This window comes from Coriobacteriia bacterium (assembly GCA_013336165.1).
In the GTDB taxonomy this organism is placed as follows: domain Bacteria; phylum Actinomycetota; class Coriobacteriia; order Anaerosomatales; family JAAXUF01; genus JAAXUF01.
On record JAAXUF010000002.1, the window covers coordinates 56,237 to 171,020 of the forward strand.

General features: G+C 62.3%; 108 protein-coding genes, 2 tRNA genes, 2 pseudogenes and 2 riboswitches (2 of these 114 cut by a window edge). Of the genes and pseudogenes, 43 read left to right on the forward strand and 69 right to left on the reverse strand.

From position 1 onward, the window contains the following. A pseudogene (locus HGA39_01905) lies at positions 1-943 on the forward strand (universal stress protein) (it extends 140 nt beyond the left edge of the window). A gap of 53 nt (positions 944-996) precedes the next feature. Here HGA39_01905 and HGA39_01910 read toward each other — a convergent pair. Beyond that, positions 997-2,421: an MFS transporter gene (locus tag HGA39_01910; protein NTW28105.1), complete on the reverse strand. Its 1,425-nt coding sequence runs from the start codon at positions 2,419-2,421 to the stop codon at positions 997-999. Positions 2,422-2,658: 237 nt separating this feature from the next. Here HGA39_01910 and HGA39_01915 point away from each other — a divergent pair, with 237 nt between their 5' ends. The 5 genes from HGA39_01915 to HGA39_01935 all read left to right on the forward strand — a co-directional run bounded on the left by HGA39_01915 (position 2,659) and on the right by HGA39_01935 (position 10,743). After that, positions 2,659-3,615: a 2-hydroxyacid dehydrogenase gene (locus HGA39_01915; protein ID NTW28106.1), complete on the forward strand. Its 957-nt coding sequence runs from the start codon at positions 2,659-2,661 to the stop codon at positions 3,613-3,615. A 16-nt stretch (positions 3,616-3,631) separates the two neighbouring features. After that, positions 3,632-5,689 carry a thioredoxin domain-containing protein gene (locus HGA39_01920; GenBank protein ID NTW28107.1) on the forward strand — a complete coding sequence of 686 codons (2,058 nt, stop codon included), beginning with the start codon at positions 3,632-3,634 and terminating at the stop codon, positions 5,687-5,689. Positions 5,690-5,976: 287 nt separating this feature from the next. Beyond that, entirely contained in the window at positions 5,977-6,999 is a 1,023-nt protein-coding gene (locus tag HGA39_01925; protein NTW28108.1) for an FAD:protein FMN transferase, read from the forward strand. A 184-nt stretch (positions 7,000-7,183) separates the two neighbouring features. Further along, complete coding sequence (locus tag HGA39_01930) at positions 7,184-9,673, forward strand: PAS domain S-box protein (GenBank protein ID NTW28109.1); 2,490 nt, start codon at positions 7,184-7,186, stop codon at positions 9,671-9,673. 5 nt (positions 9,674-9,678) lie between these two features. Then, positions 9,679-10,743, forward strand: coding sequence for a response regulator (locus HGA39_01935; protein ID NTW28110.1), 1,065 nt, complete (start codon positions 9,679-9,681; stop codon positions 10,741-10,743). A gap of 521 nt (positions 10,744-11,264) precedes the next feature. Here the strand turns inward: HGA39_01935 and HGA39_01940 are convergent. Next, positions 11,265-13,514, reverse strand: coding sequence for an FAD-dependent oxidoreductase (locus tag HGA39_01940; GenBank protein ID NTW28111.1), 2,250 nt, complete (start codon positions 13,512-13,514; stop codon positions 11,265-11,267). Positions 13,515-13,776: 262 nt separating this feature from the next. On the opposite strand from HGA39_01940, the gene HGA39_01945 reads away from it, so the two are divergent. Further along, positions 13,777-15,204, forward strand: a complete 1,428-nt coding sequence (locus tag HGA39_01945; GenBank protein ID NTW28112.1) for a helix-turn-helix transcriptional regulator — start codon at positions 13,777-13,779, stop codon at positions 15,202-15,204. Between the two features lie 511 nt (positions 15,205-15,715). Next, on the forward strand, positions 15,716-16,834 hold the full coding sequence (locus HGA39_01950; protein ID NTW28113.1) for a beta-N-acetylhexosaminidase: 1,119 nt from the start codon (positions 15,716-15,718) through the stop codon (positions 16,832-16,834). 121 nt (positions 16,835-16,955) lie between these two features. Here HGA39_01950 and HGA39_01955 read toward each other — a convergent pair whose 3' ends face one another. Continuing rightward, the gene (locus HGA39_01955; protein NTW28114.1) at positions 16,956-17,474 is read right to left on the reverse strand and encodes an ammonia-forming cytochrome c nitrite reductase subunit c552; all 519 of its coding nucleotides are present in this window, start codon (positions 17,472-17,474) and stop codon (positions 16,956-16,958) included. Between the two features lie 315 nt (positions 17,475-17,789). Between HGA39_01955 and HGA39_01960 the strand changes: the two genes are divergently transcribed. Further along, positions 17,790-19,415: an FAD-binding protein gene (locus tag HGA39_01960; protein ID NTW28115.1), complete on the forward strand. Its 1,626-nt coding sequence runs from the start codon at positions 17,790-17,792 to the stop codon at positions 19,413-19,415. Between the two features lie 136 nt (positions 19,416-19,551). Here the strand turns inward: HGA39_01960 and HGA39_01965 are convergent, their stop codons facing one another. Beyond that, positions 19,552-21,033: a hypothetical protein gene (locus HGA39_01965; GenBank protein NTW28116.1), complete on the reverse strand. Its 1,482-nt coding sequence runs from the start codon at positions 21,031-21,033 to the stop codon at positions 19,552-19,554. Then, on the reverse strand, positions 20,940-21,434 hold the full coding sequence (locus tag HGA39_01970; GenBank protein ID NTW28117.1) for a hypothetical protein: 495 nt from the start codon (positions 21,432-21,434) through the stop codon (positions 20,940-20,942). The genes HGA39_01965 and HGA39_01970 overlap by 94 nt, the downstream gene beginning before the upstream one ends. Before the next feature lie 212 nt (positions 21,435-21,646). Here HGA39_01970 and HGA39_01975 point away from each other — a divergent pair, with 212 nt between their 5' ends. Beyond that, the gene (locus HGA39_01975; protein NTW28118.1) at positions 21,647-22,060 is read left to right on the forward strand and encodes a cyclase; all 414 of its coding nucleotides are present in this window, start codon (positions 21,647-21,649) and stop codon (positions 22,058-22,060) included. 162 nt (positions 22,061-22,222) lie between these two features. On the opposite strand, the gene HGA39_01980 is transcribed toward HGA39_01975, so the two are convergent. Further along, positions 22,223-22,298 (reverse strand) — tRNA-Glu (locus HGA39_01980). 28 nt (positions 22,299-22,326) lie between these two features. Then, positions 22,327-22,402, reverse strand: a tRNA-Lys gene (locus HGA39_01985). 142 nt (positions 22,403-22,544) lie between these two features. Between HGA39_01985 and HGA39_01990 the strand changes: the two genes are divergently transcribed. Next, positions 22,545-23,567, forward strand: a complete 1,023-nt coding sequence (locus HGA39_01990) for a mechanosensitive ion channel family protein (protein NTW28119.1) — start codon at positions 22,545-22,547, stop codon at positions 23,565-23,567. Positions 23,568-23,602: 35 nt separating this feature from the next. Here HGA39_01990 and HGA39_01995 read toward each other — a convergent pair whose 3' ends face one another. The 10 genes from HGA39_01995 to HGA39_02040 all read right to left on the reverse strand — a co-directional run bounded on the left by HGA39_01995 (position 23,603) and on the right by HGA39_02040 (position 36,187). Beyond that, positions 23,603-24,121, reverse strand: coding sequence for a hypothetical protein (locus tag HGA39_01995; GenBank protein NTW28120.1), 519 nt, complete (start codon positions 24,119-24,121; stop codon positions 23,603-23,605). A 28-nt stretch (positions 24,122-24,149) separates the two neighbouring features. Further along, positions 24,150-25,715: a bifunctional phosphoribosylaminoimidazolecarboxamide formyltransferase/IMP cyclohydrolase gene (purH, locus tag HGA39_02000; GenBank protein ID NTW28121.1), complete on the reverse strand. Its 1,566-nt coding sequence runs from the start codon at positions 25,713-25,715 to the stop codon at positions 24,150-24,152. Between the two features lie 102 nt (positions 25,716-25,817). Then, positions 25,818-26,960 (reverse strand): branched-chain amino acid ABC transporter substrate-binding protein, encoded by a 1,143-nt coding sequence (locus HGA39_02005; protein ID NTW28122.1) that lies wholly within the window; start codon positions 26,958-26,960, stop codon positions 25,818-25,820. 112 nt (positions 26,961-27,072) lie between these two features. Beyond that, the gene (locus tag HGA39_02010; GenBank protein ID NTW28123.1) at positions 27,073-27,792 is read right to left on the reverse strand and encodes an aminotransferase class IV; all 720 of its coding nucleotides are present in this window, start codon (positions 27,790-27,792) and stop codon (positions 27,073-27,075) included. After that, entirely contained in the window at positions 27,789-28,412 is a 624-nt protein-coding gene (locus HGA39_02015; GenBank protein ID NTW28124.1) for a phosphoribosylglycinamide formyltransferase, read from the reverse strand. Before HGA39_02015 ends, HGA39_02010 begins: the two co-directional genes overlap by 4 nt. After that, a complete protein-coding gene (locus tag HGA39_02020) occupies positions 28,409-29,467 on the reverse strand; it encodes a phosphoribosylformylglycinamidine cyclo-ligase (protein ID NTW28125.1) in 1,059 nt (352 codons plus the stop codon). The genes HGA39_02015 and HGA39_02020 overlap by 4 nt, the downstream gene beginning before the upstream one ends. A 3-nt stretch (positions 29,468-29,470) precedes the next feature. Beyond that, entirely contained in the window at positions 29,471-30,928 is a 1,458-nt protein-coding gene (purF, locus tag HGA39_02025; protein ID NTW28126.1) for an amidophosphoribosyltransferase, read from the reverse strand. Between the two features lie 110 nt (positions 30,929-31,038). Further along, positions 31,039-32,994 carry an EAL domain-containing protein gene (locus HGA39_02030; protein NTW28127.1) on the reverse strand — a complete coding sequence of 652 codons (1,956 nt, stop codon included), beginning with the start codon at positions 32,992-32,994 and terminating at the stop codon, positions 31,039-31,041. 135 nt (positions 32,995-33,129) lie between these two features. Beyond that, complete coding sequence (gene purL / locus HGA39_02035; protein ID NTW28128.1) at positions 33,130-35,385, reverse strand: phosphoribosylformylglycinamidine synthase subunit PurL; 2,256 nt, start codon at positions 35,383-35,385, stop codon at positions 33,130-33,132. 151 nt (positions 35,386-35,536) lie between these two features. Further along, positions 35,537-36,187 (reverse strand): flavodoxin, encoded by a 651-nt coding sequence (locus HGA39_02040; protein NTW28129.1) that lies wholly within the window; start codon positions 36,185-36,187, stop codon positions 35,537-35,539. Between the two features lie 158 nt (positions 36,188-36,345). Here HGA39_02040 and HGA39_02045 point away from each other — a divergent pair, with 158 nt between their 5' ends. Continuing rightward, on the forward strand, positions 36,346-36,921 hold the full coding sequence (locus tag HGA39_02045) for a TetR family transcriptional regulator (protein NTW28130.1): 576 nt from the start codon (positions 36,346-36,348) through the stop codon (positions 36,919-36,921). 51 nt (positions 36,922-36,972) lie between these two features. On the opposite strand, the gene purQ is transcribed toward HGA39_02045, so the two are convergent. Genes purQ through HGA39_02075 form a run of 6 tightly spaced genes read right to left on the reverse strand, consistent with a single transcriptional unit; the run spans position 36,973 to position 41,577 of the window. After that, entirely contained in the window at positions 36,973-37,671 is a 699-nt protein-coding gene (gene purQ, locus HGA39_02050) for a phosphoribosylformylglycinamidine synthase subunit PurQ (GenBank protein ID NTW28131.1), read from the reverse strand. 3 nt (positions 37,672-37,674) lie between these two features. Then, entirely contained in the window at positions 37,675-37,911 is a 237-nt protein-coding gene (purS, locus tag HGA39_02055) for a phosphoribosylformylglycinamidine synthase subunit PurS (GenBank protein NTW28132.1), read from the reverse strand. Between the two features lie 24 nt (positions 37,912-37,935). Then, positions 37,936-38,382 carry a hypothetical protein gene (locus HGA39_02060; protein NTW28133.1) on the reverse strand — a complete coding sequence of 149 codons (447 nt, stop codon included), beginning with the start codon at positions 38,380-38,382 and terminating at the stop codon, positions 37,936-37,938. A 5-nt stretch (positions 38,383-38,387) separates the two neighbouring features. Further along, the gene (locus HGA39_02065) at positions 38,388-39,356 is read right to left on the reverse strand and encodes a phosphoribosylaminoimidazolesuccinocarboxamide synthase (protein NTW28134.1); all 969 of its coding nucleotides are present in this window, start codon (positions 39,354-39,356) and stop codon (positions 38,388-38,390) included. Between the two features lie 48 nt (positions 39,357-39,404). Beyond that, the gene (locus tag HGA39_02070; protein ID NTW28135.1) at positions 39,405-40,871 is read right to left on the reverse strand and encodes a HAMP domain-containing histidine kinase; all 1,467 of its coding nucleotides are present in this window, start codon (positions 40,869-40,871) and stop codon (positions 39,405-39,407) included. Further along, entirely contained in the window at positions 40,864-41,577 is a 714-nt protein-coding gene (locus HGA39_02075; GenBank protein NTW28136.1) for a response regulator transcription factor, read from the reverse strand. Before HGA39_02075 ends, HGA39_02070 begins: the two co-directional genes overlap by 8 nt. A gap of 157 nt (positions 41,578-41,734) precedes the next feature. Between HGA39_02075 and HGA39_02080 the strand changes: the two genes are divergently transcribed. Further along, the gene (locus HGA39_02080) at positions 41,735-42,322 is read left to right on the forward strand and encodes a hypothetical protein (GenBank protein ID NTW28137.1); all 588 of its coding nucleotides are present in this window, start codon (positions 41,735-41,737) and stop codon (positions 42,320-42,322) included. Here HGA39_02080 and rpiA read toward each other — a convergent pair. After that, a complete protein-coding gene (gene rpiA, locus HGA39_02085) occupies positions 42,310-42,993 on the reverse strand; it encodes a ribose 5-phosphate isomerase A (GenBank protein NTW28138.1) in 684 nt (227 codons plus the stop codon). The genes HGA39_02080 and rpiA overlap by 13 nt on opposite strands. Before the next feature lie 4 nt (positions 42,994-42,997). After that, the gene (locus tag HGA39_02090; GenBank protein NTW28139.1) at positions 42,998-43,831 is read right to left on the reverse strand and encodes a patatin; all 834 of its coding nucleotides are present in this window, start codon (positions 43,829-43,831) and stop codon (positions 42,998-43,000) included. 124 nt (positions 43,832-43,955) lie between these two features. On the opposite strand from HGA39_02090, the gene HGA39_02095 reads away from it, so the two are divergent. Together HGA39_02095 and HGA39_02100 are read left to right on the forward strand one after the other, a co-directional pair. Further along, the gene (locus tag HGA39_02095; protein ID NTW28140.1) at positions 43,956-44,732 is read left to right on the forward strand and encodes a VOC family protein; all 777 of its coding nucleotides are present in this window, start codon (positions 43,956-43,958) and stop codon (positions 44,730-44,732) included. 33 nt (positions 44,733-44,765) lie between these two features. Further along, positions 44,766-45,602 (forward strand): fused MFS/spermidine synthase, encoded by an 837-nt coding sequence (locus HGA39_02100; protein NTW28141.1) that lies wholly within the window; start codon positions 44,766-44,768, stop codon positions 45,600-45,602. Between the two features lie 127 nt (positions 45,603-45,729). Here the strand turns inward: HGA39_02100 and HGA39_02105 are convergent, their stop codons facing one another. Continuing rightward, positions 45,730-46,839 (reverse strand): hypothetical protein, encoded by a 1,110-nt coding sequence (locus HGA39_02105; GenBank protein ID NTW28142.1) that lies wholly within the window; start codon positions 46,837-46,839, stop codon positions 45,730-45,732. Further along, positions 46,839-47,306, reverse strand: coding sequence for a hypothetical protein (locus HGA39_02110; GenBank protein NTW28143.1), 468 nt, complete (start codon positions 47,304-47,306; stop codon positions 46,839-46,841). The genes HGA39_02105 and HGA39_02110 overlap by 1 nt, the downstream gene beginning before the upstream one ends. 109 nt (positions 47,307-47,415) lie before the next feature. On the opposite strand from HGA39_02110, the gene mscL reads away from it, so the two are divergent. Both mscL and HGA39_02120 read left to right on the forward strand, forming a co-directional pair. Further along, on the forward strand, positions 47,416-47,808 hold the full coding sequence (mscL, locus tag HGA39_02115; protein NTW28144.1) for a large conductance mechanosensitive channel protein MscL: 393 nt from the start codon (positions 47,416-47,418) through the stop codon (positions 47,806-47,808). Between the two features lie 15 nt (positions 47,809-47,823). Then, positions 47,824-48,108, forward strand: coding sequence for a mitomycin resistance protein (locus HGA39_02120; GenBank protein NTW28145.1), 285 nt, complete (start codon positions 47,824-47,826; stop codon positions 48,106-48,108). Here the strand turns inward: HGA39_02120 and HGA39_02125 are convergent. Then, positions 48,105-49,430 carry an adenylosuccinate lyase gene (locus HGA39_02125; protein ID NTW28146.1) on the reverse strand — a complete coding sequence of 442 codons (1,326 nt, stop codon included), beginning with the start codon at positions 49,428-49,430 and terminating at the stop codon, positions 48,105-48,107. The genes HGA39_02120 and HGA39_02125 overlap by 4 nt on opposite strands. A 207-nt stretch (positions 49,431-49,637) precedes the next feature. Between HGA39_02125 and HGA39_02130 the strand changes: the two genes are divergently transcribed. Further along, on the forward strand, positions 49,638-50,024 hold the full coding sequence (locus HGA39_02130; GenBank protein ID NTW28147.1) for an aspartate 1-decarboxylase: 387 nt from the start codon (positions 49,638-49,640) through the stop codon (positions 50,022-50,024). Positions 50,025-50,150: 126 nt separating this feature from the next. On the opposite strand, the gene HGA39_02135 is transcribed toward HGA39_02130, so the two are convergent. Continuing rightward, positions 50,151-51,827: an FAD-dependent oxidoreductase gene (locus HGA39_02135; protein ID NTW28148.1), complete on the reverse strand. Its 1,677-nt coding sequence runs from the start codon at positions 51,825-51,827 to the stop codon at positions 50,151-50,153. A gap of 102 nt (positions 51,828-51,929) precedes the next feature. Next, a complete protein-coding gene (locus HGA39_02140; protein ID NTW28149.1) occupies positions 51,930-52,391 on the reverse strand; it encodes a hypothetical protein in 462 nt (153 codons plus the stop codon). A gap of 227 nt (positions 52,392-52,618) precedes the next feature. On the opposite strand from HGA39_02140, the gene HGA39_02145 reads away from it, so the two are divergent. After that, the gene (locus HGA39_02145; GenBank protein ID NTW28150.1) at positions 52,619-53,536 is read left to right on the forward strand and encodes a LysR family transcriptional regulator; all 918 of its coding nucleotides are present in this window, start codon (positions 52,619-52,621) and stop codon (positions 53,534-53,536) included. A 113-nt stretch (positions 53,537-53,649) separates the two neighbouring features. Next, positions 53,650-54,582, forward strand: a complete 933-nt coding sequence (locus HGA39_02150) for a 4Fe-4S binding protein (protein ID NTW28151.1) — start codon at positions 53,650-53,652, stop codon at positions 54,580-54,582. On the opposite strand, the gene HGA39_02155 is transcribed toward HGA39_02150, so the two are convergent. From HGA39_02155 to HGA39_02175, 5 genes are all read right to left on the reverse strand, one after another. Beyond that, positions 54,572-55,303 carry an ABC transporter permease subunit gene (locus HGA39_02155; protein ID NTW28152.1) on the reverse strand — a complete coding sequence of 244 codons (732 nt, stop codon included), beginning with the start codon at positions 55,301-55,303 and terminating at the stop codon, positions 54,572-54,574. The two genes, HGA39_02150 and HGA39_02155, sit on opposite strands and share 11 nt — an antisense overlap. 16 nt (positions 55,304-55,319) lie before the next feature. After that, a complete protein-coding gene (locus HGA39_02160; GenBank protein ID NTW28153.1) occupies positions 55,320-56,138 on the reverse strand; it encodes an ABC transporter permease subunit in 819 nt (272 codons plus the stop codon). Then, a complete protein-coding gene (locus HGA39_02165; protein ID NTW28154.1) occupies positions 56,135-57,052 on the reverse strand; it encodes an ABC transporter ATP-binding protein in 918 nt (305 codons plus the stop codon). The genes HGA39_02160 and HGA39_02165 overlap by 4 nt, the downstream gene beginning before the upstream one ends. A gap of 71 nt (positions 57,053-57,123) precedes the next feature. After that, positions 57,124-58,239 (reverse strand): HAMP domain-containing histidine kinase, encoded by a 1,116-nt coding sequence (locus HGA39_02170; GenBank protein ID NTW28155.1) that lies wholly within the window; start codon positions 58,237-58,239, stop codon positions 57,124-57,126. Continuing rightward, positions 58,236-58,964 (reverse strand): response regulator transcription factor, encoded by a 729-nt coding sequence (locus HGA39_02175; protein NTW28156.1) that lies wholly within the window; start codon positions 58,962-58,964, stop codon positions 58,236-58,238. The genes HGA39_02170 and HGA39_02175 overlap by 4 nt, the downstream gene beginning before the upstream one ends. Before the next feature lie 192 nt (positions 58,965-59,156). Between HGA39_02175 and HGA39_02180 the strand changes: the two genes are divergently transcribed. The 9 genes from HGA39_02180 (at position 59,157) to HGA39_02220 (ending at position 67,992) form a co-directional block, all read left to right on the forward strand. Then, a complete protein-coding gene (locus HGA39_02180; protein NTW28157.1) occupies positions 59,157-60,314 on the forward strand; it encodes an acyltransferase family protein in 1,158 nt (385 codons plus the stop codon). Positions 60,315-60,457: 143 nt separating this feature from the next. Further along, the gene (locus tag HGA39_02185; protein ID NTW28158.1) at positions 60,458-61,480 is read left to right on the forward strand and encodes an SPFH domain-containing protein; all 1,023 of its coding nucleotides are present in this window, start codon (positions 60,458-60,460) and stop codon (positions 61,478-61,480) included. Positions 61,481-61,502: 22 nt separating this feature from the next. Further along, positions 61,503-61,706, forward strand: coding sequence for an Arc family DNA binding domain-containing protein (locus HGA39_02190; protein NTW28159.1), 204 nt, complete (start codon positions 61,503-61,505; stop codon positions 61,704-61,706). Between the two features lie 44 nt (positions 61,707-61,750). Further along, positions 61,751-62,632, forward strand: coding sequence for an ABC transporter ATP-binding protein (locus tag HGA39_02195; GenBank protein NTW28160.1), 882 nt, complete (start codon positions 61,751-61,753; stop codon positions 62,630-62,632). Then, complete coding sequence (locus HGA39_02200; protein NTW28161.1) at positions 62,632-63,852, forward strand: ABC transporter permease; 1,221 nt, start codon at positions 62,632-62,634, stop codon at positions 63,850-63,852. The genes HGA39_02195 and HGA39_02200 overlap by 1 nt, the downstream gene beginning before the upstream one ends. Before the next feature lie 80 nt (positions 63,853-63,932). Continuing rightward, a complete protein-coding gene (locus HGA39_02205; GenBank protein NTW28162.1) occupies positions 63,933-64,565 on the forward strand; it encodes a hypothetical protein in 633 nt (210 codons plus the stop codon). Between the two features lie 40 nt (positions 64,566-64,605). Further along, entirely contained in the window at positions 64,606-65,676 is a 1,071-nt protein-coding gene (locus HGA39_02210) for a terpene cyclase/mutase family protein (protein ID NTW28163.1), read from the forward strand. Positions 65,677-65,758: 82 nt separating this feature from the next. After that, positions 65,759-66,496 (forward strand): ABC transporter ATP-binding protein, encoded by a 738-nt coding sequence (locus HGA39_02215; GenBank protein ID NTW28164.1) that lies wholly within the window; start codon positions 65,759-65,761, stop codon positions 66,494-66,496. Then, the gene (locus HGA39_02220) at positions 66,493-67,992 is read left to right on the forward strand and encodes a hypothetical protein (GenBank protein ID NTW28165.1); all 1,500 of its coding nucleotides are present in this window, start codon (positions 66,493-66,495) and stop codon (positions 67,990-67,992) included. The genes HGA39_02215 and HGA39_02220 overlap by 4 nt, the downstream gene beginning before the upstream one ends. Here HGA39_02220 and HGA39_02225 read toward each other — a convergent pair. From HGA39_02225 to HGA39_02265, 9 genes are all read right to left on the reverse strand, one after another. Further along, positions 67,989-68,447 carry a HEPN domain-containing protein gene (locus tag HGA39_02225; protein NTW28166.1) on the reverse strand — a complete coding sequence of 153 codons (459 nt, stop codon included), beginning with the start codon at positions 68,445-68,447 and terminating at the stop codon, positions 67,989-67,991. The two genes, HGA39_02220 and HGA39_02225, sit on opposite strands and share 4 nt — an antisense overlap. Then, the gene (locus HGA39_02230; GenBank protein NTW28167.1) at positions 68,431-68,793 is read right to left on the reverse strand and encodes a nucleotidyltransferase domain-containing protein; all 363 of its coding nucleotides are present in this window, start codon (positions 68,791-68,793) and stop codon (positions 68,431-68,433) included. The genes HGA39_02225 and HGA39_02230 overlap by 17 nt, the downstream gene beginning before the upstream one ends. Positions 68,794-69,037: 244 nt before the next feature. Further along, positions 69,038-69,961, reverse strand: a complete 924-nt coding sequence (locus HGA39_02235) for a DMT family transporter (protein NTW28168.1) — start codon at positions 69,959-69,961, stop codon at positions 69,038-69,040. A 68-nt stretch (positions 69,962-70,029) separates the two neighbouring features. Beyond that, a complete protein-coding gene (locus HGA39_02240; GenBank protein NTW28169.1) occupies positions 70,030-70,359 on the reverse strand; it encodes a transcriptional regulator in 330 nt (109 codons plus the stop codon). Next, the gene (locus HGA39_02245) at positions 70,346-70,678 is read right to left on the reverse strand and encodes a type II toxin-antitoxin system RelE/ParE family toxin (GenBank protein ID NTW28170.1); all 333 of its coding nucleotides are present in this window, start codon (positions 70,676-70,678) and stop codon (positions 70,346-70,348) included. Before HGA39_02245 ends, HGA39_02240 begins: the two co-directional genes overlap by 14 nt. 31 nt (positions 70,679-70,709) lie before the next feature. Next, positions 70,710-71,555, reverse strand: a complete 846-nt coding sequence (fetB, locus tag HGA39_02250; GenBank protein ID NTW28171.1) for an iron export ABC transporter permease subunit FetB — start codon at positions 71,553-71,555, stop codon at positions 70,710-70,712. After that, positions 71,552-72,247, reverse strand: a complete 696-nt coding sequence (locus HGA39_02255; protein ID NTW28172.1) for an ATP-binding cassette domain-containing protein — start codon at positions 72,245-72,247, stop codon at positions 71,552-71,554. The genes fetB and HGA39_02255 overlap by 4 nt, the downstream gene beginning before the upstream one ends. A gap of 46 nt (positions 72,248-72,293) precedes the next feature. Then, the gene (locus HGA39_02260; protein NTW28173.1) at positions 72,294-73,112 is read right to left on the reverse strand and encodes a hypothetical protein; all 819 of its coding nucleotides are present in this window, start codon (positions 73,110-73,112) and stop codon (positions 72,294-72,296) included. 43 nt (positions 73,113-73,155) lie between these two features. Beyond that, positions 73,156-74,040 carry an aldo/keto reductase gene (locus HGA39_02265; GenBank protein ID NTW28174.1) on the reverse strand — a complete coding sequence of 295 codons (885 nt, stop codon included), beginning with the start codon at positions 74,038-74,040 and terminating at the stop codon, positions 73,156-73,158. 103 nt (positions 74,041-74,143) lie between these two features. Here HGA39_02265 and HGA39_02270 point away from each other — a divergent pair, with 103 nt between their 5' ends. Further along, the gene (locus HGA39_02270; protein NTW28175.1) at positions 74,144-74,419 is read left to right on the forward strand and encodes a hypothetical protein; all 276 of its coding nucleotides are present in this window, start codon (positions 74,144-74,146) and stop codon (positions 74,417-74,419) included. Between the two features lie 2 nt (positions 74,420-74,421). Here the strand turns inward: HGA39_02270 and HGA39_02275 are convergent, their stop codons facing one another. The 3 genes from HGA39_02275 to HGA39_02285 all read right to left on the reverse strand — a co-directional run bounded on the left by HGA39_02275 (position 74,422) and on the right by HGA39_02285 (position 76,953). Beyond that, entirely contained in the window at positions 74,422-75,054 is a 633-nt protein-coding gene (locus HGA39_02275) for a molybdenum cofactor guanylyltransferase (protein NTW28176.1), read from the reverse strand. 11 nt (positions 75,055-75,065) lie between these two features. Continuing rightward, a complete protein-coding gene (locus HGA39_02280; protein NTW28177.1) occupies positions 75,066-75,668 on the reverse strand; it encodes a DNA-3-methyladenine glycosylase 2 family protein in 603 nt (200 codons plus the stop codon). A gap of 94 nt (positions 75,669-75,762) precedes the next feature. Beyond that, a complete protein-coding gene (locus HGA39_02285; GenBank protein ID NTW28178.1) occupies positions 75,763-76,953 on the reverse strand; it encodes an aminotransferase class V-fold PLP-dependent enzyme in 1,191 nt (396 codons plus the stop codon). A gap of 140 nt (positions 76,954-77,093) precedes the next feature. On the opposite strand from HGA39_02285, the gene HGA39_02290 reads away from it, so the two are divergent. The 11 genes from HGA39_02290 (at position 77,094) to HGA39_02340 (ending at position 89,773) form a co-directional block, all read left to right on the forward strand. Then, a complete protein-coding gene (locus HGA39_02290; GenBank protein NTW28179.1) occupies positions 77,094-77,498 on the forward strand; it encodes a nitrogenase molybdenum-iron cofactor biosynthesis protein in 405 nt (134 codons plus the stop codon). 68 nt (positions 77,499-77,566) lie between these two features. Then, positions 77,567-80,362, forward strand: coding sequence for a molybdopterin-dependent oxidoreductase (locus tag HGA39_02295; protein NTW28180.1), 2,796 nt, complete (start codon positions 77,567-77,569; stop codon positions 80,360-80,362). Positions 80,363-80,452: 90 nt separating this feature from the next. Further along, on the forward strand, positions 80,453-82,891 hold the full coding sequence (locus tag HGA39_02300; GenBank protein NTW28181.1) for an NAD(P)-binding protein: 2,439 nt from the start codon (positions 80,453-80,455) through the stop codon (positions 82,889-82,891). Further along, positions 82,888-83,091 carry a DNA-binding protein gene (locus tag HGA39_02305; protein ID NTW28182.1) on the forward strand — a complete coding sequence of 68 codons (204 nt, stop codon included), beginning with the start codon at positions 82,888-82,890 and terminating at the stop codon, positions 83,089-83,091. Before HGA39_02300 ends, HGA39_02305 begins: the two co-directional genes overlap by 4 nt. Continuing rightward, complete coding sequence (locus HGA39_02310) at positions 83,078-83,794, forward strand: class I SAM-dependent methyltransferase (protein ID NTW28183.1); 717 nt, start codon at positions 83,078-83,080, stop codon at positions 83,792-83,794. The genes HGA39_02305 and HGA39_02310 overlap by 14 nt, the downstream gene beginning before the upstream one ends. Further along, the gene (locus HGA39_02315) at positions 83,794-84,243 is read left to right on the forward strand and encodes a C_GCAxxG_C_C family protein (protein ID NTW28184.1); all 450 of its coding nucleotides are present in this window, start codon (positions 83,794-83,796) and stop codon (positions 84,241-84,243) included. Before HGA39_02310 ends, HGA39_02315 begins: the two co-directional genes overlap by 1 nt. Positions 84,244-84,284: 41 nt before the next feature. After that, a complete protein-coding gene (locus tag HGA39_02320; protein ID NTW28185.1) occupies positions 84,285-85,622 on the forward strand; it encodes a radical SAM protein in 1,338 nt (445 codons plus the stop codon). Next, a complete protein-coding gene (locus HGA39_02325; protein NTW28186.1) occupies positions 85,616-86,953 on the forward strand; it encodes a phenylacetate--CoA ligase family protein in 1,338 nt (445 codons plus the stop codon). The genes HGA39_02320 and HGA39_02325 overlap by 7 nt, the downstream gene beginning before the upstream one ends. Further along, the gene (locus HGA39_02330) at positions 86,947-88,002 is read left to right on the forward strand and encodes an XdhC family protein (protein NTW28187.1); all 1,056 of its coding nucleotides are present in this window, start codon (positions 86,947-86,949) and stop codon (positions 88,000-88,002) included. The genes HGA39_02325 and HGA39_02330 overlap by 7 nt, the downstream gene beginning before the upstream one ends. Positions 88,003-88,007: 5 nt before the next feature. Further along, positions 88,008-89,132: an NTP transferase domain-containing protein gene (locus tag HGA39_02335; GenBank protein NTW28188.1), complete on the forward strand. Its 1,125-nt coding sequence runs from the start codon at positions 88,008-88,010 to the stop codon at positions 89,130-89,132. Then, the gene (locus HGA39_02340; GenBank protein NTW28189.1) at positions 89,129-89,773 is read left to right on the forward strand and encodes a histidine phosphatase family protein; all 645 of its coding nucleotides are present in this window, start codon (positions 89,129-89,131) and stop codon (positions 89,771-89,773) included. Before HGA39_02335 ends, HGA39_02340 begins: the two co-directional genes overlap by 4 nt. Here HGA39_02340 and HGA39_02345 read toward each other — a convergent pair. The 16 genes and pseudogenes from HGA39_02345 to HGA39_02420 form a co-directional block, all read right to left on the reverse strand. After that, on the reverse strand, positions 89,770-91,035 hold the full coding sequence (locus HGA39_02345; protein NTW28190.1) for a molybdopterin molybdotransferase MoeA: 1,266 nt from the start codon (positions 91,033-91,035) through the stop codon (positions 89,770-89,772). The genes HGA39_02340 and HGA39_02345 overlap by 4 nt on opposite strands. A gap of 59 nt (positions 91,036-91,094) precedes the next feature. Beyond that, positions 91,095-91,577 carry a MogA/MoaB family molybdenum cofactor biosynthesis protein gene (locus HGA39_02350; GenBank protein NTW28191.1) on the reverse strand — a complete coding sequence of 161 codons (483 nt, stop codon included), beginning with the start codon at positions 91,575-91,577 and terminating at the stop codon, positions 91,095-91,097. Between the two features lie 209 nt (positions 91,578-91,786). Then, positions 91,787-92,224: pseudogene (locus tag HGA39_02355) on the reverse strand (MOSC domain-containing protein). 17 nt (positions 92,225-92,241) lie between these two features. Next, complete coding sequence (gene moaC, locus HGA39_02360; protein ID NTW28192.1) at positions 92,242-92,736, reverse strand: cyclic pyranopterin monophosphate synthase MoaC; 495 nt, start codon at positions 92,734-92,736, stop codon at positions 92,242-92,244. Between the two features lie 21 nt (positions 92,737-92,757). After that, positions 92,758-93,783 carry a GTP 3',8-cyclase MoaA gene (gene moaA, locus HGA39_02365; protein NTW28193.1) on the reverse strand — a complete coding sequence of 342 codons (1,026 nt, stop codon included), beginning with the start codon at positions 93,781-93,783 and terminating at the stop codon, positions 92,758-92,760. Then, entirely contained in the window at positions 93,776-94,363 is a 588-nt protein-coding gene (gene mobB / locus HGA39_02370; GenBank protein ID NTW28194.1) for a molybdopterin-guanine dinucleotide biosynthesis protein B, read from the reverse strand. The genes moaA and mobB overlap by 8 nt, the downstream gene beginning before the upstream one ends. 6 nt (positions 94,364-94,369) lie before the next feature. Continuing rightward, entirely contained in the window at positions 94,370-94,831 is a 462-nt protein-coding gene (gene tsaA, locus HGA39_02375) for a tRNA (N6-threonylcarbamoyladenosine(37)-N6)-methyltransferase TrmO (protein ID NTW28195.1), read from the reverse strand. Continuing rightward, the gene (locus tag HGA39_02380) at positions 94,825-95,604 is read right to left on the reverse strand and encodes an ATP-binding cassette domain-containing protein (protein NTW28196.1); all 780 of its coding nucleotides are present in this window, start codon (positions 95,602-95,604) and stop codon (positions 94,825-94,827) included. Before HGA39_02380 ends, tsaA begins: the two co-directional genes overlap by 7 nt. 5 nt (positions 95,605-95,609) lie before the next feature. Beyond that, positions 95,610-96,260, reverse strand: a complete 651-nt coding sequence (gene modB, locus HGA39_02385) for a molybdate ABC transporter permease subunit (GenBank protein ID NTW28197.1) — start codon at positions 96,258-96,260, stop codon at positions 95,610-95,612. 103 nt (positions 96,261-96,363) lie between these two features. Next, a complete protein-coding gene (gene modA / locus HGA39_02390; GenBank protein NTW28198.1) occupies positions 96,364-97,203 on the reverse strand; it encodes a molybdate ABC transporter substrate-binding protein in 840 nt (279 codons plus the stop codon). A 247-nt stretch (positions 97,204-97,450) separates the two neighbouring features. Continuing rightward, positions 97,451-97,583: riboswitch (molybdenum cofactor riboswitch) on the reverse strand. A gap of 119 nt (positions 97,584-97,702) precedes the next feature. Beyond that, on the reverse strand, positions 97,703-98,053 hold the full coding sequence (locus HGA39_02395; GenBank protein ID NTW28199.1) for a 4Fe-4S dicluster domain-containing protein: 351 nt from the start codon (positions 98,051-98,053) through the stop codon (positions 97,703-97,705). 10 nt (positions 98,054-98,063) lie between these two features. Beyond that, positions 98,064-99,152 (reverse strand): NADH-quinone oxidoreductase subunit D, encoded by a 1,089-nt coding sequence (locus tag HGA39_02400; protein ID NTW28200.1) that lies wholly within the window; start codon positions 99,150-99,152, stop codon positions 98,064-98,066. 1 nt (position 99,153) lies between these two features. Continuing rightward, complete coding sequence (locus HGA39_02405) at positions 99,154-99,534, reverse strand: NADH-quinone oxidoreductase subunit C (protein ID NTW28201.1); 381 nt, start codon at positions 99,532-99,534, stop codon at positions 99,154-99,156. Next, entirely contained in the window at positions 99,534-99,980 is a 447-nt protein-coding gene (nuoB, locus tag HGA39_02410; GenBank protein NTW28202.1) for an NADH-quinone oxidoreductase subunit NuoB, read from the reverse strand. The genes HGA39_02405 and nuoB overlap by 1 nt, the downstream gene beginning before the upstream one ends. Before the next feature lie 15 nt (positions 99,981-99,995). Further along, a complete protein-coding gene (locus HGA39_02415) occupies positions 99,996-100,853 on the reverse strand; it encodes an NADH-quinone oxidoreductase subunit H (protein ID NTW28203.1) in 858 nt (285 codons plus the stop codon). Between the two features lie 2 nt (positions 100,854-100,855). Then, entirely contained in the window at positions 100,856-102,787 is a 1,932-nt protein-coding gene (locus tag HGA39_02420; protein NTW28204.1) for an NADH-quinone oxidoreductase subunit L, read from the reverse strand. A gap of 302 nt (positions 102,788-103,089) precedes the next feature. On the opposite strand from HGA39_02420, the gene HGA39_02425 reads away from it, so the two are divergent. After that, positions 103,090-104,283, forward strand: a complete 1,194-nt coding sequence (locus HGA39_02425; GenBank protein ID NTW28205.1) for a radical SAM protein — start codon at positions 103,090-103,092, stop codon at positions 104,281-104,283. Between the two features lie 126 nt (positions 104,284-104,409). Here HGA39_02425 and HGA39_02430 read toward each other — a convergent pair whose 3' ends face one another. Beyond that, positions 104,410-104,562, reverse strand: a complete 153-nt coding sequence (locus HGA39_02430) for a hypothetical protein (protein NTW28206.1) — start codon at positions 104,560-104,562, stop codon at positions 104,410-104,412. A gap of 90 nt (positions 104,563-104,652) precedes the next feature. On the opposite strand from HGA39_02430, the gene HGA39_02435 reads away from it, so the two are divergent. Continuing rightward, the gene (locus HGA39_02435; protein ID NTW28207.1) at positions 104,653-105,171 is read left to right on the forward strand and encodes a methylated-DNA--[protein]-cysteine S-methyltransferase; all 519 of its coding nucleotides are present in this window, start codon (positions 104,653-104,655) and stop codon (positions 105,169-105,171) included. Positions 105,172-105,192: 21 nt separating this feature from the next. On the opposite strand, the gene HGA39_02440 is transcribed toward HGA39_02435, so the two are convergent. The 5 genes from HGA39_02440 to HGA39_02460 all read right to left on the reverse strand — a co-directional run. After that, positions 105,193-105,744 carry a formylmethanofuran dehydrogenase gene (locus HGA39_02440; protein NTW28208.1) on the reverse strand — a complete coding sequence of 184 codons (552 nt, stop codon included), beginning with the start codon at positions 105,742-105,744 and terminating at the stop codon, positions 105,193-105,195. Next, positions 105,741-106,562 carry a DUF364 domain-containing protein gene (locus tag HGA39_02445; protein NTW28209.1) on the reverse strand — a complete coding sequence of 274 codons (822 nt, stop codon included), beginning with the start codon at positions 106,560-106,562 and terminating at the stop codon, positions 105,741-105,743. Before HGA39_02445 ends, HGA39_02440 begins: the two co-directional genes overlap by 4 nt. 113 nt (positions 106,563-106,675) lie before the next feature. Next, positions 106,676-108,226 carry a hypothetical protein gene (locus HGA39_02450; GenBank protein NTW28210.1) on the reverse strand — a complete coding sequence of 517 codons (1,551 nt, stop codon included), beginning with the start codon at positions 108,224-108,226 and terminating at the stop codon, positions 106,676-106,678. A gap of 128 nt (positions 108,227-108,354) precedes the next feature. Then, positions 108,355-108,509, reverse strand: a riboswitch (molybdenum cofactor riboswitch). 59 nt (positions 108,510-108,568) lie between these two features. Further along, on the reverse strand, positions 108,569-114,307 hold the full coding sequence (locus HGA39_02455; protein ID NTW28211.1) for a hypothetical protein: 5,739 nt from the start codon (positions 114,305-114,307) through the stop codon (positions 108,569-108,571). Between the two features lie 101 nt (positions 114,308-114,408). Beyond that, a protein-coding gene (locus tag HGA39_02460) for a DUF2149 domain-containing protein (GenBank protein NTW28212.1) crosses the window boundary here: on the reverse strand, positions 114,409-114,784 show its 3' portion. Its footprint extends 17 nt past the window's final position; the window shows 376 of its 393 coding nt (coding positions 18-393); its start codon lies beyond the right edge, outside the window — the gene reads right to left on this strand; it ends in the stop codon at positions 114,409-114,411.

Consider the following 114,784-nt stretch of genomic DNA (forward strand, 5'->3'; position numbering starts at 1 on the left):
CATGGCGCTGATCCAGGGCCTCGAGCAGATACCGGTCAAGCGTCTCGAATACCATGGATGCGAGTTCACCGAGCTCGACACCGACGCGGTCATCGCACGCAGGCCCCAGTGGGTGCTCGTGGACGAGCTCGCTCATACGAACGTTCCCGGCACGCGCCATGCGAAGCGTTGGCAATCGGTCGAGGAGATTCTTGACGCCGGGATCAACGCCATATCCACCGTCAACGTCCAGCATTTCGAAAGCCTCAATGACGTCGTTGACCAGATCACCGGTGTCTGCGTGCGAGAGACGCTGCCGGATCGGATTCTGGACGAAGCCGACGAGGTGGTCTTGGTCGACATAACACCCGACGCGCTCATCAACCGTCTCAAGCGGGGCGCAATCTACCAGCAGGAGAAGATCGACCAAGCACTCACGAACTTCTTTCGCCGAGGCAACCTTGTCGCCTTGCGCGAGCTTTCGTTGCGCAAGACTGCAGAGGAAGTTGACGATGATCTCGAAGAGTTCATCGCCTCTCACGACGTCGACAAGACGTGGGGGGCGGTTGATCGTGTTCTTGTCGCGGTGACACCGCGCAAGCAGAGCGGCAAGCTGGTCCGCCGGGGCTACCAGCTCGCGCACCGACTCGGCGGTGATCTGTGGGTCGTCCACGTGAAGCCGCCGGCGACCTTGCTCAGCTCAACCGAGCAACAGGCCATGGATGAGATTCGAGCGCTCTCGACCGAGCTTGGCGGAACCTTCATCGATATCGGTGCCGACGACACCGCCGGCGGCATCATCGACTTCGCGCGCTCACACCAGGCAACGTTCATCGTGCTGGGGCAATCCGCCCGCGGGCGGCTGGACGAGATCCTCCATGGCTCCGTCGTAAACCGCATCATGCGGGAAACCCGCAACATCGATGTGGTGATCGTCGCCGAGGGGCGCAGCGAACCGACGTAGCCCAAGAAGCCCAGCAGCCAGAAGCGCCGGGCTCTCCGCCCGCGTTGCCTACTTCACCGGCCACGCGGGCGTTTTGTCGTGCTTGCGGCTATCGCACCTGCCACGGCAATGCCCGCCGCAACGAAGAAGCCGGCCGATATGGCGTGAAAAGTCGCCGCATTGGGCCCCGGGCTGGTCCCATGTAACACGCTCGTGAATACCGCCCCTGAAAGCGCAACTCCGAGCACCATGCCCACATTCCGCGCCTCGGCGAGGATGCCCGATGCGATACCTCGGCGATTCGGCGGCGAGGCGCCCAGAAGCGCGCTCGTATTCGGCGCGATGAAGATGCCGATCCCGAACCCCACGAACGCCAGAACCAGTGCCAGAAGCGGTATCGGCGCCGTCGGGCTGAGCATGCCGAGCGAGACGAGGCTGAGAGCCAGCACCGTCATCCCCGCGACTGCGGGCGTCCGGGTTCCGATGCGATCCGACAGCGTACCCGAGAGCGGTGTCATGATCGCCATCACGAGCGGCATTACCATCAGCAATGCTCCCGCCTGAGAAAGAGACAGCGCACGTGCGTGCTCCAAGTAGGACGGCATGAGGAAGACAACCGTGTAGACGCAGATGTAGTTGAGCACCGCCGTGACCGACGATGCCGAGAAGGTCCGGTTGCGAAACAGCGACAGATCAACAAGAGGGCTGGTCCTGCGTCGCTCGAGCAAGATGAACGCTGCAAGCAGCCCCACAGACACCGCGAAAAGCAGAAGGATGCTCGGCGAGGTCCATCCCCACTGGGACCCCATGTTGAGCGCGAGGATGAGCGCAACCAGACCGACAAAGAATGTGGCCGCGCCCGGCGCATCGAAGCTCTCGCGATCGCCGGATCCCGAGTCTGCGGGAATGAAGCGCCACGCAAGGAGAAATGCCGTGATGCCCACGGGAACATTGATGTAGAAGATCGCCGGCCACCCGAATCGAGCGGTAATGAAGGCGCCGATCGGCGGTCCCACTGTAAGTCCCAGGTACGTGAACGTCCCCGACATCCCCAGCACCCTGCCGCGCATGCTCGGCGGGAAGCTCGACGTCAAGATAGCTGGCGCAGCCGCGAAGAGTACCGCAGCGCCGAGCCCCTGAAACCCGCGGAAGGCCACCAGCATGTACTCGTTGGGAGAAAGACCGCACAAGACTGAGCCGAGCACGAACAGAACGTAACCTGCCAGGTACATCTTCTTGTGGCCGCGCATGTCGCCGAGACGACCGAAAATGAGCAATGTGCCGCTGACCACGAGCAGGTAGATGATGACGACCCACTCGATGGACGCAACGCTGGCGTGAAACGCCTCTCCAATGACCGGCCAAACGACGTTGACCACGCTGCCGTCAAGTGCAGACATGAAGGTCCCGGCCGCGACCGAGACGAGGATCAACCATAACGCGGGCGCCACTTTGGCTTGGGGTGGGCAAGACTCGGTTTCAATCGGTGCTTGGTTCACGGGAATTCCTTCTCGGCAGGCGGTGTACAACCGCACCAGCCATGATACCAGCGATAGACGTGTTGTCGCAGTGCGAGGGTACGAGGTCCGAACCGTCTTGGCTGAAAGCCCCGTGGCCAAGACCGGTGGGGTATAAGTATGGCAGAGAATCCAGCCCCGCCATATCATCGTCTCACGACGTGTGCAACGGGTTTCCGACACGCAAGAGAGGATCGATACATGATGACGGATGGTCGCATGAAACATCTGGTCTGGCTGCCTGCCAAGACGCTCGAGTTCTTGGGCGACCCTCCCGAAGGTCTTGAGATTGCTCCCATTCCTGACGACATCGAGCACGCCGAGCGACTCGGCGATGTGGAGTTCCTCGTGATATCGTCGAGCCTGCCTTCCGGCAATCAGCCGAGAGGATCTCGCCCCAAGCCAGCGGGTCCCTTTGAAGACCTGTGGGACCGGATGCCATCGTTGCGATACGTGCAGACGTTGTCAGCCGGCGTGGATCAGATCGTCGGCAGCATTCCGCCCGGTGTGTCTCTTTGCTCTGCGCGCGGGGTCCACGATGGGTCCGTATCGGAGTGGGTACTCACCGCCATCTTGGCCGGGCTCAAGAATATCGTCCCGTTTCGCGACAACATGCGCGAGGGTCGTTGGGAGCCAATGACCCTGCCCGGACTCTCCGGGGCAAACATCGTGCTGCTGGGCTATGGGGACATCGGACATGCCGTGGAACGACGGCTCGAACCCTTCGGCCCCGGGTCGATCTGCCGCATCGCCCGCCGCCCGAAGGAAGGCATCCACACTGCTGATGTACTTCCGGAGGTCCTGCCACGTGCTGACGTGGTTGTCCTTCTGCTCCCCCTTACCGAGGAAACACAGGGCATCGTCGACTCGGAGTTTTTGGCGCAGATGAAGCCTGGCGCACTGCTGGTGAATGCCGCGAGAGGAAAGCTCGTGGACACGACTGCCTTGCTGGAGGCCCTGCGCGCCGGTCACATCCGTGCGGTCCTTGACGTTGTTGACCCCGAGCCGCTCCCCGCAGACCACCCGCTCTGGCAAGCACCTGGGCTGCTCATCACACCTCATATCGCGGGCTTGGGCGCGCACTTCATGCAGCGCGCGATGGTCTTGATTCGCGATCAGCTCGAACGCCTCGCGCACGACGAGCCCCTGCGCAACGTGGTGCGCGACGGATACTGAGGACGAGAAATCGCTCATGGCCAATCATTTGGCGAACGAGACAAGTCCGTATCTTCTCCAGCATGCGCACAATCCTGTGGACTGGTTTCCATGGGGAGATGAAGCGTTTGACAAGGCCCTCGCCGAAGACAAACCCGTGTTCCTCAGCGTGGGATACTCGGCATGCCATTGGTGCCACGTCATGGGACACGAGAGCTTCGAGGACGAGGCGACGGCGGCTCTCATGAACAAGTGCTTCATCTCAATCAAAGTCGATCGCGAGGAGCGGCCGGACATTGACTCGGTGTACATGAGCGCTGTCCAGGCGATGACAGGGAGCGGCGGCTGGCCGATGAGCGTCTTCCTTACGCCCCAGGCTATGCCTTTCTACGGCGGCACGTATTTCCCGGACAAGAGCCGGTACGGGATGCCATCGTTCTCGGAAGTCCTCACGCAGATCGCTTCCATCTGGACGAACCGTCGGGATGAAATACTCGAAGCAGGCGCAACGCTCAGAAGAACCCTGGAGAGAGATGCGGCGAGCAGTACCCATGCCTCATCCCTCGCTCTTGAGACCGGGGTGCTTGACGCTGCAACGCGAGGACTGCTCGGCTCCTTCGACCGCCGCAACGGCGGGTGGGGCGATGCGCCGAAGTTCCCGCAGCCGGCCGTCGTGGAGTTCGTCATTCGGCGCTACCTGGCGACCGGAGATGCGGCTGTGCTCGGCATGGCCACGACCACGCTGGACGCAATGATGCACGGCGGCATCTACGACCAGCTCGGCGGAGGGTTCCACAGGTATTCGACCGACGAGAAGTGGCTCATCCCCCACTTCGAGAAGATGCTGTATGACAACGCGCAGCTCGCGCGGCTCAACCTGCACGGATGGCAGGTGACCGGCAATGAGGCTTACCGGCGGGTGGCCTGCGAAACGCTCGACTATGTCGTGCGCGAGATGCTCGATCCGACGGGCGGGTTTTTCTCGGCGCAGGACGCTGACTCTGAGAATGAGGAGGGCCGGTTCTTCCTCTGGACTCCGGACCAGGTACGTGCCGCGCTGGCCGAGACGTCCCCCGGCTCGGACGAGGATGCCGAGCTGTTCATCGCGGCCTATGGCATCACCGCAAGCGGCAATTTCGAGGGGAAGAACATCCTTCACGTGAGTGCCTCCCCGCAGGAGGTGGCACAGGCTTTCGGACTTGAGGCCGAGGACGCGAATCGCCGCCTCGCGAACGCGCGGCGGACGCTTCTCGCCGCGCGTGAGTTGAGGGTTCGGCCGTTCCTCGACGGCAAGGTGCTCGCCAGTTGGAACGGACTGATGCTCGCGGCGTTCGCCGAGGCGGCCCGGGTGCTTGGCCGGAGCGACTACTTGGTGGTTGCCGAGAACAACGCCGAATTCCTGCTGGCCCAGATGCGACGCCCCGACGGCCGCATGCTCCGCACGTGGCAGGACGGAGGCGCGAAGCTCAACGGATACCTCGAAGACTACGCGTTCGTTGCCGACGGATTGCTCGGCCTCTATGAGACCACATTCGAGCCGCGTTGGTTTTTCGCTGCGCGAGAACTGTCGGACATGATCGTTGAGCACTTCAGCGATCCGGCCGGCGGTTTCTTCGACGCGAGTGACGATCACGAGGCGCTGATCATCCGCCCAAAGGGGCTTCAGGACGCGGCGATTCCCTCCGGCGGTGCCGTGGCGACAGAGATGCTGCTCCGCATGGCTCGCCTGACAGGCGAACAAAGCTACGCCGATCTCGGGGAGACCGCAGCCGCCCGAGTGCAGCAAACCGCCGCCCGATCTCCCCTCGGCTTCGCACAGTGGCTCGCCGCGCTCGATTTCGCGCTTGCGCCTCGGCAGGAGATCGCCATTGTCGGCGAAGACTGGGCTCCTCTCCTCAAAGTGGTCAGGGCGCGCTACCGTCCAAACCTCGTCATAGTCGCCGGGAATGGAGAGGACAGCCGAGGCATTGCCTTGTTTGAGGGCAGAAAAGCCCTCAGTGGGCGTGCGGCGGCGTACGTGTGCCGTCAGTTCGCATGTGAGCCGCCGGTCAACGAGCCCTGTGAACTGGAAGGCTTGCTCAACTCCTCCGTTTGACGAACACGCCGGGCTGTCTCACGATGCAGACGTAGGTTCGAGTGGTTCGCTGGCAACTCTCGTGAGACGCAAGGACTCCTCATCCACCACGAAAGGTCTTCCCCTATGCCTGAAGACACTGGAGCAGAGCCGAATGCCAACGGCGAAGTCCATGCCCGTTCCCACATGACAGCTGAAATCCGCGATCGCTTCGGCAAGGAGCGGGCAGCTGGAAAACGAGCCTGCTTGGAGCCCGGCATGTCGCGCTGGACGCAAGACGGAGAAGAAGCGGGTGCGGCGGAGAGTTCGTGACCCTCGACCGAACAACTCCTGACAACGACACGCCCGATCGGGCGAGCGAGTGCGCTGCCTACAGGCTCGTGGGGAATCCGCAGGATGACGAGCGCGGCATAGAGTTCTTCGCCTTTGACACCGCGAACCGGATCACGCTTCAGACCACCTCGGTAGACAACTCATCTGAATGTGATGCCATCCTCGCGCGCGCCTTCGAGCGCTGCGCCTTCTTCGAGCACACGTTCTCGAGGACCCGCGCGGACAGCGACGTATCGCGAATCAACAGGGCGAACGGAACACCGACCCAGGTTGAGCCCGAGGTCGCCGACATCGTCCGGCTGTCGCTCTCGTACAGTGAACTATCACACGGCGCTTTCGACATCACGATCGGCGCCCTCACAAGACTCTGGGACTTCCACACCAGAAGAGCGCCCTCGGCAGCCGAGATTACAGGCGCCCTGGAGCACGTGGACTACCGAAACCTGCTCGTCGACGAGACAACCGTTCAACTGCTTGACCCCGCGGCAGCCCTCGATCTGGGCGGCATCGCAAAGGGATACATCGCGGACGACATTGCGACCCATCTGCGGCAGCAGGGAGTCCAGTCCGCGTTGGTGGATCTGGGCGGCAATATATTCGCCGTCGGGGGTAGAGGCACCGGGGACTGGCTGATAGGGATAAGCGATCCCCACGACATGGACCGAACCGCGGTACGCATGCGCCTGCGCAACGCTGCCGTCGTGACGAGCGGGATTACCGAACGATGCTTCACCTCGAGACGAGGCGCCTTCAACCATCTCCTTGACCGGAGGACGGGACGGAGCATCGATAACGACCTGCTGAGTGCCACCGTCATAGCCCCCTCGTCGACAACCGCCGACGCCGTTTCGACCATATGCATGCTGCTAGGCCGAGAAGGTGCTCTTGAGTTGGCCGAGAATTGGAATGACATCGAGGTTGTCCTCATCGATCGCGACCAGATAGTCAGTTGCTCGTCTGGTCTCGCCAAGAACGACGACTGGCTGATCCTGAGATAACTCGGAGGCTTTTCTAGGGCGATCTCTTCCGTGTCTCTGGCCTCGGGCCATGCCGCCCTCATTCCGTCGCTCCGAGCCCGCAGAGCGCGGGTCCGCGGTCATGTGTGGGTATATGTGCGTGAGACCTTGCTCGCACCTAGGCCATGCAAAGAGCAAGGTCGATTCACCCACGGAGAGGGCGGCTATGATCAAAGAGACTCGCGATTCCGCAGCTTTCGGTTACGCTGCTGCTGCTGCGACGGGCATCACTGGGGTTGCGACGCCGGGGACCTTGCTCGAAATCGGGGCCCTGCAAAGCGCGATCTTCAACAGCGCGAACTTCTCGAGCATCGCCACCGACGCGAACGGCGTCATCCAGATCTTCAACGTCGGCGCCGAGCGGATGCTGGGCTACGCGGCTGCAGAAGTGATGAACAAGCTCACACCAGCCGACATCTCCGATCCCCAAGAGCTGATAGCGCGCGCCAAGTCGTTGAGCACCGAGCTCGGAACCCCGATCACTCCCGGTTTCGAGGCATTGGTGTTCAAAGCGTCACGCGGCATCGAGGATATCTACGAACTGACCTACATCCGAAAGGATGGCAGTCGCTTCCCGGCGGTCGTATCGGTCACCGCACTGCGCGATGCACAGGGCGCCATCATCGGCTACCTGCTCATCGGTACGGAGGTCAAGGCCGGGGCCCTGCAAAGCGCGATCTTCAACAGCGCGAACTTCTCGAGCATCGCCACCGACGCGAACGGCGTCATCCAGATCTTCAACGTCGGCGCCGAGCGGATGCTGGGCTACGCGGCTGCAGAAGTGATGAACAAGCTCACACCAGCCGACATCTCCGATCCCCAAGAGCTGATAGCGCGCGCCAAGTCGTTGAGCACCGAGCTCGGAACCCCGATCACTCCCGGTTTCGAGGCATTGGTGTTCAAGGCGTCACGCGGCATCGAGGACATCTACGAACTGACCTACATCCGAAAGGATGGCAGTCGCTTCCCGGCGGTCGTATCGGTCACCGCACTGCGCGATGCGCAGGGCGCCATCATCGGCTACCTGCTCATCGGTACGGACAACACCGCGCGCAAGGAGGTCGAAGAGCAACTGCGGTGGACCGAAGAGAGCTTCCGGTTGATGGTTGAGAGTGTGACCGACTACGCCATCGTTATGTTGGATCCGACGGGGTGTGTCGTGAGCTGGAACAGCGGGGCAGAGCGGATCAAGGGCTACAGTGCAGAGGAAATCGTCGGCCAGCATTTCTCTCGGTTCTACTCGCGCGAAGACATCGACCGTGGCGTCCCACAGCGGGATCTGGGGATCGTGGCGGCGAACGGGCGGTTTGAAGCCGAGGGGTGGCGGATGCGCAAAGATGGCTCGACCTTCTGGGCAAACGTGGTCATCACGGCGATACGGGACCAGGAAGGTAATCTGCGTGGCTTCGCCAAGCTGACTCGGGACCTGACCGGACCGAAGAGAGTGGAAGCAGAACTCATCGAAGCCAAGCTCGTGGCGGAAAGGGCCAACCTCGCCAAATCCGAGTTCCTTTCCAGCATGAGCCACGAGCTGCGCAGCCCGCTCAATGCGATCCTCGGTTTCGCCCAACTGCTGGAGTCCGATTCCCCGCCGCCGACGACTTCCCAACAGGAAGGCATTTCGCGGATTCTCCAGGCGGGATGGCACCTTCTGACGTTGATCGACGAAATCCTCGATCTCGCAAAGGTCGAGTCGGGGCAGGTGCCGCTTTCGCTTGAGCCGGTGTCACTGGCCGAAGTGATGCTCGAATGCCAGAACATGATCGAGCCGCAAGCGAAGCAGTGCGGTATCCAACTCACCTTCCCTCCGCTCGACTGCCCGTACTTCGTCCGTGCTGATCGAACCCGGTTGAAGCAGGTCTTCGTCAACCTGCTTTCCAACGCAGTCAAATACAACGTCGATCACGGTACAGTCGAGGTTGCCTGCGCCCACGGCACGCCGGGACGCATTCGCGTGAGTGTTAGGGATACCGGTCTGGGGCTGGATTCGGAACAGCTATCGCAGCTTTTTCAGCCTTTTAATCGCCTTGGACAGGAAGCTAGCAGCCAGGAAGGCACCGGCATCGGCCTTGTTGTGGCCAAACGGCTGGTCGAGCTGATGTGGGGCGTGATCGGCGTGGAAAGCACCATCGGGGCAGGAAGCGTGTTCTGGTTCGAACTCATCTCGGTTGCCAAGCCGGACTTCCCGATGGAAGCAGGCGACGCAATGGCATCGGTCCGGCATGATGCGCCTCACGGGGAGCAGCTACGACTACACACCCTGCTCTACGTGGAGGACAACCCCGCGAACCTGCAATTGGTCGAGCAGATAATCGCACGTAGACCTGACATCCACTTGCTGTCCGCTGTGACTGGAAATGGCGGTATCGAGATTGCGCGCGCGTCCATGCCGGACGTGATCCTCGTCGACATCAATCTTCCCGACATCAACGGCTTCGAAGTGCTGAGGACCCTGCGCTCGGATCCGACCACAGCGAACATCCCGGTGCTTGCCATAAGTGCCAATGCAATGCCACGGGATAGAGAGAACGGGCTGAAGGCGGGATTCCTGCGCTACGTCACCAAGCCGATCAGGATCAACGAGTTCATGCATGCACTGAATGAGGTGCTAAGACTCATAGAAAGAGGACCTGACGGGAAAGGCAAGACGCTGTAACTCCTATGACAAGCCCATCTGACATCCTTCATGGCAAGATCCTGATCGTTGACGATCAGGAAGCCAATATTCTTCTGCTCGAACAGATGCTGCGCCGTGCCGGCTACGTTTGCGTTTCCTCCACGACAGACCCGAGCGGAGTCTGCGAGCTGCACCTCAAGAACCACTACGACTTGATTCTGCTTGATCTCTTGATGCCTGTTATGGATGGCTTTCAGGTAATGGAACGGCTCAAAGAGGCTGAACCGGACGGATACCTCCCTGTCCTCGTGGTCACCGCCCAACCGGGCCAGAAACTGAGCGCGCTGCAAGCCGGCGCGAAGGACTTCGTCAGCAAGCCGTTTGAGTTGACTGAGGTGCTGGCGCGCGTCCACAACATGCTGGAAGTACGTCTGTTGTACAAGGAATTGAACGGCTACAACGAAGTGCTGGAACAACGAGTGCGGGAAAGAACCGCTGATCTTCAGGAGAGCCATCTGGAGACGATTCTCACGATGGCCCGAGCGGCGGAGTACAAGGATGAGAACACCGGCGCTCATGTGCAGCGCATCGGCAGCTACAGCCGCGAGCTTGCCATGATACTCGGCATGGATGAAGAGGCCGTCGACACGATCCATTTCGCGAGCCCGATGCACGACATAGGCAAGATCGGTATTCCCGACCACATCCTACTCAAGCCGGGCGACTTCACAGCCAATGAGTGGGAGATCATGAAAGGGCACACTCTGATGGGCGCGAAGATCCTCGGCGACAGCGAGTCTCCCTATCTCAAGATGAGCGCCGAGATCGCGCTCAACCACCATGAGCGTTGGGACGGCTCGGGTTATCCGCGTGGCAAGCGGGGCGAGGCCATCCCATTGGCGGCCCGTATTACGAACATATGCGACATCTACGACGCCCTTCGCAGCGAGCGACCGTACAAGCCGGCATTCGACCATGCAAAAGCCGTGGACATCATCACGTACGGTGATGATCGCACGCAGCCGAAGCATTTCGACCCAGCTATTCTTGCAGCGTTCGAGCAGAATCACCAATCGTTCCGCGATATCTTCGAGGCATACACCGCATGACTCCGTCGGGATCTTGAACTGGACGTCCTTCGGCACGGAGATGCATTGGGTCGGTCGGGCGCACTGCATGGCCGAAACGAGAACGGTCAGGCTTTCGTTTAGTCTCACCACTAGAATCGCAAGATCATCGCGCAACCGATTATTCGTAGAAGCCATCACATCAATCACGTCCGCGATGGTGTCTTTTTTAGAGCGATCTACCGTTTCGCCGAGAACCGCAAGCAGACGCTCCTCACCATAGAACTCGCGGTCACGGCTCCCTCAGTGAGACCGTCCGTGTAAATAAGGAGAGTGTCGCTTGGATCGATGTTGTCGCGGGGCACGCGACGCCACATGCTGCCGAGACAACCGAAGGCACGGGCGTGGGCGAGTAAGAACGCGTCACTGGCGGAGCTGCTTGAGCACTCGACATAGAGGCAGCAGTTCAGCCCACCGAGCGTGAAGGGTCCGCGGCTTTGAGCCGCGGGCCCTTCACTTTGCAATCGCAAGAAGCAGATGCTCGGAAGCACACCGAAGAAGCGCTAGATGCTGCGAGCTGCGTCGTACCCACCTTGGATGGCGTACAGGATGTTCTTGAACTTCCTCTTCTGCCCTGCGCTCCGCTCGTAGTCCTTCGAGCTGGTGCAGTCACCGATGGAGATCACGGTATACTTGCTCTTCAGCGCATCGGCAAGCGTGGTGTTGTCGAGCATGTCCCAGCACTCGATGACCGTGTCGCATTTCAGGGTCGACTCGATGCCGGCGGCCGTCTTGATGACCACTCCGTCGTCGACGATCTTCTGGACGGTGCTCTCGCTCCAGATCCTGACGCCCTTGGCCTGCAGGTGCGGCGGGATGTACTGCCTGAAGTGGATGGACTGTTCCTTGGCGACCTCCGTCGCAATCCCGCTGTGAACAATCTGAACCTTCTTGCCTTGGGCGAGCAGGTACAAGGTGAGATCCGTTGCATGGGCGTTGGCGCCGAGAACAACGACGTTGCTGCCGACGTTCGACGGGTTGTAGCTACCCATGTTGACCACCTTCGGGGAGGCGACCGTCGAGCTGCCGAACTTGGAGTCCCGCTTCCCACCAACAGCGACGATGACCACATCGGGCTTCTGGGTGTCGACGAATGCGGCGTCGACCTCCTTGCCGGTAACGACCGTCACCTTGTTGAGCGACATCATCTTGGTGAGGAAGGCGACGTGGTCATCGAGGCGCTCGTGAACGCCCTTGTAAGCTCTTGCGGTCTTGACCATGCCGCCCAGAGAACTGCCCTTCTCATACAGTGTGACCTTGTGACCACGCTGCGCAGCGCGACGAGCCGCCTCCATTCCGCCGGGTCCTCCGCCGATGACCATGACGTTTTTGACGGTTTTGGCGGCGGCAAGCACGTAACCCTCAGGCAAGGCCGCGTTGTAGGCACGTTGGAGTGCTGCGTTCACTCGGCAGAGCTCCGGGTCCCTCACGGAGACGTCAGCTGTGCCTGCACTGTGGCAGTGGAAGCAGTGAGCGCACGGTGCGACTTCGTCGCGCTTCTTGGCCTGCAGTTTGTTGGGGAGCTCGGGGTCGACGGTGAGCGGGCGGTTCATGAATACCAGGTCGATGAGACCGTCGCGAACTGCGTTATTGATGAGGTCGGGTGCGGTGCGCGGATCCATGAAGCCGGCGGTGCCGACGGGAATCTTGACTGCCTTCTTGACTACGGCGGCAGCCGGGATGAAACCGCCCGCTCCATAGTGCTTCCCGTCCTGCAGCCCTTGGAAGTGGACGCGGTAATCGAACATGGTCCCATAGCCGGTCATGCCGTCGGCATGGAAGCCCGCATGCATATTGTCAGGTGCCCAGCGGCCGGACTCCAGGCCGGGGGTGGTGCAGCGAACCTGGATGAAGTCGGCCCCCGCCGCCTCGAAAAGCTTCGCGGCTGCCGCAGCCTCCTCGACGGTGAGGTACCCGTCGTTGACGCCGAGCTGCGCGTCGTTCTCTTCGTAGGCGTCGTAGTGGCACATGATAGCCATATCCTGGCCGCAATTCTCCCTCACGGCCTTGATCTGCTCGACGAACAAGCGGGCACGGTTCTCGAGGGACCCTCCGTATTCGTCCTTGCGCTTGTTTCTGCGCCTAGTCAGGAAGCCACTCAAGCCATCTCCTGTAGAGAACTTGACCTCGATGCAGTCCCATCCCGCCAGCTGCAAGCGCTTCGCACATAGCCCATAGAGCCGTACGGCCTCTTTGATCTGTGCAGCTGTCGAGGTGTCAACATTGACGTTCGGACCTGTTTGTAGGCCAATGTAGGCGCCGGTCTTGTGCACCTCATCCGCGAAGGCCTTCGCGATCGGGATCCCTTCTTCGAGGGTCTTCACCTTCATCGTCGCAGTCGGCGCTGCAACGGCGCTGAAGCCCAGGTGGCTCAGTGTGGCTCCCTCGCACTGCACGAGGGCCGCGCCGCCCTTGGCGAAGTTGAGGTAGTACTCCCATGAAATGGGGGCGATCCATGCCTTGGTTGCATCTGTTGTGTCCGAACCTGCCGCGGTCTTGATGATGCGGTTCTTCAAGTTCATTTTGCCGATCTTGATCGGCGAGAAGATCGCCGCGTAGTCGGTTGTGTACTTGTCGTACGTATCGTCTTGCGGATTGAGTTGGTCGACGAATTCGCTCTTGGGGGCGGTCTCCTGTTGAGTCGTTGTCGACCCCGACTTGCAGCCGCTCAGTACGGAAGCGGCCGTCACCCCAAGTGCCGCCGCTCCGACGCCTTCGATGAAGCCCCGTCTCGTAAGTCCCTCTGTCTTCATGTTCCTCTCCTTTTGGTAAGAATCGATCGACAGACTCAGGCCGATTTGCCCCAAATCACGGCCTCCTAATGATGTGCAGTAATCGCTTGAGTCAGGAACCACACCTAACATGTACGAGGCGTGGATCACCCCCACATGAAAGATGTATTCCGGTTCTCGCGCATGCTCCCGCGCGCGTTCTGTGAGGCGTGCATCTCGGATTCGAAGCGCGCCAGTTGTGCTAGACTCGTGCGGGGCGAGATGAGTCAGAGGCGAGGCTGTTATGGCTGTCACTCATGACGCGCAGAAGGAGATCACGACAAGGAATTCCTCAGTCGTGTCGATACTCGTTATCGCGTTGGGCATCGCCAGCTTCCGCGCCGCACCTAGGAGCATCTCTGCAAGCGGTGTGTACGCGGGAATCGAGCTCTCCAGATACCTACCCATGGCCATCCAGATGGTCATCGTCATCTTCTTCGTGGTCCTCGGCAGCACTTTTTGGGAATCGAGGAAGGTTCTCTCCCGTGTCTTCTGGATATCAGTGGTCCTCCCGTGCGCAGGAACCTTGCTGGCTCTACTTGCCATGTATCCGGGCTTGGGCCATTCGCCGATAATCCACTACGCCGGGATGGGCATGTTCGGCGCCGCTAGTGCCATAGTGCTCCTCGGTTGGGGCGTAAGCGTCTGTTCTCTGGAACCGCGAAGATCTATCGTGGCGATTTGTCTGGGCTTTTTCTTCTTCAGCATATTGACCCGCGTGATCACTGCGCTTCCGGCAACCCTCGTATTCTGGTCGATGGCTGTTTTTCCGCTGGCCTCATCTGCTCTTCTCGCTTATCACTTCACGCACGCGCAGGGCATCAAGATGCTTTCCGGCAAGATAGCCAAGGACGTTCTCAGCAGCTTGCCATGGGGCATCCTCATCCTCCTCGTCCTATGCAACCTTGCAATCGTGATAATGAACACGACCGTCTCTAGGTCTGTGGCGATCACGACAACCCTTTCGTGGCCATTGGCTTTCGGCATTGGTTTAGGGATCGTCTACTTCTGGGTCTATGCTATGAGGCGAGATGATCCAGTGAGTCTCTGGCCGATGTTCGTACTTCTTCTGCTGAGTTGCCTACTGGTCTATCTCACGTCTTGGCAGGCAGATTCGAATGCTACGGCGTACATAATTTCCATCATGCAGCAATGGAGCATGATGTTCTATTGGATACTCCTTGCCGCACTGACCTATCGTCTTAACTTGCCGCCCATAACGTTCTTTGGACTGGGAAACCTTGTTATCGGTTCTCTCGGTGTCGTTGTGGTCAACTTCAGCAAGTCTCTCGTCCATAACCCCCAAGAAGCGGTCACTCTGGTCATTGCGCTTCTTGCTTTCTTCATCATTGTCGTCGCATTTCATGTACTCGGCTCCAGGAAGTCGTTGATTCCCGTCGTAGGCGCGCTGAGCACTAGATCCGACATTGAGGACACGATTGACGACATGGCCCACAAGTATTGCTTATCCGAACGGGAACTCGACGTTGTCGGCTACCTGGTCCGTGGATACACATTTCGCCAGATGAGCAAAGAGATGTTTATCTCACTCGATACCGTGCGTTCCTATAGCAAGAACCTGTATACGAAGCTCGGAATTCACAAGAAGCAAGAACTGTTCAGAATGATAGAAGATCGAGCGGGTCACCCGTTGGGCAAAGCGGCAAGATAGATCGCGGCGAGGTTCTCGATGCTTGCCCGGTCGTAGGCATACGTCGTAGCCGAGGCGGGATCTTAGTGGGTGATCTGCAGGCCTCGCGCACGTGCGCGATTGCATCGCGCAGATTTCATCGGGATCGATACTCGTTGGCACTTTGAAGACACGACAATGCCACACCTGCGCCCTGAAGTTCGTGAGCCCGCAGTGCGCCCGGTGTCCTAGGGGAATTCGAACCTTGTTCTCTTGGTAAAGTCGGTAGGGCATCGAAATAGGGGCCATTCAGAGAGTATCATTGTGAGATTGCCGATCATGATGAGAACCCAAGGACATGCCGCAGAACGATAGGCACGCCACAGGGAGAGATAGGGAACCGTCCCGTTGCGAAGCAGCAGTGGTCGGGTGGCTTGCGGCGACGCGCCCGGACTCCAAGCGCCTGCGCCGTCGCTTGGTGCTACACCTGTGTGTTGCCGCGCTGGTCATCGTATCTGTGGGCGGCTGCGGACGGGCTTCCACTGGCACGGACATGACCCAAACGCCCTCGCCAAGCCTGATCCCTACGTCTACCCCGTCACCCACTGAACCACCTGAGCCGGGGTTCACCTCGGCGGCCACACCATTCTTGCATTCATTGTCGCCCCAGCAGATGGCTGGCCAGCGGGTGATCTTGAGCTACGAAGGACTGACGCCGCCCGACGCTCTGCTCACGCTCATCAGCCACGGCGAGGCGGCCGGGGTCATTTTCTTCTCGGGCAACATCTCAAGTGCGTCGCAACTCCAAGAGGTCATCCAGAAGCTGGAGCTTGCCAATGCCAGCGCAGACAACCCTGTCTGCGCACCGTTGCTCTACATGATCGACCAGGAAGGTGGCAGCGTCCGCCGCCTCCCTGGTGCACCCGTCCTCTCAGAGAAGCAAATCGGTAGGTCAGCTGACCCCGCACGTGCCGCCGCGCAGGCAGGCACTGACGCCGGGAACTACCTCCGCAGTATCGGTCTGAACGTGAACTTGGCGCCGGTGCTTGACGTATATCGCACACAGGGCAACTTCGCCGATCAATACGGGCGGTCCTACAGCTCTGTTCCGCAAGTGGTCTCCAGCTTGGGGGTCAACTTCATCGAAGCCCAGCAAAGTGCCGGCGTCGCAGCGACCGCCAAGCACTTCCCTGGTCTGGGCGCGGCCGGCACCACGCAGAACACTGACGCAAGACGGGTGACGCTCGACGTGCCTGTGCAATCGCTGCGTACAATCGACGAACTCCCTTACGCAGCAGCCATCAATGCTGGGGTGAAGCTGGTGATGGTGTCTTGGGCGGTCTACCCCGCCCTCGACCCAACAGCCCCGGCTGGGCTGTCATCAATCATTGTGCAGGGTCAACTGCGAGATGCACTCGGCTTCAAGGGTGTCACCATCACGGATGCGCTGGAGGCTCGTGCCCTGGAACCGTATGGCACGATCGCCCATCGCGCCGAGTTGGCCGCGGCCGCGGGCATGGACCTTGTCCTGTGTTCCGGAGGCAGCGTCTCCGAAGGCGTGAGCGCCATGAATGCTTTGAGGGACGGCTATGCGGGGGGCGTGCTTGACAGACCGGCCTTCGAAGCATCAGTGAGCCGGATCATCGCTTTGCGTCTAAGCCTCGGCGAGTGACTTCTATTCGTAGAACCTGAGCCGCGCTGATCGCCCTTCATATCCAAAGGGCGGGGTCGGCTTCGGCCCGACCCCGCCCATCAACCCGCGGGCAGTCCAACTTCTCTTCAGCGATGCACCGCTACTTTCCGGCTGCCTTCCACCCCGAAGGGACCTCCATGCTCGCATGGCACGGGCTGCAGAAGAGCTGCGATTGTTCGTGGACCCTGTGGCAGCTGTAGCAGCCGAGCTCGCCGTTGTGTGAGTCGTGGGGGTTCCTCCCCGACCCGTCGTCGTAGTCTGCGGTCGTCTTTCCCAGCTCCTCGTAGCTTCCGTGGCACCTCAGGCAGAACTCCTTCGTGCCGAGTTTGACGAAGGGAAGCGGCGTCTGGTAGTTGCCGGTCACGTACTTGAACGCCTCGGAGGCCTGTTGCGAAATCGTGGATTCGTGGCAGTCCAGACAGGCGACATCGGCCTTGCCGTGAACAGCTGCCAGCATGTCTCCGCTCTTCCAAGTCTCGTAGTAGGGCGCCATGGGCTTGTGGCACAGGGTCGAGCAGAATGAGGGTTGCTCATGCCACTTCAGGCCGGCTACCACCGCCGCCGCGAGTACGATGACTACCACAGCGATGATGACGAGCCACTTGTTGCGCTTGTTCATGAGGGATCTCTCCTTGTCTTCTTGACCCCGGTCACTGGCCCACTTGCGAAGACAATACCACGGCCGGCGGCGGTGTATACCGTGCTAACGACAGATCCGGCCAAGCAGTCATCTGCTGAGCACGCGTGAGTAAAACTCTACCCATTTTGGGTAATGCCATCACCCGCTTCGAGGCTTCCTCGCGAACAAGATCTGCCATACGGTGAGCCTGTTGAGGGTGTTCCGACCTAGGAAACAAAGGAGGGAGGAGATAGATCGAACGGACTCCTATTGATGGGTGTTCCGACATGGGCAACAGAGGAGGAGAAGAAGAAGATGGATCGAAGGGATTTTCTTAAAGGAGCGGCTTTGGTAGGTGGCGCAGCTGTCGTTGGAGGGCTGGCCGGATGCACACAGTCAGGGACTGCTGCGACGAAGTGGGACGAAGAGTATGACATCGTCATCGTCGGTGGTGGTGGCGCTGCTCATATAGCAGGTATCACAACCGCAAGCGCTGACCCTAACGCAAAGGTCGTGCTTTTCGAAAAGATGTCTGCCCCCGGTGGCAGCACTATCATGAGTGGTGGCAATATCGGTGCCATGGGCACCAAGAACCTCTTGGATTATGCTGCGGAGACTAAGGATCCCATCTACAAAGACGACACATTCGAGAGTTACTACGAGGATAAACTGACAGCTGGCTGCTACTTGTCTGATCCAAAGATAGCCCACCTGTTCTGCTTTAATTCGCTCGATAACTTCAATTGGCTGGAGTCACTGGGTATCAAATGGAAGGGTTCACGTCTCTACGAGAGCCCAATTCAAGAGCCATCTGACTGGAGAAAATCAGCAGAAATGCAGGCATGCCAATACCTGCGGACCTACAACGATCAGGGTAAGTCCACGACGGTCAACAAGAAGGTCCGGTACAACATCGGGTCTACGTACAAGGACAAGTCGGGTGGCGCTGGCAACTTCCTGTGTCTGCAGGACACATTGAAGAAGTACAGCAATGCCAAGGTCGTCGTCGATGCTCCGGTTAAGACCATTGTCCGAGCGAATCAGATCAGCGGAGACGTGCAGGGCGTCATCCTTGAAAATGGCAAGAGAATCAAGGCAAAGCGTGCAGTGATCTTGGCTTCTGGTGGCTATGCTGCCAATGGAAAGATGTGCAACATGTATGATCCGCGCATCCCGGCAACCGTAGGATGTAGTGGTGGCCTCGGGAATACCGGCGATATGCTCACTGCTGCTTCGCTTATTGGAGGCCAACTCGTCAATATGAACTGCATTCAAGTTGACTTTGGCGCTAGCGTCAAAGAAGCCACAATGAGTGGCACCGCGGACTCCAACCCATTCGGCAGTGCAGCGGATTATATCGATGTCAAGAAAGATGGCAACCGGTTCTGGACCGAGAAGCCGAAGGCCGAAGACTATATGGACGCAGAGAATACGACCATGCGCGAATTCAATATGACGAGTTGGTTTAGGCTCGGTGACAGCCAGTCGGTAACGAAGGCCACTGCGGCAAACCTGGCTGCATTCGCAAAGACCTTCGGCAAGGTCTGTAACACCGTTAAGGAAGTAGCAGACTTCATAGGTTGCCCCGAAGCTACTCTCCAAGCGAATCTAGATAGGTATAATAAGTACGTCGGAACCAAAGTCGATCTCGACTTCGGCAAACCGAAGACGATGCTGACTCACACGATCAACAAACCTCCCTACTATGTCACTGAACTCACGTTCTACACCCGTACAACTCCGGGCGGACTGCGGATAGACACCAATTCTCAGGTACTGGATGTTAACGGTGCGCCCATTCCGCGCCTATTTGCAGCCGGTGAGGTCACGGGCAATGTCCATGGACGCTTCCGCAACAACGGCGGTGACTCCTGGACCGACATGACGTGCTTCGGACGGATTGCCGGTAACTCGGCCATCAAACTTGCTCCTCAAGCGTAAACGTCGTGCTATAGCGAGTAGTTCATTTCGTGAACGCTCAGCCAGTCAGCCGGTGCCATTCGCACCGGCTGACTCCTTTTCATTCGATTCTTAGAACCGGGCAGACAGCGCTTCTCGTGTCTGAAGAACGGTCGTCTCAACTCGACCAGATCTTCTCCTCGAGATCAAGCTTGGAATGCACGCCGATCTTCGCGTAGATCTTCTTCTGGTGGGCCTTGACCGTATTCTCGGAGATATACAGGTGTTCCGAGATATACCGCTTGGAATGCCCAGCGCATATCAGGATGAATATCTCGCTTTCCCGGTCCGTAAGCTTGTACTCGCGCGCAAGATCCCCCCAACTGGCCCTATCGAGGGATCCATCCATGCTCCCGTGATGATACGACCGGCTGAGTCCAAGGAAGAAAGGACGCGCACCGGTTGACGGGCGGCTAATAAGGAATACGGCAACAAGCAGCCCGAAGAGTGAGACCAACGACGCTACGACAACGGTATCCAAGCTGTAACCAAGCCGATTCAGGACGGAGTCGACGAGGAAGAATACCAGGCGCGGACAGCCATAACAGGCCCCCCAAACCCCGATGACGACAAATGGATGGATCTCCGAACTCTGCGCCACACCGACGACTGCTATCCAAACCAGCATGAAGATCAACCCGGTCATAACGAATAGCAGCGCCGACAGCATTTCAGAGGCGAAGCCCGACGAGAGGGGCAGAAGCAAGAAGCCGACAGCAAATACTAGGAAGAACAGTTGGAGGATGCGCTCTAAGGGCACATAGGCGCGACGGATGACCAGCGCCCAGAAGAGCCGCAGCGTCACTGCCAGCGCGGCGTAGCTTAGGAGGAACAGGGCCAGCTGATTGGATTGATAGGTCACAGGAGTCCGTAGCGTGAGCACAAAGCTGTATATGGCGAACGCCACCAACAAGCGCCACAGCGATAGGAACGTCTGACGGCCGTGCAGGTTTCTGCCGCTTGTGACCTCTCCCGCGTCGTGCCCGTTGGCGTCCGATGGCTGCCGACCCTCAGTAGCCATGCTGACATCAGATGGCCCTTGTGACATCAACAGGCACATTGGAGCGCCAACCGAGAAGAGGATCAGCACCGGGACGGTCGCGACCGGAAAGAACATGATGAGAGGCGGGACCAGGAAGAAATCGGCCATGTAGGCGACAAGGATGTAGGTGATGCTCAGCTGCAGCGACAGGTCCTTGAAGTAACTCCCCCACCCCAGCATGCCGGATATTGTGGCTATTCCGCCTATCACAGCGCCTACGATAGCCGCCGTCCGTGAACCAGAGAAGACCTCCAGCGTCAATGCGCACGACGAGATGATCATGCCGCCCATACAGAATATGCATAGAGCGAGACGGGGGATCCGACGGGGCGTTCGTCTGCCATAGACATAAACAAGCGCAACGATCAACGCTGTGATCCCGAAGCTCCCGTAGAAGAGCAGATGTATGTCGACGCCACCGTGGTCTATCCCGTGCTGTCGCACGATGAGGATGCGCCACACAATCAGGAAGACGAAGCCGAACGGCCAAGCACGGGAAAGAACGGATCGACTGAGATCAGGAAACACCATCTGAGCTGGGCCTTCTGGTGTCTGCACGAAACCTCCCACGTCCGATTCCGGCTAGCAGAGCCTTGCGCTCGGATTATACCCCTCCGCAAGAGCAAGCGGAGGAGCCTTTCCCGCCCGCCGCGCGCATCCGCTGCCTTCGCAAACCGCGCCGTGGTGGTGAGCCTCGCTGACGCTGGCCCCGTCACAGGGTAGGCATCGTCGAACTGACGATCGGCACCACCGTGGGCGGTCTTGGAAGCGCCTCTCCAGAGGCCATCGGCGATCATAGTGTCGAAGACCTCGACGCCCGTCTTCTGGCGCTCAAGAACGAGATCGTAGGCAGTGGCGGCGCGCGGCGTCGTGAGTCGCGGGAACACGTCCAGGCCCGAAGAGGTGATCTTGAACGCATGCTCACCGGTCAGGAACAGCGACCCGCGCTCCTTGATCACACGCAGGTACCGCCCCTGCTTACAAACGGTGCCTCGCCCCCAGGGCGGGGTTACACGCGGAGAATTCGTGCTTCATCGGACTTGCTGCGTCCCCGCGGTCTGCTCGCTGCACCGTAGAAGAATCGAAAGGTCAGTGGAGAGGCTACGTGTTATCCGGTCACGCCTGGCGGGAATAAATCCACCACGATTCTTTGAGCAGAGAGGGGCACACGATGGCATTTGTCGACACCACCATCGAAGTTGCTGCTGACATCCGTGAAGTCTATGAGGCATGGACGACGTTTGAGGACTTCCCTGAGTTTATGGAAGTGGTGGAGCGTATAGACCTCATTACAACGGACGACCTGCATTGGGTTGTCGTGGTCGAGGACGATGTCATCGAATGGGACGCGGATGTCATCGAGTACACCCCCGATCAAAGCGTCTCCTGGCAGGCGGTTGATGGCCGAGAAAGCGGCAAGGTCACGTTCGAGAAGATCAATGAAGACACGACGAAGGTGCACTACCAGCTCGAGTACGACCCCGAGGCCTGGGAAGGCAAGCCAGACACGATACGCCACTGGATGCGCCGAAGAGTCAATCGGGACCTGAAAGCGTTCAAGGTTCTCATCGAGAAAGACCGATAGCCTGCGGATGGCCGATGAACGATATATGCCGTCGGCATCAGCAGCCCTTGATACCGGTGACTAGATGTTTGGCGGAGAGTCTCGACGGGCGGGCGCTGTCCGATGGGATCTGGCGCAGACCGGAGCGCGCAACGCTTCCGCACCGCCTATGCCCTGTGGTTTTGGTGCCCCCGACGGAATTCGAATCCGTGTTGCCGCCTTGAAAGGGCGGAGTCCTTGGCCGCTAGACGACGGGGGCGTATGGGTCCTGCACGTGCATTTCGCGCTGGTGGGCCGTGCGGGGTTCGAACCTGCGACCTTGGGATTAAAAGTCCCCTGCTCTGCCAGCTGAGCTAACGGCCCTCGCGCGACAAACAGGCCAACGCGTTGGCAAGTTTACCTGCGTACCCTTGCGGGGTCAACGCACGATTTCTGAATCGCAGCCGAGAAGCGGGCCGAGAGCCAAGCGCATGCTAGGATTATCGCAGATCAGAGGAGGTTTTACATGACATCCGTGCTCAACCATTGGCTCATCGCTATCGCGGTCCTCGCGGGTTCGTTCGTAGTCGGCCTCGCGCTGGACGCGGCATGCGTCGCGCTGCTCCGGCAGGGCCTCGGCCGAGGCCACCGCGCCCGTCTCGCAATCGCGAAGGCGCTGCGCGGGCAGCCGGAGGTGTGGGCTGTCCTGATCGGCGAAGCGGTGTTGCAGCCGTTCGCGTTTCTCTCGCAGAATCCGCAGACCTGGATCGGCCGAACGGTGGTCATACTGGCGACGATCTCGGTCACGCTGTTCCTCGCCCGGCTGGCAGGCTCGCTCATCCGAGCGTACCTGAGCCTGGACAACGTTTCGGCACCCAGCGGAAGCATCTTCGTGAACCTCGCGCGGATGGTGATCTGGGCGATAGGCCTCACATTCGTACTGGGCGCCCTCGGCGTGCAGATCGGGCCGCTCGTAGCGTCTCTCGGCGTCGTGGGTCTGGCAGTCTCGCTGGGACTACAAGACACGCTCGCCAATTTCTTCAGCGGTCTTCAGATCACGCTCTCGCGGCAGATTCAACCAGGTGAGTACATTCGCCTCAACACCGGCGAGGAGGGCACCGTGACCGACGTCACGTGGCGCAACACGACCATCCGCTCGCCGGGCGACGACCTCCTCATGGTGCCCAACTCGGTGATCGCACGCGCGCTCATCACCAACTTCACCGCCGAGAACGAGGAGCACACTACGGCGATTCCGTTCACCGTCGCGTACGGCAGCGACCTCGATCGCGTGCGCGTCATCGCGGTGCAGGTCGCGCGCGACGTGCGAGACTCGGCCCCGGGTGCGATCCGCTCCTTCGAGCCGACATGCAGGTTCCGCGCCATGGGCGCCGACGGCAGCATCTCGGCAGTGGTCACGATCCGCGTCGAGCGCTACCAAGAACGGCTACCGGTCGTCTCCGAAGTTGTCGAACGGCTCCATAAGGCGCTTGGCGAAGCCGAGATCAAGCCGGGCGCGGCTGCGGCCGTCGCGAGCAAGCCAGCGTGAGATAAGCAGCGTCGACTCCAACAAAGCCGGGAAGCCTACCTCGCCCCCCACAGCAGCTCGTGCAGCGCGGTGAGTGAGGCAAGCGCGCTGGTGCCCCAGTCGTCAAACTGGAACGACCACTCCCACGCAGCCTCTTGCAGCCTGCCGGCGTCGAAATGCTTGCTGCCACCCGACAGCACCGTCGCCGCGTCCAGCAACCCCTGCGCGGCGGCCTCGGCCAGGTCCTCGAGGGATTCCTCGTCGACGTCGCCTTCAGGCTGCGCGGCCTCGATGGAGATGGCGAGGCGCTCGGCCAAAGCGAGCGCGGCTGTCTCGGCCTCATCAGGATCGATGTCGCTCAAGCCGAGATCCACGGCGTCGGCCCAGAATGCTTCGCCGCCGGCACCCTCGTAGATGTCGCCTGCACTCGGCGCGGTCACGCCCGCGGTGTAGATGAACGTGACGGCGCGGCGCAGTTCCTCGGCGAACTCAGCATCGGTGCGATCTCCGCCGATCAGGTCATCGAGCCGGCGAACCAGCTCGCGGAATCCGGTCCAGTCGAAGTTGTCGGCCATTGTAGCGCTCCTTTTCATCTTTCGGGTTCTAGTGGCGGAAGTGACGGCGGCCGGTGAAGACCATCGCCACGCCCAGTTCATCGGCTTTTGCAATGCTCTCGTCATCGCGAATCGAACCACCGGGCTGGATGAGTGCGGTCACTCCCGCAGCCGCGACAACCTCAAGGGTGTCGGCGAAGGGCAGATACGCATCGCTGGCGCACACGGAACCCACAGCCTGCTCCCCCGCCATCTCGACAGCGATGCGCGCCGAGTTCACACGGTTCATCTGCCCGGCGCCAACGCCGATGGACACGTTGTCCTTCACAAGCACGATTGCATTGCTCTTCACGGTCTTGCAGACGCGCAGCGCGAATATCAGCTGCTCCATCTCTGCCGCCGAGGGCTCGCGCTTGGTGGCCACGCGGAACTCCTCGGGCATCTCAACAACCGCGTCCGACTCTTGCACGAGCAGGCCGCCTTCGACCGAACGTCGGTCGACGGAGCCGCCGGCCGGGCGCACGCCGCCCGTGCGCAGAACGCGCAGGTTGGGCTTCTTGGCAAGCATCTCGAGCGCGTCGGTGTCATAGCCGGGTGCGATCATCACCTCGACGAACTGCTTGTTCTCGTTGATCGCCTCAATGACACTGACCGGCACTGTGCGATTGAACGCCATGACTCCACCGTACGCCGAGACGGGATCGGCAGCCTGGGCGCGGCGATATGCGACCGTGAGATCCGCGTCTACACAGGTGCCACAGGGATTCGTGTGCTTGACGATGACGCAGGCCGGCTCGGCGAACTCTCGCACGGCGGCCCAGCAGGCGTCGGTGTCGAGGAAGTTGTTGTAGGAGAGCTCCTTGCCTTGAAGCTGCTCGGCGCGAGCGAGCGTGTGCTCAGCGGCGTCGGCGAAGCGGTAGAACGCGGCGGCCTGGTGCGGATTCTCGCCGTAGCGCAGGTCCTGCGCTTTAGTCAGGCGCAGGCGCACCTCGTCAGGAAAGGCGGTATCGGCGGCGCCGGAGAGGTACTGCCAGATCTGGGTGTCATAGTGGCTGGTGAGGCGGAAGACCTCGGTCGCGAGCGCGGCGCGTGTGTCGGCCGTGGTTGCGCCGTCATTGACGCGCATCTCGGCGAGGATCGCGTCGTAGTCGGCCGGGCTTGTGACGACCGTGACGCTCGCGTGGTTCTTAGCCGCCGAGCGAAGCATCGACGGGCCGCCGATGTCGATGTTCTCGATCGCCTCGGCGAGGGTGACGCCTGGCTTGGCGACAGTAGCCTCGAACGCGTAGAGGTTGACGCACACGAGGTCGATCATGCCGATGCCATGCTTCTCGGCAGCGGCCATATGCTCGGGCACGTCTCGGCGAGCAAGAAGGCCGCCGTGCACGCGCGGGTGCAGCGTCTTGACGCGACCGTCCATCATCTCGGGGAAGCCCGTCAGATCGTCGATGGGGCGAACCGGCACGCCGGCGTCGGCCAAAGCCTTCGCGGTGCCACCGGTCGAGACGATCTCGACGCCAAACTCGTCGGCAAGAACGCGGCAGAAGTCGACGACCCCCGTCTTGTCGGTAACGGACACGAGCGCCCGCTTGATGCTGACCCTATCGCTTGCCACTGGCACTCCCTCTTCATTCGCAGACTAACGGTACCGGGCCGCTTCGCGAGCGGCCCGGTGAGTGTCTCGTATCGAATTGTAGCTGTTTTGGGGCGGCGCGCTCTACTGTATCTGCTTCCAGACGCCGTTGGTCACGCGGTACTGCGAGATGACCTGCGTTTTGTTGTCGCCGTTCGCGTCGAACGCGATGGTACCGGTGACGCCTTCGATCGATCCGTTGCGAACTGCATTCATGACCGCTGTGTGGTCCGTGCCGACCTTCAGTACCGCCGAGATGATCGCGTTGGCGGCGTCATACGCATAGGAATCGTAGGCCTCGGGACTCTTGTTGTACTTTGCCTTGTACTTGGCGAGGAACTCGGTGCCCTTGGGCTGCTGCTCCAACGGGAGTCCCAGCGCGGTCGCAACATCGCCTTCGGAGGCCGCCCCCGCGTTCTTGATGTAGTCCGCCGAGTAAATCATGTCGCCGCCGATGAGCGGGATCTTCATGCCAGCCTGCTTGGTCTGCTTGGTGAGAAGCGTTCCCTGGTTAACGGAACCAGCGAAGTAGATGGCTTCGGGCGCCTTCGGCTTGATGCGAAGAACAAGCGAGTTAAAGTCGTTCTCGTTGGAACTTACGTGCTCCTCGGCCACAACGGTTCCGCCTGCTGCCGTATAGGCTTTGATGAACTGAGCCGCAAGGCCTTGCCCGTACGGAGTTCCGTCGTCGACCACGGCGACCTTCTTGAAGCCGAGCGTACCGGCAACAAGTTTACCCGCAGCCGCTCCCTGTGCATCGTCCTTGGCGACAACGCGGTCCACGTTGGGCAGGCCGTTTGCGGTCAGCGCCGGATTCGACGAAACCGAGACCATCGCGAGGTTCGACTTGTTGTAGACCGGAGCGGCAGGAATCGAACAACCGGAGTTGAAATGACCGACCACGCCCACAACTTTCGTATCGCTTGCGATCAGGTTGGCGACGTTGACCGCCTGCTTGGGATCGCCCATGTCGTCCTGCGCGGACAACTCGAACGTGATGCCCTTCGCCTTGACGTCGGCTGAAGCGTTGGCCTCGTCGACCGCCAGCTGGGCGGCACGGCGCATGCCCTCACCGTAGATGGCGTTGTCGCCGGTGAGCGGAGCCGCAAAGCCGATCTTGACGACCTGTGCAGATGATGCCGATTTCGACGTGCAGCCCGTAAGAGCGGCTGCGCCGAGAACAAACGCCGCGCCGGCAGTGGCGAGGATTCGAACTGTGCGATTCATGGGGTTCCTTCCCTCTATGGATCGGTTGAATGCTCCAACCGACAAGAAGTGAATATAGCAGGGCGATACCAGCCAGTAAACGTGTTAGGGTCGTCATGAGTACACATTCGGGCTAGATACTCGTGTTGACGCCCCAGATATCTGCGAACATCCCCGCCACGATGCCGAACAGCTCTCCCCCGCGCCCGCGCACCGGCGCCGCTCCCCCATAGGCGTTCGTGAGGAAGGCTTCGTCGGCAGATTCGAGGCGATCCCAGCTCAAGGGCTCCACGCGCACTCGCAGGTTCGCCTCCGCAGCGCGCTCGAGCACGAACGCGCGCCCGACACCGGGTACGGCCGGGGGCGCTGGTGGCGTGACGAGCGCGCCACTCTCGGCGATCCAGACGGTGGCGGTGCTGCCGTCGAGGACGAAGCTGTCAGGGCCGACCAGCACCGCCTGGTGCGCGCCGAGCGCCTTTGCGCGGCGGTGAGCGTCGTCGTAGGCCGAGCGGTCAGCGGGCTTCGCGGGGCCGGGAGGCAGGGTAGGCCCGGCATCGACGTCGACGCGTGCGACCACGAGCCCGCGGGGCACATCGAGCGAAGAGAGCCGCCGAGAGACCTCGGCGGTGACGGTGCCATCTTCGCGCACAACGACGGTCAGCCGGGCTCGGCGCGTGGGAGCCTCGGCCCACTCGGCAGCGGCTGCGAACGCGCGGTCCTCGGCGAGCGAAAGCAGCTCCTCGCCGCAGCCTCCGGCCGCAAGCCGCGTGCGGTGAAAGCGCCACAGAGGCACTGCGCCGCCCACCACCCGGCAGGTCTCCTTCAGCGCGACCGAGAGGACACCTGCACTCATCGCGCCGGCTTGATCCGCACCTTGCGCCCGACGATCTCGACCCTGTCTTTGGCGATCAGCTGCAGCACCCGCGGATAGAGTTCGTGCTCGGCGGCGTGGATCTTGGCTTCGAGCGTCTCGAGCGTGTCGTCTTCGGCGATCTCGATTGGCCGCTGAGCGATGATGGGGCCGTCGTCGAAGACTTCGTTGGCGAAGTGCACGGTGACGCCGGTGACCTTCACGCCGAAGGCGAACGCGTCGGCGATGCCATGCGCGCCGGGGAAGCTCGGCAGGAGCGCCGGATGAATGTTGAGCACGCGGTTGGGGAACGCATCGAGCACCTCGGCGCCGAGAAGCCGCATGTAGCCGGCCATCACGACCCAGTCGACGCTGTGCGAGAGCAACTCGTCGCGGATGGCGGCGTTGTGCTCGGCGGGCGAGGCGTAGGCGGCGCGGTCGACATGCACCGCGGGGATCGAGTGCTCACACGCGCGGGTAAGGCCGTAGGCCGAGCCGCTGTTCGAGATCACCACGGCGACGTCCGCCGCCAGTGCGCCCGATTCGCTCGCGTCGATGATGGCCTGCAGGTTGGTGCCGGAGCCGGAGAGGAGCACCCCGAAGCGAGGGCGGCTCGGCGTCATCGGTAGACGACCTTGCCGCTGCCCTCGACGATCTCGCCGATCTCGAAGACGCGCTCGCCGCACTCGGTCAGGAGCGCCGCCGCCTTCGCGGCATGCTTCGCCTCAAGCACCAGCGCGAAGCCGATACCCATGTTGAACGTCCGAAGCGCCTCGTCCTCCGAGAGCCCCGCCGCCTCAATCGCGAGTTCGATGACCTTCGGCACAGACCATGAGCCGCGAACCACCGCAGCGTCACACGTCTTTGGCAGCGCGCGATCGAGGTTCTCGGTTATGCCACCGCCGGTGATGTGCGCCATCGCCCTCACGGGCACGCCCGCGCGCAGCACACGCAGGATCGCGTCCACATAGATGCGCGTAGGCGTCAGAAGCGCCTCGGCGAGCGTGGCGCCCCCCAGATCGACGCGCGGCAGCTCGAGCTCGCCCTCGTGCCCCTCAACCAGCACACGCCTTATGAGCGAGTAGCCGTTCGAGTGCAGCCCGCTGGAAGCCACGCCGAGAATGACGTCGCCGGGCACCACTGTGCTGCCATCTACCATCGCGGGCCGGTCGACGATCCCGACGCAGAAGCCGGAGAGGTCGTAGTCGTCGTCAGGCATGATGCCGGGATGCTCGGCCATCTCGCCGCCCACGAGCGAGCAGCCGGCCTGGCGGCAGCCCTCGGCGATGCCGGTGACGATCTCGGCGACCGTGTCGCTCTTGAGCTTGCCGATTGCCACGTAGTCAAGGAAGAAGAGCGGCTCGGCGCCGCAGCACAGGATGTCGTTGACGCACATGGCGACGAGGTCGATGCCTACGGTGTCGCTGCGTCCGACCAGCTGCGCAAGCTTGAGCTTGGTGCCCACGCCGTCGGTGCCGGAGACTAGGATCGGGTCGTCCATGCCCTTTGCCGCGGCAATCGAGAACATGCCGCCAAACCCACCGATGTCGCCGATAACCTCGCGGCGGTATGTGGAGCGCACGGCGTCTCGGATCGCGTCGACCGCTCTCGCGCCCTCGGCGGTGTCGACGCCGGCGTCGCGGTAGGTTGTCTGGCGGGTGTCGTTGTTGTCGGCCATCCTCTAGCACTCCTCCAGCGCAAGTTTGCCCGCTTTGACGGAATCCGGTATCTCGATCGGATAGTCACCGTTGAAGCACGCGAGGCAGAACGTATCGTGGGGAGAACCGGCCGCCTCGACCATGCCCTCGAGCGACAGATACGCGAGCGAATCCGCGCCGATGTGCTCGCGGATCTCCTCGACCGTCTTCATCGCGCCGATGAGCTGCTCTTGCGTGTCCGTGTCGATGCCGTAGAAGCACGGCCACACGACAGGCGGCGAAGTGATGCGCATGTGCACCTCGGCCGCACCGTTGTCACGCAGCAGTTTGACGAGTTTCTTCGTCGTGTTGCCGCGCACTATCGAATCGTCGACAACCACTAGTCGCTTGCCGGTGATCGCGTGCTTGAGCGGGTTGAGTTTCAGGCGGATGCCCTGTTGGCGAATCGTTTGGCTCGGCGAGATGAAGGTTCGACCGATGTAGCGGTTCTTCGCGAGTCCCTCGCCGTACGGCACGCCGCTCGCCTGCGCGTACCCGATCGCCGCCGGCGTCCCGGAGTCAGGCACACCGATCACAATGTCCGCCGCAACGGGCGCCTCTTTCGCAAGCGTCGCCCCCATGCGCTGGCGCACCTCGTAAAGCGAGCAGTCGCCCATCTCAGAATCGGGCCGCGCGAAGTACACGAACTCGAACATGCACAGCGAGGGTTTCTCGGCAGGGATGGCCTGCTCTGCCTCGACGCCGTCGGCCGAGATCTTGAGCATCTCCCCCGGCGCGACGTCGCGGACGAACTCTGCGCCGACGATGTCGAGCGCGCACGTCTCGCTGGCTACGACCCATCCGCGATCATCACCCAGCTTGCCGAGCACGAGCGGCCGCACACCGTGCGGGTCGCGAAACGCGTAGACAGCGCTCTCGGTCATGAGCACGACGGCGTAGGCGCCGGTGATGTAGCCCATCGTGCGGCGGATGCCTTCGCGGATGTGGTTGGTCTCCTGCGTGAAATAGCCGACGAGCGTCGCGACGACCTCAGAGTCGGTTGTGGAGCGAAAGCGGATGCCGCGGTCCTTGAGCGCCTCGCGAAGTTCGTGCGTGTTGACGAGGTTGCCGTTGTGGGCCAGCGCAATGACCTGGTGGCCGATCGTCGAGAGATGCGGCTGCGCATTCTCCCAGCTGGTCGAAGAACCGGTGGTCGAGTAGCGCGTGTGCCCGATAGCGACACTGCCTGTAAGCGAGTCGAGGTCGCTCTCCGTGAAGACGCGCGACACCAAACCGAGGTTCTTTGTGACGGTGACGTTTTCTCCGTCGCCTGCGGCAATCCCCGCGGACTCCTGGCCGCGATGCTGCAGCGCGTGCAGGCCGAAGTATGTGAGTCTGGCGACATCTTCTCCCGGTGCGTACACCGCGAAAACCCCGCAAGCTTCTTCGGGTCGATCGGGACGGTCGTCGTCGAGAAAGTCGAACGTGCAGTCAACGCTCATGCGGCGGGCGCCTCACAGTGTGGCTTGAACGAGGGGGCTCTTGATGCGGGTAGGATACCATGATTGTGCACGTCTGCGCCGCTCGGCCGCCTGCCGAAAACGCCTAAACGCTATGCCCGAAGGCGCAAGAGCGCGTTTCGCTCAACCAACAGCGCGCCGGCATCGCCCGCCTGAATCGGCGGGCTGAAGATGAAGCCCTGGATGACATAGCAGCCGCGTTCGCTCAGGAAGTCGAGCTGGCTCTTGTGCTCGACCCCCTCGGCCACGATCTCGAGCCCCAGCTCGTGACATAGGCCGATGATCAGTGAGGCGATCGCTGCGCTCTGCGTGTCCGTGTGCACGTCGCGCATGAACGCCTGCGCGATCTTCAGCGTCTGAATGGGAAGCCGTTTGAGATTACTCATGGACGAGTAGCCGGTGCCGAAGTCGTCCATGGCGACGCGCACACCCAACTTCTGTATCTGCGCCAGACTCAGCAACGCCTGATCGGCGTTGTGGACGGCGGCGGTCTCGGTGATCTCAAGCTCCAGGAAGCCGGGGTCCATGCCCGTCAAGAGCAGTGTCCGCGCGACGTTCTCGGCCACGTCGTACTGGACGAACTCTCGCGCCGACAAGTTGACGGCCATCCTCCCGAAGTCGAGGCCTTGGTCGTTCCATGCTTGGCCTTGTCGGCAGGCGGTCTCGAGCACCCACGGCCCGATGCGCTCCATCAAGCCGGCACGCTCGGCCGAATCGAGAAACGCGGCTGGGCTCAGGACGCCCCGGGTTGGATGGTTCCACCGGATCAGCGCCTCCATGCCCACGAACCGCCTATTGCGCTGGTCTATCTGAGGTTGGTAGTAAAGCTCGAACTCTCCCCGGTCCAACCCGCGGCTGATCATCGACTCAAGCCCCAGACTGATCGCCGAAGGCTCACCCATCTCGGGCGAATACACTCTGTGGACGTTGTGCCCCCACTCCTGTGCACGATGGAGGGCCATGTCGGCGTGCTGGATAAGGTCGGCTTCGGTTTCGCCGTCCCGAGGCGAAACCGCCATGCCGATGCTTGCGGTGATGCTTAGCTCGCGTCCGTCAACGGAGATGCTCGCCTTCAGCGAATTAAGAATCCTGGTGGCGAGAATATCGACATCTTCATAGGCTGTGATCCGCGCGACAACGGTGAATTCGTCGCCGCTTTGCCGAGCCACCGTGTCCTCTTCGCGTAGGAGCATCTGGAAACGCCCTGCGATCTCCTTGAGCACGGCGTCACCCGCCGAGTAGCTGAGAGTGTCGTTAATGCGTTTGAAATCATCGATGTCGATGATCACGACAGCGACAAGCTCTGCCCGCCTGCGCGCCTGCACAAGCGCGTTCTTGAGCCGGTCCTGCAGCATGAGCCTGTTGGGTAGCTTCGTCAGCTCGTCGAAATATGCCATGCGCCGAATGGTTTCCTGCGCCGATACCTGCTCGGTCACGTCTCGGATGACTTCGACCACGGAGTCCAGTTCGCCGTCTTCACCAAACACGGGGTAGACCGTGTGCTCAAGCCAGCTGTCAACTCCGTCGTGCGATTCGTTCACGCATTTGTGGCGGACTTCTCCGCTGGCCACTACTTCCGAAAGCAGACAGTCTTCGCAGGGGGCATCGCTTCCCCGGATCTTGCGGTAGCATTGCGCATCCGGTGGATCGTTTGCTTCGCCGGAGATGAACAGGGCTTGTGCGACGGGATTCGCGTACTGAATGTGCCACGTCGGATCGAGGCATACGACGGCATCCGGCGATTGCTCGTAGAGTTGGTTGGCCCGGGCCTGCTCTGACTTCAGTCTACGCTCGACACTGAAGCGCCTCGAGTACATCGATTGCGTCAGAAGCGTTCCCGTGAGCACCACGACGATCGTGATCAGCCTGGCGAGAAGCCGACTTTCTGAGGGAGCGACAAACTCCGTTACGAAGCCGGTGCCCAGCATGAACGCATCCACGGCGGCGAAGACGGCCCAGATGCCGACAGCAATCACGACACCGCAAAGCGCGATCAACGCGATCTGATCAGTCGGAACCGCCCCGGTTCGCCCACGGACACCCTGCATGAAGGTCTCGCTTTCGCACTTTTGCCGCCGTTGTCTTTATCGGCGGCATCGCACGAAAGCTTTAGGGAATAAATTCCAGAAGCGGGCTGGCTCGGAGGCGCGGCGCTCCCTCTTCTCTAGAACAGCCGCCGGTATCTAGCCCTCGTGGATCTCATCGGAGTTGACCTGACCGCCCACCAGCATGGCCAGGACCGGTTCGAAGGCCGCCTCAAGCTCAGCCAGCGAGAGGTCGAGCTTCTCGCCGATCGTCAGGCGCTTCCCGCCTACCGTGCCGAGCACGCTGTAGGGGACGCCACGCCCGATGCACACGCTCACGAACTCCTCGGCGTTGGTCTCGGCGAGCGTGACGACGATGCGGCTTTGCGTCTCGCCGAAGAGCGAGGCCGCCGGTTGCAGGTTGTCGTCGAGGTGCACGTCGGCGCCAACGCCACCGCTGAGGCAACTCTCGGCGAGCGTGACGGCGATGCCGCCTTCGGAGCAGTCGTGCGCGCTCTTGATGAGGCCGCCGCGGATCGAATCTCGCACCACGGACTGCACATCGGCCTCAAGCTCGAGATCGAGCGCCGGCGGGCGGCCTGCCACGAGGCCATGCATGACCTTGAGGTACTCGCTGCCGCCAAGCTCCTCGGCGGACTCGCCCACGAGCACGATGACGTCGCCTTCGTCCTGAAACGCCGAGGTCGCGCGCTTCGTGACATCGTCGAGCAGGCCGACGAGGCCGACGGTCGGCGTCGGGTAGATGGGCTGGCCGAATGACTCGTTGTAGAAGCTGACGTTGCCGGAGATGACCGGAATGCCCCACGCCTTGCAGGCGTCGGCCAGGCCACGCACCGACTCGTAGAAGGTCCAGAACACCTCGGGCTTCTCGGGATTGCCAAAGTTGAGGCAGTCGGTGATCGCTGCCGGGTCACCACCGGAGCAGCTCACATTGCGCGCCGCCTCGGCGAGCGCGATCTGTGAGCCAACGTACGGGTCGAGGTAGCAGTAGCGGCCGTTGCAATCGCTCGAGACCGCGATGCCGCGGCCTTCGTCGCCGATGCGCAGTACGGCGGCGTCGCTGCCGGGGAGCACCACGGTGTTCAACATGACCTGATGATCGTACTGTTCCCAGATCCAACGGCGCGAGCAGATGTTGGGACTCGCAAGCAGCTTCAGGAGCGTGTCACCCAGCTCAGCGGGCTCGCTCGGCAGCGCAAGCGCCATGGGATCGAACGCCTGGACCTCATCGAGGTACGCCGGGCGGGTCATCTCAGGGGTGTAGCTGGGGGCGTCACCTGCGAGCGTAGAGGCCGGCATGTCGGCCACAACCTCGTCGCCCTCGCGCACCACGAAGCGGCCAGTGTCGGTGACGGTGCCGATGACGGTGGAGCGCAGGCCCCACCGTGTGCAGACCGCTTGCGCCGCCGCGAGGTTCTCCGGCTCGAGAACGGCGACCATGCGCTCCTGCGACTCGGAAACCATGAACTCGAACGGCTTCATCGCGTCCTCGCGGGCAGGGATTTTCGTGACGTCGACGTCGACGCCCATGCCTCCGCGGTCGGCCATTTCGGAAATGCAACTGGTCAGGCCGGCGGCGCCACAGTCGCCCAGACCCACGAGAAGCTTGTTCTTGAGCAGCTCAAGGCACGCCTCGATAAGCAGTTTCTCCTCGAACGGATCGCCCACCTGCACGGCGGGGCGCTTGTCCTCAGCCCGCTCGTCGAACTCTTGGCTCGCAAGCACGCTCGCACCGCCGATGCCGTCTCGGCCGGTCGTCGAGCCGATAAGCACCACAAGGTTGCCGGGGCCGGTCGCGGTCGCGCGGATGATCTCGTCTTCGCGCATGAGGCCCAGCGACATCGCGTTAATGAGGCAGTTGCCCTCGTAGGCTTCCTCGAAGTAGACCTCGCCGCCGATGGTCGGCACGCCGAGGCAGTTCCCATACCCGCCGATACCCGCAACCGCGCCTTCGAACAGGTAGCGCTGCCTCGGCTTGTCGAGCGCACCAAAGCGTAGAGAGTCAAGCGACGCGATCGGGCGGGCGCCCATCGTGAAGATGTCACGGATGATGCCGCCGACGCCGGTCGCCGCACCCTGATACGGCTCGATCGCCGAGGGGTGGTTGTGCGACTCCATCTTGAACGCGACCGCCCAGCCGTCCCCCACGCCGATGACGCCGGCGTTCTCACCGGGACCCTGCAGTACAGCAGGACCCTCATTGGGGAACATACGCAGCGCCTTGCGTGAGTGTTTGTACGAGCAGTGCTCGCTCCACATCAGCGAGTACATGTAGAGCTCGGTGATGCTCGGTATGCGCCCGAGAATGGCGACTACCTTCTCGTACTCGTCGAGGTTCAGGCCGAGTTCGACAGCGAGCTTGGGGGCGATTTCGGAAGACAGCGACTGGGGCATGCGATGCGGCTCCTTGGCCTTGAGCTACTACAGTGGGCAACAAGGCCATTGTACGCAAAGGGCGCGCGCGAGTCAGCGAAAGGTCCGCCCGATTCCGGCAGTTTGCCCCTAGAGCGCCGAAACGGTGCCTGCAGCCAGATGCACCAGCGCTCTATACCGGCACGGTCTTGGCCCAAGCCTCGATAGCGTGCCAGTCACGGCCGTCGCCTTCAACATCTCCGCCGAAGGCCCGGAACGCCCAGCGCACAATCGCATTTGAGTCCACGGACGGCCCCTGCCCGGCGAAGAATCCTTCAGCGGCTGGCGTCACGAGCGCTCGCTCCTTACCTAGGTAGGCAAGCCGCTTCTTGGTCTCTTCTGCGCCGGACCCGCAGTTCATCGCATGCACGCAGAACAGTGACACCGGCACGGCGGCAAGCGCCTTCTGGTTGGTCTCCAGGTACTCGACCGCCTCGGGCAGCCACTGCCCCCCGTTGATTGCACTGCCCAGAATGACGGCATCGTAACCTCGCACTGAAGGCCCGCCCTTCATCGGTTTGACATCCGCGGCGTGCCCCTGCGCGGCGAGAGTCTTGCCGATGGCCTCGGCGACACCCGTCGTCGAGCCTGATCTTGTTGCGTAGCCCACGAGCACCCGCTTGCTCATCGCATTGCTCCCTTCATAGCTGACCGACGGTGTTGGCGTCTCGCCGTAGGCTTCGGCGGCGTCCCGCGTGCAGCCGGCTGCACTGGCAACTGCAATCCCCGCGCTTAGGACGGCCGTGGCGGTCACAAATTCACGACGCGTTAGCATTTCCGGCATAGCCATCGGCCTCCTCGGTGTCCCTCGTCCAGAACGGCTTTGGCCGCTTCGCACAATCCTCATTCTGTGCTAACCTAACGCTGTTAGGTTCCTGTCACAGTATGCTACCTAACACCGTTAGGATCAAGCCACGATTCGGGGAATTTGGGAGTCTGTCGATGGTCACGTCCAGAAAGCGCACGGCCCCGCTCACAGCCGACGAACTTTTTGCCACCGCGCTCAGGATCGTCGACACCGAGGGGTTGGAAACGCTCAGCATGCGCCGCCTGGCAAGGGAAGTTGGCGTTGAGGCCGCGTCACTTTACCACCACGTCCCCAGCAAGGACGCACTCATCGACGGGATGCTTCTTCAGATGCGCTCAGAGATCCACCTCCCCGAGCCCTTGCCCACCGACTGGAAGGATCTCTACGCCGCGATATTCACCGAGTACTACCGCATGCTCGCAGCGCACCCGAACCTGGTCATCTACGCCGGCAGGCGCGTGGAGTCCGATCCCGAGACGAGCGGCCTTGAGACGCTCACGCAACTGGGCTTCTCCGATGGGAACGCTATCGAACTCTGGCAGTCCGTGATCGCCTTCTGTGCCGGTTTCTCGCTCTTCAGCTCAAACTATGCGGAGACCGATACGACCGACCTTCCTCCTGGTCTCGCAAAGCGGATGACCGAATGGCGCGAGGAGACTGTAGGCCGCACACTGCGTGTGATTCTCGAGGGATACTCGGGAACTGGCTGACGGTCTCTGAAGATCGAGCCGCGATCTCGAAGTAGGTCAGCGCAATTCCGACTATCTTGCGACTTCCGCGAGCCTGCGCACGATCGTCGTGAAAAAGCCCTGCCCGTCAGTCCCGCCGGTGAGCGGATCACAGGCGCGCTCGGGATGCGGCATCAGACCGAAGACGTTCCCTCGCTCGTTGCACACGCCGGCGATGTCGTCGAGCGCGCCATTGGGGGCGCTTCCCCCCGACGCCGTTGACCCATCCGTCTCCACGTAGCGCAGCACGACCTGACCGTTGGCGTTGAGACGAGCGAGCGTCTCGGCATCGCAGTAGTAGTTGCCCTCGTTGTGGTTGATCGGGATCGTGATCAGGCTGCCGGCGGCTGTGTCGAGCCACTGGCAGTTGTTCTCCTCAACCCGGAGGCTGGCAGGCTGGCACAGAAACTTCAGCCCGCGGTTGCGCAGCAGCGCGCCCGGTAGAAGATGCGCCTCCGTGAGGATCTGGAACCCGTTGCAGATGCCCAGAACGGGTCCGCCCTTCTCGGCGAAGCGCACGACCTCGGCCATCACAGGGCTGAATCTTGCGACGGCGCCGCAGCGAATGTAGTCGCCGTACGAGAAGCCTCCGGGCAACACGATAGCGTCGAAGCCGGAAAGGTCGGTGTCCCCGTGCCAGATGTACTCGGCGTCGAAGCCGAGGTACTTCGTGGCGCGAATGACGTCCTGCTCGCAGTTGGAGCCTGGGAAGATGACGACACCAAAGCGCATCGCTTAGGCCTCCCCGACGGTTTCGATGCGATAGTCCTCGATAACCGGGTTGGCGAGCAGCTTCTGGCACATCTCGGCGACTGTGGCCAGATCGGCGTCGGCATCGAGCCTGATGTACTTGCCGATCTTGACTTCACTCACGCCCTCATAGCCAAGGTTCACGAGCGCCCGCTCGGCGGTCGCACCAGGAGGATCGAAGATGCCGGGCTTGTATGTGACGTAGATCTCGTACCGAGCCATGTTCGCTTGTCCTTCCCTTGCGGGCTACTTGGAGTCCTTCTTCGAGTGCTTCGATTCCTTGGCCGCCTTCTCGGCCGCCTTGCGCAGCGGCCGCATCTTGAAGAAGTCGAGGTACAACGCATAGAACAGAGCGGCGTAGGCCAGCCCAGTCGTGGCCATCCAGACCTGGCTCGTATAAGCCCAGTCGGCGAGCGTCGCCTGGGCCAATGCCGCCGCGACGATGGATACCACAGCCACGACGAGGAGGATGATCCACCGTTTGCGGAGCGCCCGGTACTCGGGTGTCGTCGGCGTCGCGCGGAACAGGGCGCCCTTCGACTCCGCCTTTCCTTTGTCCTTTGCTGCCGTCGTGCTCGCCGAGGACACGCCCATCGCGCGCTTGGGTTTCGCCGACGCTGCCGACTTCCGAGTCTGACCCGGTGGTTCTTGGTTCTTCTGGTACCTGGAGTTCATAGGGCTACGACGCGCCACGGTGTTTAGCCTCTCTCCGACTCGAACGTACGGCCCGTTATCAGTTCATACGCCTCTATATACATGCTACTCGTGCGGGCGATGACGCCGGCGGGTAGGGACGGTGCCGGCGCCTGTTTGTTCCATCCGCTTGCCAAGAGCCAGTCGCGGACGTACTGCTTGTCGAAGCTCGGCTGGCTGCTGCCGGGTGCGTAGCTCTCGGCGGGCCAGAAGCGGCTCGAATCTGGGGTGAGCACCTCGTCGACCAGCGTGATCGCTTGGCCGATGAGGCCGAATTCGAACTTCGTGTCGGCGATGATGATGCCGCGTGAGGCCGCGTGATCGCGAGCTGCCGAGTAGACTGCCAGCGACTTGGCGCGAAGCTCCTCTGCGGCAGCCGAGCCGATGAGAGCGACCATGCGCTCAAAGCTGATGTTCTCGTCATGTGTGCCGAGTTCGGCTTTGGTCGACGGGGTGAAGATAGGCTCCGGCAAACGATCGGACTCGACGAGGCCTTCGGGGAGTGCCAGCCCGCACACCGTTTGCGAACGCTGGTACTCGGACCACCCGCTTCCGGCTAGGTACCCGCGCACGATGCACTCGACCGGAAAGACGCTCGCCTTCTTCACGATCATGAATCGCCCGGCGAGATCGTCCGCCATGGCCGCAAACTGGGCAGGCAGGTCGGCTACATCCGCCGAGAGGAAGTGATTGGGCACCACGTCGGCCAAGAGCTCGAACCAAAAGAGGGAGAGCTTGGTGAGCACTTCGCCTTTGAAGGGGATCGGATCGGGGAGAACGACATCGAACGCGCTCAGGCGGTCGGAGGCGACAAGCAACAGACGGTCGCCAAGATCGTATAGGTCGCGAACCTTGCCTTGGGCGTCGGGTACAGGCGGGGTCTGCGGCACAGGTTGCTCCTTCTTCCTAGGAATCGAGGTCGATAGTGTGGCCGAACCCGCTGTCCGGCGGCAAAGCGGGGACTCTATCGCCATTGTAGGCGATGGATCCGCGTGGGGCGAGGAAAAGCGGCGCGACTTTGGCTAGATCAGCGGCAGATGGATGGTGAAAATCGTTCCGCCGTAAAGCCGCCGAGCAACGCCGATCACACCGCCATGCCGTTCAACGATCTCCTTGGTGACCGCAAGTCCGATCCCTAGGCCTCCGCTTGACCGTCCGCGCGCGGCATCGGCACGCCAGAACCTGGAGAACACGCGCGGCATGTCTTCCTCGGCGATGCCGATACCGGTGTCGAGTACCTCGATGAGCGCCTCGCCGTCCTCCCGGCGCACACGGACCCCCACTCGACCTCCCGCGGACGTGTAGCGCGCGGCGTTCGACAGGAGGTTGCTGACAGCCTGCTGCAGCCGGTCGGCATCCCCATTCACGAACACCGCGTCCTCGATGTCCACCGAAAGCACGATCTTGCGAGTCTCGAAGAGCGCCTCATGCATGTCGACGGCCAGCCTCACCGTCGCCGAGAGATCCATGCGCGACAGCTCCATCGGCAGTGAACCGCACTCCAACCGTGTGAGCTGCAAGATACCGTCGGCCAGCCGCGCCAGACGCATCGTCTCCGAACGCACGATGCCGAGCCGTTCGTCGTCGGCCGGCAGAACGCCGTCCTGCATCGCCTCCACCGTCGCCTGGATCGCCTGGAGAGGCGTGCGAAGCTCGTGCGCGACGTCGGCAGTCAGCCGCCGCTCAACCTCGCGGTCAGCCTCGATCGCGTCGGCCATCTCATCGAACGTGGTGCCGAGAAACCCGATCTCGTCGTAGGGCTGCAGACCGGTGCGCGCCTTCTCGTTGCCACCGCGGAGCGCCTGCGCCGTCGCGGTGATCCGCGCGATAGGCCGAACTAGGCGGCCGGCGTACCAGAGGCCGACCAGACCCGAGAGAATCAGTGCGACGAGCGCGGCTACCGCCAAGCCGATGAGCGAGCCCTGGCGGAAATTGGAGTCGCGGCTGGTCATGAGTGCGGTGGTTCCATAGCCCCAGACGCGTACGGTGCCGACCTTCTCGCCGTTCACGGTTATCTGGGATGTGACGGTAGTGCCAGTGGGCTGCAAGAGCGAAGCAGCATCCAAGACCGCGGCTCCCTGCGTCGCCACCACAGAGCCCCGTTGCCTGCTGCTTGCCTGGCTGTAGACGATCTCGTTCTTGCTGTTCAGCATCTGGACGCCGATGCTCTGAGAGCTGTAGTCGGGAACCTGCGTAAGCGTTGTCAGACCGAACCCATAGTCGGGATACAGCGACGTCACCGTCTGCGAGATGCTGTCTGCTACGGTCTGAAGGTTGTCTCGGACATAACCCTCGAACTGGTAGTTCCAGACCGCCGACAGGAGCACCCCTGCCAAGCCAGCGGTCAACAGGGCCACCGACGCGAACGCGATCGCGAGGCTACGGCTGAATGCGCCTCGCGGACGCTTCCGCGTTGAGGTCTTGTCCTCGGACTCTCGCGGACTGAAAGAATCCGTTCGTTGCCCGAATCCCTTCAGAAAATCAGGCATCCGCGCTGCTCTTGGCAAGTTCAAACCGGTAGCCGACGCCATGAACGGTGTGGATGTAGGTGGGGTCGCGCGAATCGTCGCCGAGCTTTGCCCGGAGGTTCTTCACGTGGCTGTCGATCGTACGCTCGTAACCTTCGAAATCGTATCCGAGCACCTTCTCCACGAGCTCCATGCGCGAGTAGACTCGCCCGGGGTACCGGGAGAGTGTCGTGAGGAGCTTGAACTCACTCGCGGTCAGATCGAGTTCCTCGCCCGACAGCAGCGCCTTGTGCCCGGAGACGTCAATCTCAAGATCGCCGAAGACGAGGCGATCCCGCTGAGGCTCGCTCTCCGCATGCGCTCTGCGCAGGAGCGCTCTGACACGAGCCACCAGTTCGCGGGGAGAGAACGGCTTGACCAGATAATCGTCAGCTCCGAGTTCGAGCCCGGCGATGCGGTCTTCCTCTTCGCCCTTGGCGGTGAGCATGATGATGGGCGTATCGGAAACATCGCGAATAGTGCGGCATACCACTTCGCCCGAGACCTTGGGCAGCATCAGGTCAAGCACCACGAGATCGAACCGGTACTTGCCGAATGCCTCGAGTGCGGCTTCACCGTCCTCGGCGGGAGTAACCCAGTAACCTTCACGTTCAAGGTAGGCGGCTACCGCGCTGCGGATCGTCTTCTCGTCTTCCACCAGCAGAATTCGGCGCGTCTCGACGGCCATAGCACCTCCTCGGCTCAAAAGGACTCTAGCGAAGTGTACGCCGAGGCGTCGGATCGCGTCTTGTCTTCACCGAAACTACAACACTTGTGCAGCCAGAACCCCGTACGGGTACGAACATTTCATTGGGTCGCACACTCATAATAAGGGGGGTTCGTCCATGCCTATGTGGTTTCGCATCGTGAGACTCTGGCTGCCGATTGCCGCGATGGGTACCGTGCTCGTGCTCATGTCCTATGCTTCGGTTCAACAGACCTATCGCACGGGACTCAACGATCCCCAAGTCCAGATGGCCCAAGATGCGGCCGCACAGCTCGATGCCGGTGTCGCCCCCGCGAAGATCGTCTCGGCAACCAAAGTCGATGCCGAGAAGAGCCTCGCGCCCTTCATGATCATCTACGACACGACCAATACCCCGGTGGCCTCCTCGGCGGTGCTGTCCGGCTCCACGCCGAAGGCTCCTTCGGGAGTTCTCGACACGGCTCGCAGTAAAGGCAGCAACAAAGTCACCTGGCAGCCGAGTTCCGGGGTCAGAATCGCAGCGGTGGCCGTCGGGTCAAAGGATGGCCATGTCGTGCTCGTCGGACGCAACATGCGCGAAGTCGAGAGCAGGATTGGATCCCTCGGGCAGATGAGTATCCTGGGATGGCTGGCGGCGATGATCGGCAGTCTTATCGTAGTGGCCGCGGTCGAACTCTACGGTGGCCGACGCTTCGCGCATCACCATCATCGGAATCATGGGGTCTGACAGCCACCCGGCCGAATGCTGAGTATCCCCTCTTCTGAGGCGATCAACACCACATCAGGGGTTCTATGCGCGAAGATTCCGCATTCGACCACGCCCGGGATGGCGTCGAGAGCATCCTCGGCCGCGAGCGGGTCTGAAAGATCGAAGCCGACTACGTCGTAGAGCGGGTATCCACTGTCGGCGAACGCCTGCTCCCGTCGGTACAGATCTCCGCCCAGCGACGTTACAACCTGGGCGACGCTGCTTTCGAAGCCAGGCTCGACTTCCAAGGGCACAGATGCGCCATCCAGACTCTCCGCGAACTTGGAGGCGTCAACGATACACACCCACAAGCTGGCCACGCTCGCAAGCTCTTTCTCTCGAGTATGTGCGCCTCCCCCACCCTTGATCGCGCGTCCGCGCGGATCAACCCGGTCGGCGCCGTCAACGTAGACGCCCAGCACGCCACCGGCTTGGGCGAGCGACAGCACCCGGATCCCGCCACCCAGCAGTCTGCCGGCAGTGGCGCCTGAAGCCGCCACTGCGCCTGACACCAGCGGTCCCTCGGCGGCGAGCACGTCGACGAAGGCGTCGACCGTGCTTCCGCTTCCAATGCCGATCACTTCGCCCGCCTTCACAAACGCAAGCGCGGCCCGGGCGGCGGCTCGCTTCTGCCGGGAATCACCGGGCACAGAACTAACCTGCCCGACCCAAGTCGGCCAGAATCTTGGGCAACGCGGCCTCGGCAGCTAGGACGCCGGCCGCATATGCTCGTCCAACGTGACCGAAATCAAGCGCCGAGACGGTCATGACATCCGGGCGTATGACCACGTCTGCCTCTTTGACTCCCTGCCCGGTCTGATGAGCCGAAACGCTCAAGACGAGCATGATGACGTCGCGCATGTCGACCGGCTCGTGAGTCCCGTCAAGTGTCGGCATCACGTCGACGGCGATCACGTAGTCGGCGCCCAACATGCGCGCCGTATCGACCGGCACGTTGTCGACGAGCCCTCCGTCCACGAGAAGCATCCCGTCGCGCCGAACCGGCTCGAACACTCCCGGGATACAGGTACTGGCAATCACCGCTTCGCGCAACTGGCCCTCGACGAGGTCGACCCTCTTCCCCGTCAGCAGGTCACAGGCCACCGCCGCGAAGGGGATCTCCAACTCGGCGAAGGTAGCGCAGTGCGTCAGCGACTCGATCAGCAATCCCAGACGGCCTGTTTCAAACGCGCTCAACTTGGAGTGCCACGCAGGCACTACGAGCTTGGGCCACGACGTCTTCTCCAGGATCGCCAACATCTCGGCCGGTGTGGCACCCGCAGCATATGCCGCGCCCGCCACCGACCCGGCGCTGGTGCCCGCGATGACATCGGGCTTGATGCCCACAGCGTCCAGCACCGCCAGAACACCCACGTGCGCCGCGCCGCGCACCGCGCCGCCGCCGAGCGCAAGACCGATCCGCTCGGGCACCCGCGTCTTCGCGCGCATTCTCGCCTGCTGCGAGCCCCCGAATAGTTTCCACGCCATGTGAATACCCTCCTGATTGGATTGCCTATTGAGTGTTCCACTGTCCCGGCCGGTTGTCACCAGTCCTTCGCCCGCGGGGTACAAACAACCACGAGACCACCGCATCGATTCCGGGAGGCATGTCATGGAGCGGAACGCATTGGGCGAGTTCAGCTGGATCGACCTGGCAGCAAGAGACCTAGAGGTGCAAACCACCTTCTATGAAGAGATGTTCGGGTGGGAGCACTACGACGTCCCCACCGACCAAGGCCCGATCTACCGCATGTTCACACTTCACGGCGCGACGGTTGCCGGGGCATCTGCGATGAATCCTCAGATGGCCGAGATGGGCATGCCGTCGATGTGGAACACCTACCTCGCCGCGCCCGATGTTGACACGATCGCCGAGAAAGCAACCGAACTCGGCGGCATGATCGTGATGCCTGCGATGGATGTGATGACCGAGGGTCGCATGGTCGGCATCCAGGATCCCACGGGCGGAGTCATCTACTTCTGGCAGGCGGGAAAGCACCATGGCGCGCAAACGTTCATGGAGCCGGGCTCCCTGATTTGGAGCGAGCTCAGCACGCGCGACCCGGAAACGGCGGCCGCTTTCTTCGCGAAACTCGTCGGCTGGGATATCCAGCGCTCGGCAGAGTCCCCCACGCCGTACTGGCTCGCCAGCGTAGGCGGACAGCCGGAAGGCGGCGTCATGATGATGCCCAAGCAACTCGGCCCTGAAGTGCCCGCCAGCTGGCTCGTGTACTTCGGCGTCACGAACGCAACGACCGAAGCCGCCAGAGCAATTTCGCTCGGCGCCGATGTGAACATGGAGCCAATGGAGGCCGGAAACATGTGGTTTGCGGTGTTGACCGACCCCGCGGGCGCGGTCTTCGGTATCATGACGCCGATGCAGGGCTAGCCCGCTTGTTTGGCCACCGACCCCAAGGACTCCATGTACGAGCAGGACTCGGCGTACCACAAGCTGAAGGTAATCGATCACGATGGCGTGCGCTCGCTCAAGTTCGAGCGAAACCACCAGTCGTCGATGTCGCTTGCCGACCCGTTTGAGACCGACATCGAATACGTCGGCTACCTGCACCTCACGCTCGCGGTGAAGCATGACGCCGAGTGGACCTTGGTGCTCGGGCTGGGTGGCGGGTCGGTGGTCAAGCGCATGTGGCGGGATTATCCGGCGATGCACATCGACGTGGTCGAACTTGACCCGGACGTGGTCGAAATCGCACACGAGCTGTTCGCGTTGCCGCTAGACGAGCGGATCACCGTCACGGTAGCCGATGGCCGCGACTTTGTGGCGACCTCCGACGACATCTACGACATCATCATCGTCGACGCGTTCGACGATGACCGGGTTCCTCGGCAACTCATGACCGAGGAGTTCATGCGCACGATGCGCGACTGCCTCGCCCCCGACGGGGTGGTCGCGTACAACTTCATCGGCTCGCTCCACGACGGAAAGAGCCGGGCGTTTCGCAGCCTCTACCGCACGGCGTCCAACGTCTGGCGACAGCTATGGGTCTTCGCCGTGGGGCATGACGGCAACGCTATCGACGGCACCGACAATATCGTCATGCTCGCGACGGACCGTCGGGAACCTGCCGACGCATTTCTCGAACGCATCGCAAGCCGAGCCGGCGGACTGGTGAGCGTGCCGGGGTTCGAACGGTTCGGCGAGGATCTGTACCGCGGGCCGATCAGGGCGGGCGATGTGCCCCTGCTTCTGGATGAGCCGTCCGCGCGGCAGCGGCATCAAGGACGCAAGAGGCGCTGAGTGCGCAAGAGGCAGAGGGCAGGGGTCCTGGGCTCAGACATACTCGAAAGGCCGCCCAAAGATCGGGCGGCCTTTCTGCGTAACTCGCGCAGGACCCCCGCCCTCTGCCTCCCCTCGGGTCGAATCCTTAGTCTGGCGGCATTGGGGTGCCGGTGCCACCTTTGGAGCTGCCAAGCGCTAGTACGTCGACGGCTTCGATCTCGCCGATGAGGTCGTCGAGCTTGCGGAGTGCCACGGCGATGCGAGCGGTCGCGAACGCCGAGGGTGTCTTCTTCTGGCCGAACGAGAACTGCTCGAAGCCGCGGAAGCATGAGCGCGGGACGACACGGCCATCGGGGCCGATGTTGTAGGCAGCCAGACATGCCGCGATCTCGGCGAGGGCACGGCGGTCGGCGGGATCGGCGGCGGGGCCGCTCCACAGCTCGGGGTAGCGGCCGAGTGTGTCGACAACTTCGAGCGCCGAGTACCAGGTCGCCGGCCACTTGGCGCGCTTGAACTGTCGACCATGGCCGAACAGGTACGGTTTCTCGGCACCGCGCTCTCGCCATGCTCGCAGCGACACGCGGCCGGCTTCGACAACCTCGCGCGGGCGCTGCTCGGCGGGCAGGTACGAAAACGCGCGCAGGGCCTCGATCGTCGCCTGCGGGCACATGTCGGCGTTGCTGCCCGGGCCGCGGAAACCGACCAGCGGGTCTGGCAGGCAGAGCCACGCGCGGCCTTGACGGGTCTCGGCGAGATCGGCAGCGATGCGCCCGAACGCGCGCAGCACCCGCGGGTCCTCGGCGAACCCGAAGCGCGCGAGCGTCTCGGCGATAGCATGCGAATCGCACGGGAGCGCGCTCCAGACCGGCGCGTCCATTCCGCGCCACCGCCCGAATGCCTGAAAGCGGCCATCGGCATTCTGGTGTTCGAGCATGGACGCGAGGATCGTGGCGATGCGCGGATCATCCTGAGCCGTCACACCCATGTCGCCGAGCAACCCGAGCAGGTTCGGCGTGTACTCTGGCTTGTCGTGGCCGGTCGCAAGCGCGTCCACATCCCACGGCACCAGCCTGCCGAGAAGCTCGCGCGTGCCTGCGTCCGCGAGCACGGCGGCGTGCGCAGCCACGACTTCGGAGTCATCCGCCGGACGGTCGACCAGCGCGGTCAGCGCCAGCCAGCGCGCCGCTGGCTCCTCGCCGCCGAGCAGCCACGGGATCGGATCCTCTGGGAACAGCCGGAGCCAAGCCTCGGGCATCACGGCATCTTCGGGGGTTCCGGCGCCGCAGGCGGCTCGGGCACGTCATCGGCGGACTCCGCCTTGCCGCGACTCGCGGCCCCATCAACCTTCTCCGCCGCTCGCCCGAGGACAGCCGCCAACCCCGCGAGCGCGTTGGCGACATGCGGAGCAGCAGCAGCCGACGCTTTCTCGGCGGCGTCGTTTATCGCCTGTCCTGTTCGCTCGGCGCCCTGCCGAAACTGCTGGCCCAGGTCGACTGTGGCTTCGGAGAGCGTTACATCCGCTTTGCGCGCGATGTCGTTGATCCCGGCGCGGACTTCCTCGAGTCTGAGTGTCTTCTCCGGATCATCTACGGCCGCCTTAGTCCAACGAGACAGCGCCTCGCCCAGATCTCCCATGCGCGCCACCACGTCGTTCCACGCATCGCCGGCGCTCGGACTTGCGGGTTCCTCTTCGGGAACCACAGGGCTGATCTCTTCAGTCATGGCCATCCTCCTAGGACATCTCTGACTTCACGTGTCATCATCTAGTATGTTCACGCGAGCATCAAAATGGAAACATGCGGGGTAGAGTCCGAGATTCGAGGAGGACATCATGCTGAAGGAGTTCAAGGAATTCGCATTCAAGGGCAATGTTGTCGATCTGGCGATTGGCATCGTCATTGGCGCAGCGTTCAGCGCGATCGTGAACTCGTTCATCAAGGATATGATCAACCCGTTCCTCGGGCTGCTCGGCGGCGGCAAAGCAGCGCTGGAAGGACTCTCGGTTCACCTGAACTCTGCCGTGACACTCAACTACGGGGCATTCTTGAGCGCGGTACTCAACTTCCTGGTAGTAGCACTGGTGCTGTTCCTGGTCATCAAAGGCGTCAACCGGTTCCGCAAGGCCGAAGAAGCCACCGGCCGCCCCTGCCCCTACTGCCTGACCGAGATCCCCAAGGCTGCGACGCGCTGTTCGAGCTGCACATCCGAAGTGCCAGCCGAGTAGAGAATCGGACAGATGATGAACGCCGAACAGGCGCTTCCGGAGAAGCTCGAGGACATCCCCAACGTCGGTCCGGCAATCGCCGAGAAGTTCCGGCTGATCGACATTCGTGTGCCGTCCGACTTGTCCGACCGGGACCCATACGCTCTGTTCGATGATCTCGCGCGCCGGACAGGCGCTCGCCACGACCCTTGCCTACTTGACGTCTTCATATCCGCGGTCGCCTACATGGGCGGAGAACCCGCCAAACCGTGGTGGACGTACACAGCTGAACGCAAGGCCCGGCTGAGCAGCAGTCGCTAGAACTCCAGCGCTGCCACCCGGTCAAACACGATGTCGACGCGCGATAGGAACGCCCACGGGTCGAAGATCGCGTCGAGCTGATCGGCCGAGAGACGCGAAGTGACCTCGGGGTCGGCTTCGAGCGCGCTGCGATAGGTGGGCCCGTCGTCCTCGGCGCGCTGAATCGACTCCCACACGAGCATGGCGTTGCGCTGCACGACGAGGTACGCGTCTTCGCGGGACATGTCGGTGTCGACAAGAGCGAGCAGCACCTTGCTGGAGTAGATGAGGCCGCGAGTCCTGTTCAGGTTCGCCATCATGACGTCCGGGTAGATAACGAGCCCGTCAAGGATCCATTCAAGCTTGCCGAGCAGGTAGTCGGTCGCGGCGAAGCTGTCCGGCATGACAACGCGCTCTGCCGAGGAGTGGCTGATGTCGCGCTCGTGCCACAGCGCCACGTTGTCGAGGCCGACCTGCCCGTTCGCCTTCACGACGCGCGCCAGGCCGACAACGCGCTCGGCGGTGATCGGATTGCGCTTGTGCGGCATTGCGCTGGAGCCCTTCTGGCCCTTCGCGAACGGTTCCTCGGCTTCGATCGTGTCGGATTTCTGGAGCGCCCGAACCTCAGTTGCGATCCACTCGGCGGTCGAAGCGACGATGCCGAGCATCATGAGTACGTGCGCATGGCGGTCGCGCGCGATGACCTGTTGCGACGCAGGGTCGGGCCGAAGGCCGAGCCTCTCGCAGACGTACTCCTCCACAAACGGGTCGATGCTGGAGTAGCTGCCCACCGCGCCGGAGATCGCGCCCACCGCGCACGAGTACTCGCGCGCAGCCTTGAGACGCAGCTCGGCGCGCTTGAACGCCTGCGCCCAGACGGCGAACTTCATCCCGAACGTCATCGGCTCGGCGTGGATGCCGTGAGTGCGCCCGACGCACAGCGTGTCGCGGAACTCCTCGGCGCGGCGCTGGCAGATGCGGCCCAGACGGACGACGTCGTCGATGATGATGTCGATCGCCTGCGTGATCTGCACCATGAGCGCCGTGTCGCCCAGGTCGCTCGAGGTCATGCCGTAGTGGACGTACTTCGAGGGTTCGCCGATGTGCTCGGCCATGTTGGTGAGGAAGGCGATGACGTCGTGGTTGGTAGTGCGCTCGATCTCGTCGATGCGCTCGACCTCGAAGGCTGCGCGCTCGCGGATGAGGACAGCGTCTTCGCGCGGGATCACACCCAGTTCGGCCTGCGCCTCGCACGCGAGGACCTCGATCTCCTTCCAGATCTCGAACTTATTTTCCTGAGACCAGATGCGGCCCATTTCGGGGCGAGTGTAGCGATCGATCATGATGAGGCTCCTTGGGCGGAGTCGGGGGCGGCGGTGCTGCAACCGGGTCGAATCCGAAAGCGCAAGTACATTATCGCAGAGACTGGGCGGGTGGGTGAAAGAGTACCAACTTCACCGTGCTATCGTGCTACCATTCCGCTCACAGTGACCCCGAGGCTGGGACTCGACCGCGACGTCGGCGGGTACCCGGGAACGGAGACGACGTCCATGCTACGCACCCTTCTCGGCGGCAAGATCCACCGCGCTACGGTGACGGAGGCCAACCTGAGCTACGAAGGCAGCGTCACGGTCGACGCGGACCTGCTCGACGCCGCCGGAATCCTCCCCCACGAGGCCGTCCACATCTGGAACGTCACGAGTGGCTCCCGACTGCAGACTTACGCGATCGCGGGCGAGCGCGCATCGGGCGTCGTATGCGTCAACGGCGCCGCAGCGCATCTCGTGTCGGCGGGAGATGTGGTGATCATCGCGACGTTCGTCCAGCTCGAGGATGCCGAAGCGCGCGACTGGGAGCCGTCAGTCGTCTTTGTCGACGCCAAGAACCACGTCCGCGAGATCCGCTCGGAACGCGGCGGCCCCAGCGGCCCTCGCTAGGCTGACCGCGAGGCGAAACCCCTAGTGCCTGCAGGAACTAGCCAAGGAAACGACCGACACAAGAGAGGGAGAGCCCGGCTGGGGCTCTCCCTCCTCTGCATACATCGGCCGTCAGCCGCGCGCTGTCTACGTCAGCGGCGCTTCGCCGGCGGCATTCTTGCCGGCAATCCGGCCCCAAACGAGATCTTGTCCGATGGCACTGCCGCTTCCCGTGTAGCAGTCGCCCATGATGCCGCCGCCGTTGATGCCGGCTGCATAAAGCCTAGGAATGGTGTCCGTGCCGGTTATCGACACTACCTGAGCTTTCGTATTGATTCGCAAACCACCGATGGTTATGCCTTGCGAAGATGCCGTAGAGGCGTGGTCCTTCTTGATGGCATAGAAGGGAGGTGTCGAAATCGGCACTAGCTTCTTGGTCGCTACGTCTCCGGCACGTGTGATCCGGGTCTTGCCGAATTCCAGATCGACTCCACCGGCAACACTCTGGTTGTAAAAGTTGACGGTCTGATCCAAGACAGTCGGGTCGCAACCGATCTTCACAGCCAGTTCCTTGATGGTCGGGGCTTCCACGACTGTGGCTGTGGACGTTCCCTTGATCAGCTTGTCACCGATCTCCCATGCAAGCCAGTTTGAAGAGCGTCCGGACGCACCCTTCCAGCCTTCAGCTTTGATGGCATAGAAGGTCTCATCGACGAATCGTCTGCCACCTGGATCGACCATGATTGCTCCTGCAAGAACGCTCACGCTCAGAAGTGTCTGGTCCAGGTTTATCGTTCCGGCGCCGATCTTCATGCCCATAATGATGCCGTCGCCCGTGTCAGAGGCCGTGTAGTTGGTCGGATAGATTCCCTCTTGGCAGTAGATCTTGTTGAAGTCTTTGTTCTGCGAATGCCCGCCTGCCGACAAGACTACGCCGCGCTTGGCCTTGATGTAGACCGTCTTGCCGTTGGCGTAGTCGACAGTGCCCGACGCGTCCGTTGAGGCTAGAGACGTGGCAGGCTGCGTCGCCTTGACTCCAACGACTTGCTTCGTGGTGGGATCCACAACAAGTTCCGTCGCTCTAGTCTGCACAAGGACCTGAAGTCCTCGCGACTTGACGCCTTCCCACAGCGGCTTGAAGAATCCTGTCCCTCTGGTTGGCCCTACCGGCGTCGGAGCAGACGGATTCTTGGGAGGATAGGTCCACGTGGGTTGAACCGGCTTGACGATATGCCCGCGCGGCTTGGGCGGCGTCACTTTTGCCATTTCCGGTTCTGCACCGGAGTAGTAGAGCCCCCAACTGGTCTTATCATCCGCCAACGGCTGGATCGCAGGGATTCCACCATAGAGATTCACTCCTGAGTAGAACTGAGCACCCAGTTTAACGAGCCACTCAAAGGCCGGTGCCGAATTGTCTGCCTGAATCCGAGTCAGTTCAGGCACGTTCATCCCGTTTCCCATGGACATCAGATATTTGTACATCTCGTCAGGTGTGTCCGTGATCCCCGCCGCCTTCTGAAGCGTAGTCCCAGCCGCATATAGGATGCCGGCGCACAGACACGAACTGCCCCCCGGCGTATTTGTCTTCTCAAGGACGATGACTTTTGCGCCCGCGTCGGCCGCCTCAATTGCAGCAGCACCGCCGGCAGCCCCAAATCCCACAACGACGACATCCGTCTCATAGTCCCACTTGGCCGGCAATCCCGGCGTCGGGGTTGCGGCCTTGGAGCAACCAGCAATGGCTCCGGCGGCCGTAAGTCCCGCTCCTGCCACGGCAGCGCCTATGATGAACTCGCGCCGATTCATCTTCTTCTCAGCAGACATTCCAATTCTCCTTCGAACGATTAGTCCTTCGTGGGCGTATCTGATCCCGACTATCCGATCGACTCCGGCCCCTCCTTGAGCCTGAGTATTCGCCGACTCCAACTAGTCACCTCCGGTCGCGGAAGCATGGCACCCGATGCAGGGAGAGAAACTCATCATGTGGTGGCATTTGAAACATGCGTCCAAGGTCTTAGGCCGGGGTACTGCGGCGGCGGACGCGGGCGGCTGAGCATGCGTCGAGTGGCAACCCAGGCATTCCATCGGCTGAGCTGTGGCCGAGGGAGAGTGCATTGTGGCCCCGTTGGCAGGGTCAATGGTCCGATGTGGGTTCACTGCTGTTCCATCGGCGGCCACATAGCCCGCTGATGCTGCCTGGACCTTTGAGAAGGGGCCGTGGCACTTGAGACAATCGGTCGCAGCGATGTCCTGCGAACTGGGTGTCGTTGTAGCCTGGTTCGACGAATCGTCGTTGGTCGACTTCGAACTGCATCCGCCCGCCGCAAGTGCAGTCAGGACAACAGCCAGCACCATCACCACGATCACGTATTTCGTCTTCATCTTCATCTAATCACCTCCCCACATTGGTGTTGGAGAAGCATTCTGTTTCTTGTACTCAGACACTGCACTTGGCTCGATACTAGCTCCGGCACAATGCATAGAGAAATTCTGCCTGTGCATAGTGCTCGGCCTCGAAAGAATGTGTGATTTCTCAACTGGAATGGCTATACATGTTGAGGAATGCGATTCTGTAACGCGATTCGTTTTCTGCCGCGAATACGAAAGGTCAAACAATGGACATGTCGCTCTTGGCCCACTACGTCGCGTTCTCGACCCGTATGAGCTTCACTGAGGCCGCAGCTGATCTCCACATAACTCAATCAGCACTCAGTAAACAGATTTCGGCGCTCGAGTCGGAAATCGGCACAGAGCTTGTCGAACGCACAGGAAAGAATCTCCGCCTTACGCACGCCGGGACGATCTTTCTAGAAGACGCAAGCGCCATCGTCAGTCGATACAACGCAACAAGACGCAAACTGAAGGCCTTGTCCAAGAGCGGCCCGTCCCATCTCACGATAGGAGCAAGGGTTGACCGACCCTTCCTGCTGGAGTTGGTATCAGGCGCGGTCAGCGGTCTCAAAGAAGCGCATGCCGAAATTCAGACCAGGATCTGGTCCGATGATTCGGTACGCCACATTGACTCGCTGTCGAATCGAGCGGTGGACGCGCTTCTGTGCATCGCTTCTCGCGAATTGAGGACTCCTGAGTTTCTATCTCTGCCGCTGTTCGACGACCGCCTCGCCATCATCGTGAACAAACATCACAAGCTGGCGGGTCGAAGCAGCGTGTTTATCTCGGAGCTTGAGGACGAAGCGCTTCTTTCCCGTCCAAACCTATCCAGTCTCGATTTTCGCTGGCGCATTGAGGAGTTGTGTAGTGCTCGCGGATTCGCGCCGAGCTTCGAGATGCACAATCTCGCAAGTTGCCAAGAGTTCTTCCTTGAATTGGGCAACTCAATTCTTCCTTGGACCTCGCTCACTCTTTCCAGTATTCCGGAGTCCGTTCGCTCAGAACTCAGCGTCATCGCCATTGAGGACGAGGACGCCCAACTGGAGTATCGGGCATTCTATCTTGCTGACTGTCCCAACCCTGCTCTGCCGCACTTCCTTGAACATCTTGCGGCAGTGGCGGCAAAACTAGACGTCAAGTAGGCGGGGGTCCTTTGCCTTGAATGCAACAGTCGTCTCGCCGTAGGCTTCAGTGAGGCGACCTGTAGAGGTACACTCGACGCGGATACGCTGGGCTTTTTCGGGGAGGAATTCGCATGAGCATCCGTACGAGTCGCGCGAGCGGAGTCGCAGGCGTCACCGTCGATGAGGCCACGTGCACCGGGTGCGGCGCTTGCGTGCGAGTGTGCTTCGGCAAGCCGCTTGAACTTGAGGGCGGGCGCGTCACCGTCGACCAGTCGCGCGTCTTCGGCTGCATCGGCTGCGGGGCGTGCGTCGCCGTCTGCCCGACGGGCGCGATCTCGGTCGAGGGCCGCGACCTCACTCCCACCGACGTCTTCGCTCTTCCGCCTCGCGACGCGCGCGCCGGCTACCCGGGACTTCTCGCGCTCCTCGAAAGCCGCCGCAGCACCCGCACCTTCACCGCCGACGAGATCGCCCCCGAGCTCGTCGATGCGATCCTCAAAGCAGCTTCGGCCGCGCCGATGGGGATCCCACCGTCAGACGTGGGAGTGCTCGTGCTCGAAGGCCGCGAGCGGGTGGCTGCGTTTGCGAAGGATTCGCTCGGCTGGATGGTGAAGGCCCGCCGCTGGCTCGGGCCCACGCTGCCACTCATGCGTCCGTTCATGCGCCGCACCGACTACGAGCTGACGCGCGACTTCGTCCTCCCCGCCGTCGACTACTACCGGGACTACGCCGAGAAGGGCGTCGACTGGTTCTTCTACGACGCCCCTCTCGCGATGATGTTCTACGGCTGCGGCGCCTGCGACCCTGCTGACCCGTATATCGCGGCGACCTACTCGGTCATCGCCGCCGAGTCGCTCGGCCTGGGAAGCTGCATGCTCGGCTTCGCCGCGTACCCTGCCACCTACAGCAAAGCGATCCGAAAGCGCTGGGGCCTGCCCGACCGGATCCAGCCCGGCATCATGGTGATCTTCGGCCACCCGGCGATCGCGAAGCGCCACGGCGTACGGCGTCGGTTCGCCCGGATTGATCGGCCAGCGGCCGGAGGAGTCCCCGTCAGCTCTTGAGGTCCGCGCGCGCAAAGGTCACAAGCCCGCCGAGAAGCGCGAACATCAGCCCGCCTACAATGACGACCCATAGCGTCTCCGGTGCGACGTTGAAGACATTTCCGGCAGCGATGTCGGCCCGCCCCGGCATCATCGCGAGCATGGGCTGAGCCCACGGGTACCATGGCGCAAACTCGTGCGACTGAGCAGCAAAGATGCTCGGGAGGGTGAAGCACACGTTCAGCGCGAGCGCCGCGCCGAAACTCTTCCATCGGCTCGAGACCCACAGCTGTATTGCCGCCAGCGGGAGTACGGCGATCCATCCCGCAAGCAGCGAGCGCCCGAGCATCTCCCATGGCACTCCCCCCTCGAAGTGCGCAAGCGTCCCTGCGGCCACAAACGCCGCCCCGAATACTAGGTTGGTGAGCGCCAGAAGACCCGCGAGCATGACGTACTTAGCGAAGTAGACACTTGTGCGCGACACCGGGAGCGAAAGCATCTGCTTCCAGCCTCCACCGGCATGCTCGGTCCGACACAGCAGCGCCGCGAAGACGCCGGCAAGAAGCGGATAGAACAGCCATGCGTACTGTAAGACGCTTGAGAGATAGGCCCGCGCCCACGGTTCGGCCCCGGACGCCGAATCCCCACTCATAAGCACCGCCAAGCAAGGCCCTGCTACAACCAAGCTGCCGACAAGCAGCCACTGCATTTTCAGCAGCTCGACTCTCAGAACTCGAAGCATTGCCGGATTCCTCTCTTTACCGAATCTCACGTCGTGCCAGAAGGACGCAGCCGATAATGACCAGTCCGACGACCCATGCGGTGCTCACCAACGGGAGTACCTCCGGCGTCAGCCATGAAAGCGATGCGCCTTGTGACCCCGAGACATCGCCCCGTGCCACAAAAGTCATTGCCTCCGTCGGCAACCGCCAAAGCAGCCACGCCGGTAAGTTCGACATCCCCATCCCAAACATCGGCGTCACAACGCCAAGCGCGATCGGCAGCGCCTGATTCTTCATCGCCGTCGACAACAGAAGCTGAAACGCCAGAAGCGGGAGCACTCCGATCCACGGCAGCAGAGCCGCCTTGCCGAGATCGGCCCACGGCAACGGCCCGAGGCCCTGCCAGAGCATAAGCAGTGCATACCCGCACGACATCAGCACCGACGAGACAGCCAATAACGCGGCGGCCCACGCGAACTTCGCCGCATAGGCGCTCGCCCGCCTCACCGGCATCGCGAACAGTGACTTCCATGTGTCCGAACGATGTTCGATATCAACGATCATCGAAGCCACGAGCGTGGCCCCGAGCCCCATCGCGAAGACTTGGATCATGCCGAGCTGGCCGATCACGACCTGCCACCCGGAATCACTCCCGGCCCGAAACGGCACCAGCATGTACTCGCCCCTCATCGCGAAGAGGATCACTCCCATCAGGGTGACGCCGAGCGGCCCCATCACCGTGAGCGGCAACAACCACGTGCGTCGCATCTTGCACCAATCCGCTGCGACCAGAGCGCGGAATGAAGTCCCGCAGGCCGCGGCGCTTTCGAACCCTGCGCCTGCATCGGCCTTCATGTCGGACTCGCTTCTGCAGTCAACTCGAGGAAGATGTCCTCGAGAGTAAGTTGCTGCTCCTCCACACGGTAAACCGCGATATCGCGATCGACGAGCGCGCGCACCAGCCGTGCGGCATCCGCAGGCGCCGTCGAGTCGAAACGCAACCTCTCCCCCTCGGCCATGACGCCACCGAGCTGGCTTTCCTCGGCTATCGCAACCGCCTCTTCCAGCCGATCGACCTGTACGGAAACATGCCCGCGGCTTCGGGCACGCAGATCCCCGATCGGCCCCTGGAAGATCAGCCTTCCGGCATGAATGACGCCGACTGCGGTCGCCATCTGGTCCACCTCGGCAAGAAGGTGGCTCGATACCACGACCGTGATCCCGTGTTCGCGCGGCATGCGGCGAATCAGATCGCGCACCTCATGGATGCCTGCCGGGTCGAGGCCGTTGGTCGGTTCGTCGAGCACCAACAGGTCGGGCGAGCCGACCAGCGCCGCCGCGATCCCCAAGCGCTGCTTCATGCCGAGTGAATAGTCGCCCACCTTCCGCTTGGCGTCCCCGGTCAGCCTCACGATATCAAGCACCTCAGCAATCCGGCGCTCCGGCGCGTCAAGCAGGATCGCGACGATCTTGAGATTGTCCCACCCGCTCAGATGGGCATAATAGCTGGGACTCTCGACGAGAGCGCCCACACGACGCATGACCTGCAGCCGATCTGCCGGAATCGGCCTTCCAAAGAGACGGGCCTGTCCCGCACTGGGACGGATCAGCCCCATCAGCATACGGATGGTCGTGGTCTTGCCCGCCCCATTCAGGCCGAGAAACCCGTAGATCTGCCCCTGCTCCACACGCAGGTCGATCCGGTCGACAACGTTCTTGTCCTTGTAGCGCTTTGTCAGTCCACTCGTTTCGACGACGTAGTTCTGCACGCCGCATCACCTCCGAATCTCATTATCGCAATGACGTTTGAAGATAATGGAAACGGAACCTGAACTCGCGCTTAACTCAGGGGCAGGCGCACACAGACCTGAGTCCCTTGGCCGATAGCGCTCGATACCGCGACGCTGCCGCCGTGAGCCTCAACGATTTGCCGAGCGATCGCCATGCCCAGCCCAGTACCCTCGACGGCGGACTGAGTCGCGGTGCCGCGGTAGTAGCGGTCGAAGAGTCGGCCGAGCGTGGCCGCGTCCATGCCCGCACCGTCGTCGGCAATACAGACGACGGCGCCCGCGCCCTCTCGCCTGACGGAGACGCGGACGGCGGTGCCCTCGGCATTGTGGACGACCGCGTTCGCCAGCAGGTTAGCGAGCGCACGGCGGAACCACGCGGGATCCACATCGGCGTCGATGCGGCCAGTTCCGGGCGGTTCCTCGAACGCGATCTCGCGGCCCGTCGAGCGCGGATCGTTCGCAAGGTCGACCGCCACGTCGCGCACGAGTTCGATGAGGTCTGTCTGCTGCCGTCTCAGAGGCAGGGCGTCCGCACGCAAGCGGAAAGTGAGGTTGAGATCGTTGATCATCTCGGCCATGTGACCCGCTTGGCCTGCCACGATTGCGGCCTGACGCCTAACCTCGTCGGGCTCGAACTCATAGTCGCTCGCAAGCACGCTGGCATAGCCCTGTATCGAGGTGAGCGGCGTGCGCAGGTCATGCGTCACTCCCGAGATCCACTCCTCGCGGCCCGCCTCCAGTCGCCGCCGCTCATCTTCGGTGCGGCGTAGTTCGAAAGTGAGCACATCGAGAGAATCGAACACCTCGCGGTAGATGGCGAAGGACTTCTTCCTGGCCTTGCCGTCGTACATGCGGCTCGCCGGACGCCCGTCCGGGCCGAGCGGCTCGGCATAGTCGCCGGTAGCCAACGCGTTCAGCCAGGTCATCATGTGCGTCACAGGCCGAGCCAAGCTGCGCCCGAACATCCACACAGAACCGAACGTCGCGGCGGCTCCGAGCATCAGTAGCCCGCCTGCCAAGAACCCGGTTCCACTGCCGCCCGCGGCCAGGGCGTTGAGCGCGATGACCGCAGCGATCCCCCCGAACACGAACAGGAAGCCGAGCAAGACTGTCAGCTGTATCACGCGACCAAGATAGTGGCCGACCATGCGCCCTTCGAGTCTCATGGCTGAATCACGCTCTCACAACGCACAAGCTTGTAGCCGAGTCCGCGCGCCGTCAGTAGGTAGCGTGGACGAGCCGGCTCGGGCTCGATCTTCTCGCGCAGGCGGTGAATGTGGACCTGCACCGTATTGTCGTCCGACTCGCCGAGAGCCTCCTCGCCCCAGACCTGCCGATAGAGTTGGCGCTTCGAGAAGACCCGACCCGGGTTGCGGCACAGGAATGCGAGCAGTTGAAACTCCCGCGCTGGTATCGGCAGGTCGCGCCCGGCCACTTCAAGCCGACACTCCGCTTCCAGCAGGCGAAAGCCGTCCCAGTCGAACACCTCGGCCACCGGTTGCTCGGATGCGTCGACCCCGTTTCCGGACGAGCGGCGTAGAAGGGCCTTGATGCGCGCTACGACCTCGAGGGGGTTGAAAGGTTTCGTGACGTAGTCATCCCCGCCAACTCCGAAACCGGTGAGTATGTCGATATCGGAGCCGCGTGCGGAGAGAAACAGGATTGGCGCAGAACAGGTACGCCGAATTTGACCGGCCAGCATATAGCCATCGCCGTCAGGAAGCATGACGTCAAGCACGATAAGCGCCGGTGAGCTTGCTTCGACCGCAGCGAGCGCTTCGGCGATGTTTGAGGTAAGTATCACATCGTCGAACCCCTCGCGCTCCAATACGAGGCGCAACAGATCGAGAATCGCCTGCTCGTCATCGATGATGAGGATACGTTCAGCCATTCGCCGCTTTCATTGTCGGAATCGCACTGATTGTACGCGTTACCACACTCCGGCTGGCGCAGTGTTCAGCCGAAGTTCAGGAAGCACCCCCCCCCCGTTTGGTAACTCCCCGACAGTGACTCCTGTGTCGCGCGTCCACCTGCGCTACACTCTCCTCATCCCGTACTGCCGAGAGGGAGATCGCGCAAGAGCATGGCTCGCCGACTACATTATATTGACGTTCTCAGGGCCATCGTCGTGGTGCTCCTCGTTCCGCTGCACACTGCACGCGTATTCGACCTGTTCGAGCAGTACTACGCCAAGAGCGCGTACTCCTCGGAGTTCCTGACTTGGGCTGTTGTCGGCTGGCTGGGCATGTGGCTGGTTCCGCTGTTCTTTCTGCTCGCGGGAATGTCGTCATACTTGTCCTTGCGCAAGTACTCGCCCGGGACGTTCTTCCGCGAGCACGCCAGAAGGCTTTTGATTCCGTTTGCATTTGGTGTGCTCGTGCTTGTGCCACCGTTGAACTACTTCGGGGCCCGCACGAACGCCGGATTCCGCGGCACGTTCTGGGAGTACCTCACCAGCGGACGCTTCTTCCGCTTCAGCCTGACGCCAGGCGCCGATTATGCAGGCGGTTTCGGACCCGGACAGATGTGGTTTCTGCTGTTCCTGTTTGTCTTCGTGAGCATCGCACTCCCTCTGTTCATGTGGATGCGCCCCGGGCACGGTGGGGAGAGAATCGCGCGCGAAATCGCCAAGCGCCTCGCACAACCCACGTGGTGGTGGGTGGGCGCCGGCGCACTGCTTATCGTGCAGCCTATCCCGCAGCTCTTCGAGCAAGACGTCGCCCTTCTCTTGCTGCTGATGGTTGCCGGCTACATCGGCATGTCGGACGAAGCCTTCATCCGAGACACCAAGCGCTACGCGGTTCTGGCGACCTTGATGGGCCTACTGTTCTCGGTGGCCGCACTGGTCCTCTACACCTGGCACATCTACTGGACCGACCCCTCGATCCTGCGAACGGGCTACTACTTCGTCCGAGGCGCCGCAATGTGGCTGCTGCTGCTGGGCGCTGTCGGGCTCGGCGCGAGGTACCTCGACAAGACCGGTCCCGTACTCGACTACCTATCGGAAAGCAGCTACACGCTGTTCATCCTGCATCAGACGCTGATCGTGGTTATCGCCTACTTCGTGGTCATGATGCCGCTGGGCTGGATCACGCAGTTCCTCCTGATCATCGTGCCCGCAACCGCCCTCACCTTCGCCCTGTATGAGGTGGTGCGCCGGTTCGACGGGCTTCGCTGGCTGTTCGGCATGAAGTCGAAGGCCGCCGAGGCAACCAGCCGACAGCTTCGAGACGCCGAGTAAGCCCCCCCCCGGCGGTGCAGTTCCCCTTCTGCAAGTCTCGAATTACCTGTTTGCTTTTTGCTACAAAGTGATATCATCTTAATATCTCACCCAGTCGTCGAGGCGCGAACGCGTCCGACGCTAACCGGAGGTAGCAGCAGAAGATGAGCAAGGAGAGAACGGCCAAGGTAATGAGCGGTTGGATCATGCTTCCTGTGGTGATCGTCATGCTGCTCGGGGGTCCTGCGTTGTTCATTGCAGGTATCGTCATCGGTGTTACGGCGGGCGGCAGCGACGCTCCGCCAATCTGGTGGATGTTCATCACCGGAATGCTCGTGTTCATGGCGAGCTTCTTCATCATGCCCGGCTTCTTCACGCTCCAGCCCAACGAGGCACGCGTCCTGATCCTATTCGGCAAGTACCGGGGCACCGTGCGTGATGACGGCTTCCACTGGGGCAACCCCTTCTATGCGAACGGTGCCTCCGCCGAGGGGATGCAGATCGCGGCGAGCGCGACCGGCTTCACGCTGAAGAAAGCCGACGGCAGCGACGGCAGCACAGCACCCAAGCCCAAGGCCGCACGGAACAAGATCTCCCTGCGTGCCCGCACGCTCAACGGCGAAAAGCTCAAGGTCAACGACAAGGGCGGCAACCCGGTCGAGATCGCTGCCGTCGTGGTGTGGCGCGTCAACGACACCGCGCAGGCCATGTTCGACGTCGACAACTACGAGACCTACGTGTCCACCCAGAGTGAGACCGCGCTGCGTCACGTCGCCACTGCCTACGCCTACGATCACGGCGAGGAAGACGACGCCGGCCCCGCCGAGATCACGCTGCGCAGTAACATCGAGGAGGTCTCCGAGGCGCTCCAGGCCGAACTCGCCGTACGGCTGGCCAAAGCCGGTGTCGTCATCGACGATGCGCGCCTGACGCACCTCGCCTACGCTCCCGAGATCGCCCAAGCGATGCTGCGCCGCCAGCAGGCTGAAGCCGTCATCGCAGCCCGCCGCAAGATCGTCCATGGCGCCGTGAGCATGGTCGAGATGGCGCTAACCGAGCTCGCCGAGAAGAACGTCGTCAGCCTCGACGACGAGCGCAAGGCCGCCATGGTCAGCAACCTCATGGTCGTGCTGTGCGGCGAGGCCGAAGTACACCCCGTCGTCAACGCCGGCACGCTGTACCAGTAGAAACGGTCATGGGGCCCTACAAATGGCGGCACGCAAACAATACCTGCTGAGAATCGACCCCGATGTATGGGCCGAGGTCGAGAAGTGGGCTGCTGACGACCTGCGGAGCGTGAACGCACAGATCGAGTATCTGCTGCGAGACGCGATCCGCAGGCGTCGGGGCCGCTCGGCGGCAGGGGGCATGGCGGAAGGGTCGGTCCCAACCAGCGAAGGTTTGGAATCATGAAAACAGCATCCACCGAACCGCTCGTCCATATTCGGAATCTCCGGATGGATTTCGGCGGAAACACGGTCATCCGGGACCTGTCCTTCGATATCAACCGTGGAGAGACGTTCGGGTTCTTGGGGTCAAACGGCTCGGGGAAGACGACAACGATTCGTGCGCTGCTGGGAATCTATCAGCCCACGGCGGGTACCCTTCATATCAACGGGCGCACATTCCGGCCGGAAGATGGCGGGAGATTGGGCTACCTGCCCGAGGAGCGTGGCCTTTACAAGAGAGAGTCGGTCATCGATGTGATGACCTACTTCGGCAGACTCAAAGGGTTGAGCAAGCGGGCGGCGGCGTCATGGTCGCTCGACTACCTGGAGCGAGTCGCACTGGGAGACAAGGCGAAGCTTCGGGTTGACAAGCTCTCCAGCGGGCAACAACAGAAAGTGCAACTGGGTGTGACGATCATGAACGATCCGGAACTGCTCATCCTAGATGAGCCGACCAAGGGCTTCGATCCTGTGAACCGGCGGCTCCTGATGGACATCATCGAAGAGCAGAAGAACGCCGGCGCCACCGTGCTGATGGTGACACACCAGATGGAAGAGGTCGAACGGTTGTGCGACCGAGTGGTCCTGCTCAAGAACGGTGAGGCAGAAGCATACGGAACCATCCCCGAGGTACAGAACCAGTACGGTGGGACTATTATTCGGCTCAAGTACTCCGGCGACATTCCCGCTTCGGCGCACTATGCGGTGACATTGCGAGAGAACAACTATGCCGAACTCGCCATCGCCGAGCAGGTCGACGAGGCACAGATTCTCCGGGAGTTGGTCGAAGCAGGTGTCTTGGTGCGAAGTTTCCTGACCAGCAAGTTGTCATTGGACGACATTTTCGTGAAGGTCTACGGGAATCAGAGTGAACTCGGGGGACAGAACTGATGGCACGGCACAACTTGAGTACCGTCGTCTCGTTCGAGGTGACACGGACTCTGACAAAGAGGCGTTTCTGGATCACGGCCCTGATCGTGCCGATCCTTCTCGGCGTCGTGATAGCGCTTGTGGTGCTGTCGAACACGACTACCACGGACCAAGTGAATTCGCAGAAGAACGCCAAGTTCACCTTCGCCTACACTGACGCCTCCGGATACGTGGACCCGGACATTGCGATCGCCTTCGGCGGCAGCGTGGTGACCGACGACGCCCAAGCGATCGCAGACGTGAGGTCAGGGAAGTTGGGCGCGTACTTCGCCTACCCGTCTGACCCAGCGAAACAGCCGACCAAGGTCTACGGAGCAGACAGCGGAATCTTCGAGAACGGCAAGTACGCAGCCGTTGCGACCCAGCTCCTTGTGGCGAGCGCCCAAACGAAGATTGGCGACCAGACGCTGACTGCTCTCGCCCAGGGCACCTTCCCTGTCACCTCAACCACCTATGAGGCCGGCCGAGAATCCGGCGGGATCAACGAGGTCATCCCACCGCTGGCATTCCTCGTGATCTTCTACATCGTCATCGTACTGCTGGGCAACCAGATGCTAACCAGCCTGCTCGAGGAGAAGGAGAACAGGGTCACCGAGATGATCCTGACCACCATGGATCCGACCACGCTGGTCGTCGGCAAGGTCATTTCCCTGTTCATCGTCGGACTGGTGCAGATACTGGTGTTTGCTCTGCCGGTGATCATTGGGTACGCGTTCTTCAGAACCCAACTGAGCCTGCCTGATTTCGACTTGTCTCACTTGCTTCTCGACCCCGGCCCAATGATTGTCGGCGCCTTGCTCCTCTGCGGCGGATTCGCTCTCTTCACCACTACGCTGGTCGCGGTTGGCGCGATCATGCCCACGGCCAAGGATGCTGGCCAGGTCTTCGGTGTCCTGATGATATTGATCTTCGTTCCTTTCTACGCCATCAGTCTCGTGGTTTCAGATCCGCATGCGCTCATTGTGCAAGTGTTCACGTTCTTCCCCTACTCGGCAGCGGTGACCGCGATGCTTCGCAACGGGTTTGGATCCCTGAGTCCCATTGAGGCGATCATCGTCATTGTCGAACTGTTCGGCCTGAGCATCATCACTCTTCGCATCGCCGTGCGGCTCTTCCGGTACGGATCGATCGAATACTCGAAGAAGATCTCCCTCATGACCGTGTTCGACAAGCAGAAATAGCGGCGTCGGCAACGTGCAGTCTTAAGCGGGTATCATCCGCTTGTGAGCAGAGGCCCAGCACCTCGAGAAAGGGTGTCCCGATGGCAATTGCAGCATGGTGCGCGGAGTGCGGTCAGTACGTATGGCTCGGCGAAAGTGGGGGTTGCGCGAACGGGCATCCGGCCAGCGCGTGTAGCAAGTGGTACGACCCGGCGACTGGACAGCCGGTCGACCCGCCGATTCCTGCGGCGGCGCCTGCGGAAGCGGCGCCTGCGGTGAGTCCCGCCGCCAACCCCGTCGGCACGCGCCTCGGCTTTCTCGCCGACGTGCTCGCGGCGTTCTCGGCACACCAGGGCTACACCGCCGCCTACGGCACCGACACCGATCTCGCCATCAACAACGTGGTCGCCGCCGCGTCGTGGGGTCTCGGCAAGAAGAAGGTTGAGTACTCGGCGATCATGAAGGCCGTCGAGCCGGAGCGCACCGTCTACTTCTGGGAGATGCTGAAGGAGAAGGGCGGCGGCGCGAGTTTTGGCGGCTTCGAGTCGGAGTCGTACACGACGTTCGGGAAGAAACGCTCGGGAACCAAGAAGGAGACCGTGTTCGGCCCCGACGGCAAGGTGCTCGACTACTCGTGGGACTACGCCGAGACGCGCGAGATCGTCGAACAGATCGCGGCCCGTCACGGCTTCAAGGTGAAGGTCGTGCTGCGCAAAGGTAGCGCGCAGTACTGACGCGCTCGCGCCGGCCGAGACAAAGAGGACGTCCGCCACCATGTCACCTATCGCATCCGGCATCAAGCGGATCATGCAGACCGTTCCCGCCGAGACGCTTCGCTGGCTTCTCGAGCCCGACAACCCTGCCGTCGCGGTGTTGACTCGCAGGCGGTTGCTCGGCGAAGAGGACTCCCCCGCCCTCACTGAGCTGTGGGCGCGGCGCAACGAGTACGCACCCGTCGCGCGCATCCTTGAACTGCAGACCACCGACGGTTCGTGGGCACCGCCGGCGCGCGACTACCAGAAGTACTGGGGCTCGCTGTGGCAGATTCACTTCCTCGGCGAGCTCATGGCGAACCCGGACGACGAGCGCATTCGGCGAGGCGCGGAGTACGCGTTCTCTCGCCAGCTGCCGGACGGAGCCTGGAGCTGCAACGGACGTCCCGTCGCCGCGATCCCCTGTCTGACCGCTAACGTCGGCCGGGCGCTCGCGCGGCTCGGCTACGCGCGCGACGAGCGCGTCATTCGCGCGCTGGCCTCGATCGCCGACATCGTACGCGAGTATGGGGTCCTGGCGTGCACCGCCGGTGGTCACTCGCACACGCTCAACGGCTACTGCCACATGCTCGCACCGAAGGTGCTGCTCTTCCTCGGCGAGATGCCGCGCGACGTGTGGCCTGACGGTGCCGAGGAGTTGCGCGCGGAATGTGTGCGTGTACTGCGCGAGCGACAGATCTTCCGCTGCCTGCCCGCGGGGTACCGCGAGTTCCAGGACCTCGCCGTCCACGCCCCGCTCGCCGAGAGGCCCGAGTTGCGCGAGCGCTGGATCGCCGAGCACGGCCCGCTGCAGTATGGCGACAAGCCGGGGTGGCTGCGATTCGGATACCCGCTGTCGTACAACTCCGACGCGCTCGAGGCGTTGGCCGCGCTGGCAGGCGTCGGCGAGGAGCGTCGGCCGGAGTACGAGGCAGCGATCGAGACGGTCCGCTCGGCGGCAGATCCGCAGATGCGCTGGATCCAGCGCACGAGCTTCGACGACAAGATGCTGGCGTGCGTCAGCGGGAAGGGGGAGCTGAGCAAGTGGCTCACCCTCCGGGCGCTCGAGGTGCTGGGGCGGTTCGGGGAGTAGCACTTCGGGACCATGTGAGCTGCCGCTCTCCCACATGTATCCCCTACAATGACCTCACGATCATTCGCTGAGGGAGACCTGCGTGAACCCGACCGAACACACGGCCGTCTTGTCGGTCCGCGGCTTGGACTACGACTACAACGGCGCCAAGGCTCTGAGCGATGTCACCTTCGATGCGCGGGCGGGCGAAATCCTCGCGCTGATCGGCAGGAACGGCGCCGGCAAGTCGACGCTGCTGCGCTGCCTCGCCGGCTGGAGCGCGCCTGGGCGCGGCGAGATCGACTTTCTGGGCACGTCGCTCAAGACGCTGGAGCGCTCGGCTCGGCGCGAGATCGTGCTGGTCACCGACACGCCGCCGTTCTACGACGACCTCACCGCACGCGAGCATCTGCAATTCGTGCTGCGCGCCAACCGGCTTGAGGATCGGCTCGGCACGGCGGAGTCGCTGCTCTCATCATTCGGCATCCGCAACAGCGCCGATGCGTACCCGTCGACGTTCTCGCGAGGCATGCGCTACAAGCTCGCGCTCGTGCTGGCGCTGAGCCTGCGGCCGAAGCTGCTGCTGCTCGACGAGCCGTTCGGTCCCCTCGATCCGGTGTCCTCGGCGGGACTCTGGCGCGAGCTTCAGACCGCCGCCGAGAACGGCTCGGCGATCGTGCTCTCGAGCCACCAGATGCCGGAGGGCGCCGTTCCCGACCGCTACGTCGTCCTCGAGGAGGGCATCCTGCTCGCCGAGGGAACCGGCGATGAGATCGCCCAGGCAGGCGCGACGCTCGAGGACGTGCTGCGCGTCACACTCGAAGGCGGCGCGCTGGCATGATGCGCGATCTGCGGCTCTTGCTTTGGCTGCGCTGGCGGCATCTTCGCGGGCGTTCGCAGTGGTGGCTGTTCATTCTGGGAGTCGATACCGAGAAGCGTTCTCTTACGGAGACGCTCTACGGCCTCTACCTGGGAGTCATCCTCGCGGGATGGTTCGTCCTCATGATGGCGTGGGCGGCCAATGGCGCCTTCTCGGCAGGTGCCGCGGCTGGCGGCGCGGGACTGAGCGCGCTCACGCAAGCAGCGACTCTGCTGCCGTTCGCGCTGTTGGCCGCGTTTGCTGTGCGGGCGCTGCGATCGTCGCCGGTCAAACTCACCTTCCCGGACACCGCCTACGTCGCCGGCTCGACGCTCGACTCCCGAGCGATCGCGTCGAGCGATTGGGCGCGCGAGGCGATCATGGCAGCGGCGCTCTCGGCGGCGCTCGGGTACCTCGCGGGCGCGCTCGCCTTCGGCGCGGGAGCGACTGCGAGCGCTCCAGTAACGGCTGCGGGCGTGACTGCGCTCACGGCGGTCGCGATGCACGCGCTCGGCTGGGCGATCGGCCTTGCGCGCATGGCTCGGCGACCGAGGCCGTGGCCGACGCTCATTTGGGTGCTGCCGATACCCGTGGCAGCGCTCGTGCTCCTGGTTCCCAGCGCCTTGCGCTGGCCTGGTACCGCGCTGGCGACCGGGTTGCTCGGCGAGGAAGTGGCGCTGCACGCGCTCGGGCTTGCTGCGCTGGCTGTCGTCGGCGTCGCCATGCTTATGCGCGTCGCAAGGCGGCTCGACATGACCGCCGTCACCGACGAAAGCGTGCTCTTCGCGCAACTGGCGGTATTCCGGCCGATGATGATGTACGACGCCAACGCCTACCGTGACATCGTCCGCCGCAAGAAACTCGCGACCAAGCATCCGCGTCTCGCACTGGCCGAGTGGTCGGGTCCGTGGGCGATCGTCGCGCGGGCGCTGATTTCGCACGCTCGGCAGCCTTCAACACTGCTGTGGCCGCTTATCTGGGGCGTCGGCTTTCTGCCTCTGGCCGCGTCAGTCGCGCTCTCGCCGACAGGCGTACTCGCTTACCTTGCCGTGCTGTTCGCAGTGCTGGTCGCGCCTGCCCGGCAACTCATCCACGCCTTCGGCGACGACATCGACAGGCCGTCGATGCGAGAGTCGCTGCCGTTCGGAAACGTCGCGCTGCTGGCGCTCGACACCGCCCCGGCGTTTGCGTGCATGGCTCTGGGCGCTGTGGCGACCGGCCTCGCGACCGGCGGAGGCGGACACCTCGTCGCCGCGATCTCGCTGAGCCTGCTGCTCGCGATCATCGTTGTACTGTGCCGAGCGCTCGAGCGGCTGACCCTGCCGAGCATGCAGCATCCGATCGGGTCGGGGATCTCGCTGTTGGTCTGCCTGGTGGCCATCTTCTTCGCGGGCGCGTCATCACCGATTGCAGCGTGCGCGACCGCGGCGGTGGCGGTCGGGATTCTCGGCAGCATGGTCGAGGCCGGGCGGCTTTAATCAACATCGCCTATGGGATCGAATGACTGTTGTACCAGCAGCTCCTCGGCTTTGCCAAGGAACCTCCGCGCCGCTTCCACTGCGGATTCCGCTCCATCTCGAGAGAAATCAGACCTGTAGTCTGCCGTCTCCCTTAGGAGCATGGTGGTGTCGAAGTCGTCTAGGTATTCCTGAGCCAAGACGCCTTCATCCACAAAGAGCGCCTGAATCGCGGCTTTCAAGCAGAAGTGGCTCTTCTCCCGGTAGCCTTGACTGAAGAGCAGGGCCCTGGCGGCATGGAAGATGCCATAGTACGCCTGTATCGTCGCCCACTTGGGATTGCCGGACTCAAAACTCGCCTCGGCCCATCTCAAGTCATTCCGAGCGGAACCGATCTCGGCAGGGATCAAGTGCACCGCGTGCTCTTGTTTGACGATCCGATTGCTCGCAAGGCATTTCTCAAAGTCTCTGTTCATCGATAGCTTTCTCGAAGAGGACAACCCCCCTCTTTACCTCATCGATGAACGCTCCGTCTTTGATTCTGGATACCGCGTATTCCGCTGACGTCTGAATCACCGGCATGATCAGACGATCGCTGGGAAAACATCGGATCTCAGCCGCAACCTTGTCGGGCTCCTCAGTGATCACAAAGAGATCGATATCGCTCTCAGAAGTATCGGTGCCCTGCGCGGCGCTCCCATATAGGATCACCCGAGCCGAGATTTCTGCAATCCTGCGAACCAATCCGGACAACATGATGAGGTTCTCAAGGACGCGAAAGTGCTGCGCGAGTGGATTCTGTTCCAGCGTGTATAACCACATCTTCCCGATTCTTTTCCGGGAGACGAGTCCGTTCTTGAGAAACTCGTTCAGGATCTGACTTGTGGCGCCACGGCTGACTCCGGTCGCATCCGAAATTTGCGCTCCATAAACGGCTTCGTTCGAGTGCAGGGTAAGGAAACTCCAGACCCGGTAGGGTCTCGTCTTCAGGAAAAGACTTGGTAATGAGTTTGTTTTCATTTTCTGTGACATTGTGTTCAATATATGGAACACGAAAACGAGTATGTCAAGAGCGAGTGCTTCGCGGCTCCTTACTCGCCTCCGGCCTCCCTTTCGCCTGCACCAACGCCACGCCGGCGATCGCGATCACGCCGCCAAGGATTCCCGTCGCGGGCGGTATCTCCGCGAGGAAGATGATGCTGATTGCGAACGCGGCCACCGGCACACAATAGAGTGCGGTGGTCGCAACGGTGACTTCGAGACGCTGAAGCGCATACGCCCACGTCAGGAATGCGACGACCGAGGCGAACGTCGCGAGCCACAGCACCGCAAGCGTCGCGGAAAGCGGCGCCACGCGAACCGCATGCGGCAGGTTCACGGCGAACGGAGTCAGGAGCAGGGCGCCGATCCACATCGGCCACGCGGTGAGCGCGAGGCTGTTGTAGCGGTCGGACAGGGTCTTCTGGAGGACGAGGTAGGTCGCCCACAAACACGTGGCCGCGACAATCAGCAGAACTCCCAAGCCGCCCGAGAATGACGCGCCCGATGAGATCGCGATGGTCGCAGCGCCGACAAAGGCGATTCCCGTACCGACCCATCCAAGCTTCGTGAGCCGCTCCCCGAGAAACGCGACCGCTAGGAGCGACGCCAGTATCGGCGAGGTTGAGACAAGCAGCGACGCGGTACCGGCGTCAACCGTGCGCTCACCGACGTTCAGCAACAGATGGTAAAGTGCCTGGCCGATAAGCCCGAGGATGAAGAAACGGATCCAGTCACGCCCTTGCGGCACCTTCACTCCGCCGCGCGCAATGACGAGGATTCCCAGCAACAGCGACGCAAGGATCATGCGACCTGCCGAGAGTTGACCCGGCGTGTACGCACCGGAAGCCACGACCGCACGGATGGCGACGAACGCCGAACCCCAGAAGATGACCGTGATGACGAGGGCCGCGAGGGCCTTTAGGCGTTGGTTTCTCGGCAGGTTCTTCATTCACGCATTTTGCAGCATTTGGAACGATAGGTCGATTAAGGCTTTGTGTCGGCAGAAGTAAGCGGAACTTACGGTTGGTTCGTCCGATGCGAGCCGGGCACCAGCTTGATCTCCACGTGATGCCCCACCGCTTCAGCATACTTCTTGAGCGTCGACATCGACGGAGAGTGTTTCCCAGAAGCCTCAAGCCGAGAAACCGCACTCTTGGTTGTGCCCATCCGTTCGGCAACCGCTTCTTGGGTGAGCCCAGCCTTGTATCGGGCGTTCAACAACTCGCGAACCAACAAATACTCGTCTTCAAGCGCGTCGTACTCTTCTTCAAAACCTTTGCGCTTCGACGCCCGCTCGAGAAATGCATCATGGTCGTGGTCGACCGGACGATACTCAAGATCGGCCATCACGTACCTCCTTCAATCGCTTGCGTGCAGTCGTCAGATCTCGTTCCGCTGTCGTTTGTGTCTTCTTGATGGCAGCGTGGAGTATGATCACGCGCTTTCCAACAACGAAGCAGTAGAAGGCGCGTCCGATACCATCGCGACCATGTGGGCGGAGTTCGAAGAGACCCTGCCCCATTGATCGCGAATGTGGCATCCGAAGATCGGGGCCGTAGTCCACCAACAACTCAACTATCCGTACGTAGTCAGCCAGGACACTCACGGGCCAGCATTCTATCTCGGCCAGAACGTTGGGGTGGAAGTATTCGATGGAGTACGCCATGACAGGACGTTATCAAATACGCTAACTTCCGTCAATCGCCTTTCCGTTTCCGCCCGCTTCGCTCCGCCCGGAAGCCCTTCTCGATGAAGACCCCGTCGGACGTGAACCTGCGGCGGTACGTGAGCAGCAGCGCCACGACGCTGCCCATCGCGGTCGCGGCGGCCACCATCAACATGACGACGATCTGGTAGCCGGTGGCGGTGACCGGATCGGCCCCGGCCAGGATCTGGCCGGCCATCATGCCGGGGATGAAGACGAGGCCGGCCGCTGCCATCGAGTTGATGGTCGGGATAAGGCCGGCGCGAAGCGCGGTCCGGATCGAGCCATGCGCCGCCTCCCACGGTGTCGCCCCGAGCGCGGTCAGCGCCAGCAGCTCGCCTTCGCGCGCATCCAGGTCCGCATACACGCGCTCGATCGCGAGCGCAATGCCGGTCATAGAATTGCCGATCACCATTCCGGCGAGCGGGATGACGTACTGCGGCAGATACCACGGCTGCACCTGCACGATCACCCCGGTAACCGCGAACGTCACGATGAAACCCGTCAGCGCCATCGAGATGAATGCGCTGCCAAAGATGCCGGGCGGCGCGTCGGGACTCCGGCGCACGATGATGCGCGCCGCAAACAGCACCATGACCACGATCAGGCCAATGACCAGCCACGGCGAGTTGATACGAAACACCCAGCGCAGAATGAAGCCGAGGGCCAGCAGCTGCACGTATGTGCGCACGGTCGCAATCGCGAGGTCCTTCTCGATACCGAGTGCCAGGCGGATCGAGATCACGCCGACGAAGACGACGAACAGCGTCGCCAGTGCCAGCTGCACCCAGCCGATGGGGATGACGCCTCCTGTCGCGGCAACCGCCGAGGCGTTCACGGCGTGATCTCCTCGGCGGTTGCGGTTGCGGTTGCGGGTGCGGGTATGAGGCAGCCGCCCTGCAGGAGCAGACGCCGTGCGGCCAGACCGTCGGCGCGGTGATGCCGGACGCGCACAACGGCGCCGCCTGCGTCGGCGAACTCGCGGGTCATCGCCGAGACGGCGTCTGCGGAAGCGTCGTCGAGGGCAGCGTCGGGCTCGTCGAGCAGCAGTACGCGAGGCGCAGTAAGCAGCACGCGCAGCAGTGCGACTCGCGCTTGCTGGCCTACAGAGAGCCGCGCGGCATCGCGATCGAGTGCGACATCCAGACCGACGCGCTCAATCGCCTCGGCAAGCATGGAATCCGTCGGCGCGCGGTGTCCGTGACGCGCCTTCAGTGTCCACGGCAGCAGCAGGTTATCGCGCACGGAGCCGTCGACGATCGCCGGCTTCTGCGGCACGAGTGCTACCTGCTCGCGCCAGGCTTGCGGTGCGATCTTCTCGGCAGGGACGGAGTCGAGGACGAGAGCCGCGGTCGCGCCCGGAAGGAGGCGCGCGAGCGCTCGGAGGAGCATCGACTTGCCGGCGCCGGACGGGCCGGTGACGTCGACGATCTCGCCCGCGGAGAGCTCGAGTTGGGCCGCGTCGAGCACGAGGACAGGGCCAGCATCACCGGCAAGCACGGCGGTTACGTCGCGCGCTTCAAACAGCATTGAGACGTTCGACCTTTCTAGAAGATCAGTACCCGAAGCGCCGCTGCTACAGCTGCAGCACCTCGACGATGGCCGCCGGATAGTATGTGGCCGGCGAAGGCGGCTCCGGGCCGAGAAGCTTGCTCGTCCACTTGCCATCCGCGTACTTGCACCAGAACTCGAGCCCCTGGTAGTCGTTCTTGGAATCGCTGGTCGGTTGAATGTAGAGAACGCCCCACCACGTGCCGCTCGTGTCCTTGGCGACCTTGTTGACAAGCGTCTTGTACGGCTTACCGTTGCCTGACATCGTCGTCGCGGCCCAAGCTTGGCCCGCCGTCTCGAGGCTTGCCTTGAGCGTAGCCTCGTCCAGCACAGCGGGGGCGGTCGGCGCAGTCACTATGGGCCACTTGATCTTGCCGAGCAGATCCGCCGAGAACGTGGGTAGTGCTGCCGCAGCCTGCGCGGCTGTGGCGCCGGTGTCTGTGGCGGGAGCCGTCCAGACCACCGTCCAGTCGGGCCCGGTCCACGCGACGAAGATGTGTCCGCTCCCACCTGTGATCTGCTCGATCTCGCCGATGGCCGTGCTGCCTTGCGCAAACATCTGGTACGTGCGGAACTGCGACGTTGTAGCGTACTTCTTCCGCGCAGCGTCCAAGAGCGCGGTATAGGCGGCGTTGCCCGAGACCGGCGTCGTGATCGGCCCGGTCTCGACAGCCACTGACGCCTTGCCGCCGGCCGTGCCCGTCGCAGAGGCCGTCCCGGTTGAGACGTCGATGATCGCCGGGGCTGTCGGCGTATTCTTCTTGCACCCAGTACTCATTGTGGCCACAGCCAGCGCAGCCACTAACACGATCACGAGCAGCAACGGCTTTCGAAGCCTCGACATGCTCTCCTCCTTGGTTTGCTCAAGAACCACGCCCGGAGCACTGCTACTTGGGTGGCTCCACCATCCGGGTCACTCGGCCAAACCTCGCGAACGTGTCCGGATCCGGCCCGATGCGCTGTTCTTTGTTGAGCCTGATTATAGTATCCATCTCATCCGACGTGAGCGCGAAGTCGTAAACGTCGCAGTTCTCGGCGATTCGGGGCCGGTGCACCGACTTGGGTATCGTCACAATTCCGCTCTGCAGGATCCAGCGGATCGATACCTGCGCCGGTGTCTTAGCATGACGCGCGCCAACCTCGACCAGTTCGGGGATGTCGTTGACACGGCCGCGCATGATCGGCGCCCAGGCCTGGATCTGAATGCCGTGCTCGCGGCAGAATGCCTGCAGCTCAGGTTGCTGAAGCCGCGGATGGAATTCGACCTGGTTCACGGCCGGCGCGATGGTCGCGCGCGTGAGCAGCTCATCGAGATGGCGTGCCGAGAAGTTGCACACGCCGATCGCCCGCGCGCGTCCGGACGCTGCGATCTCCTCCATCGCACGCCATGTGCCGTGCATGAACCGCGTGTCCGGCCAGTGCACGAGGTAAAGGTCGACGTAGTCAAACCCCAGTCGCTCAAGGCTCGCATCGAACGCCGCAAGCGTCCGCTCGTAGCCTTGGTCGGAGTTCCAGACCTTGGTGGTGACGAAGACTTCCTCGCGCCGAAGCCCGCTTTCGCGAATCGCCGAGGCGACACCGCGCTCGTTCCCATACATCGCCGCAGTATCGATCAGCCGGTAGCCGAGAGATAGTCCGTAGCGCACCTCGCCCTCGACATCCGGACCCTCATCGACCTTGTAGGTCCCGAGGCCGAGCCGCGGCATCGCCACGCCGGGGGCGATCTCGACGGTATCGGCGAGGGAGTGGAGTTCGATTGAGTTACCGGTCATGCGGGGAACCATCTTCTATGAGGGCGGTGTTCCTAGTCGTACTTACCCCAGTCGGGTACATCTAGAGTTACATGGTTGCAGTTGTCCCAGCAAGGAGATTCTGATGTCGCGCTTCTTTTCCCGCCCGCTGTCCGTCTGCGCACTGGCCATGGCCATGGCGGTATTCGTGTTGGCCGGATGTTCCGGCACCCCCGATGGACAGAACCTTGTCAGTTCGAAATGCAGCCGATGCCACACACTGGATCAGGTCAACAACGCCAACAAGACCCAAGCCCAGTGGGAGCAGACCGTCGCGATCATGGAGGGTCACGGACTCCAAGTCACGACTGCCGAGAAGTCTGCCATCGTGAGTTACCTGGTGAAGAGTTCCTCAAAATAGTGTCACGACCCACCGACCTGCAAAGCCGCACCGGATTCCCAGCTGCGTGCCCTCGCCTCCGCCGCCGCCAGCTCCTCAGGCGTGTTCACGTTCACAAATGCCTCGCCGAGAGGATCGATCTCCCTGATGCGCTCAGCGCTGAACTCTTGGAGCCTGACCGCGGGATACCACGCATCCGCCCGCTTGCGACCGGCGGCGAGCGCTTCTTCGACCGCCGCCCGGCAGACATCCCGGCGGTATACGGCGCAGAACGGCTCGTAACCGCCTTCCGTTCTCGGCACCGCGGCATCTGCTCCGGTCTCTTCGAGTAAATCGAACTCCGCCCGCAGCAGTTCGGCGTTCACGAACGCCATGTCGCATGCGACGATGGCGACGGCCTCGTGCATGGCCACCGTGAACGCCGTGAGCAACCCGCCGAGGGCTCCGCGCTCGGGCAAGAGATCCCGGTAGATTGGGATGCCGAGGTAGGTGAGGTCCTCGGGCATATTGCTCGTGATGATGAGTTCGTCCGCGACACCCGAAACGCGTTCGATGACGCGCTCGATCAAGGGACGGCCGAGGAAAGGCGTGAGCGCTTTGTCGCGCCCCATACGGGAAGAAGCTCCACCTGCCTGTATGACGAGCGAACGCTTCATGTGTGGGCCTCTCATGTCGCCGACAAGGCCCACAAGTACAAAGACGCTGTCGAACCGTAGGGCGAATACCGCTTTCGATACCGCAGGAACTGCTCCTTGCTGAGCGTTTCCAAGCCGTACAGCTTCATCATCCCACGCCGGATAGCGAGGTCTCCCCAGCTTACGACATCCGGCCGAGCGAGCGAGAAGATCAGCATCATCTCCGCGGTCCAGACCCCTATCCCGGCAAGCGACGAAAGCCCCTCGATGATCTCGGCGTCAGACGGCGAGTGGAGTGCGCCGAAATCGAGTCTCTCGGAGATCGCGGCTTCAGCTATGCCCTTGAGGTAGCCTGCCTTCTTCATCGTCATCCCGGCTTGCTGGATCGCGGTCACATTAGTGGCGGCAATGCTTTCCGGCGTCACCTCGCCCACAAGTTCATGGAGCCGACGAAACACCGTGTCGGCGGCTTTGGCGGAGATCTGCTGCGCGACCACACAATTGACGAGGGCGGTGAACAGATCGGGCGTCACGCTGCGCTCGATCATCCCAATGCGATCGATCGCCACGGCAAGCTTCTTGTCGCGGCGCTTGAGGTGCTCTATCTCCGTATGCCCGTACGGGAATGTGTTCATGCGCTTCTTTCGGCCTGACGGTCCGCTCATCCGTACTGCAGGATTCGTGCCCATTCGCTGAACCCCCTCGCGGGCGGCGGTCCCCCCGCGCCCCTCAGCCCGCGCGCAACTCCCTCATCGCCTCGAGCGCCGCGTCCAAATCGGCATCCGTCGTCGACCAGCCCAGGCCGAAGCGCAGTGCGCCGGTTGCCATCGTGCCGAGCGTGCGATGCGCCCACGGCGCGCAGTGCAGGCCCGAGCGCACGGCGATCCCGAACTCGCGGTCGAGCGCGCCGGCGAGCAGACCTAGGTCGTGCCCCTCGGCAACGATGCTCACCACGGGCACGCGGGCCACGTCGACGGCGGGGCCGAGAACACGCACGCCGGGGATCTCAGCGAAGCCTTCGATGAGGCGGCGGGTGAGACGCGCTTCCTCGGCGCGGATCGCGTCGCCGTGCTCGGCGAGGTACGCAATCGCAGCGCCAAGACCCGCGATGCCGGGCATGTTGCGGGTACCGGCTTCGTAGCGGTCGGGACGGGTACGCGGCTGGATGGGTTCCTCGGAGGCGCCGCTGCCGGTGCCGCCGGAGATGAGTTCGGCGAGGTTGAAATCGGGCGCGAGATAGAGCACTCCCACGCCTTGCGGGCCGAGCAGCCCCTTGTGGCCCGAGGCCACCCAGGCGTCGACGCCCAGTGCCTCGAGGTCGACCGGCAGGTGACCAACCGACTGCGCGCCGTCGACGATCATGCGCGCGCCGGCGGCATGCGCTATGTCGGTGAGGTCGGCGATCGGCTGGATGGTGCCGGAGACGTTGGAGACGTGCAGACAGACGACGGCGTCGGTGTGAGCCGCGCTGACGGCGGCTTCGATGTCGTCGGGATCGATGAGCCCCGTCGAATCCGCGTCGATGACGACGACCTCGACGCCGCTGCCGGCAAGGGCGTGGAGCGGCCGGCTAACCGCGTTGTGCTCCATCGAGGAGACCACGACGCGCATGCCCGGCTGAAGGAAACCGCGCAGCACGAGGTTCAGGCCTTCCGTGCAGCCGGTGGTGAGGATGATGTTGCGCGACTCGTGCACGCCGAGCATCTTCGCGAGCGCGGCCCGTGTCGAGAGCACGGCGCGAGCGGCGTTCATCGCCATCGTGTACGCGCCGCGCCCGGGGTTGCCGCCGAGTTCGTCGAGCGAGCGCACCATTGCCTCGGCGACGCCGGGAGGCTTGGGCCACGAGGTCGCCGCGTGGTCGAGATAGTGCGCGGGGACGCCGCGAGGCTCCTCCTCCGGAACTTCTTCAACACTTGCCACTGCTGCCCCCCTCGCACTCGAACTCTCGTCCCGCAAGCTTATACACCCCCGCGCCAAGAATACAGACCTGTTCATATTTGCCTTACGGCCGCTCGTGTTTCTCGAGCCCGAAATGGGTAGATGAGTCTCGGAGGTGACTCATGAAAGTATGTTTCCCGGTTATGGCCGATGAAGGTACTGCGAGTCAGATCTACGGTCATTTCGCATCGGCTCCACTCTTCGTCATCGTCGACACCGATACCCTGCAAAGCGGCTCAATCGCCAACTGCGATCCGGAAGCTCCTCTCGTTGGCTGCGACCCGTTTCGCGCTCTCCGGCACCAAGCTCTTGACGGGATTGTGGTTGGAGGGATCGGCGACGAGTCGGTACGGGTCATGAACATCTGCGGATTCAGAGTCTTTCGGGCCAGCTCCTCATCGGTTGCCGAGAACCTCACGTTGTTCGAGGCTAACGGCCTGCCGGAGGTGGAGATGGCACAAAGCCAATTGGAAGGTCGGTGCGACGCCGGATCGGGTGCGCAAACCTGCAGTCACGGCGTTCACTAAGCATTACGCCAGGCAATTGTGCAAGGGGCATATCGCCCGCACCAGAATCCAGAAAGGGGAAGGCACGCATGAACAAGAAAGTTCTCGTCGTCAACGGCATCCCGCGAACGTTGATCGTCGACCCGGAAGCTCGCCTGTCAGATGTGTTGCGCAAGCAGCTGCATCTGACCGGCGTGAAGGTGGGCTGCGGCATGGCCCAATGCGGGTGCTGCAATGTGATCCTGGGCGACAAACTCATCCGCTCGTGTTCCATGAAGATGAAGAAGGTGGAAAACGGGACCGAGATTACCACAATCGAAGGTATCGGCACGCCACTGAACCTTCACCCGCTCCAGAAGGCATTCATTTCCCATGGAGCTTTGCAGTGCGGCTTCTGCACTCCTGGCTTCATCGTCTCGGCCAAGGCCCTGCTCGATCATAATCCGAGCCCTACGCGCGAGGACGTTCGCGACTGGTTCCAGAGGAACCGCAACGCCTGCCGATGCACGGGGTACGGAATGATCGTCGACGCGGTCATGGACGCCGCAAAAGTGATGCGCGGCGAGATGCCGGAAAACGCGCTGGACTTCGAGCTTCCCGCTGACGGCGTAATCTACGGCTCGCGCGCGCCTCGCCCCTCGGCAATTGCCAAGGCCTGCGGCTTGTGGGACTTCGGCGCCGACATGGGTCTCCAGCTCCCCGACGACACTCTGCAGTGCGCACTAGTCCAGCCTGAGGTCTCGCACGCTCTCATCAAAGGCATCGACACGACCGAGGCCGAAAAGATGCCGGGCGTGTTCAAAGTCGTCACGCATAAGGACGTCAAGGGCAAGAACCGCATCACGGGTCTGATCACCTTCCCCGCCAACAAAGGCGATGGATGGGACCGCCCCATCTTGAACGACGAGAAAATCTTCCAGTACGGCGATGTCGTCGCCATCGTCTGCGCCGACACCATCGAGAACGCGAAGGCAGCAGCGGCGGCGGTCAAGGTCGACCTAGAAGTGCTGCCGGCCTACATGAATGCGCCGGCCGCCATGGCTGACGACGCCATCGAGATTCATCCCGGCACGCCCAACATCTACTACGAGTGCACCCTGAACAAGGGCGAAGACACCAAGCCGATCATGGCGAAGGCGGCACACGTCGTCGAAGGCGAATACTACCTGCAACGTCAGCCCCACATGCCGCTCGAGCCTGATGTTGGTTTCGCCTACATCGACGGCGAGGGCCGCTTGGTCATCCATTCGAAGTCGATCGGGCTGTATCTGCACCTCTATATGATCGCCCCAGGCCTCGGGGTGGACCCGAGCGAGATCGTTCTCGTCCAGAATCCGACGGGCGGCACGTTCGGCTACAAGTTCAGCCCGACTATGGAGGCACTTGTCGGCGCCGCGACTCTGGCAACCGGCCGCCCGTGCTACCTCGGCTATGACTGGTACCAGCAGCAGACGTACACCGGCAAGCGCTCGCCAATGTGGCTCAGGATCAAGATGGGCGCCGATGAGGACGGCAAGCTCCTCGCCATGGAGACCGACTGGAGCGTCGACCACGGCCCCTATTCGGAGTTCGGTGACCTGCTGACGACGCGTGTCGCACAGTTTGCAGGTGCGGGATACGACATCAAGAGCATCCGCGGCTTGGGACGCACCGTCTGCACGAACCACTCGTGGGGCTCGGCGTTTCGCGCTTATGGCTCTCCGCAGGCGTTTCTCGCTTCCGAGTCAATCATGGACGAGCTTGCCAAAGAAATGGATATCGACCCGTTCGAACTGCGCTACAAGAACATCTATCGACCAGGGGCGACCAACCCCAGCGGACAGACACCCGAGGTCTTCTGCCTTGAAGAGATGTTCGACATCATGCGACCCAAGTACCAGGCAGCCGTGGCAGCAGCCAAGGCGGGTTCCACGGACACCAAAAAGCGGGGCGTCGGTGTTTCGGTCGGCGTGTACGGATGCGGTCTCGACGGTCCGGATTCGTCGTCAGCTGCGGCGGAGCTCAATCCCGACGGCAGCGTGACCGTCTTCAACACGTGGCAGGACCACGGCCAAGGCGCGGACGCCGGCACGCTCGCATTCGCCCACAACACCCTGCGCCCTCTTGGGCTCAAGCCGGAGCAGATCCATCTCAGCATGAACGACACGAGCGACGATCCGAACTCCGGCCCCTCCGGCGGGAGCCGCTCGAATACGGTCACCGGCAACGCCATTCATGCGGCATGCAACCTACTGCTCGACGCCATGCGCAAAGCGGATGGCACCTACTGGAGCTACGACGAGATGATCGCGGCCGGAATTCCGGTCAAGTACGAGGGCACCTGGACCACACCGTGTACGCCCATGGACGAGAACATGCAGGGCAATCCCTTCTGCAACTACATGTACGCCCTGTTCATGTCCGAAGTCGAAGTTGACGTCGAGACCGGCAAGACGAATCTGCTCAAGATGACGTATGTCGGAGACAACGGAACCATCAGCAACCGGCTTGTCGTCGACGGTCAGGTGTACGGTGGCATGGCTCAGGGCATCGGCCTGGCTCTCAGCGAGGACTTCGAGGACCTGAAGAAACAGACGACGCTTATCGCTTCGGGCTTCCCGTACATCAAGGATGTCCCGGACACTCTGGAGGCCATCTACACCGAGTACCCGCGTCCCGATGGAGCCTTCGGCCAGTCCGGAGTCGGCGAGGGTCCGCTGACCTCTCCGCACGTCTCTATCATCAACGCCATAGACAACGCCTGCGGCGTGCGCATCAGATCGCTGCCGGCCTACCCGGAGAAGGTGCTGGCTGCGCTGAAGTCGCCCAAGAAAGCATTCGACGTCAGTGATGCTCTGGAAGGCGGGTACATGTCGCAAGGTGGATTCGAAACACTGAAGAAGTAGGATTCGAGGCTGTTACAAGCCAGACGGACGCAGTGCCACAGTCGCGTCCGTCTGGCTGTCTCCATACGAAAGAAGCGGGAGGCCTGAGCCTTGGAGCAAGATGAGCTGCGGGAATGGGAACGCAAGTGCATCCAAGAAGAGGCTCCGGGATGCACTGCGGCCTGCCCGATCCACGTCGACGCCCGGCTGTTTGCGAAGGAGATGGCCCGGGGCGACTGGGAGGCCGCGTTTCAGGCGCTTGCCCGATCGATGCCGTTCCCCGGGATCCTAGCGAGGATCTGTGACCACCCCTGCGAGATGAAGTGCAAGCGGCGCGAGGTCGACGATCCGATCGCGCTCGGCGCGCTTGAGCGCTTCTGCATCGAGCGGACAACCGGAAAGGTCAGGCCCCAGCTTCTCCCGCGCAGAGAGCAGACGATCGCCGTTCTCGGCGGCGGGCTCGCAGGCCTGACGGTAGCTTGGGACCTCCGCAAGAAGGGTTTTGGCGTGACGATCTTCGAGCCGAGCGATCGTATCGGCGGATCGTTGTGGGATCTTGCCGAGCACCTCCTGCCGCCCGGGATCATCCGCGAAGAGCTTGCGGTACTGGACGCGCTCAAGACCGAAATCCGGCTTGACGAGACTCTGAACGCATCGGCGTTCGAGACAATCTGTCGAGAGTACGAAGCTGTCTTCGTCGATCGGGAAGCCACCGCGGAGTGTGACCTGCCGCTGGGGCGGGACCGCGAGAGGGAAATCGCGGTCGACGCCGCATCCGGGGGGACCAGCCAGGAAAGGGTGTACGCAGGGGGCGGGACCCGGAGAAGCGGGACCTACTCTCCGATTAACGAGGCGTACCAGGGTCGCAAGGGCGCCCTGTCAATCGAGCGGTTCATCCAGAAGGCGCAGATGAGCGCCGGAAGAGAGAGCGAGGGGCCCTTCGACACGCGGCTCTTCACGAGCTTGGACGGAATCGAGAAGGCTCCGCGCATGCGACCGGCGAATGTCGGCGCTGGGTTCGATGAAACCGAGGCACGCGCCGAAGCGAGCCGCTGCATCCAGTGCGAATGCATGGAGTGCACGAAGGTCTGCCTCTACCTGGAGCGCTACGACGGCTACCCAAAGAAGTACGCTCGACAGATCTTCGGCAACGAGCGAGTCGTTCTCGGCGCGGCCCACACGAAGAACCAGTTCGTGAACTCGTGCAGCGACTGCGGCCTATGCGAGACCGTGTGTCCGAACAGCTTCGACATGGGCGACCTGTGCCTGCAGGCGCGCCGGACAATGCGCAAACAGGAAATCATGCCGGCGTCGTTCCACGAATTCGCCTTGCAAGATATGGCCTACAGCAACGGTGAACGCTTCGCACTCAGCCGTAACGAGCCGGGCCGGACTGCGAGCGCCTGGCTCTACTTCCCCAGTTGTCAGCTCTGCGCAACTTCCCCAGGCGAGGTGCTGGCTTCCTACCGATACCTGAGGGAGCGACTCACCGGCGGGGTCGGAATCATGCTCGGTTGTTGCGGAGCACCCGCCTTCTGGGCCGGTCGCGACGACTTGTTCGAGGAGGCCATGGGAACGCTGCGACGCACGTGGGAGTCGATGGGAAGACCTAACGTCATCACCGCGTGCTCCAACTGTCGCGGCCTCATCGCACGGCACCTCCCTGACGTGGAGTCGATCTCGCTATGGAAAGTCCTAGAGGACAACGGACTGCCCCTCCAGACCTGTGCGGCGTCGGGAACGACCGTGTCCATTGCCGACCCCTGTACCACCCGTCATGACAGAGAGACGCAGGATGGCATCAGGCGAATCGCCCAGTCACTCGGGATAGCTGTCGATGAGCTCCTCTTGAGCCGTGAGAGGCCCGAATGCTGTGGCTATGGCGGGCTCATGTACAACGCCAACCCAAAGCTTGCCGATGACGTGATCACCCATCGCGCCGTGCCACCCAGGCGCGATGATAGCGTCTCGCCCACGACACCGTTTAGGCCGCCCGGCGGGTGGTATCGGTCGCAGAAGCTGCAAGACAGCGACACCGCCTACTACCACACCGAGGTGAGCGCGCACGACTACCTCGCCTACTGCGCCATGTGCCGCGACAATCTGGCCGCAGCCGGCAAGAGGGTCAGCCATCTGATCGAGCTTCTCTTCCCGGCCGCCGAGGATACGGACCCGGCCGCCCGCGGCTGGATCTCGTGGACCGAGCGCCGCAGCAATCGCGCTAAGGTGAAGCAGGGAGTGCTCAGAGAGCTTGGCGAGAAGGGTGAAGACGTGGCAACGACGCGGGACGGCCTGGCGCTGGAGATGCGCCCCGAGGTACGGCGCAAGATCGATGAACGGCGGATCCTTGAGGACGACATCCGCTCAGTGATCGAGCATGCGGAGAGCACTGGGCAGCGACTGCACAACGTGCACAGCGGGCAGTACCGAGCCTACCGCCAGCTGCAAAACGTAACGTTCTGGGTTGACTACACGCCTAGCGGAGACGATCGGTTCGATGTCCACAATGCCTATTCACATCGCATGGTGATCGTGGGGGTCAAGCGATGAACCTGACTGATATCGCCCAGGATTGGAGTTGCACTTCCTGCGGAGGAGAACTTGAGATCGTGAAGGTGCAGTTCGCCTACATGAAAGGCCATTTCGAAGTCGATCTTCCTGCCTGCAAAGACTGCGGGCTTGTCTTGGTCCCAGAGGAGTTGGCGACCGGCAAAATGGCCGAAGCGGAGCGGATCCTTGAAGACAAGTAGCGGCGATACGTACGTGTCCTGCGTGAGCCGATACGAATCGGGGCCGATACGCGACATCACAGGAGCTGCCATCCGTCCGGGCGGTCTGGCACTGACCGAGCGCGCGATCGACTTCTGCTGCTTATCGACAGGTGCACGCATTCTCGACGTCGGCTGCGGAGCCGGTGCCAGCGTCGAGTACCTGACCGACCGCGGATTCGTCGCCAGCGGCGTCGACATCTCGCGAACTCTCCTCGCCGAAGGCCTGGATCGCAATCCTGCCCTTCAGCTAACCGAAGCGTGCGCCGAGGCATTGCCCTTCGCCGAGGAGACCCAAGATTGCATCCTCTGCGAGTGCGTGCTGTCACTCCTGAAGGAGCCTCTGCAGGCGCTGGCCGAGTTTGCGCGGGTGTTGCGCCCAGGCGGCCACCTCATTCTGAGCGACATGTATGTCCGGGGGGCAGGCATGCCCAGCAGCCCTGACTGCGGTCTCGGCGGACCGGTAACCCGTGGGGAGATCGGGGCATGGCTCTCCGAGAGCGGCTTTGCGACGCTTCTCTGGGAGGATCACACCTCTCTTGTCCGCGAGATGGCGGCGCGCTTCGTCCTAGCGGGTGGTTCCGCCGAGGGATTCTCTTGCGCAACGGAGGTGGGCGGCGCCGTGGTACTGCCGGGCTATTACCTTCTGGTTGGGGCAAAGAACCGAACAAGGAGCGTGATCTGATGGACGACTTCGATGACGTCAATATGCGAATGCTGGAGCTGTCCTTCAAAGGCTATCTCTGCAGCCAGGTTCTGATCATTCTTGGCTTGGAGGCGCAAGGAAAGACCAACCCCGACCTGGTTCGGGCCATGCGAGGACTGACCCATGGCGGCTGCTCGGAGGAAGGAACCTGCGGCGCGCTGACCGGAGCAGCCTGCCTGCTCAGCTTGTACGCCGGCAAGGGCACCGACGACGAAGACCAGGGAGAGGGCCTCCCTTTGATGCTCGGCGACCTCGGCGAGTGGTTTGCCGACAGGTACGGCACCCGCTACGGCGGAGTCAGCTGCGACACAATCCAGGGAGACCGAGCAGAGGTTCCCCAGCGCTGCAGAACAATCGTTGCGGAGATCTACGCCAAGGTTGCCGAGCTTCTGGTATCTCGCGGCTATGACATTTCGGTCGGTAGATAGATAGCACCCTTGTCGGACACCGCTCGATCCGGAGGTACCGAATGGCTGAAGACACCAGCAGCAGTACGGCCACAGAGAGCCTCTGCCCCCGCTGCTTGGCACGAATCCCCGCCGAGCGACAGCGCGAAGGCGACGAAGTCCTCCTCGTGAAGAGGTGCCCCGAGCACGGTGAGTTCCGGACCACAATCTGGAGGGGTGAGCCCTCACTGTCCGGCTGGTCGCGCCCCAAGAAGCCGGTCAGCGTCGGCGCCTATCAGGGTGCAGAAACGCGGGGCTGCCCCTTCGACTGCGGTATCTGCGCCAACCACCGGCAGCAGTCCTGCACTGTCCTGCTCGAGGTGACCGGCCGCTGCAATCTGTCCTGCCCGTTCTGTTTCGCCGACGCCGGTTCCCGGGCTGCGGATGACCCGTCGCTGGAAGTCATCGCAGACCGGTTCCGGATAGCGTTCGATCAAAGCGGCCCACACAACATCGTCCAGCTCTCCGGCGGCGAGCCCACCGTCCGCGATGACCTGCCCGCCATCATCGCCCTCGGCCGTGATGTGGGATTCCCCCATATTCAGCTGAATACCAATGGCGTGCGCCTGGCCGCCGATCCCGCCTACGCAGAGAAGCTGAAACGCGCCGGGCTCTTCTCTGTCTTCCTGCAGTTCGATGGAACCGATGACCGCATTCACCGGTCAATCCGCGGACGTTCCTTGCTGGCCGAGAAGCTGCAGGCCATCGCACACTGTACGACTGCCGGCCTCGGAGTAGTCCTGGTCCCGACACTGGTCAGCGGGGTCAACACCGATAACGTCGGCGACATTCTCAGGCTGGCGCTGGATCTCGCACCCGGAGTGCGGGGAGTGCATTTTCAGCCTGCCAGCTACTTCGGGCGCCATCCCGGGCCTCCGGAAAACGCGGAGCGCTTCACCCTGCCCGATCTCATGCGGGCCATCGAGACGCAGACCGGTGGCCTCATGAAGGCGGAGCACTTCCGCCCCCCCGGGTGCGAGCATCCGCTCTGCTCGTTCCACGGCAACTTCCTGCGCTTACCGGACGGCCAGCTCCGGCCGTTGACACAACATGCGCCCGACTGTGAGCCGGATGAAGGCACGGGTCGCGCAGTGGCCTTTGTTACGCAACAATGGTCCGCGCCGAGTCCTTCCTCATGTTGCTGCGCGACAAACAGCCTCGATGCCTTCCTGGAGGACCACCGCGCCAACACCTTCGCCGTATCGGCTATGGCTTTTCAGGATGCCTGGAATCTGGATCTGGAGCGGGTCCAGGAGTGCTGCATCCACGTTCTGGCTCCTGGTGGCACGATGATCCCGTTCTGCCTCTACAACCTGACTTCGGACGAGGGCAGGCGGCTCTATCGGACAAGCCGATGCTGACTCCCCTCGAGCCCTGGATCGCGGCCAAGATCGGCCTGCCACCCACCACGCCGCTGGCGACTGCGCTTCTGCACGACTACCAACTGAGTCGGTTGCAGGCGACGATTGACTACGTGTGCGATCGCAGCCCCTTCTATCGTCAGCACCTAGCAGGGGTTCGAGGCAGCGACCTCCACACGCTGGATGACATCGCCATGCTCCCCTTCACCACTCCAGAAGATATCCTGGAGGACGATCTTCGCTTCCTGTGTGTGTCTCAGGGCGAAATCGAACGGATCGTGACCCTGCGCACCTCCGGGACGACGAACGCTGCCAAGCGCCTGCACTTCACTGCCCAGGATCTGCAGCTGACGGTCGACTTCTTCCGGCATGGTATGTCCCCTCTGGTCAACCCCCACGAACGCGTACTGATCCTGATGCCGGGCGATGCGCCCGGAAGCGTCGGCGACCTGCTGGCGCAGGGGCTGGCGAGAATGGGTGCCGAGGGGATCGTCCACGGCATCGTCCAGGACGAACAGGCCGCCATCTCCGAGATAGTCTCACGCCGGATCGACTGTCTGGTCGGCCTCCCCGTGCAGGTCCTCGGCCTCGCTCGGCATGCGGCAGCGGCGAGTGTCCCGGCAGGCAGAATCAAGAGCGTCCTCTTGAGCGCCGACTATGTGCCTGCCGCCATCGTCCGGGAGATCGAGCGAACCTGGAATGTCCCGGTCTTTAACCACTACGGCATGACCGAGATGGGCTTGGGCGGAGCGGTCGACTGCAGCCAAAGATGCGGCTGCCACCTTCGGGAAGCGGACCTCTACGTGGAAATCGTCGATCCCGGGACCAGCAGACCTGTACCCGACGGGGAGCCTGGCGAAGTGGTCTTCACGACGCTCACCCGAACCGGCATGCCGCTTGTCCGGTATCGCACCGGCGATCTCTCCCGGTTCATCCCGGAACCCTGCCCTTGCGGGACGGTACTCAGGCGTCTGGCGTGGGTCAGGGGACGCTCATCCGGAAGGATCCGCCTGAATGGGAACGATCTCCTCAGCATGGCCGACTTGGATGATGCCCTCTTCCCACTGCGCGGCCTGCTCAGTTTCCAAGCCGTGTTGACAACCGAGGACAACAAGGACGTCTTGCAGGTGAGTCTCTTCACCCGCACCGATGACACGGAAGGCCTCCGCCGTTCGGCCGAGCAGGCACTGTGCGCTGTACCGGCCGTGCAGAGAGCGATCGGTGGAAGCGGACTCAAGATCGGGCCGGTCATCATGTCTGACGAGATCTGGCAAAGCAGCGGCAGCATCAAGCGCACGATCCACGATCAGAGAGGGAACGCACCATGCTGACGATTCAGATGCTGAAGGCCATCAGCGATTTGCTCGGCGACGGAGAGGATCTCGTCTTTGCCACGGTGCTCAGCAAGTCAGGGTCGGCGCCCAGCTCATCGGCGGCCCAGATGGTGCTTCGCTCCGACGGACGTTCAGTTGGCACCGTGGGCGGCGGGAAGCTGGAAGCCGGGGCACAGCAGGCGGCCGCGCGGGTATTTGAGGCCCGCGCGGCAGAGGAGCTGTTCTTCGACCTTACCAGCGCGAATGCCAACGGCGCTGAGATGATCTGCGGCGGCCGGGTCAGACTGCTGTTGGACTACATCGAGGCATCATCGGCTAACGTTGAGACGTTTCGCTCACTGCGGGACGCCGTGCAGGTGGGCAAGCGGTGCTATCTGGTCGCCTCTCTTGGCAAAGCCGACGGTGAGAAGAAGCAGACGGTACACTGCGCGGCTTGTGAGGACGGCTGCGTCGCCGGCGAGTTCGCGTTTCCCCGGTTGTGGCTGGACACACTGATGGAGCAGGCTCGCTACTCGGTCTATCCGGTCGCCCAGACGATCGCGGACGAGCAATTCGTGGTCGAGCGCTGTTTTATCCCGAGCACGGTCTTCATCGTCGGGGCGGGTCACGTCGGACAGCACGTAGCACTGGTCGCCGAGATCGCCGGCTTCCGGACGGTTGTGCTCGACGATCGGAGCGAATACGCCAACCGGGAAAGGTTCCCCGATGCCGATGAGATCAAGCTGCTCCGCTCGTTCGAGCACAGCTTCACCGGAATCGAACTCGAAACCGACAGCTACGTGGTGATCGTCACTCGAGGTCACCTGCACGACAAGATGGTGCTGTCGCAGGCCCTGCGGACCGGAGCAGGCTACATCGGCATGATCGGAAGTAGGACAAAGCGGGACAAGATCTACTCGGCGTTGCAGGATGAGGGCTTCTCGGCCGAGGAGCTCGCGAGGGTTCACAGCCCGATCGGTCTCGACATCGCAGCGGTGACTCCCGGCGAGATCGCCGTCAGTATCGTGGCCGAGCTGGTCCAAGCTCGCGCGAGGAACGCCCGGTGACGCCGATGGGATCCATCGCGGCCATCATCCTTGCAGCCGGGTACTCGTCCCGGATGGGGGCGTTCAAACCGCTGCTGCCGTTTGGTGAGACGACTGTCTTGGAGCAGGCCGTTGCCGTGTTCCGGAAGGCCGGCGTTCAGGATGTGCGCGTTGTCGTGGGCTACCGTTCGGAGGATCTATTGCCGGTGCTGGCGGGCATGAAGGTCCGCTCGGTCATGAACCCGTGCTATCAAGAGGGTATGTTCTCCTCGGTGCTCGCAGGTGTCGAGAGCATGGGCGCGGAATGCGAAGCATTCTTCCTGATGCCGGTGGATTTCCCGCTGGTGCGGCCGGAGACGATTGAGCTTCTGGCTCACGCACGCCGAGATACGTCGATCGGCATATTCTATCCGGCCTTCCTTGGTGAGCGGGGGCACCCTCCGCTGATATCGAACTCGTACCGAGAGCGGCTTCTCTCTTGGCGTGGCATGGGGGGCCTGAAAGCCTTCTTGGAACAGTATGAAGGCGACTCGATGACCGTTGAGAGCGGAGACGAGGGTATCCTGCTGGACATGGATACTCTGGAGGACTACGAACGGCTGCGCGCCTCCCTGCGCGTCGACTCAACTCCCTCCCGCCAAGTGTGCGAACAACTGCTGTGCGGGAGATTCGCCGCTGACAGCCCCGTGGTCGAGCACTGCAGGGCGGTGGCACGACTAGCCCTTGTGCTGGCGGAACGGCTGAACGAATGTGGCTGCCGGCTGGACACGGCCGTGGTCGAGGCAGGCGCGCTGCTCCACGACCTCGCTAGAGACGAGCCTGATCACGCTGCGGCTGGAGCCGCCGCTCTGACGCGAATGGGACATCGCGCGGTCGCCGATGTCGTCGCCACTCACATGGATATCCAGCTCGACCCCGGAGATGCCATCAACGCCGCCGAACTTGTATTCCTCGCCGACAAGCTCACTCGAGGAACCCGGTACGTCCCCTTGGAAGTTCGCTTCCGAGACCAGCTTGAGCGTCACGCTCACGAAGACGATGTGCTGGCGAAGATCACATGTCGGCTTGAAAGCGCCCGCATGATTGCGAAGGGCGTCGAGTCGCGGCTGGGCCGCAGGATTGAAGACGTGTGGACAGAGGCGACGCCATGAGTCACTCGGAGGAGAAGCCCTGCCTCACAATCTACCTCATGCGCCACGGCGATTCGCGCCCGGACTCAGTTCGCCGCTTCATTGGGCAGACCGATCACGCACTCAACGACAGAGGACGCGCGCAGGCAGAGGCGTGGGGCGTGAAGCTATCCGGTACCGCGCTTCATGACATCCTGTGCAGCGATCTGAAGCGCTCGATCGAGACGGCGCAAATCATCGGCGAGCAGACCGGCACGCCGCTCACCGTCCTGCCCGAACTGCGAGAGATAGGGCTCGGTAGTTGGGACGGGATGCCCATCGATGAAGTGCGACGACGCTTCCCGCAAGAGTACGCCCTTCGGGGAGCGGACATCGAGCACTACCGCCCCCCCTCGGGGGAAAGCTTCGCCGATCTCTCCGGGCGCATGTTGCCGGCCTTCGAAAGCGCGGTCCGGCGGTCGCAAGGAGATCTCCTGATTGTCGGCCACGCCGGGGTGAACCGGGTCATCCTCTGCCGTGTTCTGGGGATGCCGCCAGCAGACCTCTTCCGCTTGGAACAGGAGTACGGATGCCTGAATGTCCTGAAGTTCGCCGAAGGCGGCTGGGTCGTGTGCAAGATGAATCTGACACTCGGGGCATCGCAGATCAGACCCCGAAGTTAGCCAAGAACACCAACGCTTTCGTCGACATCTATCCGCAGGCAGTCCATGATCGTACCCTCCGGATACTCCCGTCCGTCTCCCGGCAAGACGAGAAGACAGTTCGCCTTGTGCATCGCCGTCATCAATGCCGAGGACTGGCTGCCCGTCAGCACGACGCTGAAGACGACGCAGTCGTCGCGCCCAGTGATCGGCTCGAGCCGAGCTCGCAGGTACTGTCGGCGTCCCGGCTTCTTCGAGATGCCCTCCGCGAGCACCGCACGTACGACGGGCCTGTCGATCGCCGAGATTCCTTGCATGAGACGCAGCATCGGGCGCGCGAACATCTCGAAGCCCATATAAGCTGATGTCGGGTTGCCCGGGAGTCCGAAGTACGGCACCCCGTTGATGACGCCATACGTCTGCGCTCCGCCCGGGCGCATGTTCACTTTGTGGAATGTCACCGAGCCGATCTCGGCGAGTACGCGCGGCGCGAAGTCGAAATCGCCCACGGAGACGCCACCTGAGCTGACCACGACATCGGCATCCGCCGCAGCCGCAAGGAACGCCGAGCGCACAGTCGCCTCATCATCGCGCACGATCCCGTGCACCACAGGAATCCCGCCAGCGGCGAGTACCAGCGCGGCGAGCGAAAGCGAGTTGGAGTCGCGGATCTTGCCCGGTCCGGGTCTCTCGTCGGTGTCGACGAGCTCGTCGCCCGTGGGCAGGATTGCCACGCGCGGGCGGCGATGGACCGACACGACCACGTTGCCGGTGGAGGCGAGCAGTCCGACTGCGGCCGGGCTGATGACCTCTCCCGCGGACAGGATCACCTGGCCCTCTCGGACTTCCTCGCCCCGAAAACGAACGTGGTCGCCGCGTGTGGCCGGGCGCTTGATCGCCACCGTCCCACCGGCCCCACCACCGGCCTCGAGCCCCTCGGTATCCTCGATCTTGACGATCGCATCGGCGCCTTCCGGCACCGGTGCGCCGGTCATGATACGCGACGCCGTACCCGGCTGGAGAACATGCGTCGGAACGCTGCCCGCAGCGATGTGGTCGAGCACGCGAAGCACCACAGGCGTGTCTTCGCTCGCACCGCCCGTGTCCTCGGAACGAACGGCATAGCCATCCATGGCGGTGTTGTCGAACGGAGCGACATCGATGTCGCTCAAGGCATCCTCGGCAAGCACCCGGCCGAGCGCCTCGAGCAGACTCACCCGCTCAGTCGGCAAAGTCGAAACGCCGGAGAGCACCATGGCTCGGGCTTCCTCAACACTGATCATCGCTGTTCTCCCTTTGGATTCGTTGCTCTTGCAAGACCTGTGGCGCACCGGCAAGACCGCTAGTGCCCGCTCCCGGCCATCATCTGCACAGCATGCTCGACCTGATCGGCGAATGCCGAGAAGGTCTCGCGAGCAGCCTTCTCGGAGCCCGGCAGGTTCACGACGAGCGTGGTTCCGCGCACGGCCGCGCGTCCACGCGACAGCATAGCGCGTCCGGTGATCCTGAGGCTCTCTGCGCGGATCGCCTCGGCAATACCCTGAGCCTCGCGCGGGCACACGGCGAGCGTCGCCTCGGGGGTAACGTCGCGCGGACTCAGGCCGGTTCCGCCCGTGGTCAGCACTAAGTCGACGTCGACGACGTCCGCCATCTCGACGATCGCGGCCTTGATGGCTTCGGCGTCATCGAAGACACAGACGACCGGCAGCACTTCCCAGCCGCGTTCGGCGGACAGCGCCGCCAGCGCTGGTCCGGAGGTATCGACAGCCTCGCCGCGCGTGCAACGGTCCGAGCACGTGATGACTCCAACGCGCACGGCGCTCATGATTCCACCCCTGCCTTGCGCAGCGTCGCATCGATCTTCGAGCAGGCGCTGCAGGCCTCGGCGCTGCACGTCGGCTCGGCGTCGCAGGCCCCCCGATCGGCCAGCGCGGCTTCGGTCTGTTCGCGTGTGGGGATCTCGCGGCCGAGCTCCTCGGCGGTGGGGATCGGGTAGTCCGACGGTGTGCGGTCGCAGGTGCCATCGCCCAGCTCAAGTACCTCTATCGGGTCGCCGACCCTGATGGTGCCGGCCTGGCGGATCGCGGCAAAGATGCCCTCGCGCGGCATGACGCAGTCGCCGGCCTGATAGTAGATCGCGCAGTGAGTGTGGCACACCTTGCCGATCTGGCTCACTTCAAGCAGCACATCGTCTCCGATGCGGATCTTCGTGCCGACCGGCAGCAGGAGCAGGTCGATGCCCGTCGTGGTGATGTTCTCGGCGAAGTCACCGGGACCGACGTCGAGGCCGGCGGCGACCATTTTGTCGATCGACTCCATCGCCAGCAGCGACACCTGGCGATGCCAGTCACCGGCGTGCGCGTCGCCGACAAGACCGCGGTCGAATTCGAGCTCGCATATCCCGGACTCGATGGGCTTCTTGCGCATAGTCTTGCGTGGCGAGATGTTGATGGTCAGGATGGCGCCGGTCATTCCGTTGCTCATTGGGGCTACTCCGTTTCGCGGATCCAGTGGCCGGACTTGCCGCCGACCTTCTCGAGAAGTTGCACGTCGCTGATCGTCATCCAGCGATCGACCGCCTTGCACATGTCATACATCGTGAGCGCCGCAACCGAGGCGGCGGTGAGCGCCTCCATCTCGACGCCTGTCTTGCCGTCCGTCTCGGCGACGGCAGTGATGGCCACGCCGGGAACGGGCTCGGCAACGGGTTCGAGCTCGACCGCGACACGCGTGAGCGCGAGCGGGTGGCAGAGCGGGATGAGTTCGCTGGTGCGCTTGGCGCCTTGGATGCCGGCGATGCGCGCGACGGCGAGGACGTCGCCCTTCTTGGCGCGCCCCTCGGTGATCATGGCAAGCGTCTCCGGCAGCATCGAGATGAACGCTGTAGCGGTGGCCGAGCGATGCGTGACCACCTTGTCGGCGACATCGACCATGTGTGCGTGGCCGGCGTCGTCGAGGTGCGTGAGGCGCGGAGCAGCGGACATATTCTGCGATTCAGTCACGGGTCATCCTCCGATCTGCGACATGCGGCGCACGGTGCCGCGCTGCTGGTGATGGCCTTCAGGCTTGCGCATAAGCGCCTCGCGAACGAGCGCTCGCACGTCCTCGGCGGTTCCGGTGCGCAGGACCGTACGCGCATCAAGTTCCTCGTCGGAGAACAGGCACATGCGCAGGCGCCCGTCGGCAGTGAGGCGCAGGCGGTTGCATGCGGCGCAGAAGTGGTGCGACAGTGGCGAAATTACGCCGATGCGACCCAGCGCACCCGGGAACGTGTAGTACGCCGCCGGGCCCCAACCGGATGGTCCTGCGTCGCGAGCAAGCGGCGTCAGTTCGCCGAGACCCGCGGCCAACCCCTCGGCGGCAAGGCGCGCGACGAGCTCGTCACTTGGGACGCTGTCCTCCTCGGTCCATCCTGCACCGGCGTCCGCGCCGCACGGGCCTTCGCCTTCCTCGCGATCGCCCACGGGCATGTACTCGATGAAGCGCACGTGGATCGGCTTCTCCATCGTCAGCTTCGCGAAGCCGAGCAGATCCTGCTTGAGCCTGCGCACCACAACGACGTTGAGTTTCACCGGATCCATCCCGGCTTCAAACGCCGAATCAACGCCGGCCATCACGTCGGTGAGTTCTCCTCCTCGGCTGATCCCCCGAAAGACATCGGCGTCGAGCGAGTCGAGCGAGATGTTGACCCGCGTGAGTCCGGCGGCCACGAGGTCCTTCGCGTAGCGGGGCAGTAGGATCCCGTTCGTGGTGATCCCAATCGCCTCGATGCCCGGGATCGCGCCAAGCCGACGAACATGCTCGACCAGACCAGTGCGCACGAGCGGCTCCCCACCCGTCAGACGGATCTTGCTGATGCCTTCGGCGGCCGCGGCCTCCACAAAGCGTTCGATCTCCTCGAACGAGAGAATCTCATCGTGCGGCAGCGCCGCCACGCCCTTCTCGGGCATGCAATAGACACATCTGAGATTGCATCGGTCTGTGACCGAAATGCGCAGATAGTCAATGTGCCGTCCGTACGAATCAGGCACCTTTGGGACCTCCGTGTTCTTTGTCGTCCGCCGCACTCGCGACAGGCTCTTCAGTGAGTGAACCAGCAAGCAGTGTGCCCTCGATCAGGTCGACGACTCCCTGTACATCATCGAGCGCGAACACGGGTACGTCGCCCACGTCATGCGCACCGTCGGTCACAAGTGCAAAGAGGTCCTCCGGCACGCACGTAACGCTATCCGAATGCGCGGTGCGCACGATTTCAATCTGCGCAGCAGCGGGGTTCCTGATGCTCTCGGTGAGGAGAATGTCGATAGCGCCATCGGCGACTCGGATCATCTCCTCCAGTGTCCGTTCGCGATCGACCTTGCGCACGACGCCGAGCTTGCCCTCGGAACTGATCATCGACACGACGGCACCGGCCTGCGCGTGGCGCCACGAGTCCTTACCCGGAATGTCGATCTCGAAGTCGGGAAGGTGGTGGTGTTTGGCCGTGCCCACGCGCCATCCGTGCTCGGCGAGCTCGCGAATCACGCCTTCGAGAAACGTCGTCTTGCCCGAACCGGAGACCCCGATGAAACAGACCACCGGCACGGAGAACATCGTGTGCTTTTCACTCATGGAGAGCTACTCCCTTCCTGGGGGCTTCGGCCGGTCCGAACACCCGGCAAACCAGCCTTCGGAGGCTTCCGGAAAGGCGTCGAATCTCGGAATATACGGCTTGATGTCGAGTAGTGGAGTCCCATCGAGCACGTCGATCATGCCAACTTCAAGCAGAGTACCCTTGCGCGCGAGCAGCGTCACGACTGTGAGCCCTATGTTGTTCGGCCGAGACGGGAACCGGGTCGCGAACAATCCCTTCGGCTCGTCAGTAAGAAACGGCAAACAGCGAAGGCGTGGCGGTACCGCACGGTCGAACTCGTAAAGCAGGAACAGGTGACTGAATCCGTCTATGCCGTCCAGCGCCTCCACGTATTCGGGGAACACCTCAACCGTCCCGGCATATTCGGGATGGAAGGCTCCCTGGATAGGGGCTTCCTCCTTGCACGAAAACGGCGTATGGATGATCCCAATCGGGCTGGTCACGATAGACTCCCTCGTGCTGGCAGTACGCACTCCCCCGGCGTCTCGGCACTGCGAAAGATGTCAGGCGGCAACTCCGTAGCGTGCAGCAGGCGGCCGATCTCCGGGGTGCACGGATTGTTGATGATCTCCTGAGGAGTGCCAACCTGAACCGTGCCGGTACCCGAGTAGACGACCAGCGTGTGTGCGAGAGTGCACGCCTCGTAGAGGTCGTGCGTGACCAGGATGACCGGGACGCCAAGATCTCTCTGGATCGTTCGCAGCAGCTTGCGTATCTCAAGCCGAATCGGCAGATCGAGCGCCGAGAGCGGCTCGTCGAAGAGCAGCATGCGCGGACGCGGGGCGAGTGCGCGTGCGAGTGCGGCGCGCTGCTTCTGTCCACCGGAGAGCTGGCCCGGGCGCTTGTCGGCGAGTTCGGAGATGTAGAGGCTCGCGAGGAGCTCTGCGACACGTTCGTCGCGCTCGGCGCCGCGCACGCCCTTGAGCGCGTACTCGATGTTGCCTCGGACGGTCATGTGAGGGAACAGATCGCCGTGCTGCGAAACGTAGCCCATGCGTCGTTTTTGCGGAGGTACGAAGATGCCGGCTCGCGTGTCGACGAGCGTCTCGCCGCCAACAACGACACGCCCTTCATCGGGCCGCATCGTGCCGGCGATCATCGAAAGCGTAAGCGACTTACCCGCGCCCGAGTAGCCGAACAGCACGACGAAGCCGGCCTCAATCTCCCATTCAACGTCCAAGTCGAATCCCGGGAACTGCCTGCGCAACTCGACGCTAATGGTCGTCACTTCGTCACCACCCGCGTGAGCCTGTTGGCAACCAGAAGGAATCCGGCCGAGACCCCAGTGAACAGCAGCACAAGCGTAGTCGCCGTCTCCCAACTACCGCCGATGACGGCGTTGTAGATCTCGAGCGCCATCGTGTTTGTGCGCCCGGGGATATTCCCGGCGACCATGATGGTCGCTCCAAACTCGCCGAGTCCGCGTGCGAACGCCAGTGCGAGGCCGGCGATGATGCCGCGCGAAGCGAGCGGCAGCACGACATAGACCGCAGTCTCCAGTTCGGAGCGGCCCAAGATACGCGATGCGTCCGAGTGTGCCCGATCCACCGCCGAGATTGCCGAACGTGCCGTGGTAATGCCGAGCGGCAGCGCGACGGCGAACGAAGCCAACACCGCAGCCTGCCACGTGAACGTGAGCCCCACCGCCGTGCCCGTCAGCGCCTTGGTGACCTTGCCGAGCACTCCCGCCCTGCCGATAAGCAGCAGGAGGTAGTAACCCGTCACCACCGGTGGCAGCACCATCGGCAGCATGAGGAACGTCTCAAGGAACCCCTTGCCGCGGAACTCCTTGGTCGCAAGCTGGTAGGCCAGTGGAATCCCGATGGCCGCGACCCCGAGGGTTGCCAGAAGCGCGACCTGAAACGACAGGCGCATCGGGAACACTATGTCGGCTGCGACGTCCACGGGCCTCCTTCAACATACGGACTTGAGCGCCACGGCCCACCCCACACGAGGCGGGCCGTAGCGTAGCGCTTCTCTACTTGGACAACTGCTTGAACCCTGCGTCCACCAACGCCTGCTGAAACTCTGCCGAGTTCAGGTACTTGACGTACGCGGCGGCCTCGGCGGCATGCGTACTCGCCTTGATGGGAGCTGCGAAGTACTTGATCGGCTTGATCTGGTTCGAGGGTACAGTGTATGCGACCTCAAGATCGGTACGCGCCTTCGCATCGCTGGCATAACCGATACCAGCATCAACTTCACCGCGCGCCACGTAGTCGTCCGTCTGAGCGGCGTTCTGCGCAAATACGAACTTCGGCTTCAGCGAATCCCACAAGCCGAGACCGGTCAACCACTCCTGGGCCTTGACGCCGTGTGGCGCAACCGCGGGATCCCCAGTGGTAAGACGGGTCGCCTTCGCCAGGTCGGCTGCTCCGTGGATGCCCTTCGGGTTTCCCTTCGGAACCATGATCACCAAGTCATTCCCGGCAAACGCCACGGTACTCTCGACAGAGATCAGGTTCCCCTTCACGAGGGCGTCGATTTGCGTACTGGCTGCCGAGAGAAACACGTCGGTCGGCGAGCCGCCTTCGATCTGCTTCTGGAGTACACCAGAAGCGCCGAAGTTAAGAACCAGTTTCACGTTGTTGGCCTTCTCATAAGCCGGCGCCGTCTTTTCGATCAGCGCTTGGAGCGAGGAAGCAGCAGATATGCTGAGCTCGACGGGCGGAGTGCTGTTCGCCGTGGAACTGCCGGATGTCGCGGACTTCGTACCGCATCCGGCCAGAAGAACAAGAGCAAACACGACTGTAGCAGCAAGCAACGCACGCACTGCACGCGCAATGAGCACAGAACCTGCTTTGGCAGAATCGTTCATCAGATAAGACCCTTTCGATCTTCCCCCAGCTTTCAGAGGAAACGGCACCTTCGTCTCAAATTAATCGATTGGCGTACCGGCAATCGCTGGCAGCGTGCACGGCCGACTAGTATGCCGATCGACTCACTGCATGCGCAAAGCACGCCGAGAGGGGCATAGCCGATACGCGGTTGAGGGTTTCGCTCGCGAACCGCGACTAAGGCGACGGTATGTGCGAGCGTGCAGAAGGCGGGAAGCCGCCTTTGACCTGACGCATGTGAGGCTCCTTTCCGTAGCGGGAGGTCGAGGCGTTTCCACCTTGGCCCTTTGCCCTTGCGGGCTGGCCTGCCACCCGTGGACGCATTGCGTCGTTAGGGAGACAGACTCGGAGACGCCGTATTTGGCGTTGGAGACACAGTACTGCCGCAGAGGGCTACTCGGCAAGACGCAGTCGCCCCCCTGGTCGAGTGATGCCATTCAAATGGCACATTCGGCAAGGGGGGCGACGAAGCTCTCGGTCCTAAGAGGCCGCTTCTGCCTTGGTCACCGTCAGCGTCGACTTGCTCGTTGCCGGAGCGGTGTAGGTATTGACCATCGTGAGGCACTGTTTGGGGCACGCGATCACGCAAGCATTGCACTGTACACACCGAAACGGATCGATGGTCCAACTCTTGGCCGGCTTGTCCACGACGATCGCTTGGGACGGGCACTTCTTCTCGCAGATGCTACACAGAATGCAGGTCTCTATGTCGTTCTCGACATGTCCCTTGGTTCGCTCGAAGTACACGGGCGGCACCACCGGATACATGGCCGTGGCAGGCTTGCCGAGCAGGCTTCTCATCGTCATGCGTCCGAGCTTGAACGATCCCATGAGTCTCTCCCTACCTTTCTGTGCAGCTTATGCACGGATCGATGGTGAGCACGATCATGGGCACGTCGGCGAGCTGACATCCGGCAAGCGCGGTGACCATGCCAGGGATGTTGATGCTGGTGGGGGTCCTGACCCTGAATCTGTCCAAGAACTTGGTCCCGTTGCCTTTGGCATAGTAGAAAGCCTCGCCGCGCGGCTGCTCCAACCTGCTCACAACCTGGCTTCCGGCCGCGGGAGCACCCTTGACAGCAACCGCAATCTCTCCGGCTGGAATCTTCGCGACAAGCTCCTTGATGATCTCGATAGAGGCTAGGACCTCCTTCACGCGCACTTCACATCTGGCGTAGGAGTCGCCGGCGGGCGAAGTGACCGGGACGAAGTTCGCCAGATCAGCATAGCCGCCGTAGCCGATGGAGCGGATGTCGTAGGGAAGCCCCGAGGCACGTCCGAACGGCCCTACGGCGGAGAGGTCGTAGGCCTGCTCTTTCGTGAGCACGCCCACACCCACGAGACGGTTATTGACCGAAGTGTCCTTAAGGAAAGCACCCGAGAGCTCCGCGTATTCCGAGGCGAGACCGTCAAGGACGGCCACGATGCCGGACAGCTCGGAGTTCTCGATGTCGTGCACCACGCCGCCCACCGTGCACGCCGAGAAGATGACGCGCCCTCCGGTGGTCTTTTCGAAGATATCGAGCACCCTCTCACGCAGGCGCCACGTGTGCATGAAGAGACTCTCGTAGCCAAACCCGTCGGCCACAAGCCCGAGCCACAACAAGTGGCTGTGAATACGCGAGAGTTCATGCCAGATGACTCTCAAGTACTCGGCGCGTTTGGGGATCTCGACGTCCATGAGAGCTTCGATGGTCTGAGCGTATCCCAGCGAGTGCCCAAAAGAGCATATGCCGCAGATACGTTCGGCGACATACATGAACTGGTTGTAGTCGCGCTTCTCAACGAGCTTCTCGAGTCCCCGGTGTACGAAGCCGATTTGGGGAATCGCAGCCACGACGATCTCGTCTTCAAGCACGAGGTCGAGATGCACGGGTTCGGGAAGCACCGGGTGCTGCGGTCCGAATGGGATGATTGTTCTCTTTCCCACGCTACTTGCCCTCCTTTCCTTGTTCCTGTGCGGAGGTGTCGCTTGTCATCGGCGTGGGGGTGGTCACGTGATAGAACTTGCCTTTGAAGTCGACCGATATGTCCGATACCTCGATGCCGAACAGATCGTGCATCTCGTTTTCGAAAACGAAGGAGGCGCCGAAAACACCGCTGATGCTCCTGATTCCGACTCCATCAGGCAGGTTGATGCGAATATTCTCGAGTACGAGATCCTTGTCGAAGGAGTACGTGAGCTCAAACCCGTTCTCGACCCGTGCCGCGAAGCACTGCACGAAGCGGTATCCCGCGCTCTTGAACACTTCGGCAGTCGGCACGAGTTCATCTGACTCTATAGTCCGAAAGTTCTGAGGTTCGATCCTCATCAACTCGCCTCCTTCTTGCTCTGGGCAAACGCAGCGCTCTTGGCGTCGAGGACTCCGAGAGCGGTCACAACTCCGTCGATGATGGCCTGCGGGCGCGCGGCACACCCTGGTACGTAGACGTCCACGGGGATAGCGGAATCCACTCCGCCGTAGGTGTTGTAGCACTCGCGGAACACTCCACCGGAAGTCGCGCAGATGCCGATGGCGACAACGACCTTGGGTTCGAGCATCTGGTCGTAGATCTGACGGATGACGGGGAGGTTCTGTTCGTTCACGCTGCCGGTGACAAGGAAGATGTCGGCGTGCTTGGGATTGCCCGAGTTGATGATGCCGAATCTCTCGACATCATAAAGCGGGGTCAGGCACGCCAAGACCTCAATGTCGCATCCGTTGCAGCTGGTGGCGGCGTAATGGATGATCCACGGTGACTTGGTGGCAAAAGACACTTTCAACCTCCCTTATTATATGTAGAAGACGATCAGGTTTACGAACCCGAGCACGAGCGCCACGAGCCAAGCCGACTCGAACATCGCGGACCACTTGACGCGTGCGAAGTTGTTGTCGATGAGGATCTCGAGGAAGTAGATCACTGCGGCTACGACGATGGCCAAAGCGATGCTTGCGCCGCTTCCCGTGACGAAGAAGAGCGCAACCCACCCCAGAAAGAAGATGTTCTCGTACCAGTGGGTGACTTCGACCATGGCTAGCGTCCGTCCGCTCATCTCGGTCGTGATTCCCTTGACGAGCTCCTGATGAGCGTGATGCGAAGTCGACAGGTCGAAGGGCGACTTCCTGAGCTTGATCGTGAGTACGTAGACGAATCCTAGGAACACCAGCGGCAGAGAGAAGATCATCGGCGAACCCGTAGTGGCTATCGCCGAGACGTCGAACGATCCGCTCGCCAGATAGAACCCGATGGCCACGAGCAGCACCATCGGCTCATAGGCCATGACCTGGAGCATCTCGCGCGCGGCTCCGGCCTCCGCATACGGAGAACGGGTCGAATATCCCGCGATGATGAAGAAGAGGCTTGAAAGCGTCAGCACGAAGATGCAGAGCAGGAAGTTTCCGCCGGAGAAGAAGATGGCGCCGGCAATGATCGCGAACATGAGGTACATCGCGACGTAGACGCCTTGGACCGCATTCACGCTTCGGTCGTCCTTCTCGATGAGCTTTCTCACGTCGTAGTACGGCTGCAGGATGGGAGGCCCGACCCTGCCCTGCATGCGGGCGGTGATGCGGCGGTCGATTCCGGCGAGCAGGGCGCCCGCCACGGGCGCGAAGATGACGAATCCGAGGAATCCGATGACTGAAGCCACGGCTACATCACACTCCCGAAGATGAGCGCGGCGGCAAGTCCGCAGATGAGCAGGACAACCGAGACAACCGTGCCGATGCGGGACAGCCGTCCTTCACCTAGGTAGGACTCCAGATACCAGTTGCGCGTGCTGGCGGGGGTGGCGTCTCCAAGAGAACCGGAGAAGGCCGTGACGCCCTCCGAGATGCCGACGCCGCCCATGTAGACCGGCAGATCCCGCTTCGATGCCCGAGCACGCCCGAGAGTGGAACCCAGAATGATCGCCAAGAGCGCGGCCATCGCCGCCATGATCATGAGGTTGCCCTGCGAGATGGCCAAGGACACCGCCGGGAAGATCTCTCCCAGATAGGGCACCACGACTGCGGAGGAGATGAGCGGGAAGGCCACCGCCGCAAGAACCGTGAGTAGCGCCATAAGCGCGATGGAAGCCCACTCCTCCGTGCGGATTGAGGCTTCGAGGTCGCTCGCTGGCCCCGCGATCGCGGTGACCTTGGCAAGCCACTTGGCCCAGAAGAAAAAGGTCGCCGCACTGCCGAACACAAGCAGGAAGACCAGGATGATGTTGCCCGAGTCGACGAATGCACCCAAGGCTGCCCACTTGGAGACGAGCATGCCGAACGGCGCGATGAACATACCGGCGATGCCGATGACCATGAAGCGGGCAAGCGACGGCATCGAGGTGAAGAGCCCGTCCATGTCCTCGATGTCACGAGAGCCGATGTGGTGCTCGGCGGTGCCCACGCACAGAAACAGCAAGGACTTGGCCGCGGCATGGAAGATGATGAGGAAGATGGCCGCCCACACCGCTTCGGAGGTGCCGATACCGGCACACGCGGTAATGAGACCTAGGTTGGCGATTGTGGAGTATGCCAGCACGCGCTTGGCGTTGGATTGCGTAATGGCCGCCAGGGAGCACATCAGGAAGGTCACGCCTCCGACGAGCTGAACCGTGATGCCGGCGACGTTCCAGTGACCGGCGAGGCTCAAACCCAGCACCGGGGAGAGTTTGAGCAGAAGGAAAACGCCGGCCTTGACCATGGTCGAGGAGTGTAGAAGCGCGCTCGTGGGCGTGGGCGCGACCATCGCGCCCAAGAGCCACGTGTGGAACGGCATCTGAGCGGCCTTGGTCATTGCCGCGAATGCGAGGAGCAGCACCGGTACCACGGTGGCGGCTCCGGAGAGACCGAGCGAGATGAGCCCGGAGAGTTCGAGCGTCCCAAACTGTGTGCCGATCCAGGCGATAGCGATAGCGAATCCAAGGCCGCCCGCTAGGTTCATGACGATCTGCAGGAAGGCGTTGTTTGTGGCTTCGGGCGTGCGCGTGTAGCCGATAAGCAGGAACGAGCACACCGTGGTGACCTCCCATGCGGTGAAGAGCCACGAGAGGTTGTTGGAAAACACCACACCAAACATCGCGGAGAGGAAGAGGAACATCACCGCGAAGAACATCGGCCTTCTGTCGGGGACATCCGCATGGTGCTGCGCGAAATCGCGCATGTAGCCGATGGCGTACACGCAGATACCCGAGCCGATGATGCCGATGATAAGGGCCATGATCACCGAGAGCGTATCGACATAGAGGTTGTTCTCAACCACGATCGCGTGGGCGGGACCGAGATCGAACCACACCACGATTGCTGCCTGAATGGCGGCAAGGGCCACCGCAAGATACTGCTTATGCTTGAGCCCAACAAAGATGATGAAGAGTGAGATCAAGAGGTCGATGCCCAATGCAGCGAGGCTCACCGCCTCGCTCTCGAATTCGAAGTGCACTGCCGAACCAGTCAGATACTGAACAGCCAACGCGATCGACCCCGCCGCGATCGCGACTGCGGATACGGTGACGATCACCCCCCTTGCTCGGTCATTCCTGACCACCAAGAGAACTCCCGCCACGATCAGCGGAAACAAGATCAAGAAACTTAGAGTTCCCAATCCTCCTCCTCCTTTGTGCTCTTGCTCAAGAACATACGTCTAACTAGATATCACTCCTCTGAATCATTCGGTAGATGAACCCCTCGTCAGCGCCATCAACGGCATTAATCGACCCGCGAACGCACGCGTCAGGGCGCATTGAATGACGTCGGTCCACAGACGGCGTCCACAGAAGGAAAGCGGGCGGATGCGAATATGGCGCGGAGGTTGCATACTGGTGTACGCGCACGGCACGACCGCCACGCCGCGCCACGATGGCGCTCTTGAGACGATTACTGATTCTGCACACGGGAGGCCACCTCTTGGCGCACGTACGCTCGCTCTTCTTCAAGGGACCGCTCTCTTCCGTCGAGAACAAGGCGATCACTGCCTTCAAGCTGGGGCGGCCCAGCGACGTGATCTGGAACATCACCAACCGCTGCAACCTGCTCTGTGATCACTGCTACATGGCCGCCGACGGCCACGGCCGACCCGCCGAACTCACCGATGCCGAGACGATCGCGCTCGTCGACCAGATGGGCGAACGCCGCCTGCCGGCCCTCTTCCTTTCGGGTGGCGAACCGATGCTGCGGCCGAACTTCTGGGATATCCTCGAACGGACGCACAGCCACGGCATCCGGCCGACCATCTCGACCAACTGTACACTCATCGACCGCGACGCCGCCCAGCGCCTGAAAGCCAAGGGCGTCCGCTGGGTCGCGACCTCGCTTTACGGCCCCGACGAGTTTCACGACGCAATGGTCGGCGTGCCCGGCACCCGCGCGCGAGTACTAGAAGCGATCCGTACACTTCGCGAAGAGAGCGTCGGCGTCGCGGTCAAAACCGCCATCAGCGCCGCGACCTGGCCCTACGTCTACGACCTCATCGCCGAGGCCAAGGCGCTTGACTGCGGCCTCATCTACTTCTGCGACCTCATCACCGCCGGCCGCAGCGAAGGCGAGGACGACGGCCGTATCACCGCCGAACAGTGGCGCGAACTCGGCGACTTCGTCGTCGACGACATCCTGTCCAAGGAATCCACGCTGGAGTGGGACATCGGCGCGATGCCGTCATTTATCCCCTACGTCGCCGAGCAGTTCCTCGAGCGCGACTTAGACATCAGCAATGGGCTCGAGCGGCTCAAGATCGTCTCGGCATGCCCTGTGGGTAAGGGGCACATGAACATCAACTCCGAGGGCGGCATCATGCCGTGCCAGTTCGCGCAGGACTGGACGATCGGCAACGTGCGCGAGATGTCGCTGCAAGACGCCGTCGCCGAGCTCTACAAGCTCGACCAGCAGGAAGCGAAGGGGGCATGCTCCCCCGAGGAGTGCGAGTACTCCCGTATCTGCCGAGGCTGTCGGGCGAAGGCGTGGCAGCGCACCGGCGATCCGATGGCCGAAGACGTGACCTGCCTGCTGCACGCGGGCGGCGACCGCGCGCGCGTGGCCGCGGAGATGGCGGCGGCACCGGAGTTCGTGCGAGGCGCGCCGTGCTCGGCGCCGGGATCCTGCTGATCTTCGCGTGAGCAAAAGAAAGGACCCCGTCTCCGGGGCCCCTTCCCATCGCTGCCGAACAGCGACGTTCATCCGATTTCTCGGTTTGCGCTAACGCTCGGGTTTGTCACCCGGAACGCCGCCGCCCTACGCGGGCCCGACCTCCGCATGCGCGGAATCGGTCAGGACCAGCACAGCGATGTGATTACTTCGCACTGCTGGATCACCCCCTTCGAGTCGGCGGGTCGCCCGAATGCGCCCCTCGGAATGCTCCGTGACATTGGGGACAGCGATTGTCATGCCGACTTCTCTCAACAGATGGAATCTGCATGTCTCTCGGGGGTAGACTCCCGATAGACACTATTCCGCGCACAATGAGGGGACCGCCCCATGAACGCTAACGCCGCCGAGACGATCCACTACACCGTGGCCGACACCTCACTGGGTACCATGCTTGCCGCAGCCTCCGATCGGGGGGTGTGCTTCGTCGCTTTCGACGATTCCGCAGACGCCCTCGTCGCCGAAGCAGCACGCCGCTTCCCCGGAGCCGCTATCGAACCGTCCGGGGACCTCGACCCTGCGTGGATCACCGAGGTTGTCGATCGCGTGGAAGCGCCCGGAAGCGCGCATGCGACCGAACTCCCCCTCGACCTGCGCGGCACACCCTTCCGCAAGCAAGTCTGGGAGGCGCTGCAAGCCATCCCGCCCGGAGAGACGCAGACGTACGGGCAGATCGCGGCCAAGATCGGGCGCCCGACGGCGGTACGCGCCGTCGCCGGAGCGTGTGGCGCGAACCCTGTCGCAGTGCTCGTCCCCTGCCACCGGGTAATCGGCGCCGATGGAACGCTCACCGGCTACCGCTGGGGCGTGGAGCGCAAGCGTGCGCTGTTGGAGCGGGAACGCCAGTAGCGGACCGCCCTTTATGCGCCGCTAGTCAAGAACCGTATAGTACGCGGCCTTCCCGGCACACATCGCACAGAGCGTACGCCCATGGACAACGACCTCTCGGCCGTCCATCACGAACTCGCCGCACTCCTCGCATTGGGCCTTACGGTGGGTTCCGGGCATGTCCTCGAGTGCAATGTCAACATAGACGGACTGCACTGTGAAGAGTTCCTCATCCGAGAAAGGCTCAAGAAACGCGATCAGGTCCCCTTCCTTAGGAATCTTCGGCACCTCAGGGCGCGGGACAACGCGAATCCCCTTGCCCGTGCGGGAATCCACAAACGTCATCGCCATTCTGCCTATGTCGATCAGCTTGAGGCGACGCTTGCCGATGGTGAGGCCGGTGACGGCATACGCGCCATCGGACGCGCAGCGAGCCGCCTCGACATACACCATGAGATCGCGATCCTGGCGGGGATCCTCGATGCCGAGAGCCGCGCAGGCGTACCGCGCCATCCGCACTCCAAGAACGATGCCGCCACACAAGTGACCGTGGTAGGCACAGCCGACTGCCATGTCTTCTTCGAACGTTTTCATAGGTACTCTCCTTGTGCAGAAGATGCTTCTTGTGGATAGAGTTTTGATCCGATCCGCCGAGCATAATCATCAGCTGTTATCTGAACAGCAACGGCGCCGTGTTTCCATATGCCGTGCACGCCCGCCTCGGCGGTCGTACGCCAGACACCATCGCGATCGGCGACTATTGTGCCTGCAAGCACGTCGACGCCCCACTCGAAGAGTATGGGCGTGAGTGGAACACTTGGCCCGACCATCACCACACACGCATCTCTTGCGAGTTGCAGGATTCTCGGCAGCGTCTTGTTGATGAGGGTGACACCTGTGATGAAGAGGTAATCCTGCTCGGGTAGAAGGTATTCCTCGGCGAAATCGGGCAGATCGCCCGGCTGAGTGCGGCGTTCAAAGACCGAGAGCTCGCAGATGTCACTTAGCACCTCGAGTTCCGGGAAATGGCCGATGACCCCGACCTTCTTCCCGACAACATCAGAACGCAGGGAGTGGAAGGCCATCGGCGCTGCCAGCTGAGCAAGAGACCGTCCGGTCCACTCCTCGATACGGTGCGCAATGTTGTAGTGCGCGTTCATCGCGGCCATCCCCAGCGAGGCCTCAGAAAGGCTCCAGCTCCGGACAGATTCTGCGAGGGCCCGGAGGCTCCGTCCTGTGGCCGAAGCCCGCATCCCTCCCCCTTCGCAGCATTCGTCTCTGCACGTCATTGCGACGCCCAGCCCGCCCGCGTCGACCAGCGTCCAGCCGCTTCCAATCAGATAGGATTCGACAAGCCGGTCCTCCGGGATCTCGGCGAGCAGTCGGTCGTACAGTCCCCAGCTATTAGTCACTCCGACGCCATCCTTCCTGCTCTCTCGCTGACCCCCTCAAGACAAGCGCGACTCCCGAGGCTAACCCCAGCCTCGGGAGCATAGTTGCGCTTCGCCCACTGAAGAGCGGATCGCTACTCAGCGAGCCAGTATGCGACTCCTTCGTTCACGTATGTGTCGGACCAACGAGCGATCACGACGTCGCGCTCCCCGGTGGAAGCGGTGTAGAAGTGGCTGCCGTTGGTCTTGTTGTAGAAGCGGTAGACGGGGGTCGCTCCGGCTCTCGCCGTCGCACACACGTTGTATGCCACGCCCTCGTACTGATAGATCGCAGACCAACGAGCGATCACGACGTCGCGCTCCTCGGTGGAAGCGGTGTAGAAGTGGCTGCCGTTGGTCTTGTTGTAGAAGCGGTAGAGCGGGGCGTTGTTGTACGGATCTGCCGTATTTACGGAAAGGGCCACGCCCTCACTTGCGTATGTGTCGGACCAACGAGCGATCACGACGTCGCGCTCCTCGGTGGAAGCGGTGTAGAAGTGGCTGCCGTTGGTCTTGTTGTAGAAGCGGTAGACGAACGAAAGGTTCGATCCCATCTTGATCGCAAAGGTCACCGTCTTGGTTCCTGTGTAGTTGCCCTTGCCGGCGAGGGTCACCGTCGCCGTACCGATGTTGATGTTGTCGGCGTAGGTCACCGTGTAGTCGGTGTCCTTGACCAGCGTTGCAGACCCGTCGGTCAGAGTGACGCTCGGCGTGATCGCCGAGCCCGTGTAGGCCTGGTCGGGGATGGCGGAAGCGGTCGCATTGGCCAGAGCACGCGTGATGGTGACCGAGTTGACCTTGGACGGGAAGCGGTTGCCCCCGTTTGCCGCCGGGGTCGTGGAGGCGAAACCGGCGAGGAAGCGCGGCGTGTCGGAGGTGTTGGTCGAGACGCTTGCCAAGGTATCGGCGGCCGTCCCTGAAACGGCGGCATTGCCGCTCTTAAGGGCGATCACAGCCGGCGCGGCACTGCCTTCACCGGACAGCGAGCCGCTCGGTGTGGTGTCGCCGTAGAAGTAGAGGTTGGCCGAGAGCTCCTCGTAGGTCGGATAGTACTTCGTGTAGGCGCCGTCGGTTGCCGCGAAACTCAGCGTCTTGCCCGCCGCCCAGGTGCCGGCTGGCAGACTCGAGGCCGCGAAGATGTCTGAGAGCGTGACGTGAGAGTCAGTGCCAATAAGCTGCCAGACGCCGTTCTTGTTGTACATGTAGCCAAGCTTGCCGCTCGTGGCCATCGACGCGAGGTCGGCGCTCGTGAAGGCCTTGGCCACCTGGACGGCGCCAGAGGCGTCGACGTACTTCACGGTGAATGCGGCCACAATCTTGAAAGATACTGTCTTTGTGCCCGTGTAGTTGCCCGTGCCCGTGATCGTGATACTCGCGGTACCGGGGTTGGTATTGTTGGCGTAGCCCAACGTGTAGTCGGTGTCCTTCACGAGCGTAGTGCTACCGTCAGTGATTGTCACGTTCGGTGTGATCGCCAACCCGGTATAGGCTTGGTCCGCGACGGAGGCTACCGTGGTGCTGGCGATGTCGGTTCCAGTCGCAAGAGCAGTGAGTGGAGTGAGCGCCAGCAGCAACGCCGCCGTCAATATGACGCTGGTGATCTTCCCTCCTCGGATTATCCGACGAACTCTCTTGTGTAGATTCACGCTGTCTTGTCCCCTTTCATGATCGAGAGCCGCACGACGCGGCAATCCGGCAGACGACGCCTTGCTTCCCTTGACACTCCCCCGAAAGCGCACGGCGCCCAGCGAGGATTCTCCAGTGCGAGCCAAGATTCAGCCACGACTTCGCCTCCTTTCCAATTCCACCCCATATGAACTGGGGTTTCGGGTGGTCGGGGCGTTTCCAGCCCGGCCAGTGCCTTCGCGGCAGGAACCGCATCCATTGGCGCAAGCCGGTAGGACGACGGTCTCGGAGCGGATCTTCAATTGCTACGTCTTTGTCGCGACCTCCTCACTGAATAGACGGTGCGTCTTCCGGCTGAAAAACTACGGCGCCAGCCAGAACACCGGCCCTTCGTAGGTATATGTGGACGACCAGAGTGCGACAACGGTGTCGCGCTCCTCGGCTGATGCCGTGTAGAAGTGGCTGCCGTTGAGCTTGTTGTAGAAGCGGAATACCAGTGTCGCTCCCACGACATTCGCCGCGCAGACGCAATATGCGGGTCCCTCGTAGGTATACGTGGACGACCAGAGTGCGATGACGGTGTCGCGCTCCTCGGCTGATGCCGTGTAGAAGTGGCTGCCGTTGAGCTTGTTGTAGAAGCGGTACAGCGGAGCGCTGTTGTTGGGGTTCGCTGTGTTAACCGAGTATGCCGGCCCCTCGTAGGTGTACGTGGATGACCAGCGGCCGATCACGACGTCGCGCTCCTCGGCTGAGGCCGTGTAGAAGTGGCTGCCGTTGAGCTTGTTGTAGAAGCGGAAGACCGGCATGGGCGTCGACGCTGCCTTCACCGTGAAACCGACTGTTGTAGTGGCCTCTGCGTTTCCTGCAGCGTCGGCCGACCAGAAATGCAGCGTGTGGTTGCCGACCCCGGACACGCTCACAGGCGCCGAGTACGTCCTCTGCGGATCGGCGTCCAGGATGTAATAGGTGCTGACGCCGCCCACGCCGACATCGGTCGCCGACAGCATGAACATCGCCGAACCCGTGTAGCTGCCTCCCGAAGTGATGCCGGCGAGCGTTGTCACCGGTGCGATTCTGTCGGCGACGATCGAAAACGTCGCGCTCTTGGTCCCGGTGTAGTTGCCCTTGCCGGTGATGGTGAGACTGGCGGCTCCCACCGCCACATTGTCCTGGTAGGCGATGGTGTAGTCCGTGCCCTTCGCGAGCGTGGTGGAGCCGTCCTTCACCGTGGCCGTTGGCACTATCGCCGAGCCGGTCTGGATCTGATCGGGGATCGCCGAGATGCTCGCCGAGGAAATCGCCTTCGGTGTGATCGTGAAGGTCGCGTTCTTGGTCCCTCCGTATTCGCCCTTACCCGTGATCGTGACAGTCGCGGTGCCAGTGTTGACGTTGTTGGTGTAGGCAACGGTGTAGTCGGTCCCCTCGGCGAGCGTTGTCGAACCGTCCGTCACGACAACTGTTGGCGTGATGGCCGAACCGGTGTACGTCTGGTTGGAAATCGCTGCGATTGAGGCAGTCGAAATGGGCGCGCCTGCAACGATCGCGAAGTCCTTGGTAACGGCGCTTCCGAGCACGTTTGAGCCGCTCGGCGTTATCGTGACGTGCCCTGTGCCGAGACCGTTGTTGTTGCTGTACGCAAGCGTGTAGTCAGTGCCCGACTTGAAGTTGAGGGGCGCGCCGGTTGACGCATCGGTAAAGGTGACCTCCGGCGTCACAGGGCTCCCGGCGTAGAATGCCTGCGCGACTGAGATGTTGACGCTTCCGTCGCTCAGACTCGCCGGGGTGATCGAGAACGTCCCTATGAACGTCGAGGCGTTCGTCGCGGACGTACCCCGCAGATGAGCTCCCTCCGCGTTACCGGCAACCGTGACGGTATACGCATTCCCGACGTTGGTGACGCCGCCGCCCTCCCCGGGGCCGGACTGGTTCACGGTAACCGTGAAGTCGCTGGGATCAAAAGCGGCACTCTTGCCTGAATCGACGATCGTGACCGACGGGACGATCGCATTACCGGTGTAGATGTAGGAGTTCTTCGCGTACGCGATGGAAGCCCATTGGTAGTAGCGCCAGTTGCTGATGTATGTGCTCGTCCTTACGCCGTTGTGGTCATAGTAGTAGTAGTACTTGTGATCGAGCGTCGCAGGCCGGATCTCGACCTCAAGGCTAAGAGAGAAGTCTGCCGCGAGATTCAGGTAGTTGGTCGATGCCAAGGTATTCGGCACCAGTCTTAGCGTGTAGATTCCAGGTTCGGCCGCCTTGGACACAGGCTCGGCATTCGCATTCAGGATTTGGGTGACGCTGAAGCAGCCCTTCTCGTACGCGTTCACCGCTTCGCCGGTGATGTGAACGGTCGGATCGGTCTTCCATGCAACGGTTAGGATGGATGCAAGGTCGGCCGCCGAGTAGCCGTTGACCCGGTAGGCGAACGCCTTGCCGACGTAGGACATCACGGGGTTGTCGGAATCGCCATTGCCGATCTTGATGTTCGCGTAGGTGTCAAAATCGGACGCCTTCAGGGTGCCCTTGTTGATCGTGAACGGCTTCGCCACGGACGTGCCTGTGTAAAATCCCTCGCCCGTGACTGTCAGGTTTCCGGTGCCCGGCCTAGCGTTCGCCGAGACGCTCAGTCCGCTCAGTTCATAGTCCACACCCGCAACCAGCGTCTCGTGCGTCGAGTTGTCGGTGACGATCACCTGAGGAACCGGTGTTCCGGCGGGGGTGTAGGTCACCGACCCTAGGGTAACCGTGCATCCGGTCCCGATGTTGGTGAGAGGCCTACTTGAGATCGTCCACGACAAGGTCACCGTGGCGAACCTGACGCTTCCCTCCTCGGTAGGCACGATGGCGTAGTACAAGACGTCGCCGACTTGATAGGTCGTCGGAGAGGTGATCGTCGCGCCGCCGCGAACAAGATGATCGAACGTGGCTGTGTAGTTGGAGGGATCGACGGTGTTCCCAACGTACGTGACCTTGGGTGTCATTCCTGTCGGCAGCTGGCCGCCGTTGTACGCAACCTCATTGCGAATCTGGCCAACTGCAAGCTTGCCGTCGCCGTTCGTCGCAGTAACCTGGTTGATATCGAAGGTCATCAGCACGTAGTTGGAAAGCCACGTATCACCCGACCCATAGCGGACTGTCACTGCTCCTGTGGTCTGCGCTTCCAGATTCGCAACCGCGCCTGCGTCGATCAGATCGCCGCTGGATCCCCCGCCATAAATGGCGAGGTAGTCTCCGCCGTTGGTAAGGCTGCGGCTTCCCCACAACACACCCATGACCTCGGGGTTGATCTCCTCACCGGTGTAGTCAACGCTCATCCCGTAGACCGGATTACCGCTGCCGTCCACGTGAAGCGGCTCGGCGGCCTTCAGCATCCTTCCAGCAGAAAACGTGTTCCCGGTGGTATCGGCTACGTCCGGCAGCGCATAGACCTCAGGGTAGCCGGTCCCGGGATCGTGGATGACGTTGCCGGAGCCGTCCTTCTTCACTCTGGCTTCGTAGAACTTGTCTTGGTTCTCGTCCCAGTACCAGACGCGATCGCCATACGTCACGCCGATTACGTCGCACTGCAGGTAGAGATCGATCTTGTCGATCACGTAATAGCCGGTAACGCTTCCTGTGTAGTTGCTGTTGGCTTTGGCCGACGCAACAACAGGGTAGTTGTTCGAGGTCGTTGGCGTTCCCGGAACCCTCAAGTCGTACGAGACGTTGGTGCAGTCCTTGCCGTAGTTGACGAGGTACGTGTACACGGAGGAGTCGACAGTCCCGCCGCCCGCGTCCCTCACGCTGACCGCCGGTGCATTCTGCGCTACGCCTGTGTATCTGGCGTGCGCGACAGAGACCACGCACGTGGAGAAGTCACCCTTGTCGATCCCATAGGTGACACTACCCGTCTGTCCGCTATAGGCGCCCATGCCCCTGATGCTCGCCGAATATGGGGCCGTGCCGGGTGTCACGCCTTTGCAGACGCCGTTTCCGTCCAGCGCCGCACCGTCGCCGACAACGACATAGTCGGCTCCCTCGACAAGCTCGACCTGATTGCCGCTGATGGTCGCCACCACATGCAACTTCGGGGTCGGATTGAAGGACACCGAGTACTTCGCGTTCAAGACACGGGTGATGGAGCAGGGAATCGTCGACAGGTCGGTCGTGACCGGTGTCGCTTCGCCGTTCAGCACCGGATAGCCGTGGTTCGTCCCCGGGACGCCGATGTAGTAGCTTGCCCACATCTCCACGGGAGCATAGGCGTTGAGAAGTGCGGTCGCCCTGCTCGACGTAAGCGAGATCGCGGTGTTGGCTGCCGCCTCGGCGTCGGTGGGGTACACGACGGCGCAGTCGCTCACTACGCCGATATCCTCACCAACAAAGGCGTCGCTCCGCGTCGATGCCTTGCTCACCGTACCCGCGAGGAGCAGACAGTCATGGACCCTACCGTTGTTCTCGCCGACGATCCCGCCTTCCTTGTAGGTCAGACTCACCGCGTTGCAGTACACCTGACCTGTGTTGTAGCAGGCGTACACCTCTGGAACCGGATGCCGGATGCTCCCGTTCTGGGTGTAGGTGACGAGCATGCCAACGATGCCGGCCGTGTAGTAGCCCGTCTGAGTGTTCTCGCTGTCGCCATGGTTCCGGCAGTAGGAGACGACGCCGTAGCTCTGGCCGACGATTCCCGCGCCGGCTGGCTTGTTCCATCGGGTCGTGCGGACGTGGCCGACAAGACCGGTCGTGTCGAAGGTCGTTCCGTTCGCGCAACGCGTGATCTTCGTATACGTGCCCGCGGTACCGCAGATTCCGCCAACAGCGTGGAGGCCGGAAACGTAGCCGTCGTTGTAGCAACCGGTGAGAACGAGAGGATCTATGCCGCCGCCATCGATGCCGGCGTCGGTGCCCTCCGTGGCGAGACCGGACAGGGTCGAACCGCGCAGCGAACCGATGATGCCACCCACCCCGTCTCCGCCGCCAGCGGAATTCAGCAGTGCCGTTGAGTCGAGGTCCGAGGTGTCGGTGGCGGACGTGCACACGATCGTGCCGTGGTTTGTACAATCGCTTACGTTGCCGATCGTGATCCCGCCCACGCCCCCGACATAGCCGGACGCCGAAGCCACAACCTCGCCGAAGCGGTCGACTCCACCGGCGCCCGACGTGACGACCGTGATTGAACCGGAGTTACTGCAGCCCGAAATGTCGCCATGCGTGCCGAGACCCGCTTGGCTGGGAGCGCCACCGGAGCGGCCGACCACGCCACCGATGTTGATGGCGACTGAAGTGACGCTCTTGCCATCGTTGTCGAGGAATGCGTTCGCGGGCGTGGATACCCTGACGCTCCCCGAGAACGAGCAACCGGAGATGTCCTTGTCGCAGATGCCGGCAATGCCGGCGACATTGGTTATGACGACCGCAGCCGATCGGTTACCGCCGGCTGCGCCATCGTCCCAGACGACGGTCACCGCAGCCGCGCTCGCGCAGTTCTGGATGCTGCCTTGGCAGTCGCCGACGAGCCCGCCTATGTTCTCGACGAACGCCGAAGACGACTGCACAGTAACCCTGCAAGAGTCCGTCAGGCTCAGGTTCCTGATCACGGAGTTAGGGCCTGTGACACCGAAAAGACCGGCATTCGAAGTGTCCGTCGCTTGGGTCACCGCAAGACCGGCTATCTCCTTGCCGGCACCATCGAAAGTCCCGTCGAACGGATGCGTCATCGTCCCGATCGGCTTGGACTGGTTGCCATAACCGCCGAGGAGATTGACGTTCCCGCCCATCGTCACGGTCTTCCCAGCGAAGTTCACGGCGTCATCGGCGGCGATGACCTTACCGTCGCCGTTGGTGTCGATCTCGCCATTCACCAGCGCCGAGAACCCGCTCCATGCGCCGGTCGTTCCCGGGAGCGTGAAGGACGAGGCGGCAGGGTTTGAGGTGTACCACGAAGTGTCCGGTGTCGCGTACGACGCATAGGCGGTGGCCGCGCCCGCAACGAGCACTGCGACAGTCCCGATCAGCGCAAGACCTGCGCGTCTCGGCCTTCGGTTCGGCTTGCCGCTCTCCCGCTTGTCCGACGTGAACAGACGCGAGCGGCTTGAAGTGTGCTTGACCCCAAGGCCAATCATCGCTCTTCCTTCCTCGGCGCAGTCAACATTGCGCCCCATCCCCTGTACCGACCGTTCCTGCTTCCTCGCATCGTCCGCGAATGCGCGCCGACGGAATAACGCTAGTCCGCGCCTTGTGCTCGACTTGTCGCGCTCGGCGCCGCAGTCTCCTCACCGGAACCGCTGCTCGAGCCGCCGTCCGCACCCTTCACTAGGTAGAGCTTGCCGGAAGTCGGATCTTGGTAGACGGTACCGACCTGGGTGTAAAGGCCGCTCCCGGACGTCAGCTCCTCGGCAAGCTCCTGGACCTTGCTCATTTCCGTCATCGCGTCCTGTTTCACGAGCTTCACGGAGGAGAAGTCGAGATTCCAGTACGACAGCAGCGCGACCATGAGCCCGCACGAGAACACCAGCATCACGTCAACGAGGTTCACGAGCGACGTGCGCGGATCGACCTCGCTCTCGTCGCTGAGTGCGGTATGGAGGAATGCGCTACCT

What these genes read in the sequence shown, in the direction of transcription:
- HGA39_02145 (NTW28150.1), top strand. Translation starts at nt 52,619, where the DNA reads ATGGACATGTCGCTCTTGGCCCACTACGTCGCGTTCTCGACCCGTATG.
- HGA39_02235 (NTW28168.1), bottom strand. Translation starts at nt 69,961, where the DNA reads ATGAAGAACCTGCCGAGAAACCAACGCCTAAAGGCCCTCGCGGCCCTC.
- HGA39_02030 (NTW28127.1), bottom strand. Translation starts at nt 32,994, where the DNA reads ATGCAGGGTGTCCGTGGGCGAACCGGGGCGGTTCCGACTGATCAGATC.
- HGA39_02275 (NTW28176.1), bottom strand. Translation starts at nt 75,054, where the DNA reads ATGAAGCGTTCGCTCGTCATACAGGCAGGTGGAGCTTCTTCCCGTATG.
- purS (NTW28132.1), bottom strand. Translation starts at nt 37,911, where the DNA reads ATGGCTCGGTACGAGATCTACGTCACATACAAGCCCGGCATCTTCGAT.
- HGA39_02295 (NTW28180.1), top strand. Translation starts at nt 77,567, where the DNA reads ATGAACAAGAAAGTTCTCGTCGTCAACGGCATCCCGCGAACGTTGATC.
- HGA39_02010 (NTW28123.1), bottom strand. Translation starts at nt 27,792, where the DNA reads ATGAGTGCAGGTGTCCTCTCGGTCGCGCTGAAGGAGACCTGCCGGGTG.
- HGA39_01990 (NTW28119.1), top strand. Translation starts at nt 22,545, where the DNA reads ATGACATCCGTGCTCAACCATTGGCTCATCGCTATCGCGGTCCTCGCG.
- HGA39_02170 (NTW28155.1), bottom strand. Translation starts at nt 58,239, where the DNA reads ATGAGACTCGAAGGGCGCATGGTCGGCCACTATCTTGGTCGCGTGATA.
- HGA39_02090 (NTW28139.1), bottom strand. Translation starts at nt 43,831, where the DNA reads ATGGCGTGGAAACTATTCGGGGGCTCGCAGCAGGCGAGAATGCGCGCG.
- HGA39_02230 (NTW28167.1), bottom strand. Translation starts at nt 68,793, where the DNA reads ATGTGGTTATACACGCTGGAACAGAATCCACTCGCGCAGCACTTTCGC.
- HGA39_02335 (NTW28188.1), top strand. Translation starts at nt 88,008, where the DNA reads ATGGGATCCATCGCGGCCATCATCCTTGCAGCCGGGTACTCGTCCCGG.
- HGA39_02160 (NTW28153.1), bottom strand. Translation starts at nt 56,138, where the DNA reads ATGAAGGCCGATGCAGGCGCAGGGTTCGAAAGCGCCGCGGCCTGCGGG.
- HGA39_02150 (NTW28151.1), top strand. Translation starts at nt 53,650, where the DNA reads ATGAGCATCCGTACGAGTCGCGCGAGCGGAGTCGCAGGCGTCACCGTC.
- HGA39_02260 (NTW28173.1), bottom strand. Translation starts at nt 73,112, where the DNA reads ATGTCGAGGCTTCGAAAGCCGTTGCTGCTCGTGATCGTGTTAGTGGCT.
- HGA39_02110 (NTW28143.1), bottom strand. Translation starts at nt 47,306, where the DNA reads ATGACTGAAGAGATCAGCCCTGTGGTTCCCGAAGAGGAACCCGCAAGT.
- HGA39_02340 (NTW28189.1), top strand. Translation starts at nt 89,129, where the DNA reads ATGAGTCACTCGGAGGAGAAGCCCTGCCTCACAATCTACCTCATGCGC.
- HGA39_02280 (NTW28177.1), bottom strand. Translation starts at nt 75,668, where the DNA reads ATGAACACATTCCCGTACGGGCATACGGAGATAGAGCACCTCAAGCGC.
- HGA39_02220 (NTW28165.1), top strand. Translation starts at nt 66,493, where the DNA reads ATGATGCGCGATCTGCGGCTCTTGCTTTGGCTGCGCTGGCGGCATCTT.
- HGA39_02020 (NTW28125.1), bottom strand. Translation starts at nt 29,467, where the DNA reads ATGGCCGACAACAACGACACCCGCCAGACAACCTACCGCGACGCCGGC.
- modA (NTW28198.1), bottom strand. Translation starts at nt 97,203, where the DNA reads ATGAACGATTCTGCCAAAGCAGGTTCTGTGCTCATTGCGCGTGCAGTG.
- HGA39_02135 (NTW28148.1), bottom strand. Translation starts at nt 51,827, where the DNA reads ATGTCTGCTGAGAAGAAGATGAATCGGCGCGAGTTCATCATAGGCGCT.
- HGA39_02175 (NTW28156.1), bottom strand. Translation starts at nt 58,964, where the DNA reads ATGGCTGAACGTATCCTCATCATCGATGACGAGCAGGCGATTCTCGAT.
- HGA39_02305 (NTW28182.1), top strand. Translation starts at nt 82,888, where the DNA reads ATGAACCTGACTGATATCGCCCAGGATTGGAGTTGCACTTCCTGCGGA.
- HGA39_02440 (NTW28208.1), bottom strand. Translation starts at nt 105,744, where the DNA reads ATGAAAACGTTCGAAGAAGACATGGCAGTCGGCTGTGCCTACCACGGT.
- HGA39_01955 (NTW28114.1), bottom strand. Translation starts at nt 17,474, where the DNA reads ATGAACAAGCGCAACAAGTGGCTCGTCATCATCGCTGTGGTAGTCATC.
- HGA39_02325 (NTW28186.1), top strand. Translation starts at nt 85,616, where the DNA reads ATGCTGACTCCCCTCGAGCCCTGGATCGCGGCCAAGATCGGCCTGCCA.
- purL (NTW28128.1), bottom strand. Translation starts at nt 35,385, where the DNA reads ATGCCCCAGTCGCTGTCTTCCGAAATCGCCCCCAAGCTCGCTGTCGAA.
- HGA39_02395 (NTW28199.1), bottom strand. Translation starts at nt 98,053, where the DNA reads ATGGGATCGTTCAAGCTCGGACGCATGACGATGAGAAGCCTGCTCGGC.
- HGA39_02345 (NTW28190.1), bottom strand. Translation starts at nt 91,035, where the DNA reads ATGATCAGTGTTGAGGAAGCCCGAGCCATGGTGCTCTCCGGCGTTTCG.
- HGA39_01960 (NTW28115.1), top strand. Translation starts at nt 17,790, where the DNA reads ATGGATCGAAGGGATTTTCTTAAAGGAGCGGCTTTGGTAGGTGGCGCA.
- purQ (NTW28131.1), bottom strand. Translation starts at nt 37,671, where the DNA reads ATGCGCTTTGGTGTCGTCATCTTCCCAGGCTCCAACTGCGAGCAGGAC.
- HGA39_02200 (NTW28161.1), top strand. Translation starts at nt 62,632, where the DNA reads ATGGCACGGCACAACTTGAGTACCGTCGTCTCGTTCGAGGTGACACGG.
- HGA39_02130 (NTW28147.1), top strand. Translation starts at nt 49,638, where the DNA reads ATGCTACGCACCCTTCTCGGCGGCAAGATCCACCGCGCTACGGTGACG.
- HGA39_01920 (NTW28107.1), top strand. Translation starts at nt 3,632, where the DNA reads ATGGCCAATCATTTGGCGAACGAGACAAGTCCGTATCTTCTCCAGCAT.
- HGA39_02185 (NTW28158.1), top strand. Translation starts at nt 60,458, where the DNA reads ATGAGCAAGGAGAGAACGGCCAAGGTAATGAGCGGTTGGATCATGCTT.
- HGA39_02430 (NTW28206.1), bottom strand. Translation starts at nt 104,562, where the DNA reads ATGACAATCGCTGTCCCCAATGTCACGGAGCATTCCGAGGGGCGCATT.
- HGA39_02105 (NTW28142.1), bottom strand. Translation starts at nt 46,839, where the DNA reads ATGCCCGAGGCTTGGCTCCGGCTGTTCCCAGAGGATCCGATCCCGTGG.
- HGA39_02350 (NTW28191.1), bottom strand. Translation starts at nt 91,577, where the DNA reads ATGAGCGCCGTGCGCGTTGGAGTCATCACGTGCTCGGACCGTTGCACG.
- HGA39_02255 (NTW28172.1), bottom strand. Translation starts at nt 72,247, where the DNA reads ATGCTGTTTGAAGCGCGCGACGTAACCGCCGTGCTTGCCGGTGATGCT.
- HGA39_02140 (NTW28149.1), bottom strand. Translation starts at nt 52,391, where the DNA reads ATGAAGATGAAGACGAAATACGTGATCGTGGTGATGGTGCTGGCTGTT.
- HGA39_02455 (NTW28211.1), bottom strand. Translation starts at nt 114,307, where the DNA reads ATGATTGGCCTTGGGGTCAAGCACACTTCAAGCCGCTCGCGTCTGTTC.
- HGA39_02405 (NTW28201.1), bottom strand. Translation starts at nt 99,534, where the DNA reads ATGAGGATCGAACCTCAGAACTTTCGGACTATAGAGTCAGATGAACTC.
- HGA39_02040 (NTW28129.1), bottom strand. Translation starts at nt 36,187, where the DNA reads ATGCCGGAAATGCTAACGCGTCGTGAATTTGTGACCGCCACGGCCGTC.
- HGA39_02265 (NTW28174.1), bottom strand. Translation starts at nt 74,040, where the DNA reads ATGACCGGTAACTCAATCGAACTCCACTCCCTCGCCGATACCGTCGAG.
- HGA39_02270 (NTW28175.1), top strand. Translation starts at nt 74,144, where the DNA reads ATGTCGCGCTTCTTTTCCCGCCCGCTGTCCGTCTGCGCACTGGCCATG.
- HGA39_02095 (NTW28140.1), top strand. Translation starts at nt 43,956, where the DNA reads ATGGAGCGGAACGCATTGGGCGAGTTCAGCTGGATCGACCTGGCAGCA.
- HGA39_02180 (NTW28157.1), top strand. Translation starts at nt 59,157, where the DNA reads ATGGCTCGCCGACTACATTATATTGACGTTCTCAGGGCCATCGTCGTG.
- HGA39_02190 (NTW28159.1), top strand. Translation starts at nt 61,503, where the DNA reads ATGGCGGCACGCAAACAATACCTGCTGAGAATCGACCCCGATGTATGG.
- HGA39_02330 (NTW28187.1), top strand. Translation starts at nt 86,947, where the DNA reads ATGCTGACGATTCAGATGCTGAAGGCCATCAGCGATTTGCTCGGCGAC.
- HGA39_01945 (NTW28112.1), top strand. Translation starts at nt 13,777, where the DNA reads ATGGCTGTCACTCATGACGCGCAGAAGGAGATCACGACAAGGAATTCC.
- HGA39_01975 (NTW28118.1), top strand. Translation starts at nt 21,647, where the DNA reads ATGGCATTTGTCGACACCACCATCGAAGTTGCTGCTGACATCCGTGAA.
- mscL (NTW28144.1), top strand. Translation starts at nt 47,416, where the DNA reads ATGCTGAAGGAGTTCAAGGAATTCGCATTCAAGGGCAATGTTGTCGAT.
- purF (NTW28126.1), bottom strand. Translation starts at nt 30,928, where the DNA reads ATGAGCGTTGACTGCACGTTCGACTTTCTCGACGACGACCGTCCCGAT.
- mobB (NTW28194.1), bottom strand. Translation starts at nt 94,363, where the DNA reads ATGAGTGAAAAGCACACGATGTTCTCCGTGCCGGTGGTCTGTTTCATC.
- HGA39_02435 (NTW28207.1), top strand. Translation starts at nt 104,653, where the DNA reads ATGAACGCTAACGCCGCCGAGACGATCCACTACACCGTGGCCGACACC.
- HGA39_01915 (NTW28106.1), top strand. Translation starts at nt 2,659, where the DNA reads ATGAAACATCTGGTCTGGCTGCCTGCCAAGACGCTCGAGTTCTTGGGC.
- HGA39_02225 (NTW28166.1), bottom strand. Translation starts at nt 68,447, where the DNA reads ATGAACAGAGACTTTGAGAAATGCCTTGCGAGCAATCGGATCGTCAAA.
- HGA39_02240 (NTW28169.1), bottom strand. Translation starts at nt 70,359, where the DNA reads ATGGCCGATCTTGAGTATCGTCCGGTCGACCACGACCATGATGCATTT.
- HGA39_02315 (NTW28184.1), top strand. Translation starts at nt 83,794, where the DNA reads ATGGACGACTTCGATGACGTCAATATGCGAATGCTGGAGCTGTCCTTC.
- HGA39_02070 (NTW28135.1), bottom strand. Translation starts at nt 40,871, where the DNA reads ATGCCTGATTTTCTGAAGGGATTCGGGCAACGAACGGATTCTTTCAGT.
- HGA39_01935 (NTW28110.1), top strand. Translation starts at nt 9,679, where the DNA reads ATGACAAGCCCATCTGACATCCTTCATGGCAAGATCCTGATCGTTGAC.
- HGA39_02005 (NTW28122.1), bottom strand. Translation starts at nt 26,960, where the DNA reads ATGAATCGCACAGTTCGAATCCTCGCCACTGCCGGCGCGGCGTTTGTT.
- HGA39_01940 (NTW28111.1), bottom strand. Translation starts at nt 13,514, where the DNA reads ATGAAGACAGAGGGACTTACGAGACGGGGCTTCATCGAAGGCGTCGGA.
- HGA39_02080 (NTW28137.1), top strand. Translation starts at nt 41,735, where the DNA reads ATGCCTATGTGGTTTCGCATCGTGAGACTCTGGCTGCCGATTGCCGCG.
- HGA39_02290 (NTW28179.1), top strand. Translation starts at nt 77,094, where the DNA reads ATGAAAGTATGTTTCCCGGTTATGGCCGATGAAGGTACTGCGAGTCAG.
- HGA39_02320 (NTW28185.1), top strand. Translation starts at nt 84,285, where the DNA reads ATGGCTGAAGACACCAGCAGCAGTACGGCCACAGAGAGCCTCTGCCCC.
- HGA39_02045 (NTW28130.1), top strand. Translation starts at nt 36,346, where the DNA reads ATGGTCACGTCCAGAAAGCGCACGGCCCCGCTCACAGCCGACGAACTT.
- moaC (NTW28192.1), bottom strand. Translation starts at nt 92,736, where the DNA reads ATGTCCGCTGCTCCGCGCCTCACGCACCTCGACGACGCCGGCCACGCA.
- HGA39_01950 (NTW28113.1), top strand. Translation starts at nt 15,716, where the DNA reads ATGACCCAAACGCCCTCGCCAAGCCTGATCCCTACGTCTACCCCGTCA.
- HGA39_02100 (NTW28141.1), top strand. Translation starts at nt 44,766, where the DNA reads ATGTACGAGCAGGACTCGGCGTACCACAAGCTGAAGGTAATCGATCAC.
- HGA39_02210 (NTW28163.1), top strand. Translation starts at nt 64,606, where the DNA reads ATGTCACCTATCGCATCCGGCATCAAGCGGATCATGCAGACCGTTCCC.
- HGA39_02245 (NTW28170.1), bottom strand. Translation starts at nt 70,678, where the DNA reads ATGGCGTACTCCATCGAATACTTCCACCCCAACGTTCTGGCCGAGATA.
- HGA39_02205 (NTW28162.1), top strand. Translation starts at nt 63,933, where the DNA reads ATGGCAATTGCAGCATGGTGCGCGGAGTGCGGTCAGTACGTATGGCTC.
- HGA39_02075 (NTW28136.1), bottom strand. Translation starts at nt 41,577, where the DNA reads ATGGCCGTCGAGACGCGCCGAATTCTGCTGGTGGAAGACGAGAAGACG.
- HGA39_02125 (NTW28146.1), bottom strand. Translation starts at nt 49,430, where the DNA reads ATGATCGATCGCTACACTCGCCCCGAAATGGGCCGCATCTGGTCTCAG.
- HGA39_02155 (NTW28152.1), bottom strand. Translation starts at nt 55,303, where the DNA reads ATGCTTCGAGTTCTGAGAGTCGAGCTGCTGAAAATGCAGTGGCTGCTT.
- HGA39_02015 (NTW28124.1), bottom strand. Translation starts at nt 28,412, where the DNA reads ATGACGCCGAGCCGCCCTCGCTTCGGGGTGCTCCTCTCCGGCTCCGGC.
- HGA39_02195 (NTW28160.1), top strand. Translation starts at nt 61,751, where the DNA reads ATGGATTTCGGCGGAAACACGGTCATCCGGGACCTGTCCTTCGATATC.
- HGA39_02065 (NTW28134.1), bottom strand. Translation starts at nt 39,356, where the DNA reads ATGGCGATAGAGTCCCCGCTTTGCCGCCGGACAGCGGGTTCGGCCACA.
- HGA39_01995 (NTW28120.1), bottom strand. Translation starts at nt 24,121, where the DNA reads ATGGCCGACAACTTCGACTGGACCGGATTCCGCGAGCTGGTTCGCCGG.
- modB (NTW28197.1), bottom strand. Translation starts at nt 96,260, where the DNA reads ATGCGCCTGTCGTTTCAGGTCGCGCTTCTGGCAACCCTCGGGGTCGCG.
- HGA39_02120 (NTW28145.1), top strand. Translation starts at nt 47,824, where the DNA reads ATGAACGCCGAACAGGCGCTTCCGGAGAAGCTCGAGGACATCCCCAAC.
- HGA39_01930 (NTW28109.1), top strand. Translation starts at nt 7,184, where the DNA reads ATGATCAAAGAGACTCGCGATTCCGCAGCTTTCGGTTACGCTGCTGCT.